Annotated in this window: 103 protein-coding genes and 2 pseudogenes (2 of these 105 running past the window's edge); 37 read left to right on the top strand and 68 right to left on the bottom strand. The window is 73.8% G+C overall.

Going from position 1 to position 113,808, the window contains the following annotated elements; translation table 11 throughout:
- Window positions 1–163 carry the end of a peptide-methionine (R)-S-oxide reductase MsrB gene (gene msrB, locus KBX06_RS10630; protein ID WP_210834300.1) on the top strand. 251 nt of this gene lie to the left of the window's left edge, so the window shows 163 of its 414 coding nt (coding positions 252–414); its start codon lies beyond the left edge, outside the window; the stop codon is at window positions 161–163.
- Window positions 164–226: 63 nt separating this feature from the next.
- Here the strand turns inward: msrB and KBX06_RS10635 are convergent, their stop codons facing one another.
- The 3 genes from KBX06_RS10635 to KBX06_RS10645 form a co-directional block, all read right to left on the bottom strand.
- The gene (locus tag KBX06_RS10635; protein WP_210834301.1) at window positions 227–802 is read right to left on the bottom strand and encodes a DUF305 domain-containing protein; all 576 of its coding nucleotides are present in this window, start codon (window positions 800–802) and stop codon (window positions 227–229) included.
- 68 nt (window positions 803–870) lie between these two features.
- Window positions 871–1,617, bottom strand: coding sequence for a lytic polysaccharide monooxygenase (locus KBX06_RS10640; RefSeq protein ID WP_210834302.1), 747 nt, complete (start codon window positions 1,615–1,617; stop codon window positions 871–873).
- A gap of 120 nt (window positions 1,618–1,737) precedes the next feature.
- Entirely contained in the window at window positions 1,738–2,013 is a 276-nt protein-coding gene (locus KBX06_RS10645) for an isoamylase early set domain-containing protein (RefSeq protein WP_210834303.1), read from the bottom strand.
- Window positions 2,014–2,171: 158 nt separating this feature from the next.
- On the opposite strand from KBX06_RS10645, the gene KBX06_RS10650 reads away from it, so the two are divergent.
- From KBX06_RS10650 to KBX06_RS10660, 3 genes are all read left to right on the top strand, one after another.
- Window positions 2,172–2,432 (top strand): Prokaryotic metallothionein, encoded by a 261-nt coding sequence (locus KBX06_RS10650; RefSeq protein WP_210834304.1) that lies wholly within the window; start codon window positions 2,172–2,174, stop codon window positions 2,430–2,432.
- Between the two features lie 29 nt (window positions 2,433–2,461).
- Window positions 2,462–2,920, top strand: a complete 459-nt coding sequence (locus tag KBX06_RS10655; RefSeq protein ID WP_210834305.1) for a GNAT family N-acetyltransferase — start codon at window positions 2,462–2,464, stop codon at window positions 2,918–2,920.
- A gap of 110 nt (window positions 2,921–3,030) precedes the next feature.
- On the top strand, window positions 3,031–4,104 hold the full coding sequence (locus KBX06_RS10660) for a lytic polysaccharide monooxygenase (protein WP_210834306.1): 1,074 nt from the start codon (window positions 3,031–3,033) through the stop codon (window positions 4,102–4,104).
- A 352-nt stretch (window positions 4,105–4,456) separates the two neighbouring features.
- Here KBX06_RS10660 and hemQ read toward each other — a convergent pair whose 3' ends face one another.
- The 3 genes from hemQ to hemE are packed head-to-tail and all read right to left on the bottom strand — an operon-like array spanning window position 4,457 to window position 7,667.
- Window positions 4,457–5,158 (bottom strand): hydrogen peroxide-dependent heme synthase, encoded by a 702-nt coding sequence (hemQ, locus tag KBX06_RS10665; RefSeq protein ID WP_210834307.1) that lies wholly within the window; start codon window positions 5,156–5,158, stop codon window positions 4,457–4,459.
- A complete protein-coding gene (gene hemG / locus KBX06_RS10670) occupies window positions 5,155–6,564 on the bottom strand; it encodes a protoporphyrinogen oxidase (protein ID WP_210834308.1) in 1,410 nt (469 codons plus the stop codon). Before hemG ends, hemQ begins: the two co-directional genes overlap by 4 nt.
- Window positions 6,565–6,569: 5 nt before the next feature.
- Entirely contained in the window at window positions 6,570–7,667 is a 1,098-nt protein-coding gene (gene hemE / locus KBX06_RS10675) for a uroporphyrinogen decarboxylase (protein ID WP_210834309.1), read from the bottom strand.
- A 183-nt stretch (window positions 7,668–7,850) separates the two neighbouring features.
- Here hemE and KBX06_RS10680 point away from each other — a divergent pair, with 183 nt between their 5' ends.
- Window positions 7,851–8,423: a DUF3000 domain-containing protein gene (locus KBX06_RS10680; RefSeq protein WP_210834310.1), complete on the top strand. Its 573-nt coding sequence runs from the start codon at window positions 7,851–7,853 to the stop codon at window positions 8,421–8,423.
- A gap of 17 nt (window positions 8,424–8,440) precedes the next feature.
- Here KBX06_RS10680 and KBX06_RS10685 read toward each other — a convergent pair whose 3' ends face one another.
- Window positions 8,441–9,298, bottom strand: a complete 858-nt coding sequence (locus KBX06_RS10685) for a hypothetical protein (RefSeq protein ID WP_210834311.1) — start codon at window positions 9,296–9,298, stop codon at window positions 8,441–8,443.
- Between the two features lie 76 nt (window positions 9,299–9,374).
- On the bottom strand, window positions 9,375–10,610 hold the full coding sequence (locus KBX06_RS10690; protein ID WP_210834312.1) for a trypsin-like peptidase domain-containing protein: 1,236 nt from the start codon (window positions 10,608–10,610) through the stop codon (window positions 9,375–9,377).
- 206 nt (window positions 10,611–10,816) lie between these two features.
- Between KBX06_RS10690 and KBX06_RS10695 the strand changes: the two genes are divergently transcribed.
- The 4 genes from KBX06_RS10695 (at window position 10,817) to KBX06_RS10710 (ending at window position 16,770) form a co-directional block, all read left to right on the top strand.
- Window positions 10,817–12,145 (top strand): ribonuclease D, encoded by a 1,329-nt coding sequence (locus KBX06_RS10695; protein ID WP_210834313.1) that lies wholly within the window; start codon window positions 10,817–10,819, stop codon window positions 12,143–12,145.
- Window positions 12,146–12,299: 154 nt separating this feature from the next.
- Window positions 12,300–13,493 carry a thiolase family protein gene (locus KBX06_RS10700; protein ID WP_210834314.1) on the top strand — a complete coding sequence of 398 codons (1,194 nt, stop codon included), beginning with the start codon at window positions 12,300–12,302 and terminating at the stop codon, window positions 13,491–13,493.
- Window positions 13,490–15,559, top strand: a complete 2,070-nt coding sequence (locus KBX06_RS10705; protein ID WP_210834315.1) for a 3-hydroxyacyl-CoA dehydrogenase NAD-binding domain-containing protein — start codon at window positions 13,490–13,492, stop codon at window positions 15,557–15,559. The genes KBX06_RS10700 and KBX06_RS10705 overlap by 4 nt, the downstream gene beginning before the upstream one ends.
- Window positions 15,560–15,717: 158 nt before the next feature.
- Window positions 15,718–16,770, top strand: a complete 1,053-nt coding sequence (locus KBX06_RS10710; RefSeq protein ID WP_210834316.1) for a hypothetical protein — start codon at window positions 15,718–15,720, stop codon at window positions 16,768–16,770.
- Window positions 16,771–16,823: 53 nt separating this feature from the next.
- Here the strand turns inward: KBX06_RS10710 and KBX06_RS10715 are convergent, their stop codons facing one another.
- The 3 genes from KBX06_RS10715 to KBX06_RS10725 form a co-directional block, all read right to left on the bottom strand.
- Window positions 16,824–17,210 (bottom strand): VOC family protein, encoded by a 387-nt coding sequence (locus tag KBX06_RS10715; protein ID WP_210834317.1) that lies wholly within the window; start codon window positions 17,208–17,210, stop codon window positions 16,824–16,826.
- Window positions 17,211–17,374: 164 nt separating this feature from the next.
- Entirely contained in the window at window positions 17,375–18,544 is a 1,170-nt protein-coding gene (locus KBX06_RS10720; protein WP_374225615.1) for a sensor histidine kinase, read from the bottom strand.
- Window positions 18,545–18,736: 192 nt separating this feature from the next.
- Window positions 18,737–19,405, bottom strand: coding sequence for a response regulator transcription factor (locus tag KBX06_RS10725; RefSeq protein ID WP_210834318.1), 669 nt, complete (start codon window positions 19,403–19,405; stop codon window positions 18,737–18,739).
- 149 nt (window positions 19,406–19,554) lie between these two features.
- Between KBX06_RS10725 and KBX06_RS10730 the strand changes: the two genes are divergently transcribed.
- Window positions 19,555–20,850 carry a peptidase C39 family protein gene (locus KBX06_RS10730; protein ID WP_210834319.1) on the top strand — a complete coding sequence of 432 codons (1,296 nt, stop codon included), beginning with the start codon at window positions 19,555–19,557 and terminating at the stop codon, window positions 20,848–20,850.
- A 27-nt stretch (window positions 20,851–20,877) separates the two neighbouring features.
- Here KBX06_RS10730 and KBX06_RS10735 read toward each other — a convergent pair whose 3' ends face one another.
- On the bottom strand, window positions 20,878–22,164 hold the full coding sequence (locus KBX06_RS10735) for a PQQ-binding-like beta-propeller repeat protein (protein WP_210834320.1): 1,287 nt from the start codon (window positions 22,162–22,164) through the stop codon (window positions 20,878–20,880).
- Between the two features lie 107 nt (window positions 22,165–22,271).
- Here KBX06_RS10735 and KBX06_RS10740 point away from each other — a divergent pair, with 107 nt between their 5' ends.
- Complete coding sequence (locus KBX06_RS10740) at window positions 22,272–24,143, top strand: hypothetical protein (protein ID WP_374225609.1); 1,872 nt, start codon at window positions 22,272–22,274, stop codon at window positions 24,141–24,143.
- Window positions 24,144–24,253: 110 nt separating this feature from the next.
- Here the strand turns inward: KBX06_RS10740 and KBX06_RS10745 are convergent, their stop codons facing one another.
- Together KBX06_RS10745 and KBX06_RS10750 are read right to left on the bottom strand one after the other, a co-directional pair.
- Window positions 24,254–26,068, bottom strand: coding sequence for a hypothetical protein (locus tag KBX06_RS10745; protein WP_210834321.1), 1,815 nt, complete (start codon window positions 26,066–26,068; stop codon window positions 24,254–24,256).
- Entirely contained in the window at window positions 26,068–28,038 is a 1,971-nt protein-coding gene (locus KBX06_RS10750) for a hypothetical protein (protein WP_210834322.1), read from the bottom strand. Before KBX06_RS10750 ends, KBX06_RS10745 begins: the two co-directional genes overlap by 1 nt.
- 189 nt (window positions 28,039–28,227) lie before the next feature.
- Here KBX06_RS10750 and KBX06_RS10755 point away from each other — a divergent pair, with 189 nt between their 5' ends.
- A complete protein-coding gene (locus tag KBX06_RS10755; protein WP_210834323.1) occupies window positions 28,228–29,421 on the top strand; it encodes a hypothetical protein in 1,194 nt (397 codons plus the stop codon).
- A 96-nt stretch (window positions 29,422–29,517) separates the two neighbouring features.
- Here KBX06_RS10755 and dxs read toward each other — a convergent pair whose 3' ends face one another.
- The 4 genes from dxs to KBX06_RS10775 all read right to left on the bottom strand — a co-directional run bounded on the left by dxs (window position 29,518) and on the right by KBX06_RS10775 (window position 36,183).
- The gene (dxs, locus tag KBX06_RS10760) at window positions 29,518–31,470 is read right to left on the bottom strand and encodes a 1-deoxy-D-xylulose-5-phosphate synthase (protein ID WP_210834324.1); all 1,953 of its coding nucleotides are present in this window, start codon (window positions 31,468–31,470) and stop codon (window positions 29,518–29,520) included.
- A 176-nt stretch (window positions 31,471–31,646) separates the two neighbouring features.
- Window positions 31,647–32,816, bottom strand: a complete 1,170-nt coding sequence (locus tag KBX06_RS10765) for an anhydro-N-acetylmuramic acid kinase (protein ID WP_210834325.1) — start codon at window positions 32,814–32,816, stop codon at window positions 31,647–31,649.
- Complete coding sequence (locus KBX06_RS10770; RefSeq protein ID WP_210834326.1) at window positions 32,813–34,111, bottom strand: class I SAM-dependent RNA methyltransferase; 1,299 nt, start codon at window positions 34,109–34,111, stop codon at window positions 32,813–32,815. Before KBX06_RS10770 ends, KBX06_RS10765 begins: the two co-directional genes overlap by 4 nt.
- Window positions 34,108–36,183 carry an APC family permease gene (locus tag KBX06_RS10775; protein WP_210834327.1) on the bottom strand — a complete coding sequence of 692 codons (2,076 nt, stop codon included), beginning with the start codon at window positions 36,181–36,183 and terminating at the stop codon, window positions 34,108–34,110. The genes KBX06_RS10770 and KBX06_RS10775 overlap by 4 nt, the downstream gene beginning before the upstream one ends.
- Before the next feature lie 162 nt (window positions 36,184–36,345).
- Between KBX06_RS10775 and KBX06_RS10780 the strand changes: the two genes are divergently transcribed.
- Window positions 36,346–37,011, top strand: a complete 666-nt coding sequence (locus KBX06_RS10780; protein WP_210834328.1) for a TrkA family potassium uptake protein — start codon at window positions 36,346–36,348, stop codon at window positions 37,009–37,011.
- A 2-nt stretch (window positions 37,012–37,013) separates the two neighbouring features.
- On the top strand, window positions 37,014–37,703 hold the full coding sequence (locus KBX06_RS10785) for a TrkA family potassium uptake protein (protein ID WP_210834329.1): 690 nt from the start codon (window positions 37,014–37,016) through the stop codon (window positions 37,701–37,703).
- 38 nt (window positions 37,704–37,741) lie between these two features.
- Here KBX06_RS10785 and KBX06_RS10790 read toward each other — a convergent pair whose 3' ends face one another.
- The 4 genes from KBX06_RS10790 to dut form a co-directional block, all read right to left on the bottom strand.
- Window positions 37,742–38,425: a DUF3159 domain-containing protein gene (locus KBX06_RS10790; protein ID WP_210834330.1), complete on the bottom strand. Its 684-nt coding sequence runs from the start codon at window positions 38,423–38,425 to the stop codon at window positions 37,742–37,744.
- Window positions 38,426–38,456: 31 nt separating this feature from the next.
- Window positions 38,457–38,837 (bottom strand): OB-fold nucleic acid binding domain-containing protein, encoded by a 381-nt coding sequence (locus KBX06_RS10795; protein WP_210834331.1) that lies wholly within the window; start codon window positions 38,835–38,837, stop codon window positions 38,457–38,459.
- 126 nt (window positions 38,838–38,963) lie between these two features.
- On the bottom strand, window positions 38,964–39,632 hold the full coding sequence (locus KBX06_RS10800) for a DUF3710 domain-containing protein (RefSeq protein WP_210834332.1): 669 nt from the start codon (window positions 39,630–39,632) through the stop codon (window positions 38,964–38,966).
- Between the two features lie 25 nt (window positions 39,633–39,657).
- A complete protein-coding gene (gene dut / locus KBX06_RS10805; protein WP_307854572.1) occupies window positions 39,658–40,248 on the bottom strand; it encodes a dUTP diphosphatase in 591 nt (196 codons plus the stop codon).
- 88 nt (window positions 40,249–40,336) lie between these two features.
- Here dut and KBX06_RS10810 point away from each other — a divergent pair, with 88 nt between their 5' ends.
- Window positions 40,337–40,837, top strand: a complete 501-nt coding sequence (locus tag KBX06_RS10810; RefSeq protein WP_210834433.1) for a DUF3093 domain-containing protein — start codon at window positions 40,337–40,339, stop codon at window positions 40,835–40,837.
- A gap of 49 nt (window positions 40,838–40,886) precedes the next feature.
- Here the strand turns inward: KBX06_RS10810 and KBX06_RS10815 are convergent, their stop codons facing one another.
- A complete protein-coding gene (locus KBX06_RS10815) occupies window positions 40,887–41,768 on the bottom strand; it encodes a hypothetical protein (protein ID WP_247685624.1) in 882 nt (293 codons plus the stop codon).
- A gap of 138 nt (window positions 41,769–41,906) precedes the next feature.
- Complete coding sequence (locus tag KBX06_RS10820; RefSeq protein WP_007075406.1) at window positions 41,907–42,203, bottom strand: DUF4193 domain-containing protein; 297 nt, start codon at window positions 42,201–42,203, stop codon at window positions 41,907–41,909.
- 432 nt (window positions 42,204–42,635) lie between these two features.
- Between KBX06_RS10820 and KBX06_RS10825 the strand changes: the two genes are divergently transcribed.
- Window positions 42,636–43,148: a LytR C-terminal domain-containing protein gene (locus KBX06_RS10825; RefSeq protein ID WP_210834435.1), complete on the top strand. Its 513-nt coding sequence runs from the start codon at window positions 42,636–42,638 to the stop codon at window positions 43,146–43,148.
- A 112-nt stretch (window positions 43,149–43,260) separates the two neighbouring features.
- Here KBX06_RS10825 and KBX06_RS10830 read toward each other — a convergent pair whose 3' ends face one another.
- On the bottom strand, window positions 43,261–44,079 hold the full coding sequence (locus KBX06_RS10830; protein ID WP_210834333.1) for an inositol monophosphatase family protein: 819 nt from the start codon (window positions 44,077–44,079) through the stop codon (window positions 43,261–43,263).
- 456 nt (window positions 44,080–44,535) lie between these two features.
- Here KBX06_RS10830 and KBX06_RS10835 point away from each other — a divergent pair, with 456 nt between their 5' ends.
- Both KBX06_RS10835 and KBX06_RS10840 read left to right on the top strand, forming a co-directional pair.
- A complete protein-coding gene (locus KBX06_RS10835; protein ID WP_210834334.1) occupies window positions 44,536–46,146 on the top strand; it encodes an RNA polymerase sigma factor in 1,611 nt (536 codons plus the stop codon).
- Between the two features lie 244 nt (window positions 46,147–46,390).
- Window positions 46,391–46,624 carry a hypothetical protein gene (locus tag KBX06_RS10840; RefSeq protein WP_074474066.1) on the top strand — a complete coding sequence of 78 codons (234 nt, stop codon included), beginning with the start codon at window positions 46,391–46,393 and terminating at the stop codon, window positions 46,622–46,624.
- A 100-nt stretch (window positions 46,625–46,724) separates the two neighbouring features.
- Here the strand turns inward: KBX06_RS10840 and KBX06_RS10845 are convergent, their stop codons facing one another.
- The 3 genes from KBX06_RS10845 to KBX06_RS10855 all read right to left on the bottom strand — a co-directional run bounded on the left by KBX06_RS10845 (window position 46,725) and on the right by KBX06_RS10855 (window position 49,531).
- Entirely contained in the window at window positions 46,725–48,455 is a 1,731-nt protein-coding gene (locus KBX06_RS10845) for a DEAD/DEAH box helicase (protein ID WP_210834335.1), read from the bottom strand.
- 166 nt (window positions 48,456–48,621) lie between these two features.
- The gene (locus tag KBX06_RS10850) at window positions 48,622–49,272 is read right to left on the bottom strand and encodes a trimeric intracellular cation channel family protein (protein ID WP_210834336.1); all 651 of its coding nucleotides are present in this window, start codon (window positions 49,270–49,272) and stop codon (window positions 48,622–48,624) included.
- 40 nt (window positions 49,273–49,312) lie between these two features.
- Complete coding sequence (locus KBX06_RS10855; RefSeq protein ID WP_210834337.1) at window positions 49,313–49,531, bottom strand: DUF3039 domain-containing protein; 219 nt, start codon at window positions 49,529–49,531, stop codon at window positions 49,313–49,315.
- An 86-nt stretch (window positions 49,532–49,617) separates the two neighbouring features.
- Between KBX06_RS10855 and KBX06_RS10860 the strand changes: the two genes are divergently transcribed.
- Together KBX06_RS10860 and KBX06_RS10865 are read left to right on the top strand one after the other, a co-directional pair.
- Window positions 49,618–50,547 (top strand): pseudouridine-5'-phosphate glycosidase, encoded by a 930-nt coding sequence (locus KBX06_RS10860; RefSeq protein ID WP_210834338.1) that lies wholly within the window; start codon window positions 49,618–49,620, stop codon window positions 50,545–50,547.
- Complete coding sequence (locus tag KBX06_RS10865; RefSeq protein WP_210834339.1) at window positions 50,544–51,440, top strand: carbohydrate kinase family protein; 897 nt, start codon at window positions 50,544–50,546, stop codon at window positions 51,438–51,440. Before KBX06_RS10860 ends, KBX06_RS10865 begins: the two co-directional genes overlap by 4 nt.
- 49 nt (window positions 51,441–51,489) lie before the next feature.
- Here the strand turns inward: KBX06_RS10865 and KBX06_RS10870 are convergent, their stop codons facing one another.
- The 3 genes from KBX06_RS10870 to KBX06_RS10880 all read right to left on the bottom strand — a co-directional run bounded on the left by KBX06_RS10870 (window position 51,490) and on the right by KBX06_RS10880 (window position 53,849).
- Window positions 51,490–51,846 (bottom strand): DUF3099 domain-containing protein, encoded by a 357-nt coding sequence (locus tag KBX06_RS10870; protein WP_210834436.1) that lies wholly within the window; start codon window positions 51,844–51,846, stop codon window positions 51,490–51,492.
- Window positions 51,847–51,969: 123 nt separating this feature from the next.
- Window positions 51,970–53,211 carry a low temperature requirement protein A gene (locus KBX06_RS10875; protein ID WP_210834340.1) on the bottom strand — a complete coding sequence of 414 codons (1,242 nt, stop codon included), beginning with the start codon at window positions 53,209–53,211 and terminating at the stop codon, window positions 51,970–51,972.
- A 56-nt stretch (window positions 53,212–53,267) separates the two neighbouring features.
- Complete coding sequence (locus KBX06_RS10880; protein ID WP_210834341.1) at window positions 53,268–53,849, bottom strand: HhH-GPD-type base excision DNA repair protein; 582 nt, start codon at window positions 53,847–53,849, stop codon at window positions 53,268–53,270.
- A gap of 194 nt (window positions 53,850–54,043) precedes the next feature.
- Between KBX06_RS10880 and KBX06_RS10885 the strand changes: the two genes are divergently transcribed.
- Window positions 54,044–55,528 carry a methyltransferase gene (locus KBX06_RS10885; protein WP_210834342.1) on the top strand — a complete coding sequence of 495 codons (1,485 nt, stop codon included), beginning with the start codon at window positions 54,044–54,046 and terminating at the stop codon, window positions 55,526–55,528.
- Window positions 55,528–55,950, top strand: a complete 423-nt coding sequence (gene dtd, locus KBX06_RS10890) for a D-aminoacyl-tRNA deacylase (RefSeq protein ID WP_210834343.1) — start codon at window positions 55,528–55,530, stop codon at window positions 55,948–55,950. The genes KBX06_RS10885 and dtd overlap by 1 nt, the downstream gene beginning before the upstream one ends.
- A gap of 81 nt (window positions 55,951–56,031) precedes the next feature.
- On the opposite strand, the gene KBX06_RS10895 is transcribed toward dtd, so the two are convergent.
- On the bottom strand, window positions 56,032–56,820 hold the full coding sequence (locus KBX06_RS10895) for a sporulation protein (protein WP_210834344.1): 789 nt from the start codon (window positions 56,818–56,820) through the stop codon (window positions 56,032–56,034).
- 250 nt (window positions 56,821–57,070) lie between these two features.
- Between KBX06_RS10895 and sigB the strand changes: the two genes are divergently transcribed.
- Entirely contained in the window at window positions 57,071–58,087 is a 1,017-nt protein-coding gene (gene sigB, locus KBX06_RS10900; RefSeq protein ID WP_374225612.1) for an RNA polymerase sigma factor SigB, read from the top strand.
- 100 nt (window positions 58,088–58,187) lie between these two features.
- Window positions 58,188–58,595, top strand: coding sequence for a VOC family protein (locus tag KBX06_RS10905; RefSeq protein WP_210834346.1), 408 nt, complete (start codon window positions 58,188–58,190; stop codon window positions 58,593–58,595).
- A gap of 74 nt (window positions 58,596–58,669) precedes the next feature.
- On the opposite strand, the gene KBX06_RS10910 is transcribed toward KBX06_RS10905, so the two are convergent.
- The 3 genes from KBX06_RS10910 to KBX06_RS10920 all read right to left on the bottom strand — a co-directional run bounded on the left by KBX06_RS10910 (window position 58,670) and on the right by KBX06_RS10920 (window position 63,375).
- A complete protein-coding gene (locus tag KBX06_RS10910) occupies window positions 58,670–61,225 on the bottom strand; it encodes a bifunctional GNAT family N-acetyltransferase/acetate--CoA ligase family protein (RefSeq protein ID WP_210834347.1) in 2,556 nt (851 codons plus the stop codon).
- A 26-nt stretch (window positions 61,226–61,251) separates the two neighbouring features.
- The gene (locus KBX06_RS10915) at window positions 61,252–62,433 is read right to left on the bottom strand and encodes an acetoin utilization protein AcuC (protein WP_210834348.1); all 1,182 of its coding nucleotides are present in this window, start codon (window positions 62,431–62,433) and stop codon (window positions 61,252–61,254) included.
- Between the two features lie 84 nt (window positions 62,434–62,517).
- Window positions 62,518–63,375, bottom strand: coding sequence for a sulfurtransferase (locus tag KBX06_RS10920; protein ID WP_210834349.1), 858 nt, complete (start codon window positions 63,373–63,375; stop codon window positions 62,518–62,520).
- Between the two features lie 97 nt (window positions 63,376–63,472).
- Here KBX06_RS10920 and KBX06_RS10925 point away from each other — a divergent pair, with 97 nt between their 5' ends.
- Window positions 63,473–64,159, top strand: a complete 687-nt coding sequence (locus tag KBX06_RS10925; protein ID WP_210834350.1) for a metal-dependent transcriptional regulator — start codon at window positions 63,473–63,475, stop codon at window positions 64,157–64,159.
- A 160-nt stretch (window positions 64,160–64,319) separates the two neighbouring features.
- On the opposite strand, the gene KBX06_RS10930 is transcribed toward KBX06_RS10925, so the two are convergent.
- The 3 genes from KBX06_RS10930 to KBX06_RS10940 form a co-directional block, all read right to left on the bottom strand.
- Window positions 64,320–65,222 (bottom strand): NlpC/P60 family protein, encoded by a 903-nt coding sequence (locus KBX06_RS10930; RefSeq protein WP_210834351.1) that lies wholly within the window; start codon window positions 65,220–65,222, stop codon window positions 64,320–64,322.
- A 165-nt stretch (window positions 65,223–65,387) separates the two neighbouring features.
- Complete coding sequence (locus KBX06_RS10935; protein ID WP_210834352.1) at window positions 65,388–68,318, bottom strand: BTAD domain-containing putative transcriptional regulator; 2,931 nt, start codon at window positions 68,316–68,318, stop codon at window positions 65,388–65,390.
- A gap of 40 nt (window positions 68,319–68,358) precedes the next feature.
- Window positions 68,359–68,601, bottom strand: coding sequence for a DUF5522 domain-containing protein (locus KBX06_RS10940; protein ID WP_210834353.1), 243 nt, complete (start codon window positions 68,599–68,601; stop codon window positions 68,359–68,361).
- 183 nt (window positions 68,602–68,784) lie between these two features.
- Between KBX06_RS10940 and KBX06_RS10945 the strand changes: the two genes are divergently transcribed.
- Both KBX06_RS10945 and KBX06_RS10950 read left to right on the top strand, forming a co-directional pair.
- Window positions 68,785–70,056, top strand: coding sequence for an MFS transporter (locus KBX06_RS10945; protein ID WP_210834354.1), 1,272 nt, complete (start codon window positions 68,785–68,787; stop codon window positions 70,054–70,056).
- A 416-nt stretch (window positions 70,057–70,472) separates the two neighbouring features.
- Complete coding sequence (locus tag KBX06_RS10950) at window positions 70,473–70,790, top strand: TraR/DksA family transcriptional regulator (RefSeq protein ID WP_210834355.1); 318 nt, start codon at window positions 70,473–70,475, stop codon at window positions 70,788–70,790.
- A gap of 47 nt (window positions 70,791–70,837) precedes the next feature.
- Here the strand turns inward: KBX06_RS10950 and KBX06_RS10955 are convergent, their stop codons facing one another.
- The 5 genes from KBX06_RS10955 to nrdR all read right to left on the bottom strand — a co-directional run bounded on the left by KBX06_RS10955 (window position 70,838) and on the right by nrdR (window position 76,451).
- A complete protein-coding gene (locus KBX06_RS10955) occupies window positions 70,838–71,773 on the bottom strand; it encodes a DUF2332 domain-containing protein (protein ID WP_210834356.1) in 936 nt (311 codons plus the stop codon).
- 24 nt (window positions 71,774–71,797) lie between these two features.
- The gene (locus KBX06_RS10960; protein WP_247685627.1) at window positions 71,798–71,989 is read right to left on the bottom strand and encodes a hypothetical protein; all 192 of its coding nucleotides are present in this window, start codon (window positions 71,987–71,989) and stop codon (window positions 71,798–71,800) included.
- Complete coding sequence (locus KBX06_RS10965; RefSeq protein ID WP_210834358.1) at window positions 71,977–72,195, bottom strand: hypothetical protein; 219 nt, start codon at window positions 72,193–72,195, stop codon at window positions 71,977–71,979. Before KBX06_RS10965 ends, KBX06_RS10960 begins: the two co-directional genes overlap by 13 nt.
- Window positions 72,196–73,002: 807 nt before the next feature.
- Window positions 73,003–75,882: a vitamin B12-dependent ribonucleotide reductase gene (locus KBX06_RS10975; RefSeq protein WP_210834359.1), complete on the bottom strand. Its 2,880-nt coding sequence runs from the start codon at window positions 75,880–75,882 to the stop codon at window positions 73,003–73,005.
- Window positions 75,883–75,950: 68 nt separating this feature from the next.
- On the bottom strand, window positions 75,951–76,451 hold the full coding sequence (gene nrdR, locus KBX06_RS10980; RefSeq protein WP_210834360.1) for a transcriptional regulator NrdR: 501 nt from the start codon (window positions 76,449–76,451) through the stop codon (window positions 75,951–75,953).
- Window positions 76,452–77,033: 582 nt separating this feature from the next.
- Between nrdR and lexA the strand changes: the two genes are divergently transcribed.
- On the top strand, window positions 77,034–77,816 hold the full coding sequence (gene lexA / locus KBX06_RS10985; RefSeq protein WP_121395974.1) for a transcriptional repressor LexA: 783 nt from the start codon (window positions 77,034–77,036) through the stop codon (window positions 77,814–77,816).
- A gap of 149 nt (window positions 77,817–77,965) precedes the next feature.
- On the opposite strand, the gene KBX06_RS10990 is transcribed toward lexA, so the two are convergent.
- Both KBX06_RS10990 and hflX read right to left on the bottom strand, forming a co-directional pair.
- On the bottom strand, window positions 77,966–79,726 hold the full coding sequence (locus KBX06_RS10990) for a hypothetical protein (protein WP_210834361.1): 1,761 nt from the start codon (window positions 79,724–79,726) through the stop codon (window positions 77,966–77,968).
- A gap of 50 nt (window positions 79,727–79,776) precedes the next feature.
- Entirely contained in the window at window positions 79,777–81,228 is a 1,452-nt protein-coding gene (hflX, locus tag KBX06_RS10995; protein ID WP_210834362.1) for a GTPase HflX, read from the bottom strand.
- 175 nt (window positions 81,229–81,403) lie between these two features.
- On the opposite strand from hflX, the gene KBX06_RS11000 reads away from it, so the two are divergent.
- Window positions 81,404–82,870: an NAD-dependent malic enzyme gene (locus KBX06_RS11000; RefSeq protein ID WP_210834363.1), complete on the top strand. Its 1,467-nt coding sequence runs from the start codon at window positions 81,404–81,406 to the stop codon at window positions 82,868–82,870.
- Window positions 82,871–83,024: 154 nt separating this feature from the next.
- On the opposite strand, the gene dapF is transcribed toward KBX06_RS11000, so the two are convergent.
- From dapF to KBX06_RS11015, 3 genes are read right to left on the bottom strand one after another with little or no spacing between them, the layout of a single operon-like run.
- Complete coding sequence (dapF, locus tag KBX06_RS11005) at window positions 83,025–83,873, bottom strand: diaminopimelate epimerase (protein ID WP_210834364.1); 849 nt, start codon at window positions 83,871–83,873, stop codon at window positions 83,025–83,027.
- A gap of 7 nt (window positions 83,874–83,880) precedes the next feature.
- The gene (gene miaA, locus KBX06_RS11010) at window positions 83,881–84,807 is read right to left on the bottom strand and encodes a tRNA (adenosine(37)-N6)-dimethylallyltransferase MiaA (protein ID WP_210834365.1); all 927 of its coding nucleotides are present in this window, start codon (window positions 84,805–84,807) and stop codon (window positions 83,881–83,883) included.
- The gene (locus tag KBX06_RS11015) at window positions 84,804–85,523 is read right to left on the bottom strand and encodes a class III extradiol dioxygenase subunit B-like domain-containing protein (RefSeq protein ID WP_210834366.1); all 720 of its coding nucleotides are present in this window, start codon (window positions 85,521–85,523) and stop codon (window positions 84,804–84,806) included. The genes miaA and KBX06_RS11015 overlap by 4 nt, the downstream gene beginning before the upstream one ends.
- A gap of 265 nt (window positions 85,524–85,788) precedes the next feature.
- On the opposite strand from KBX06_RS11015, the gene KBX06_RS11020 reads away from it, so the two are divergent.
- On the top strand, window positions 85,789–86,997 hold the full coding sequence (locus tag KBX06_RS11020) for a DUF349 domain-containing protein (protein ID WP_210834367.1): 1,209 nt from the start codon (window positions 85,789–85,791) through the stop codon (window positions 86,995–86,997).
- 218 nt (window positions 86,998–87,215) lie between these two features.
- On the opposite strand, the gene miaB is transcribed toward KBX06_RS11020, so the two are convergent.
- Window positions 87,216–88,727, bottom strand: coding sequence for a tRNA (N6-isopentenyl adenosine(37)-C2)-methylthiotransferase MiaB (gene miaB, locus KBX06_RS11025; protein ID WP_210834368.1), 1,512 nt, complete (start codon window positions 88,725–88,727; stop codon window positions 87,216–87,218).
- Window positions 88,728–88,778: 51 nt separating this feature from the next.
- On the opposite strand from miaB, the gene KBX06_RS11030 reads away from it, so the two are divergent.
- Window positions 88,779–89,009, top strand: coding sequence for a DUF2277 family protein (locus KBX06_RS11030; RefSeq protein ID WP_151453952.1), 231 nt, complete (start codon window positions 88,779–88,781; stop codon window positions 89,007–89,009).
- Between the two features lie 124 nt (window positions 89,010–89,133).
- On the opposite strand, the gene KBX06_RS11035 is transcribed toward KBX06_RS11030, so the two are convergent.
- Both KBX06_RS11035 and selD read right to left on the bottom strand, forming a co-directional pair.
- Window positions 89,134–89,613, bottom strand: coding sequence for a hypothetical protein (locus KBX06_RS11035; RefSeq protein ID WP_210834369.1), 480 nt, complete (start codon window positions 89,611–89,613; stop codon window positions 89,134–89,136).
- Between the two features lie 211 nt (window positions 89,614–89,824).
- Window positions 89,825–90,814 (bottom strand): selenide, water dikinase SelD, encoded by a 990-nt coding sequence (gene selD / locus KBX06_RS11040; RefSeq protein ID WP_210834370.1) that lies wholly within the window; start codon window positions 90,812–90,814, stop codon window positions 89,825–89,827.
- Window positions 90,815–91,004: 190 nt separating this feature from the next.
- On the opposite strand from selD, the gene KBX06_RS11045 reads away from it, so the two are divergent.
- From KBX06_RS11045 to KBX06_RS11060, 4 genes are read left to right on the top strand one after another with little or no spacing between them, the layout of a single operon-like run.
- Window positions 91,005–91,760: an amino acid ABC transporter ATP-binding protein gene (locus tag KBX06_RS11045; protein ID WP_101414685.1), complete on the top strand. Its 756-nt coding sequence runs from the start codon at window positions 91,005–91,007 to the stop codon at window positions 91,758–91,760.
- 58 nt (window positions 91,761–91,818) lie between these two features.
- Complete coding sequence (locus tag KBX06_RS11050; protein ID WP_210834371.1) at window positions 91,819–92,697, top strand: glutamate ABC transporter substrate-binding protein; 879 nt, start codon at window positions 91,819–91,821, stop codon at window positions 92,695–92,697.
- A 41-nt stretch (window positions 92,698–92,738) separates the two neighbouring features.
- Complete coding sequence (locus tag KBX06_RS11055; protein WP_210834372.1) at window positions 92,739–93,446, top strand: amino acid ABC transporter permease; 708 nt, start codon at window positions 92,739–92,741, stop codon at window positions 93,444–93,446.
- Window positions 93,443–94,411, top strand: coding sequence for an amino acid ABC transporter permease (locus tag KBX06_RS11060; RefSeq protein ID WP_210834373.1), 969 nt, complete (start codon window positions 93,443–93,445; stop codon window positions 94,409–94,411). Before KBX06_RS11055 ends, KBX06_RS11060 begins: the two co-directional genes overlap by 4 nt.
- A gap of 115 nt (window positions 94,412–94,526) precedes the next feature.
- Here the strand turns inward: KBX06_RS11060 and rny are convergent, their stop codons facing one another.
- The 11 genes and pseudogenes from rny to KBX06_RS11105 form a co-directional block, all read right to left on the bottom strand.
- A complete protein-coding gene (gene rny / locus KBX06_RS11065) occupies window positions 94,527–96,293 on the bottom strand; it encodes a ribonuclease Y (protein WP_210834374.1) in 1,767 nt (588 codons plus the stop codon).
- Between the two features lie 813 nt (window positions 96,294–97,106).
- Complete coding sequence (locus KBX06_RS11070) at window positions 97,107–97,820, bottom strand: 3-keto-5-aminohexanoate cleavage protein (protein ID WP_210834375.1); 714 nt, start codon at window positions 97,818–97,820, stop codon at window positions 97,107–97,109.
- 64 nt (window positions 97,821–97,884) lie between these two features.
- The gene (locus KBX06_RS11075; protein ID WP_210834376.1) at window positions 97,885–98,580 is read right to left on the bottom strand and encodes a regulatory protein RecX; all 696 of its coding nucleotides are present in this window, start codon (window positions 98,578–98,580) and stop codon (window positions 97,885–97,887) included.
- 14 nt (window positions 98,581–98,594) lie between these two features.
- On the bottom strand, window positions 98,595–99,095 hold the full coding sequence (locus KBX06_RS28335; RefSeq protein WP_223884623.1) for a hypothetical protein: 501 nt from the start codon (window positions 99,093–99,095) through the stop codon (window positions 98,595–98,597).
- Between the two features lie 171 nt (window positions 99,096–99,266).
- A pseudogene (locus KBX06_RS28340) lies at window positions 99,267–99,821 on the bottom strand (LAGLIDADG endonuclease); the annotation flags it as partial.
- A 60-nt stretch (window positions 99,822–99,881) separates the two neighbouring features.
- Window positions 99,882–100,733 (bottom strand): annotated as a pseudogene (gene recA, locus KBX06_RS28345) (recombinase RecA); the annotation flags it as partial.
- A gap of 185 nt (window positions 100,734–100,918) precedes the next feature.
- A complete protein-coding gene (locus KBX06_RS11085) occupies window positions 100,919–101,119 on the bottom strand; it encodes a DUF3046 domain-containing protein (protein ID WP_151453943.1) in 201 nt (66 codons plus the stop codon).
- 4 nt (window positions 101,120–101,123) lie between these two features.
- Complete coding sequence (locus tag KBX06_RS11090) at window positions 101,124–102,539, bottom strand: MFS transporter (RefSeq protein WP_210834378.1); 1,416 nt, start codon at window positions 102,537–102,539, stop codon at window positions 101,124–101,126.
- A gap of 40 nt (window positions 102,540–102,579) precedes the next feature.
- Window positions 102,580–103,722 carry an acyl-CoA dehydrogenase family protein gene (locus KBX06_RS11095; RefSeq protein ID WP_210834379.1) on the bottom strand — a complete coding sequence of 381 codons (1,143 nt, stop codon included), beginning with the start codon at window positions 103,720–103,722 and terminating at the stop codon, window positions 102,580–102,582.
- 60 nt (window positions 103,723–103,782) lie between these two features.
- The gene (locus KBX06_RS11100) at window positions 103,783–104,487 is read right to left on the bottom strand and encodes a UdgX family uracil-DNA binding protein (RefSeq protein ID WP_210834380.1); all 705 of its coding nucleotides are present in this window, start codon (window positions 104,485–104,487) and stop codon (window positions 103,783–103,785) included.
- Between the two features lie 44 nt (window positions 104,488–104,531).
- Window positions 104,532–105,872, bottom strand: a complete 1,341-nt coding sequence (locus KBX06_RS11105; protein WP_210834381.1) for an aminotransferase class I/II-fold pyridoxal phosphate-dependent enzyme — start codon at window positions 105,870–105,872, stop codon at window positions 104,532–104,534.
- Window positions 105,873–105,906: 34 nt separating this feature from the next.
- Between KBX06_RS11105 and KBX06_RS11110 the strand changes: the two genes are divergently transcribed.
- On the top strand, window positions 105,907–107,151 hold the full coding sequence (locus KBX06_RS11110) for a bifunctional pyridoxamine 5'-phosphate oxidase family protein/GNAT family N-acetyltransferase (protein ID WP_210834382.1): 1,245 nt from the start codon (window positions 105,907–105,909) through the stop codon (window positions 107,149–107,151).
- Window positions 107,148–107,816 (top strand): leucine efflux protein LeuE, encoded by a 669-nt coding sequence (gene leuE, locus KBX06_RS11115; RefSeq protein WP_210834383.1) that lies wholly within the window; start codon window positions 107,148–107,150, stop codon window positions 107,814–107,816. The genes KBX06_RS11110 and leuE overlap by 4 nt, the downstream gene beginning before the upstream one ends.
- 69 nt (window positions 107,817–107,885) lie before the next feature.
- Here leuE and KBX06_RS11120 read toward each other — a convergent pair whose 3' ends face one another.
- The 6 genes from KBX06_RS11120 to KBX06_RS11145 all read right to left on the bottom strand — a co-directional run.
- Window positions 107,886–108,815, bottom strand: a complete 930-nt coding sequence (locus KBX06_RS11120; protein WP_210834384.1) for a sporulation protein — start codon at window positions 108,813–108,815, stop codon at window positions 107,886–107,888.
- Between the two features lie 250 nt (window positions 108,816–109,065).
- Entirely contained in the window at window positions 109,066–110,130 is a 1,065-nt protein-coding gene (locus tag KBX06_RS11125; protein ID WP_210834385.1) for a hemolysin family protein, read from the bottom strand.
- On the bottom strand, window positions 110,127–111,476 hold the full coding sequence (locus KBX06_RS11130; RefSeq protein ID WP_210834386.1) for a hemolysin family protein: 1,350 nt from the start codon (window positions 111,474–111,476) through the stop codon (window positions 110,127–110,129). Before KBX06_RS11130 ends, KBX06_RS11125 begins: the two co-directional genes overlap by 4 nt.
- 193 nt (window positions 111,477–111,669) lie before the next feature.
- Window positions 111,670–113,229 carry a M28 family peptidase gene (locus tag KBX06_RS11135; RefSeq protein WP_210834387.1) on the bottom strand — a complete coding sequence of 520 codons (1,560 nt, stop codon included), beginning with the start codon at window positions 113,227–113,229 and terminating at the stop codon, window positions 111,670–111,672.
- A gap of 218 nt (window positions 113,230–113,447) precedes the next feature.
- Entirely contained in the window at window positions 113,448–113,780 is a 333-nt protein-coding gene (gene mnhG, locus KBX06_RS11140) for a monovalent cation/H(+) antiporter subunit G (protein WP_210834388.1), read from the bottom strand.
- Window positions 113,780–113,808: the 3' portion of a monovalent cation/H+ antiporter complex subunit F gene (locus tag KBX06_RS11145; protein WP_210834389.1), read on the bottom strand. The gene runs 241 nt beyond the window's last position; only the last 29 of its 270 coding nucleotides appear in the window; its start codon lies off the right edge, out of view — the gene reads right to left on this strand; it ends in the stop codon at window positions 113,780–113,782. The genes mnhG and KBX06_RS11145 overlap by 1 nt, the downstream gene beginning before the upstream one ends.

Raw genomic sequence — 113,808 nt, forward strand, 5'->3', positions numbered from 1 at the left:
GATCGAGGACCGCAGCCTCGGCATGGCCCGCACCGAGATCCGCTGCGCCCGGTGCGACAGCCACCTCGGGCACGTGTTCCGGGGCGAGGGCTTCACCCCGAAGGACACCCGGCACTGCGTCAACTCCGTCTCCATCCGGCTGGAGCCGCGCGCCGACGCCTGAGGCGTACGCCCGGCCGCGACGGCGCGCACGGGGCGGCGCCGGGGCGCGTCGCCCGGCCCCGGGTCACCGCCGGGCGGGCGCCAGCCCGGCCATCAGCGAGACCTCGGCCGTACGCGACCGCTCGACGCGCCCGGCGAAGTCGCGTACGCGCGGGTCGGCGCCGACCGTCTGGTGCGCCCGGGCCAGGTCGGCCGCCGCGTCCTGGTGCGGGGCGAGCAGGTCGAGCAGGACGCGGTCGACCTGCCCGTCCGGGACGGCCCGCAGGCGTGCCATGTCCTCGGCGGCGGTCCCGTGCTGGCCGTGGTCGTGCCGGCGGGCGGCCTCGGCGGCGGCCGGCCCGGCGTCGCGCAGCCAGCCGCGCATCGTGGCGAGTTCGTCGGTCTCGGTCACCTCGATGGCGGCGACGAGGGTGCGCAGCTTCCGGTCGGTCACCCGGTCGCGGCTGAGCCGCACCATCTCCAGCGTCTGCTCCGTGTGCGCCGCCAACGTGGCCAGGAAGACCACGTCCAGGCCGTTCATCCCGGTGCTCTCCGCCGGCCCCGGCGGCGCGGGGGCGGGCGACGCCGGGGCGGTCCGCGCGGCGCAGGCGGTGACCACCAGCAGGACGGCGAGCAGGACGACCGTACGCAGCGGTCGCATGGCGCACTCCGATCCGGAGAGGGGTGACGGTTGCGGCGGACGCCGGGAGGCGGGCCGCACCCGCACGGTCAGACCTGGCTCCAGAGCGCCGGCACGTGCGGCGGTTCCCAGCCGGGGATCGCGGTGTGCGCCTGCCGGCAGCGGTACGTCAGCCCGCCGTAGGTGACCTGGTCACCGACCTGGTAGGCCCGGCCCGCCGTCCAACTGCCGCCCGGGGCGGGCGGGGTGGTCGGGGCAGCGGTGGGGGTCGGGGTGGGCGACGGGGCCGGCCGCGTGGGGCTCGGGGTGGGCGACGGGTTGCCGCCCCCGCCGACCTGGAGGTCGACGCAGGAGTAGAACGCGTTGGCGGTGTCCGCGATGTTCCACACGGCGAGGACCTTCTGCCGTCCGGAGTAGCCGCCCAGGTCGACGGTGTGCGAGACGGTGGCCCCCGGCTGCTGCCCGCCGCCGTTGAAGACGGCCACCCGGGTCCCCCCGATGAGGTACTCCCAGCTGCTCGTGGCGTGCCGGGCGGTGTTGGTCCAGGTGAAGGTGACGGAACTGCCGACCGAGGTGGCGGGCCAGCCCCGGCTGTCGTCGTTCAGCACGGCGAACTGGGCGATCCCCGCGTGGCAGCTGCGCAGCCCCTTGGGCCCCTCGACGCTCTGCGGCTCGTACCTGATCTGCCCGCAGTCGGGGACCCGCCCCTGCGCGCAGAGCGCCTGGCGGCTCGGCGGGCCGGACACGTAGCCGTGGGCCTGGGCGGGCGTCGCCACGGCCAGTGCGGAGACGACGGCGCCCGTCGCCACGAGCGGAATCGTGATTCTTCGGCGCATGATGGCAGCTCCTTCAGACTTCGGCCTGGTGAGGTGCCTTCCAACATAAAATAAACTTTGTTAACAGTAAAGACTCCCGTCGATGAAACATCGAACGGATCGAACACACGGAGTGATCGGTCAGAGCAGCAGCAGGCTGCCCCGCTCGTCCACCCGGTCGGCGGACTCGTCGTCCAGCCACACCCCGCCGGTGGCGAGGTAGCGGAAGCGGTACTCCCCCGGGCCGAGCCGTACGGTGACCGTCCGGGTGCCGTCCCGGCGCGGGACGAGTTCGTGTCGCCCCGGCTCCCAGCCGTTGAAGGAGCCCACCACGCTGACCGGGCCGGGCGGTGCGTCGCGGGGCAGGCTGAAGGTGACCCGTACCTGGTTGCCGAAGAGTCTGTTCCGCTTGATCATGTCGTGTTCCTCCGGGGTCGTGCGCGGTCACCGGGTACAACGCCCGACACGCCGGGGGCGACACGCCGCCGGACCGGCGCGACCTGGGCCGTTCCGCCCGCCCGGCGTGCCCCGGTGCCGCAGGCTAGGGGAAATTGTCGGCATTCGGGGGTTCTGTCGTGGCGACGTGCGAGGTCTGCGGTAACGAGTACTGGATGGCGTTCGAGGTGCGGACGGTCAGCGGCGACGTGCACACCTTCGACTGCTTCGAGTGCGCCGCGCACAAGTTGGCGCCGATCTGCGAGCACTGCCAGGTCAAGATCGTCGGGCACGGGGTGGAGGTGTCCGGCCGGTTCTTCTGCTGCGCGCACTGCGCCCGCGCGGAGGAGGGCGACCAGGGCGCCGAGATCCGCGACGCGGTCGGCGCCCGCCCCGCCTGACGCCGGCGGACCCGGCCTACCATCGCGGAGTGCCACAGACCCCCGTACCGAGGGCCGCCTCGTTCGCCGAACTCGACGCCCGCACCTTCCACGACCTGCTCCGGCTCCGGATCGACGTCTTCGTGGTGGAGCAGACGTGCCCGTACCCGGAACTCGACGGGCGCGACGTCGAGCCGGACACCCGGCACCTCTGGCTCGACGACGACGGCACGCCCCTGGCGTACCTGCGGATCCTCGCCGACCCGGGCGGCGTGGCCCGGATCGGGCGGGTGGTCGTGCCGCCGAAGGCCCGCGGCGGCGGACACGCGGGCCGGCTGCTGACCGCGGCGCTGGAACTGGTCGGCGACCGGCCCTGCGTCCTGGCGGCACAGTCCCACCTGGTCGGCCTCTACGCCCGCCACGGCTTCGCCGTCGCCGGCCCCGAGTACGTCGAGGACGGCATCCCGCACACCCCGATGCGCCGGGAAGGCATTGACGGAGACCGATAAATGTGACAGCCTCCGGGCAGAGCCGTCGCGGAAGCCACGCAGCGCGCACGGGAGGGGCAACTCCCGCGCCGTCCGGGCGTCGTCGTCCGACCTCTCCCCCCGGGGGCTCCATGTCCACTCGACTTCGATCATTCCGCCTGGCGTGGCTGCTCGCCGTCGCGGCGACCGCCGCGCTGCTGCTGACCACGGCCCTGGCCAATCCCGTGTCGGCGCACGGCTCCGTGGTGGATCCGGCGTCACGCAACTACGGCTGCTGGCAGCGCTGGGGCAGCGACTTCCAGAATCCCCGGATGGCCACCGAGGACCCGATGTGCTGGCAGGCCTGGCAGGCCAACCCGAACGCCATGTGGAACTGGAACGGCCTGTTCCGCGAGGGCGTCGCCGGCAACCACCAGGCCGCCATCCCCAACGGCCAGCTCTGCTCCGGCGGCCGGACCGAGGGCGGCCGCTACAACGCCCTCGACACAATCGGCGCCTGGAAGACCACCTCCGTCTCCAGCAACTTCCGGGTCCGCCTGTTCGACCAGGCCAGTCACGGCGCCGACTACATCCGGGTGTACGTGACGAAGCAGGGCTTCAACGCGCTCACCGAGCCGCTGGGCTGGGACGACCTGGAACTGGTCGGCCAGATCGGCAACACCCCGGCGTCGGGGTGGAAGCCGGAGCCCAACGGCGTGTCCATCGAGGTCCCGGCGAACGCGCCGGGCCGCACCGGGCGGCACGTGGTCTACACCATCTGGCAGGCCAGCCACCTGGACCAGTCGTACTACCTGTGCAGCGACGTCGACTTCTCCGGCGGGCCGACCAACCCGCCACCGACGACGCCGCCGCCCACCACTCCGCCGCCCACCACTCCGCCGCCGACGACCCCGCCGCCGGCCGGGGCCTGCACGGCCACCTACCGGGTCACCGGGCAGTGGGGCGGAGGCTTCCAGGGTGAGGTGACGGTGACCGCCGGTGGCGGGGCCGTCAAGGGCTGGTCCGTGAACTGGACCTACGCCGACGGCCAGCAGGTCACGTCGGCTTGGAACGCGACCGTGACCACCAGCGGCACTCGGACCGTCGCCCGCAACGCGGCACACAACGGATCGCTGGCGCCCGGGGCGAGCACCACGTTCGGCTTCCTCGGCTCGTGGTCCGGCACCAACAGCACGCCGACGCCCACCTGCACGACCGTCGTCTGATCCGCACCGGAACCCCGGCCGGGGCCGCGTCCCAATCCCTCCGGGGCGCGACCCCGGCCGGCTCGCGCACCGGCACCGTCAGGTCGCTGTCGAGCTGCCCCACCGGTGCGACCACCACCGGACGGGGGCCACCGCCCCATCCCACGGGGCAGCTCGACAGGGTCGGAACGCCAACCACCGCCGCCCGCCTCGCCCCGGCCGCGTGGTGCACCCGGGGCGCACCGGCCACCACCGCCGCCCCGTCTCACCCCGCCAGACGGGCCCGCCCCGTCTCACCCCGCCGGACGGGCGCTGACGGCGGTCGGGGTGGCTGGCGTGCGGCGGCGTGAGACGTGCGGCGGGCAGCCGCGCGTCACACGAGGCAGTTGACGATGTCGGCGACCGAGCGGCGGCGGCCGGTGTAGAACGGGATCTCCTCCCGGACGTGCCGGCGGGCGCCGGAGCCCCGCAGGTCACGCATCAGGTCGACGATGCGGTGCAGCTCGTCGGCCTCGAAGGCGAGCATCCACTCGTAGTCGCCGAGCGCGAACGAGGCGACCGTGTTGGCCCGCACGTCCGGGTAGCCCCGGGCCATCTTGCCGTGTTCGGCGAGCAGCTCGCGCCGCTCGGCGTCCGGCAGCAGGTACCACTCGTAGGAGCGGACGAACGGGTAGACGCAGATGTAGGGGCGTGCCTCCTCGCCGGCGAGGAACGCCGGGATGTGGCTCTTGTTGAACTCCGCCGGTCGGTGCAGGGCCATCTGCGACCATACCGGCGTGAGCGCCCGCCCCAGCGTGGTGCGGCGGAACCGCAGGTACGCGTCCTGGAGGTCGTCGCTGGAGGCGGAGTGCCACCAGATCATCAGGTCGGCGTCGGCGCGCAGCCCCGAGACGTCGTACGTGCCGCGGACGACCACGTCCTTGCCGGCCAGTTCCGCGAAGAGGGCCTCGACCTCGCCGGTGACGTTCTCACGCAGCGACGGCAGCGGGCTGGTGGCCCGGTACACCGACCACATCGTGTAGCGGATGCTGTCGTTGAGTTCCCGCAGCCGGGCCGCGTTGGTCTGCTCGGTCATGTCCCCGATCCTCCCAGTGCTGTGATGATCTCCCCCGCCGCCGTCTCGCCGGAGCGGACGCAGACCGGGATACCGACGCCGTCGTACCCGGCGCCGGCCAGGACCAGTGTCGGGTGGCCCGCCCGCAGGGCCGCCCGCGCGGCGGCGACCCGGTCGCCGTGGCCCGGGGTGTACTGCGGCAGCGACCCGCCCCAGCGCTGCACGTGACCGGCGACCGGCGCGGGCAGCGGCACGCCGAGCACCGCCGACAGCTCCCGGTGCACGGTGGCGGCCAGGTCCTCGTCGGTGCGCTGCACCTGCCGTTCCTCGCCGTAGCGGCCCACCGAGGCGCGGACCAGCGCCAGCCCGTCGGCGCGGCGCAGGTGGCCCCACTTGGTGGTGAAGAAGGTCGACGCCTTGATCAGCAGACCCTCGGTGCTCGGCACCAGGAAGCCGGACAGCTCCGGCAGCTCCGGCTCGGGCAGCGCCAGGGTGACCAGCGCGACACTGGCATAGTCCAGCCCGCCGACACCGTCGGCCACCTCCGGTGCGCAGCCGGCGAGCAGCCGGGCCGCCGGGCGGGCCGGCACGGCCAGCACCACGGCGTCGACGTCGACCAGCTCCACCTCGCGGGTGGGGCCGACGGTCAGCCGCCACCCGGCCCCGGCCGGGGTCAGCTCCCGGACCGCCGCACCGCGCCGGACAGTCGCCCCGCTGGCCGCCGCCGCGGCGTCGACCAGGGTGCCGAGCCCGCCGGCGAGGGTGCCGAAGACCGGCGCCCCCGGCGCGCGGGGTGCCGCGGCCTGCGCGGCGCGCACCGCGCCGACCAGGGTGTGCTCCACCCGGGCGGCCCGGGCCAGCGCCGGCATCGTGGTCACCAGGGACAGGTCGTCGGCCCGGCCGGCGTACACGCCGCCGAGCATCGGGTCGACCAGCCGGTCGACCACCTCGTCACCGAACCGGGCCCGCACCAGCGCGCCGACGGAGACGTCGTCGTCCGCGCCGAGCAGCGGGCGGCCGGCGTCGAGGTCGGCGTCCGCCGCCGGGCGCGCGACGGTGGCCACCCGTTCCAGGTCACCGGGTACGCCGACCAGCGTGCCGCCCGGAATCGGGCGCAGCCCGCCGTTGACGAGGAGCGCGGCCTGCCCGACGGTGGGGTGCACGATCCGCTCACCCAGCCCGAGCCGGCGCACCAGGGCCACCGCGGCGGACTCGCCCCCGGCCGGGTCGCGCATCAGGAACGACTCGGCGCCGAACTCCACCACCGAGCCGGCCACCTCGCCGGTGCGTAGCTTGCCGCCCAGCGCGCCGGACTGCTCGTACACCGTGATCTCGGTGTCGGCGGGGGCCCGGTCGCGCAACCGGACCGCCGCGGCCAGCCCGGCGATCCCGCCGCCGACCACCGCCACCCGCCACGGCGCCCGCATGCCGCTCAGCCCCGGTCGCCCGACTCGGCGGACAGCTCGTGCACCAGGGCGACCACCCGGGTCAGCACGTCGGGGTCGGTCTCCGGCAGCACTCCGTGCCCCAGGTTGAACACGTGCCCGGGGGCGGACCGGCCCTGTTCCAGGATCCGCCGCACCTCGCCCTCGACGACCGGCCACGGCGCGAACAGCACGCACGGGTCGAGGTTGCCCTGTACCGCCCGCTCCGGCCCGATCCGCCGGGTCGCCGCGTCCAGCGGCGTACGCCAGTCGACGCCGACCACGTCGGCGCCGGCCTCGCCCATCGCGCCGAGCAGCTCGCCGGTGCCCACCCCGAAGTGGATCCGGGGCACGCCCGCGTCGGCCAGCCCGGCCAGCACGCCCGCCGAGTGCGGCAGCACGAAGCGGCGGTAGTCGGCCTCCGACAACGCCCCCGCCCACGAGTCGAAGAGCTGCACCGCGGAGACCCCGGCGGCCACCTGGACCCGCAGGAACTCCAACGTCACCTCGGCCAGCCGGGCGCAGAGCGCGTGCCACAGCTCCGGCTGGCCGTGCATCATCGCCTTGGTCTTCGCGTGGGTCCGCGACGGGCCGCCCTCGACCAGGTAGCTGGCCAGGGTGAACGGCGCGCCGGCGAAGCCGATCAGCGGGGTGTCGCCCAGCTCGGCGACGAGCATCCGCACCGCCTCGTCCACATAGGAGACGTCGTCGCGGGTGATCGGCCGGATCCGTTCCACGTCGGGCAGGGTGCGCACGGGCTCGGCGACCACCGGGCCGGTGCCCGGCACGATGTCGAGGTCCACCCCGGCGGCGGCGACCGGCACCACGATGTCGCTGAACAGGATCGCGGCGTCCACCCCGTGCCGGCGTACCGGCTGGAGGGTGATCTCGGTGACCAGGTCGGGGCGGCGGCAGGAGTCCAGCATCGCCACGTTGGCCCTGATCGCGCGGTATTCCGGCAGCGACCGGCCGGCCTGGCGCATGAACCAGACGGGGGTGTGGGGACCGGGCCGGCGCCGGCAGGCCCGGACGAAGGCCGAGTCGGCCGGTCCGCCGGGGCGGGGGTCTTCGTCTCGGGCGTCGGCGCCCGTCGTCGTGGTGGTCATCGCGGCCATCGTGCCACGGGGGACGCGGCCGGCAGTGGGCAGCGCCGCCTTTTGTGACCCGGGTCGGTCCGGCGGGGCGCGGGCGCCCGAAGGGCCCTGACCGGGTGGTGGCGCCGCCCGCGGTGTGGGCGGCATCGGCGCGCCTCGCGGGCGGGCGGGCGGGCGGCGGCATAGGCTGCCGACATGGCCCCCCCGATCGCGCTCCCGGAGACCTTCGCCCGCGCGGTCACCGGGCTGCGGTCCGCGGCGCCCCGGTCCGAGATCGTGCTGGAGGAGGTCGGCGCCCCGCAGCGACTCGCCCCGTACGCCTTCGCGCTCTCCGCGACCGTCCTGCGCGACGGCGACGAGGTGGCCTCCGGGCGGCTGATCCTGCTGCACGACCCGGCCGGCCACGAGGCGTGGCAGGGCACCCTGCGGCTGGTCACCTACGTGACGGCGGAGCTGGAGGTCGACCTGGCCGCCGATCCGCTGCTGCCGGGGGTGGGCTGGACGTGGCTGACCGACGCCCTGGAGGCGCAGGACGCGCGGCACCGGGCGATCGGCGGCACGATCACCCAGACCCTGTCGACCCGGTTCGGTGACCTGGCCGGGCCACCCGCAGCCGGCGACATCGAGATCCGCGCCTCCTGGACGCCGGTCGACGACGACCTCGGCCCGCACCTGCTGGCCTGGTGCGCGCTACTGGCCTCGACCGCCGGGCTGCCCCCGCCCGGGGTGACCGCGCTGCCGGAGCGTCGCCCCGCCGGCGCGGCCTGACCCCGCGACGGGTCAGCTCACAGATACTTCTCGGCCTCGTTGCAGACCTTGTCCATGCCCTGGATGGCCTTGTCGTAGGCCGCCTTGTTGCCGTTCGCCGCCGCGGCGAGCGCGGTGGTCAGCTTGTCGAGGCAGCTGGCGATGACCTTCTTCTGCCGGGCCTGCTCGTCCCGGTCGTTGCGGGTGCCCGTGAGGTCCTGCTCCGTGTCGCCGAGCTTGTCCCGGACCGCCTGGAGGTCGGTCTTGAGCTTCTCGATCTCCTTGCCGTTCGCCGCGATGGTGCCGTCGCGCTGGCTGACCTCGCTGGCCATCTTCTTCTCGGTCCGGTCCAGCTCGTTGTTGGTCGACAGGAACAGGCCGGTCATCACCCCGCCGAGGACGAAGAGCAGCCCGGCCACGACCGCCAGGATCAGCACCTTGTGGCTCTTGCGGGGGCCGCCCGGCACAGGGGCGCCGAAGGGCGGTGCGGAGCCGGGCGGGGTGGACATGGGCTGCCCGTAGGCCGGCCCGGAGGCCGGGGGCACCGACATCGGCTGCCCGAAGGCCGGCCCGCCGGAGACCTGGCCGGGGTGGGGCGACGCGCTGCCCGACGGGTAGCCGGGCGACGTGCTGCCGGGGGCGTAGCCGGGCGGTGCGGACTGCGGGTGACCGGCGGGCCCGGACGGCGGTGCGGACTGCGGGTAGCCGGCGGGCCCGGCCGGGTTGTACTGCTGCGGGGGCGCGGCGTGCTGCTGACCGGCGTCCGGCTGCTCGGGGGTGTACTGGCGCGGGCTGCCGTAGGTGGTGCCGTGCGGGACGCCGCCCGACGGCGGCTGACCGGGCGCGGCCGGCGGGTGAGGCGGGTAGCCCTCCGGCCCGGTCGGTGGCTGGGACATCTCGTTCTTCCTCCACGTGTGCTGGTCCGGTCGGCATGCCCCGCCGGGCCGAGGGGTGGGTAGGGCGCTGACGGGGTCAGCAGATCTTGAAGCCGTCGCAGGCGACCTTGATCGGTACGGCGAGCCCGATCCCCTCGGCGTTGCGGGCCTTGGCGGTGGCGATGCCGACGACCTGCTTGCTGCCGTTGACGACCGGGCCGCCCGAGTTGCCGGGGTTGATCGGGGCGTCGAACTGGATGACCGGTCCCTCGCCGCCGCCGGCCTCGCGGAAGGCGCTCACCACGCCGGTGGTGACGCTGTCCTCCAGGCCGAGCGGCGCGCCGACGACCACGATCTGCTGCCCGGACTTCACCGCGGCGGGTGCGGCGACCAGGCCCGTGAACTTGCCGTTGGTACGCAGGTGGGCGACGTCGTTCGCCTCGTCGACCCGGACGATGGTCGCCGGAAAGCGCTGGTCGGTGCGCTCCAGGAAGACCTCCCGCTCGCCGGTCTGCCAGAGCGAGTCCACCACGTGGTAGTTGGTGAACAGGTTGGTGCCCCCGCCCGCGGCCGGCTTGCCGATCGCGAACGCGGTGCCGGTGGAGTTGCCGGCCCTCACCCGGAACACGCTGGGCAGCACGGCGCTGGCGACGGCCTCCGGGTTGAACGCGGCGCCGGCCTGCTTCTCCAGCGCCTGCGCCCGGGACTCCAGGCCGTCGAGCCGGGTGCCGGCGGCCGCCTGCTCCGCCGCGAGCCTGCCGCCGGTCTCGTCCAGGCGGTCGGAGAGCCGGTTGATCTGGAACGCCTGAACGCCGCTCACCACGGCCAACAGGCCGGCGAGGACGAGCGCGGTGACCGTGAGCGCGCGGCCCTTCGGCGCCGGCGCGGCGCCGAACGGGGCGGGCCCGGCGGGGTACGGCTGCGCCGGCCCGGGGCCCTGCGCCGGCCCGGTGCCCTGCGGGTGGCCGGTGCCCTGCGGGTGGCCCGGGGCGGGCGGCTGGGCCGAGCCGGACGCGGGGGGCCAACCGGCGCCCGGGGAGACCGCGGGCGGCGTGGCCGGGCCGGCGGACGCCCCGGCGCCGCGCCCCCAGCCGGCGGCTGCGGGCGGGGTGGCCGGGTTGGCCGGTGGGGTGCCCCAGGCGCCCGGCTGGGCCGGCGGCGACCAGGTGCCCCGAGGCGGCACGGGCTGCCCGTGGGCGCCCGGCGGCGGGTATCCGGGGGCGGCCGGCTCGATGCGGGGCGGCAGTGGCCCGGGACGAGCCGTCCCCGGCGGGAACCCGCCGTCGCCCGGCCCCGCCGGGCCCGTGTCCGCCGACCCGTAGCCAGCAGTCATCCGCCTTGCCCTCCCCGTAGAAGCCCCGCCTCGTTCCGGGACCTGATGATGCCCTACCCGCGCAACGGCTCGATGGACCGTACCTGCGCCAACGGGCTTTGTCTTCCCCTATGTCCGGCCCCCGGACGGCTGCCCGGCGATCGTCCGGCCGACACATACGGGACCGGCTTCACCCACCGCGTCGCGTCGCGCACTAGGGTTGTCAGGTGACCGACGAACCACCCCTGCGCCGTCGGCCCGCCGAAAGCCGTACGGGAAACGATGCGCCCCATCCGCCGTCGACCCGACCGGAGCCGGAGGCCGCGGGTACCGCACCGACCGCCGACGGGCCCGTGCCGCTGACCGCCCCGCGCGACGGCACACCCCAGCCGGCGGCCACACCCGACGAGTTGGCCGACGTCGTGGCCCGCTTCGCGGCGGGCACCGGCCCCGTCGCCCTCGACGCCGAACGCGCCTCGGGCTACCGCTACAGCCAGCGCGCCTACCTGGTGCAGCTGCGCCGGGCGGGTGCCGGCACGGCGCTGATCGACCCACTGCCGCTGCCCGACCTGAGCGCCCTCGACACGGTGATCGGCGAGGCCGAGTGGGTGCTGCACGCGGCCAGCCAGGACCTGCCCTGCCTGGCCGAGGTGGGGCTGCGCCCGCGCCGGCTGTTCGACACCGAACTGGCCGCCCGGCTGGCCGGATTCGAGCGGGTCGGCCTGGCGGCGCTGACCGAGCAGCTACTCGGGTTCAGCCTGGAGAAGCACCACTCGGCGGCCGACTGGTCGAGCCGCCCGTTGCCGGAGTCCTGGCTGACCTATGCCGCGCTCGACGTGGAGATGCTGATCGACCTGCGCGACGCGCTCGACGAGGAGTTGACCCGCCAGGGCAAGTCCGCGTGGGCGGCGGAGGAGTTCGCCGCGCTGGTGCGCACCGGCGCCCGCCCGCCGAAGGTGCGCGCCGAGCCGTGGCGCCGTACGTCCGGCATCCACCGGGTGCGCGGGGCGCGGGCCCAGGCGCGCGTGCGTTCCCTCTGGTACGCGCGGGACCAGATCGCCGCCCGGCGCGACGCCGCCCCGGGCCGGGTGCTGCCGGACTCGGCCATCGTCGCGGCGGCCGAGCTGGATCCGAAGGACGAGAAGACCCTGCTCACCCTGCCCGGCTTCGGCGGCCGCTCGGTGCGCCGGCTGGCCCGCACCTGGCTGGCCGCGCTGGACGACGCGCGGCAGTTGCCCGACGACGCGCTGCCGGTCCCCCCGACGGTCGAGGGTCCCCCGCCGCCGCACCGGTGGGCCGAGCGGGACCCGGTGGCGGCGGCCCGGCTGGCCCGCTGCCGGGAGGTGGTGGTCGGCGTGGCCGGCGCGCACCGGCTGCCGCCGGAGAACCTGATCACTCCCGACTCGATCCGTCGACTGGCCTGGGTACCCCCGGAGGAGGTCACGGAGGCGACCGTCGCGGAGACCCTCCGGGGCCTCAACGCCCGCGATTGGCAGATCACCCTGCTCCTGCCCGCACTGGCGGAGGCCCTCACCGATCCGCCCTCCACCGTCTGACGCGACGGTGTGGGGTGGGCCACACGGGTTCGGGTGCCAACGGTGGTTACCGGCAAGTAGCATCCGGGGGACACGCCCGCGCCGGCGACCTTCGTTCGGTCCGTGCCGCCGCCCGTCGGCGCGCGGGCCGATCATGGTCGAAGAGGAGGCTCAAGTGCCCCGTGAAGTTCGGGATGTCGTCTTCGTCGACGGCGTCCGTACCCCGTTCGGCAAGGCGGGTGGCATGTACGCCAACACCCGCGCCGACGACCTGGTGATCCGCTGCATCCGCGAACTGCTGCGCCGCAACCCGCAGCTGCCGCCGGAGCGGGTCGAGGAGGTCGCCATCGCCGCCACCACCCAGATCGGCGACCAGGGCCTGACCATCGGCCGGACCGCCGCACTGCTGGCGGGCCTGCCCAAGACCGTCCCCGGCTTCGCGATCGACCGGATGTGCGCCGGCGCCATGACCGCGGTGACCACCGTCGCCAGCGGCATCGCCATGGGCGCCTACGACGTCGCCATCGCCGGCGGCGTCGAGCACATGGGCCGCCACCCGATGGGCGAGGGCGTCGACCCCAACCCGCGGATCGTCGCCGAGAAGCTGGTCGACCCGTCCGCGCTGGTCATGGGCGCGACCGCGGAGAACCTGCACGACCGGGTCCCGCACGTCACCAAGGAGCGCACCGACGCGTTCGCGCTCGCCTCGCAGCAGAAGACCGCCAAGGCGTACGCCAACGGCAAGCTCCAGGACGACCTGGTGTCCGTGGCGGTCCGCGACGAGGAGAACGCCTGGGGGATGGCCACGGTCGACGAGGCTCCCCGGGACACCTCGCTGGAGAAGCTCGCCACCCTGAAGACCCCGTTCCGCCCGCACGGCAAGGTCACCGCGGGCAACGCGGCCGGCCTGAACGACGGCGCCACCGCCAGCCTGCTCGCCTCCGAGGACGTCGCCCGCGAGCTGGGCCTGCCGGTCGCCATGCGGCTGGTGTCGTTCGGCTTCGTCGGCGTCGAGCCCGAGGTGATGGGCGTCGGCCCGATCCCGTCGACCGAGAAGGCGCTGCGCCTCGCCGGCCTGACCATCGACGACATCGGCCTGTTCGAGCTGAACGAGGCGTTCGCCGTGCAGGTGCTCGCCTTCCTCGACCACTTCGGCATCGCCGACGACGACCCGCGGGTCAACCCGTGGGGCGGCGCGATCGCCATCGGGCACCCGCTCGCCTCCTCGGGCGTCCGGCTGATGACCCAGCTCGCCCGGCAGTTCGCCGAGCACCCCGAGGTCCGCTACGGCGTCACCGCCATGTGCATCGGCATCGGCATGGGCGGCACGGTCATCTGGGAGAACCCGCACTGGGAGGGAGACAAGTGAGCGCGCTCGCCGCACCGAACGAGGTCGTCACCAGGGCGCTGCTGCGCCAGGTGAACGTACCGGGGCTGGATCGGCCGGCCGCCCTGATCACCCTGGACAACGGCTTCGACCACACCAAGCCGAACAGCTTCGGCCCGGGCGGCCTGACCAGCCTGGACGAGGCCATCACCGCCGCCCTGGCCGCGAACCCGGCGTTCGTCGCCGTCACCGGCAAGCCGTACGTCTTCTGCGTGGGCGCGGACCTCACCAGCCTCCCGCAGCTCGCCGACCGCGAGCAGGCGCTGGAGATCGGCCGCCTCGGTCACCGGGTCTTCGCCCGGCTCAGGGACAGCGAGGTCCCGACCTTCGCCTTCGTCAACGGCGCGGCGATGGGCGGCGGCCTGGAGCTGGCCCTGCACTGCCACTACCGGACGCTCTCCGGCGGCGCGGCGGCGCTGGCCCTGCCCGAGGTCTCGCTCGGCCTGGTCCCCGGCTGGGGCGGCACCCAACTGCTGCCGAACCTGATCGGCATCCCGGCGGCGACCCAGGTGGTCATCCAGAACCCGCTGATGCAGAACAAGATGCTCAAGCCGAAGCAGGCCGCGGAGCTGGGCATCGCGGACGTCCTGCTGGAGCCGGCGGACTTCCTGGAGCGGTCCCTGGAGTGGGCCGCCGGCGTGGTCCGGGGCGAGGTCACCGTGACCCGGCCCGAGGTCGACAAGGACATGTGGGCGGGCGTGCTCTACTTCGCCCGGCAGACCCTCGACGCGCGGCTGCACGGCGCGGTCCCGGCCGCGTACAAGGCGCTGGACCTGCTGGAGACGGCGAAGGACGCCGACTTCGCAACCGGCACCGCCGCCGAGGACGAGGCCCTGGCGGACCTGATCTTCTCCGAGGAGCTGCGCAGCGGCCTCTACGCCTTCGACCTGGTGCAGCGGCGGGCCAAGCGGCCGGTCGGCGCGCCGGACAAGGGCCTGGCCCGCCCGGTCACCAAGGTGGGCATCGTGGGCGCGGGCCTGATGGCCAGCCAGCTCGCCCTGCTCTTCGCCCGCCGCCTCCAGGTGCCGGTCGTCCTGACCGACCTGGACCAGGCCCGGGTCGACAAGGGCGTCGGCTACGTGCACAACCAGATCGAGAAGGCCGTCAGCAAGGGCCGGATGGACAAGGGCACGGCCGCCAAGCTGTACGGCCTGGTCAGTGGCTCCGTCGACAAGGGCGTCTTCGCCGACGCCGATCTCGTCATCGAGGCCGTCTTCGAGGACCTGGCCGTCAAGAAGCAGGTCTGGGCCGAGCTGGAGAAGATCGTCAAGCCGGAGGCGGTGCTCGCCACCAACACCTCCAGCCTGTCGATCACCGCGATGGCCGAGGAACTGGAGCACCCCGAGCGGGTGGTCGGCTTCCACTTCTTCAACCCGGTCGCGGTACTGCCGCTGCTGGAGATCGTCCGGGGCGAGCGCACCGACGACGCCACGCTCGCCACCGCGTTCGCGGTCGGCAAGCAGCTGAAGAAGTCCTCGGTGCTGGTGAAGGACGCCCCGGCGTTCGTGGTCAACCGGCTGCTCACCCGGTTCCTGGGCACCGTGTTCGCGGCCGTCGACGCCGGCACCCCGCTGGAGGTGGCGAACGTCGCGCTGGACCCGCTGGGCCTGCCGATGCGCCCGCTCGCCCTGCTCCAGCTCGTCGGGCCGGCCGTCGCGTACCACGTGGGCGGCGTCCTGCACGCCGCGTTCCCGGACCGCTTCGGCGTCAGCGAGAACATCAAGCGGATCGCCGACTCCGGGCAGCCGATCGTCGTCGACGACCAGATCAACGACGAGGTGGCCAAGCTGCTCGTGGTCGGCGACCAGCCGCTCACCGCCGAGCAGGTACGCGAGAGCGCGCTCGACGCGCTGGCGCAGGAGATCCGGCTGATGCTCGACGAGGGCGTCGTCGCCGAGGCGCAGGACATCGACCTGTGCCTGATCCTCGGCGCGGGCTGGCCGTTCCACCTGGGCGGCGTCACGCCGTACCTGGACCGGACCGGCACCTCCGAGCGGGTCACCGGCCACCGGTTCCTGCCGTACGGGGTGGCCAGCCTGCCCGCCTGATCCACACCGCCCCCGCGTTCGCGGTGGTTGCCCCGTCCGGCTTGGATGGTGGTGGCCACCGCGATCGTCGTTGCGGCCGATACGCTCGGAATCAGGACAGCGGTACCGTGCCGTGGCTGGCTACGATCACCCGTTCGCACCCTCGCCTGGAGCTGATCATGTCCCAACCGCCGGTCGATCCCTGGTCCGGGCAGCCGGAGCACGACACGCACTACGACTTCGACCCGCCACGGCCGGACGGCTACCCGCCACCGTCCGCCGGCGGCTGGACGCCCCCGCACGGCGGTCAGCACCCGTCCGGCGGCCAGCCCTCGCCGGGCGGGGGGTGGCCCGCCACGCCGCAACCGGGCCTCGCGCCAACCCAGCCGTACTCCGGCCCGCCGGCCCAGCCGCACCCCACCCAGCCGTACTCCGGCCCACCGGCCCAGCCGCACCCCACCCAGCCCTACGGCGGCTACCCCGCCACGCCCCAGGCCGGCTTTCCCACCAGCCCGTACGCCGGCTACCCGCCGACCTCCCCCGGCGCGGGCCAGCCGGCGAGGTCCCACCAGCTGGTGCTGACCCTGGGACTGGTCGGGCTGCTGGTGCTCTGCCTCGGCGGGGGCGGCATCGCCTTCCTCGCCTACGAGGGCGAGCAGGACGCCGACCCCAGGCCCACCCCGACCGCGTCGCCGACCGTGGCGGCGTCGAGCGCCACGCCGAGCGCCGCCCCCTCGTCCGAAGCCGCCCCGTCGCCGGAGTCCAGCGACGCCCCGCAGATCAGGGTCGTCACGCCGGAGACCCTCGGGGGCCGCTCGAAGAGCACCGAGCCGACCCTGCGGAAGGCCGCCGACGACATGGTCCGCGAGCTGCGGTCCTCGGTACGCGGCGAGACCGGCGTCGCCGGCGCCTTCTACGGCAGCGCCGACAAGCGGGACATGGTCATGGTGATCGCCGCCAGCACCTTCGTGCTCAACCCGGAACGGGAGCTCGACGACGCCGTCAAGGGCATCTCGAAGGACCTGGCTGTCAAGCGGTTGACCACGATCGCCCCCGGGCCGCTGGGCGGCCAGGCCAAGTGCGGCGACGGCGAGTCCGCCGGCGTGCCGCTGGGTGTCTGCGCGTGGGCCGACCACGGCAGCGTCGGGATCATCGTGATGTTCTTCTCCTCCTCGGCAGCCACGGCGGCGGAGTTCGTCGCCCTCCGCGGCCAGATCGAGCAGAGGTACTGACCGTACGGCGACGCGCCGGGGCCCGCCCACGATTGTGGACGGGCCCCATCGCCTCAGCCCGCCGTGGCGGGCCGCTCGGCAGCGCTGCGCAGCACGCAGAACTCGTTGCCCTCCGGGTCGGCGAGCACCACCCAGCCCGAGCCGTCGGCGCGGCGCCGGTCGGCGACCCGGGTGGCGCCGATGGCCACCAGGCGCGCCACCTCCTCGTCGCGGGTCCGGTCCGCGGGCTCCAGGTCGAGGTGGAGACGGTTCTTCACCTCCTTGCCCTCCGGCACCGCCAAGAAGAGCACCTCCGGGCCACCCGGCGGCAGCAGCATGGCCTCCGGGTCGCCGGGGAAGTCGTCCGACTGACGGGGGCAGTCGAAGACCTGCGCCCAGAAGCCGGCCAGCGCGTACGTGTCACGGCAGTCGATGCAGATGTTGTGGATCCGTGCGCTCACGGGTTCCTCCGCTGGGGATGGGGCGCCCCGCGTGGGTGAGGGTCAGCCGGCGAGACGGGGCGCGGAGATCATGACGGTGGACATCGACGCACCCCCCTCCGGTCCTCGAGCTGACGCCGTGATCCTTCCATCGGGGCGACTCCGCCCGCAACCCCGCCGGCGGGTCAGCGACGGGCGGTCGGCTCCTCGGCGGTGACCGCCGGGGCCGCCTCCGCCGCCGGCAGGGTCACCGTGACCTCCAACCCGCCGCCGGACTGGGCGATGACCTTCACGGTGCCGCCGTGCGCATCGCAGACCGCCCGGACGATGGAGAGCCCGAGACCCGAGCCGCGTGCGCCCGTACGCTCCCGGCCGCCGCGCCGGAACGGCTCGAACAGTCCGGGCACGTCGGCCTGGTCCACCTCGAACCCGGTGTTGCCCACCACCAGCCACGACCGGCACCCGTCCGAGCCGGTACGCACCCAGAGCCGGCCGTGCAGGTGGTTGTAGCGGATCGCGTTCTCGATCAGGTTGCCGGCCAGCCGGTCGAGCAGCCCGGGGTCGCCGACGACCGGTGCCGACTCCAGCGAGGTCTGCACCCGCAGCTTGATCCGCTCCACCTCCCGGCGTACCGCCGACAGGGCGTTGACGGTGCCGGCGGCAAGGTCACACTCGGTGCGCCGGCCCAGCCGGCGGCCCGCCTGGGCCTCGCTGCGGGCGAGCACCAGCAGTGCGTCGACCAGCCCGTTGGCCCGTTCGGAGGCGTCCCGGACCACGGTGGCCATCCGACGGTACTCTGCGGCGTCCGCCTCGTCGTCGCTGAGCGTCACGTCGATCTCGGTGCGCATCACCGCGAGGGGGGTCCGCAACTCGTGCGAGGCGTTGGCCACGAAGCGCCTCTGTGCCTCGAAGGCGGCGGCGATGCGGTCGAGCATCTCGTCGAAGGTCTCCGCCAGCTCGGCCACCTCGTCGTCGGCGCCCGAGTAGCCGATGCGCTGGTCCAGGGTGGTCTCGCCGAGGCGGCGGGCGGTGGCGGTGACCTGGTGCAGCGGGCGCAGCGCCCGGCCGGCGACCGCGTACGCGCCGGCCACCCCGACGACGCTGATCGCCAGCAGCGCCACCAGGCCCTTGACCAGCAACTCCCCGCTGGCGGCGTCGACCAGTTGGCGCTGCCACTGCGCGGCGTCCAGCGCCCGGCCGTCGGCCAGCACCACCGTGGTGCCGGGAAGCAGCTCGTCGGTCGGCCGCAGCGCGTCGCGGACCAGCAGCCAGGCCAGCAGCACCAGGATCGCGCCCGCGCCGACCAGCAGCACCCCGTTGAGCAGGGTCAGCCGCAACCGCAGCGTGGGCCGCAGCCGGGCCCGCCGGCCCGCGGCGCCGGCCCTCGTCCGCGACTGCGGGGCTCGCAGACCCGGCTCACTCCTCGCGCTCACAGCGCCACCTTCACTCGCGACTGCGGGGCTCGCAGGACCGGCTCACTCCTCGCGCTCACAGCGCCACCTTCATTCGCGACTGCGGGGCTCGCAGACCCGGCTCACTCCTCGCGCTCATGCCCCTGCCTCCGCCGTGCGGTAGCCCGCACCGACCACCGTCTCGATCAGCGGCGGGTCGCCGAGCTTCTTGCGCAAGGTCATCACGGTGACCCGGACGATCGTGGTGAACGGATCGGTGTTGGCGTCCCAGACCCGCTCCAGCAGCTCCTCGCTGGAGACCACCGCGCCGCGCGCCTTGAGCAGCTCGCAGAGCACGCCGAACTCCTTGTTGGTCAGGTCGACCGGCTGGCCGCCCCGGGTGGCCACCCGGCGGGCCGGATCGAGGACCAGGTCGGCGAGTTCGAGCACCGGCGGCGCGGCCGGGGTGGCCCGGCGGCCGAGCGCCTGCACCCGGGCGACCAGCTCGTCGAAGGCGAACGGCTTCGGCAGGTAGTCGTCCGCGCCGAGCTGGAGCCCCTCCACCCGGTCGGCGACGGTGCCGCTCGCGGTCAGCATCAGCACCCGGGTGAGCGTGCCGGAGGCGGCCAGCTCGGCGCAGATCTGGTCACCGTGCACGCCGGGCAGGTCCCGGTCGAGCACCACCACGTCGTAGCGGGTGACGAACGCCATCTCGTGGCCGCTGTCGCCGTCGTAGGCGACGTCCACCGCCATCCCCCGCTTGCGCAGCCCCCGCGCGATCGCGTCGGCGAGGTTGCGCTCGTCCTCGACCACCAGTACCCGCATCCCGGCCTCCTCGCGCCCCTGACCACCCACAACCTAGTGCCGGCAGCCAAACCGGGCCGCACCCGCCGTCCCGGTCCGGCCCCGTTGCAGAAAACCTTCGTCGTACGCGATGCTCTTGGCGGCAACCTTCACGACGGACGGGAAGACGCATGATCGACGCGGCGCCGGCCATCCGGCGGGACGTCACCTACCGGGGCTTCCGCCTCCCCGGCGACGCCGGGCTGGGCAGCCTGTCCGGGCTGCGCGCGGGCGGGCAGGGCCTCGAACTGGCCGACCCGACCGACCGAATCGACCACACCGACGCCGACGGCCGCACCCGCCGGTACGTGGCCGGCAGCTGGACGTCCCCGCCCGTGCCGGTCGGCTTCGCCGTGCGCGACGTGGTGCCCTCCTGGACCGCAGACACCCCCGGCGACTGCTGGCTGCGGGTGGAGCTGCGGGGGTGGCACGACGACGCCCCCGCCACCGGGTGGTACGTCCTCGCCGACTGGGCGGCCGACGACCACGCGATCCGCCGGACGTCCGTGCCCGGGCAGCGCGACGCCGACGCCCGGGTGGACACGGACACGCTGGTGGTGACGGGCGCGACCGTCACCGGCTGGCAGGTCCGGGTGACCCTGCTCCGGCCTGAGGACGCCGACGCGACCCCGGTGCTGCGCGCGGTCGGGGCGGTCGCCGCGGGCCCGCGCCCGACAGCAGCGGCCGGGGCGTCCCGGCCCACTGCAGCGGGCTCCCCGCCGGTGGCGACCGGGCCCGCCCCGGTCACCGGGCCCGAGTCCCGCGCCCCGGGTCCGGCCCCTGCCGGTGGGTCCGCCGCGACGGCGCCGGCCGCCTGGGGCACGGTGCTGGACGTGCCGCGCTACTCGCAGCGGCTGCACGCCGGCGCCCACCCGCAGTGGGGTGGCGGCGGGGACGCCTGGTGCAGCCCCACCTGCACCTCGATGGTGCTGGCCTTCTGGGACGCCGCCCCGGCCCCGGCCCGGTACGCCTGGGTGGCTCCGGCCGGCCCCCGCCCGGTGGTGGTGCACGCCGCGCGGCACTGCTACGACCACTCCTACGCCGGGGCCGGCAACTGGCCGTTCAACACCGCGTACGCGGGCCTGCACGGCGTGGACGCCTTCGTCACCCGGCTACGCTCGCTGACCGAGGCGGAGGCGTTCGTGGCCGCCGGGATCCCGCTGATCGTCTCGGCCGCCTTCACCGCCGGCGAGGTGCCCGGGCTGGACTACGACACCAAGGGACACCTGATGGTGCTGGTCGGCTTCACCGACGCCGGCGCCCCGGTGCTCAACGACCCGTACGCCCCGGACGACGACGCGGTGCGCCGGATCGTCGACCGGGACCGCTTCGAGGCCGCCTGGCAGGGCGGCAGCGGCGGGGTGGCGTACGTCCTCCGGCCGCCCGGCGTGCCGCTGCCCCCGGCGCCGGAGCAGCCCAACTGGTGAACCCGATGGCGCTCGCCCCCGGGCGACTCAGCGGGGATAGCGCCAGACACCGAAGTCGCCGGTGTCCAGCCGGCACACCATCGTGTCCGCGCGGCTGCGGCAGTCCGAGGAGGCGTCGCGGAGCACGTCCAGCACCCGGGCCCGACCCGCGGCGACGTCCAGCTCGGCCACCACCAGCCCGCCGCCGGCGACGGCCGGTCGCACGGCGAGCAGCCGCTGCTCCTCGTACCAGGGCATCAGCTGCCAGGTGCCCAGGTCGGCGACCTCCCGACCGGTCGCCGCGTCGAGCACGCCGAACCGGTCGCCGACGCCCCCGGGCGCCAGCGCCAGGAGTCGGTCGCCCCGGGCCGACAGCACCCCCGCCCACCGCTGTCCGGTCCACCGGAGCACGCCGGTGGTCGGATCGAGCACGCTGAAGCTGCCGCTCGCCCCGGGCGCGCACAGCAGCTCACCGCACTCGTTGACGTGTTCCACCTGGGACAGACGCGCCTCCCACCGCCGCCGCAGCCCGTCCAGCCCGTAGGCGGTCACCACGCCCGCGGCCGGCCGGACGACCAGCAGCAGGTCGTGCGCCACCACCGAGTACCCGTACCCGGGCAGCTCGCCCAGACGCAGGTCGGCCGCGTGCGTCAGTGCGCCGGAGCGGGGGTCGCGCACCTCGACCCGCCCCTTCGCGGGGGCCAGCACGATCCGCTCGACCCGCCCGTCGCGGACGGCGTACCGCACGCTCTCGCCCGTCACCGGCACCGACCAGAGCGCCCGGCCGGAGGCCGGATCGACCGACCGCACGGCGCCACTCTCCTCCCCGCCGGTGCGCATCAGCAGGATCCCGGTCGGGTCCCACCAGGGGTAGCCGGGCTGCCGCCAGCGTTCGCGGCCGTCTTCGTCGTCGAGGGCGATCGTCTGCCCGTCGTCATGGTCCCCGGTGATCGAGAACAGCACCGTCCCCGGCCCGGTCTGGACCTGCCAGAAGCGGCTCGCCGCCACGACCCGGGCCCGCCACGCCGGGGTGGGCGGGGTGCCGTCGGCCGGCGCCCGCTCGGGCAGGGCGTACGCGCGCACCTCCACGGTCCCCGCGGGCTCCCCCTCGGCCGGTTCGACGACGTAGATCCGGCCAGCGTCCAGGAACACCTCCGCCCCGAGGCGGGCCGGCACCACGAGCGCGACCCGTGTCGGCACCGGCGCGGCCGCCGCCACGGTGGCCACCAGGAACGCGAGCGCCAGCGCTACCCGCAGCGGCCGGCCGACGGCCCGGGGCGGCGGCGCCTCGCGGTCCGGCTCGTCGCGCAACTCGCCGAGGTCGATGACCGTCACGCAGCGTCCTCCCCGTCACACCATGGCCTCCGGCGGACCGGCAAATCGGCCGTGGGGGCACCGGCTGAGGCAAAAGCGACGCCGGAGCGCCTGTACGATGGCGCGTCGTGGCTGTGCCGGTGGTAGACCCCTCGCTGAACTCCGTCTCCGAGCCCGTCGCGGCCGAGCCGACGCGCCGGCCCCGGCGCAGGCCCTCCCGCGCCGACGTACTGGCCATCGGAGCCTATGTCCTGCTCGGCGTTTTCGTGTGCCTGAACTACTGGGTCGACGTGCAGAACCGGGTGTCGTCGCACCTGCCCACCGACCACAGCTGGTTCGAGTGGCTCTTCTCGCACGGCGCGTACTCGGTGCGGCACCTGGAGAACCCGCTGTTCACCGAGCGGCAGAACGCCCCGGACGGGGTGAACATGATGGCGAACACCTCGCTGCTCGGGGTGACGCTGCCGCTGGCGCCGCTGACCATGCTGCTCGGCCCGCAGGTCATGTACGCCCTCTACCTGGGTGGCGCGCTGGCCGCGACCGCCGGCACGTCGTACTGGATGCTGTCGCGGCACCTGGTGCGCTCCCGCGCGGCGGCCTTCGTCGGCGGCGCGTTCCTCGGCTTCGCGCCGGGCATCGTGCACCACGCCAACGGTCAGCCCAACTTCGTCTCGAACTTCCTGCTGCCGCTGATCGTGGTGCGGGTGCTCCGGCTCGGCGAGCCCGGCCGGTGGCGGCGCAACGGAATCGTGCTCGGCCTGCTGGTGGCGTACCAGATCTTCATCAACGAGGAGATGCTGCTGCTCACCGCGCTGGCCTGCCTGGTCGTCGTGGTCGCGTACGCGATCATGCGGCCGGCGCGGACGCGGGCGGTGGCCGGCACCTTCGCCGCCGCGCTCGGCGTGGGCGGCGCTCTGGCGCTGCTGCTGACGGCCTACCCGATCTGGTTCCAGTTCAACGGCCCACAGTCCTACCGGGGATTGCAGGGCGGGGTGTTCCACAGCTGGGGCGAGGACCTGGCCGCCTTCGTCACCTTCGCCCGCGACACCGTGGCCGGCGACGAGGCCGTGGAGAAGACCATCGGCCTGACCGAGCAGAACACCTGGTTCGGCTGGCCGCTGGTGCTGCTGTCGCTGGTGGCGCTGGTGCTGCTGGTCCGCCGCTCGCTCGCCGCCCGCATCCTCGCGGTGCTGGTGGTGGTCTTCACGGTGGCCTCGATCGGCCCGAAGGTGCGGATCAACGGGGTGGAGACGGAGACGGACGGTCCGTGGGCCTACATCTCCGACGACCTGCCGCTGGTCGAGATGATGATGCCGACCCGGTTGGCCCTGGTGGTGGCGGCGGCGCTCGGCGTGCTGCTCGCCCTGGCCTGGGACACCGTCGCCGGCAGCGGCCGCCCGCCGGTGCCGGCCCCCCGCGCCGGCTCCGACGGCGACGACCGCGCGGCCGGTGCCGACGCCGCCGGGCCGCGCCGCCGCTGGCTCCGGCCGGTCGGGTACGCGGCCGTCGCGCTCGCCGTGCTGCCGCTGTTCCCGCGTCCGCTGCCCGCGGAGCCCGTCGACCCGCCGCCGCGCTTCATCACCGCTGGCGGCTGGCGCCCGTACGTGCCGGAGGGCCGGACCCTGGTGCCGGTGCCGATCCCGAGCAACGTGCACGGCCTGCCCACGCTGCGCTGGAGCGCGCTGACGCAGCACGCGTTCCCGATCCCGGGCGGCTACTTCATCGGGCCGAACGAGCTCGGCGAGGGCGTCTTCGGCGCGCCCAACCGTCCGACCAGCACCCTGATCTACTCCACGATGGACAAGAACGCCGTCCCCGCGCTGACGGAGGAGAACCGCCGCCAGGCGGTCGAGGACCTGCGCTTCTGGCGGGCGTCCGTGGTGGTCCTCGGCGCGCATCCCCGCGAGGCGGTCCTGCGCGAGCTGATGACCGCGCTGATCGGCCCGCCGCAGCGCGTCGACGACGTGTGGCTCTGGGACGTCCGGCCGCTCGTCGGCTGAGCCGTCCCCCGGCCGGTCCCACGGACGGGGCAGCTCGACAGCGAGGACTGGACGAGACCCGCCGACCGCACGAGACCCGCCGGCCGCGTCGTCGCCGGCCAGCGACAGAGTCAACCCACCAGCGGGCGGACGTCCCAGACGTGGGCGCCGGCCACCTCCCGGCCCGGGCCGAGCAGCGCGTCGACCGTACGGCGCACCGGGTGGCCGTGGTGCAGGCCGCCCTGGACCACCAGGGCCGCACGCCAGTGGCGCAGGTCCTCGACCGCCTGGCGACGGTGCTCGTCGGTGACCACCGGCACCTCGCCGGTCTCGGCGACCCGGCGCAGCAGCGCGGCGGTGGGGCGGTCCGGGGCGCCCCAGCGGGCGGTCGCGTCGTCGGTGGCCCGGGGGCCGATGAAGTAGCCGCCCGGCGCCGGGAAGGCCAGCCCGGTGCGGGCCGACCAGAGCATCGCCGGGCTGACCCCGGCGCCGGTGACCGGCGGCACCGGGACCAGAGTCCGGCCCGGCGGGACGTGGGCCCGCCAGCCGCCCTCGGCCACGAACGCCGGCACCGGCCAGGCCGGCACGGTCCGGATCGGGGTGGGGATCAGCGGCAGCAGCGCGGCGGCCACCGCCCCGCCCCAGAGCAGCCGCACCGGCACACCGCCCGCCCGCGGTCCGGCCACCGCGTCGGCCCGCGGTCCGGCCACCGCGTCGGGGCGGAGCCGGTCCAGGGAGAGGGCGAGCAGGATGCCCAGCACCGGGACGCAGACCAGCGGAAAGCGCGCCGGCACCGCGTGGTCGAGCAGCGGCAGTTCGGCGACGAGCCGGTACGGCCCGGGGATGCCGGTGGAGGTGCCGTCCAGACGGACCTGCCCGCCCAGCGAGAGCAGCGCGAAGAGCAGCCCGCAGGCGGCCAGCGCGCGCACCAGCGGCCGGCGCCACAGCCAGATCACGATCACCACGGCGAGCACCAGCAGCCCGGGGCCGAAGAAGGAGTTCTCCTCGGTGGGGTTCGGCGCGAGCAGACCGGGCAGGTGGTCGTCGCCGAGCACCGTCTGCCGCGCCGAGGCGGTGAACGACGCGGCGTCGAGCTGGTAGCCGTACGCGTGGAAGGGCATCCCCCGGTAGTGGCCCGGACCGAAGAACTGGGACCACAGCGGGTACGCCAGCACCGGCAGCGCGACCGCCACCCCGACGGCGAGCCGGCCGAACAGCGGGGGCGCCAGCCGGCGTGCCGTCGCCCGGTCGGCCGCCGCGTACGCCAACGCGAACGTGCCGGCGGCGAGGACCAGGAAGACCAGCACCTCCTCGCCGAGGAAGAGCTGGTACGCCACCAGCAGCCCGAGCAGCGTCCCGTGCCGCCACGGCCGGCGCGGGTCCGGATGGAACACCAGCGCCAGGATCACCGGCACCAGGAACTGCGCCGCCATGTGCAGGTGCGCCCCGGCCTGCGCGACCATGCCGGGGGCGAAGCCGCAGAACAGCCCCCCGACGGCCGCCGCCGCCCACGAGTCGACCAGCCGGCGGCGCAGCAGCGCGTACCAGGCGGTCGCGGTGCCCGCGAGACAGCAGACCACGGCCACCAGGAACGCGACCTGCGAGCCGAAGAGCAGGGTGACCGGCGTCAGCGGCACGCCCAGCCCCAGCACGGAGGTGTTGGCCATCAGGTTCACCCCGTCGGGGGCGTTCAGCTCCGCGCTGTACAGCGGGTTCTCCAGGCGCGTCACCGCCCGGGCCGCACGGGCCAGCATCCACTCGAAGAGGATCTGGTCCCCCGCCTGGTGGAACAGCCGCCCGGGGCGGCCCCACTGGCCGAGGGTCAGCAGCACCGCCAGGGCGAGGTAGCCGGTGACGACCAGCGCGTCCGGGGCGCGTACCGGCAGCCGGCGAAACCGCCGGGCGGGTGCCGCCTCGGTGGTGCCGGTCGCCGCCGGGGCGGCCATCAGGTCGGTCGGTCCGTCAACGCCCGGACGTCCCAGACCCAGACGTCCAGCTCCCGGCGGCCGGGGCCAACCAGCTGCTCGACGGTACGCCGCAGCTGCTCGGCGTGGTGTTGGCCGACCGGGAGCACCAGGATGGCTGCCCGCCAGTGCCGCAGCTCGTCAAGGGAACGGCGGCGCTGCCGGTCGTCCAGCTTCGGGATGCGGCCGGTCGAGGCGACCTCGTCGAGCAGCCGCCCGACGCCGCTGGGCCGGCCGCCGAAGCGGCCGGGGTCGCCGGTGTTGCCGTTGCGCGGGGCCAGGAAGTAGCCGCCGGGGATCTTGAAGTCGAGGTTGGTGGAGGCGGCCCAGCGCATCCCGTGGGTGTGCCCCATGGCGGGCACCGGGATCGGCACCAGGGTCTGCTCCTCACCGACGTAGCCGCGCCACCGGTCGGCGGTGATGAAGTCCGGCACCGGCGGGCGGGAGGTCACCTTCAGCGGCATCGGCGCGATCGGCAGCAGCGCGAGGACGAGGCCGGCCACGGTGAGCGTACGCAGCGTGCGCCGCTCCAGCGGCAGCGCCCGGGAGCGCTCGACGGCCAGCGCCAGCAGGATGCCCACCACCACGCTGGTGATCAGGCCGAACCGGGTGGGCACCACCGCGTCGAGCAGCGGCAGCCGGACCAGCCACTCCCAGGGCCCGGTGAACAGTTCACGGTCCCACCAGGACACCCGCTCGCCGAGGGAGAGCACGGCGAAGAACGCCCCGGTCACGGCCAGCGCCCGCACGAGCGTCTCCCGGCGCAGCCAGGCCACGATGCCGACGGCGATCAGGGCGAGGCTCCAGCCGAAGAAGGCGTTCTCCTCCGAGTAGTTCGGCGCGAGGTTGACGTTGGCGCGTTCGTCGCCGCCGATCGTCGGCGAGCCGGGCGCGAAGAAGGCCGCGATGTCGTTGCCGTAGTCGCGGACCGCGTCGCTCAATCCGTGGTACGCCATCGGCCCGGCGAACTGGACGTAGAGCGGGTACGCCAGCAGCGACCCCGCGAGCACGGTGCAGATCGCGAGGGCCTTGGCCAGCGGTCGCCACGCCGCCGACCAGAGTGCGGGCCGCTGGGCGAGCACGGCGAGCAGGAACACCCCGCAGGCGAGCGCCGTGAAGAGCAGGATCTCCTCGTTGATGAACGCCTGGGCGGTGACCATCAGGGCGAGCAGCACGCCGTCGCGCCACGGCCGTCGGGACCGGGTGATGACCAGCACCCGCCAGACGATGAACGGCAGCAGGAACTGCGAGATGATGTTGGGGTGCCAGTTGGCGTGCGACAGCATCGCCGGCGAGAACCCGCAGAACCAGCCCCCGACGGCCGCCGCCAGCGGGCTGCGCACCACGTGCCGGGAGAGCACGAAGTACCAGGCCGAGGCGGTGCCGGCGAGCGCGAGCGTGACCAGCACCACGAAGGTCACGGCCGGCCCGAAGAGCAGCGTCACCGGCACCATCGGGATGCCCAGCGCGAGGATGGCCGTGTTGGCCATCAGGTTGACCCCGTCGGGGTAGTTGAACTGCTCGGTGAAGAACGGGAACTCGCCGTGCAGCACCACGCGTACCGAGTGGGCGAGGAAGAACTGCACCTGGGCGGGGTCGCTGCTGTAGAGCGAGGCCACCCGGCCGGCGGGGTCCACCCAGATCTGGCTGGTCACCCACACCGCGGCGAGCAGGAACAGGCCGAGGACCGTGAGGTCCTGCCGCCGCCGGGTCCACCGCCGCGGCCGGCCCGCGCCGTCCGCCCCGCCGGCCTCCCCGGAGGGGGTGGCGGCGTCGGTCGCCTCGGTGGCCACGGCCGCGCCGAGCGCGTCGGTCCCGTCGGCCGGGTCGGCCCCGCCCGGCGTACGGTCACCGGCACCGTCGCCCACGGGCGGTGCCACGGGTTCGGACGCGGGGGCCGCGGCGGCGTCGGATTCCGACCAGGATTCGGCGCGGGTCTCGGCAGGCGTCACAGTCGGCGGAGTCTACCCGAGCGGGACATTCACCCTGAAACCACGGCAGTGTCCTCTGTGGCTCGTGTCGGACAAGAGCCCCGACCTGGGCACGGACGGCGGGCGAGGTGGCGCGTTCCGGTGATCCGACATCTCGTACTATGGCGCTTTCCGTCGAACGACGGCTGAGGCGATCGAGGGGGCGTACAGGTGGCTCCAGTCCGCCGGCGCGGCATCACGGCCACCGCACTGCTGACCCTGCTGCTCACCGCGACCGCCTGCGGTCCGGTGGCCGACCGGCAGCCGGGCGACCTGCGGGCCGGGTACGACAGCCTGGACGGCGACCTCACGGTCTGGCCGCCACGCGGCGCGCTCGCGGGCGACGCCGCCGTCCGGTCGGCCGTGACCGGGGCGGTACGCGACTGGCGGTCGCCGGTGGACGACCGGGTGCACCTGCCCACGTCCGGGATCCTCTGGTCCGGCGAGGTCGACGGTGCGCCGCTCGCGCTGGTCGCCGCCGACGTGCCCGGCGAGAGCGCCTCCTGGCTGCTCCAGGTCACCGCCGAGGGCGGCCGGTACGCGGTCACCCGCGCCGTCGAGTACACCGACCCCGGCTACCTCGTCTACGCCGACGTGCTCCCCGTGCACACCTCCGCCGGGCGGCGCTATCTCACGTCGGGCCGGGTGCAGCGGCTGCTCGGGCCGGACGGCCGCGCCCTGCGGCACGCCGACGGCCTCACCGAGCCGGTGGACGTGCCGGCCTGCCGGGCGGTGCCGGTGACCGTCACGCTCAGGGCCACCCGGTCGCTGCCCCGGGGGCGGGCCGCCGACCGGCTGCTGGACCTCGGCACCGGCACCACCGAGCCGCGCTACCCCCTCGTGCGGGACGAGAGCGGCTCCGGCAAGCGGGCCCTCACGGGCCTGGACACCTGCGTGCTCGCCAGCGAGGAGGGCCCCTTCGGCAGCGTCCCGCGGCGCAGCGGCGACCGGGAGGCGCCGCGCTCGGTGCCGTCGTCCTGGCCGATGACCAGGCTGACCGTACGCACCCTGGGCGAGGTCGCCCTCGGCGGCGGTGAGCCGGCGGAGCTGGAGCAGCTGAGCTGGGAGACGGCCGACGGCACGATGACCGCCGTGGTGTACCGCCCCGCCGACGGGGGCACACCGGTGGTCTCCCCCGCCGACCGGTCCGAGGAGTTGCAGACGTACGCGCTGCCGGTGCCGGGGCAGTCGCTGGCCGTGCTGAGCTGGCGGCCGACCGCCGACAGCTCGCTGTCCACGCCGCCGGACACGCTCCGGCTGGTGGACCGGCCGGGGCTGGTCGTGGTGCCGATGCCGTCCCGCTCGGAGACGTTCAGCCTCGCCGAGGCGGAGAAGACGCACTACCGCTCCCTCGGCAACCGCTGACCCGGGGCCCCGCCGGCGAGCGCCGACGCACGCGGAAGAGACGTCGACGGCAGGTGTCCCGGTCGCCCGGGGCACCCGCCGTCGGCGGTCAGGGGCTCAGTTCTGCGCGGTCGCGTCGTCGGCGGTGATCACCGACTCGACCGGCTCGACCTCCAGCCGCGAGATCCAGCCGGTGACGTCGCGGGCGACGTCCTGCGCGGTCAGGCCGAGGTCGGCGAGGATCTGCGCGCGGGTGCCGTGCGGGTGCCAGTCGGCCGGCACGCCCAGGTCCTTCAGCGGCACCCGGACGTCGGCGTCCCGCATCGCCTGGGCTAGGGCGTCGCCGACGCCACCGACCCGGACACCGTCCTCGACGGTGACCACGAGCCGGTGCCCGGCGGCCAGCTCGACCAGCTCGGCCGGGACGGGGCGGACCCAGCGCGGGTCGACCACGGTGACCCCGAAGCCCTGCCCGGCGACCCGGGTGGCCACCTCCATGCCGAGGTGGCCGAAGGAGCCGACCGCGACCAGCAGCACGTCCTTGCGCGCCGACTCGGCGAGCACGTCGACGGTGCCGACCCGGCGCACGGCCGGCAGGTCGGCGGCGACGGTGCCGGTCGGGAAGCGGACGATGGTGGGGCCGTCGTCGACGCCCACCGCCTCGCGCAGCTCCTCGCGCAGGGTGGCGGCGTCGCGGGGCGCGGCGATCCGCAGGCCCGGCACGACCCCGAAGACGGACATGTCCCACATGCCGTAGTGGCTCGGCCCGTCGGGGCCGGTGATGCCGGCCCGGTCCAGCACGAAGGTCACCGGCAGCCGGTGCATCGCCACGTCGAGCAGGACCTGGTCGAAGGCGCGGTTGAGGAAGGTCGCGTAGACCGCCACCACGGGGTGCAGCCCGCCGAGGGCCAGGCCGGCGGCCGAGGTGGCCGCGTGCTGCTCGGCGATGCCCACGTCGTAGACCCGGTCCGGGTGCTTGCGGGCCAGCTTGGCGATGCCGGTCGGCTCGGCCATCGCGGCGGTGATGCCCACCACGTCGGGCCGCTCGTCGGCGATCGCGACCAGCTCGTCGGCGAAGACGTGCGTCCACTTCACCGACGGGGCGGCGACCAGCTTGCCGGTCTCGATGTCGAAGGCGCTGCCGGGGCCGTGCAGGCAGTCGGCCTCGTCCTCCTCGGCCGGGCGGTAGCCGTAGCCCTTGCGGGTGACGGCGTGCACGATGACCGGGCCGCCGAAGTTCTTCGCCGCGCGCAGCGCCGACTCGACCGCGGTCACGTCGTGCCCGTCGACCGGGCCGACGTACTTGATGCCGAGGTCCTCGAACATCGCCTGCGGGGCGACCGCGTCCTTGATGCCCCGCTTGACCGCGTGCAGCACCTCGTACATCGGCTTGCCGACCAGCGGCGTCGAGCCGAGCGCCTCCTTGACGGTGTCGAGCACCTTCTCGTAGCCGGGGTTGAGCCGCAGCGAGGAGAGGTGGTCGGCGAGGCCGCCGATGGTCGGCGCGTAGGACCGGCCGTTGTCGTTGACCACGATCACCAGCGGGTTGCGGGCGGTGGCGATGTTGTTCAGCGCCTCCCAGCACATGCCGCCGGTCAGGGCGCCGTCGCCCACCACGGCGACCACGCTGCGCTGCTCGCCCCGCAGCGCGTACGCCTTGGCCAGCCCGTCGGCGTAGGACAGGGCGGTGGAGGCGTGCGAGTTCTCGATCAGGTCGTGCTCGCTCTCGGCCTGGCTGGGGTAGCCGGAGAGGCCGCCGCGCTGGCGCAGCTTGTCGAAGCCGGTCTGCCGGCCGGTGAGGATCTTGTGCACGTACGCCTGGTGGCCGGTGTCGAACAGCAGCCGGTCGCGCGGGGAGTCGAAGACCCGGTGCATGGCCAGGGTCAGCTCGACCACGCCCAGGTTGGGGCCGACGTGCCCGCCGGTGCGCGAGACCTTGGCGATCAGGAAGTCACGGATCTCGGCGGCGAGGACGTCCAACTCCTCGGCGGACATGCGCTTGACGTCCTGCGGACCCCGGACGGTGGCCAGCAGCCCGGTGTGGTGGACCGTGCCCTCTTCAACGCTCATGACGCAAGAGTCTATCGGCCGTCCGGTACTCCGCAGCCTGGCCCGGACGCCCGCCCACCCGTCGGAGGTGCTGAGCGCCTGGTCAGCACCCGGATGCGCGGCCGGCCCACCGAGGCGGCCCGGCTGAACCGGGCGTCGCCGAGCACGGTCCGGACGGGGACGGGGCCGGCGGAAAGTCAGGCCGCGATCCGCAGCCGCCGGGGTGCCGCGACGGCCGGGGCGCCCCGGTACGCCGGCCCGGACGGGGTCCAGCAGCCCAGCACGGCGGCCCGGGCGGCGCCGGTCACCGAGGGCAGCGCCCCGGGCAGCCCGTGCCAGGAGAGCCAGCCCAGCAGCGCGAACGCGTACGCCTCCTTGGCCTGCGCGGGCACCCCCAGCTCGTCGGTGGTGCGCAGCCGCCAGCGGCCCGCCCCGAGCGCGGCCAGCCGGGCGGTCAGGGTGGGGTTGCGCACCCCGCCGCCGGCCGCGACCACCTCCGCCACGCCGTGCCGGTCGCACTCGGCGGCCACCACCCGGGCGGTCAGCTCGGTCAGGGTGGCGAGCACGTCGTCGGCCGGCACCGCCTCGCCGAGGGCGGCCAGCCGCGCGTCCAGGTAGCCGGCGTGGAACAGCTCCTTACCGGTCGACTTGGGCGGCGGCGCCGCGTAGTACGGCTCGGCGAGCAGCAGCTCCAGCAGGCCGGGGTGCACCCGACCGGCCGCCGCGCGGGCCCCGTCCAGGTCGCAGGGGCGCCCCAGGAGGCGGCGGGCCGCCGCGTCGAGCAGCGCGTTGGCGGGCCCGACGTCGTACCCGAGCACCGGCGCGCCCGGCGCGAGGACCGTGAGGTTGGCGATGCCGCCCAGGTTGAGGGCGGCTCGCGGGGCAGCGCCCTCGGCCGGGTCGAGCAGCAGCGCGTCGAACGCCGGGACCAGGGGCGCGCCCTGCCCACCGGCGGCGACGTCCGCCGAGCGCAGGTCGCTCAGCACGGGTACGCCCACCCGGGCCGCCACCCGGGCCGGCGCACCGAGCTGGAGGGTCCCCCGCACCGTGCCGTCGGCCACCCAGTGGAAGACCGTCTGTCCGGGCGAGACCACCGCGTCGGCCGCGCCGCCGGCCAGCTCGACGCCGATCGCCGCCGCCTCGGCGAAGACCTCCCCGAGCCGGTTGTCCAGCCGGCAGACCGCCTCGACGGTGGTGCTCCCGGGCGGCAGCAGCGCGCCGATCGCGGCCCGCAGCGCGTCGTCGTAGTCGAGGCTCCGGTGCCCCAGCGGGCGCAGCCGCAGCGTGTCCCCGTCGAGGGTGAACTCGGCGGCGGCCACGTCCACCCCGTCGTAGGAGGTCCCCGACATCAACCCAACGATCTTCATGTAAGGAAGGGCCCCTTCTTATCGGATTTGGTAGAGGAAGGGGCCCTTCCTAACACGTCCGGCGGCAGGAGCAGCCCGACCAGCTCGACGTGCTGGGTCATCGGGAACAGGTCGAAGCCGCGCAGCGCGGCCAGCCGCCAGCCCAGCTGCGCGAAGGTGCGCACGTCGCGGGCGAAGGCGGCCGGGTCGCAGGCCACGTACGCGACCGCCCGCGGCCCGGCGGCCACCACGTCCCGCACCACCCGGCCGCCCGCGCCGGCGCGCGGCGGGTCGAGCACGACCACGTCGACCGGGCCGGTGATCCGGCGGCGGGCCAGGGCAGTCTCCACCCGGGCCGGCACGACCTCGACCCGGGGCAGGTCGCGCAGGTTCTCCCGGGCGGCGGCGACGCCCTGCGCCGCGGACTCGACCAGGGTGACGCGGCCCGCGTCGCCGACCCGGCCGGCCAGCGCGGCGGCGAACAGCCCCGCCCCGCCGTAGAGGTCCCAGGCCCGCTCCCCCGGGCGCGGCTCGGCCAGCTCCAGCACGGCGTCGACCAGGGTGTCGGCGGCGGCCGGGTGCACCTGCCAGAACGACGACGACGGCAGCGTCCACTCCCGGCCCGCCGCCACCTCGCGGACCTGGTCGGGGCCGCTCACCGTGCGGGGCACCCCGGCGGCGACGGCGGTCACGGCCACGTCCCCGCCGGTGGAGGCGACCGTCTCGACCACGTCCGCTTGCGGCCAGCGCGCCCCGGTCGGGGTCAGTACGGGCAGCTCCCGGATCGCCGGGTGGGCGATCAGGCAGCGGTCGATCGGGACCACCTCGTGCGAGCGGTGCTTGAGCAGACCGGCCCGCCCCGCCCCGTCGACGGCGTAGCGGACCCGGGAGCGCCAGCCGAGCGGCCCGCCGGGCAGCGCCTCGACCCGGACGCCGAGGGCGTCCAGCTCCGCGTCGGTGAGACCGCCGAGGCGGGTGAGCTGCTCGCGCACCACCGCCGCCTTCCAGTCGAGCTGGGCGGCCGGGGCGACGTGCTGGAGGTCGCATCCGCCGCAGCGGCCCGGCTTCGCGTACGGGCAGGGCTGCTCGACCCGCTCCGGTGCGGCCTCGAGCACGCTCACCGCGTCGGCCCGGACGAGCCCCTTGTGCACCTCGGTGACCTCGGCGACCACCCGCTCACCGGGCAGCGCGTGCCGGACGAAGACCACCTGCCCGTCCACCCGGGCGACGCAGTGCCCGCCGGGCGCGACCGCTCCGACGGTCAACTCCACCCGCTCGGCCTCCTCCAGCCCCCGGCCGTCCTGCTGCGCGGTCACCGCTCACCTCCACCACTCGGGCCGCCCTCGCCGGGCGGCGCGGACACGACGGGCGGGACGCTCGGCGGCAGGGTGCCGCGCGGCGCGACCCGGGGACCGCGCGCCGGACCCCGGGTCAGGGTGGCGTCCAGCCGGTCCAGGTCCTTGCCGGCGGTCGAGGCGAGCTGCCACGGCACGCTGGTCACCATCACCCCCGGTTCGAAGAGCAGCCGGCCCTTCAGGCGCAGCGCGCTCTGGTTGTGCAGGAGGTTCTCCCACCAGCGCCCCACCACGTACTCCGGGATGAAGACCGTGACCACGTCGCGCGGCGACTCCCGGCGGACGCCGGCCACGAAGTCCAGGATGGGGCGGGTGATCTCCCGGTAGGGCGAGTCGACCACGGTCAGCGGGACGGGCAGGTCCCGCTGCTCCCACTCCGCCTGCAACTCCCGGGTGTCCTTGTCGTCGACGTTCACCGTCACCGCGGTCAGCGTGTCCGGCCGGGTGGCCCGGGCGTACGCGATGGCCCGCAGCGTCGGCTTGTGCAGCTTGCTGACCAGCACGACGGCGTGGTTGCGGGCGGGCAGCACCCCGCGGTCCTCGGCCGGCGGGGTCAGCTCCGCGGCGATCCGGTCGTAGTGCCGGCGGATGGCCAGCATCAGCACGTAGATCATCGCCATCGCGGCGATGGCGATCCACGCGCCGAGCAGGAACTTGGTGACGAGCACGATGACCAGCACCGTGCCGGTCATCACCATGCCGAAGGTGTTGATCGCCCGGGACCGGAGCATCCGCCGACGCGCCTGCGGGTCCCGCACGATCCTCAGGTGCCGGTTCCAGTGCCGGATCATGCCGGCCTGGGACAGGGTGAACGAGACGAACACGCCCACGATGTAGAGCTGGATGAGCCGGGTCACCTCGGCCTGGAAGCCGACGATCAGCACGATCGCGGCGACGGCCAGGAAGACGATGCCGTTGGAGAAGGCCAGCCGGTCGCCGCGGGTGTGCAGCTGCCGGGGCAGGTAGCGGTCCTGGGCGAGGATCGAGCCGAGCACCGGGAAGCCGTTGAACGCGGTGTTCGCGGCCAGGAAGAGGATCAGCGCGGTGATCCCGGCGACCGCGAAGAGCAGCACCGAGCCGGAGCCGAAGACCGTCTCCCCGAGCTGGGTGGTGACGGTCTTCTGCACGTACCCGTCGGGGCCGGAGATGATCTGCAACTTCGGGTTCTCGACGAACTGCAGGCCGGTGAGCCGGGACAGCCAGATGATGCCGACCAGCAGGGCCACCGAGATGGTGCCGAGCAGCAGCAGCGTGGTGGCCGCGTTGCGGCTCTTCGGCGCCTTGAAGGCCGGCACGCCGTTGGAGATGGCCTCCACCCCGGTCAGCGCCGCGCAGCCCGAGGAGAAGGTCCGCAGCAGCAGGAAGACCAGGGCGAAGCCGGTGACGCTGTGTTCGGCCTGGATCTCCAGGCCGGCGCTGGGCGCGCGCAGGTCGTGGCCGAGCACGAAGACCCGTACCAGGCCGGTGAGCAGCATCCCGACCATCACGATGATGAAGCCGTAGGTGGGGATCGCGAAGGCGTTTCCCGACTCCCGCATGCCCCGCAGGTTGACCGAGGTGAGCAGCACCACGGCGATGACCGCGATCAACACCTTGTGGGTGGCCACGAAGGGCACCACCGAGCCCAGGTTGGCCACCCCGGAGGAGACCGAGACGGCGACCGTGAGCACGTAGTCGACCAGCAGCGCGCTCGCCACCGCGACGCCGGCCCGGGGGCCGAGGTTGACCGTGGCCACCTCGTAGTCACCGCCGCCGGAGGGGTAGGCGTGCACGTTCTGCCGGTAGCTGGCCACGACGGTGAGCATCACCACCACGACGGCCAGGGCGATCCACGGCGAGAAGAGGTACGCCGAGGCGCCGGCGATGGAGAGGGTCAGCAGGATCTCGTCGGGCGCGTACGCGACGCTGGAGAGCGCGTCGGACGCGAACACGGGCAGCGCGATGCGCTTGGGCAGAAGCGTCTGCTTGAGCCGGTCGGACCGGAACGGTCGACCGAGGAGCAGCCGCTTCAGCAGCGAGGTGGGTCGGGCCACAACCGCCAAGCGTACGACCACCCTGGCGGGCGTCGCCGGGTGGTCGATCGCGGCGGGGTGGACCGGCGGAGTACCGTCGTTCCGCGTCCGCGCCGGGAACGTGGCAGGCTCGCAGACGGCACGGCAACCGGCCGGGCGTTGCGCACCTTGAGGAGGGACGCGGTGCATGTCGTGATCATGGGTTGTGGCCGCGTCGGCTCGACCCTCGCCCACAGCCTGGAGTCCCGGGGGCACTCGGTCGCGGTCATCGACCAGGATCCCGACGCCTTCCGCCGCCTCGGCCCCGACTTCGCCGGGACCACGGTCACCGGCGCCGGCTTCGACGGGGAGGTGCTCCGGCAGGCCGGCATCGAGCGGGCGGACGCCTTCGCGGCCGTCTCCAGCGGTGACAACTCCAACATCATCTCGGCGCGGCTCGCCCGGGAGACGTTCGGCGTGTCCCGGGTGGCGGCGCGGATCTACGACCAGCGACGCGCGCAGGTCTACGAGCGGCTCGGCATCCCCACCGTCGCCACCGTCCGGTGGACCGCCGACCGGATGCTGCGGCACCTGGTGCCCGAGGGGAACGTGGAGATCTTCCGGGACCCGACGAGCACGGTGTCGATCGTCGAGGTGCCGGTGCACAAGGACTGGGTCGGCCGGCCGGTGCGCGCCCTGGAGGGGGCGACCGGGGCCCGGGTGGCGTACCTGCTCCGCTTCGGCATCGGCACGCTGCCGACCCCGTCCAGCGTCATCCAGGAGGGTGATCAGCTCTTCATGCTGGTCACCGACGACATGGCGGCGACGGTCACCTCGGTGGCGGCGACGCCGCCGCAAGGAGGGCTGTGAGCATGCGCATCGCCATCGCCGGCGCGGGCAACGTGGGCCGCTCCATCGCGCAGGAACTGATCGACAACGGCCACCAGGTGATGCTCATCGAGCGCCAGCCCCGGATGCTGCGGCCCGACCGGGTGCCGGCCGCCGACTGGGTGCTGGCCGACGCCTGCGAGCTGGCCAGCCTGGAGGAGGCCGACCTCGCCGGGTGCGACGTGGTGGTCGCGGCGACCGGGGACGACAAGGTCAACCTGGTGGTCTCGCTGCTGGCCAAGACCGAGTTCGCGGTGCCCCGGGTGGTGGCCCGGGTCAACCGGGCCGAGAACGAGTGGCTCTTCACCGAGCAGTGGGGCGTCGACGTCTCGGTGAGCAAGCCGCGGGTGATGGCCGCCCTGGTCGAGGAGGCGGTCACCGTCGGCGACCTGGTCCGGTTGATGACGTTCCGGCAGGGCGAGGCGAACCTGGTGGAGATCACCCTGCCGCCGACCGCCCCGTACGTCGGGGAGCCGCTGCGGGCGGTCCCGCTGCCCCGCGACTCGGCGCTGGTGGCGATCCTGCGCGGCAAGCGGGTGCTGGTGCCCACCCCGGACGACTCGCTCGAGGCCGGCGACGAGCTGATCTTCGTGTGCACGGCGGAGATGGAGGACGCGGTCCGCACGGTGGTGCTCGGGGCCGACAGCGTCGAGCGCACCCGCGGGCAGCGCTGAGCCGGCGGCTCAGCCGCCGGGCAGCGCCTCGGGCTCCGTCACCCGCCGGACAGCGCCTCGGGCTCCGGCTCCCGGGTCACCCGCCGGACCGTCCAGACCGTGAACAGCAGCAGCAGCACGTACGGCGGGTAGCCCAGCACCAGCCGCGCCACGCCGAGGGCCGTGTCCTGGTGGGCCAGGTAGAGCCCGGCCTGCACGCCCACCTTGGCCAGCCACACCACGCCCCAGAGCACGGTGAGCCCGGTGAAGGTCCGCACCAGGCGCGGGTCGTCGCGCCACTCCGAGCGGCCCTTGGCCACCAGCACCGACCAGATCCACCCCACCAGCGGCTGACGCAGGGCCGCCGAGACGAGCAGGGCCAGCCCGTAGCCGATGCCGTAGAGGATGCCGGGCAGGTAGAAGTCCCGCTCGTCGCCGGTACGCCAGGCGATCGCGGCGCCGACGGCGATGCCGAAGAGTCCGTTGACCGCGTGCCGCACCGGCCGGCGCTGCGCCAGTCGCAGACCGGCGATCACGAGCGCCACCGCCACCGAGGCGATCACGGCGGGCCGCAGCTCGCCGACGATGTTGGCCAGCACGAAGACGACCACCGGGATGCTGGACTCGACCAGCCCCCGCCAGCCGCCGAGCTGGTCGGCCATCTGCTCGGCGAGGGTGGGCAGCGGCTCCTCGCCCTGCGGGTCGCTCTCCGGCTGTGCCGCCCGGTGCTGTCCCGTCGTCATCGCACGCCTTCCGTCCGCCGCGGCCACCGGGTCACTTCGGCGGTTCCAGCTCGTAGTACGGGTTGTAGATCACCTTGCGTTCGTCGCGCACGGCCACCCGCCCGCGCGCGGTCAGGTGCCGGCCGGGCTCGATCCCGGCGATGTGCCGCCGGCCCAGCCACACCAGGGTGACCACGTCACTGCCGTCGTAGAGGTCCGCCTCCAGCGTGGGCAGGTTGGTCCGCGGGGTGTAGACCACCGTGCGCAGCCGGCCGGCCACGGAGACCACCTGGCCCCGCGTGCACTGCCCGGCCGGGACACCGCCGTGCTCGGCGCTCTCCCGACGCAGTTCCTGCGCCTCGATCTCCGCCTCGCTCGCGGTGAGCCGGCGCAGCATGCGGCGCAGCGAACCCCGGCCCTCGTCGGTCGACATGACCTCGGCGTCACCCTCTCCACGCTGGCCGACGCGACGCCGGCACCCGGGACGGCCCCGGCGGCGCCGGGACCGTCCCGCCAGCGTACGCCGACGGGGCCGGTCCCGGCTCGTCGTGCCGGACGGTCAGGCCTCGCGGGGCGCGGGTGCCGGGTTGCCGTCGGCCGGAGCCTGGTCGCCCGCCTGGTCGGTCACGTCGCGGGGCAGCCGCAGCGGCAGCGGCTCGCGGACCGGCTTGGCCTCCTGGCCCCGGTCGACCACGAGGCCGTCGAGGCATTCCCGGAGCGGACCGGCGGCGCCCGGGTCGGTGGCCACCTCGCCCTGGTAGACGCCGCGGACCATCCAGCGCGGCCCGTCGATGCCGACGAAGCGCAGGTCGGTCAGCCCGTCCGGGGTACGCACCCGGGCGCGCAGCTCGGTGCCGTACTCGCCCTGGACCTCCTGGGCCGCGGCGCCGTCGTTGAACAGCGACTGGCGGATCTCCTCGCGCACCTCGTCCCAGATGCCCTCGGAGCGCGGCGCGGCGAAGACGCCGAGCTGGAGCGCGTTCGGGCCGTGCACGAGCACGACCTGCTGGATCACGCCCTCCGGGTCGGCCTGCACCCGCACCTCGACGTCGCGCACCGCCGGGATGTGCAGGCTGCCCAGGTCGAGCCGCGGCACCCCCTCGGGCGCCTCCGAGGCGTCGTACGGGCCGCGGGCCGGGGCCGCCTCCTCGTGGGAGTCGAGGACCTCGGTCGTCCGCTCGTCACGGGTGTGCCGTGCGGCACTGTCCCGCTTCCGGGAGAAGATCACTGCGCCAACCCTCCGCTGTTCGCTCTCACCCTGCCACCTCTTCCGTCCGGCCGCCTGCCCGGTCCCGCTCTTCCCGTCGCGCGTCCGGCACGTCCGGCGTCCGCCGTGCGTCCGGTGGCTCCGGATTCGTCGTGCCCGGCCCGCCGCCCGTGGGGGACGACGCCAGGCCGGCGTGGCCGCCGGTGGAGCCGTGCCCGCCGCTGCCGCGCCGGGACGCGGGCAGCTCGGTCGCCGGCCGGAATTCCGCCCGCGCCACCCGCTGCACGACGAGCTGCGCGATGCGGTCGCCACGGGAGATCTTCGCCGATGTCTCCCGATCATGGTTGATCAGGTTGACCAGGATCTCACCCCGGTAGCCGGCGTCGACCGTACCGGGCGCGTTGAGCACCGTCACGCCGAGTCTGGCCGCGAGCCCCGAACGGGGATGGACGAGGCCCACGTACCCCTCCGGCAACGCGATCGCCACGCCGGTCGGCACCAGGGCCCGGCCGCCGGGTGGCAGCTCGACGTCCGCCGCCGCCACCAGGTCTGCCCCGGCGTCGCCGGGATGGGCGTACGCCGGCAGCGGCAACTCCGGGTCGAGCTGCCGTACGGGCACGGGTACGACGTCGGTCACGGTTCCCTCTTCCGTCCGTCCTGCTGGGGTCCCTGCCATCCTGCCGGTTCCGTCGGGCTTTGTGCGCCGTACCCTGGCAGGAGTGAGCCTGTCACCGTCCTCGTCCTCCCCGGCGCCGGCCGCCGCTGGTCCCCCGCGGTACGCCGAGCGGCTCACTCTGCCCTGGTGGCTGTGGTTGGGCGGGCTGGGCGCGGCGGCGCTGCTCGCCCTGGAGGTCTGGATGGGCGCGCCCGGCGTCCGCGCCTGGCTGCCGTTCGTGGTGCTGCTGCCGGCGACCTTCGCCGGCCTGGTCTGGCTCGGCCGGATCAGGATCGCGGTACGCGACGGCGAACTGCGGGTGGACGACGCCCGGCTGCCGGCCCGGTTCGTCGCCGACGTCGTCCCGTTGGACGCCGCCGGCCGGCGTGAGGTGCTCGGCGTCGGCGCCGACCCGCTGGCGTTCGTGGTGCAGCGGCCGTGGATCCCCGGTGCCGTCCAGGTGGTCCTCGACGACCCGGCCGACCCCACCCCGTTCTGGGTGGTCAGCACCCGGCGCCCGGTTGAGCTGGCCGAGTCGCTCCTCGCCGCCCGCGACGCCGCCCGCCCCTGAACCCGCCGCGACGCCTCGGTGGTCCCGGCTCCCGGACCCGCTTCGGGGGTCAGTCGGCGCCGGGGAGGGCCGGCGGGGTGCCCGGCAGGGCCTTGGACCGGCGACGCAGGTCGCTGCGGAGCTGGTCCGCCATCGTCCGGGTGGCCCGGCGGTTGAGGTAGCTGGCAACGGCCGCCCCGGTGAGGAAGGGGCCGAGGGTGGTCAGGTTGCGGCCGAAGCGCTTGAGCAGGGTGTCGCGCAACTCCTTGCGCGCGGCGGTGCCCAGCACGGCGCCCACCCCGACACCGGGCATCATCGGGTTGATCCCCCGCTGCCCGGCCCAGGACTGCACCAGCGCGACCGCCCGCTGGGTGCCGCCGGTCGGTACCGGCGCCCCGTAGACCTCGTGCAGCTCGCCGATCAGCTTCAGCTCCACGGCCACCACGGCAACCGTCTCGGCGGCCAGCAGGACCGGCGCGGAGAGCAGGGTCGGGGCGACCGCCCACTCGACCGCCGCCACTCCGCCGCCGGCGGCGCCGATCCCGGCGGTCGTCCGCGCGGCGTTGCGCACCAGCCGCTCGGCCAGCTCCTCGCCGTCCAGGCCGTCGAAGTGCTGGCGCAGGGTGGCCAGGTCGCGTACGGGCACGTGGGGGGCGACCTCGGCGACCGTGTCGACCATCCAGCGCACCGCGCTCCTCGGCTTGAACAGGTCGGTCAGCCCACGCGCGCGCGCCTGCCCGACGAGTCGGCCGAGCAGCTGCCGCCGACGGGCCGGCTCGACGTCGTCGGCGGTCAGCGCCGCGACGGTGGCGCCCAGCTCGTCCGCGCCGGGCGCGGACGGGACGTCGCCGCGGCCACCACCGGCGGGCACGACCTCGGCGCGGTCGCCCCCCACGCCGGCACGGGGCGGGTCGGTGCCCCGCGTGCCGCCGGACTCACTCCGCTCGCTCATGCCCGACCTCCCGAATGGACCGGCGTCGTCCTGACGGTCACCCGTCAACGAGTCAAGCAGGTCCGCGGGAGTACCGCACGGCGACTCGATCAGCGGCGGCCCCGGCGAGGGAGCCGCCGCTGGTGCGGACGCACGATGTCAGACACACTCGCGGCAGATGAGCTCACCGTTGCGTTCCACCGCCAACTGACTGCGGTGGTGCACGAGGAAGCAGCGGGCGCACCGGAACTCGTCCTGCTGCATCGGCAGCACCTTGACCGTGAGTTCCTCGTCGGCCAGGTCGGCGCCGGGCAGCTCGAAGCTCTCGGCCACCTCGGCCTCGTCGACGTCGACGGCGCCCGACTGTGAGTCGACGCGTCGGGCCTTGAGCTCTTCCAGGCTGTCCTCGCCGAGGTCGACCTCGTCGCGACGCGGGGCGTCGTAGTCGGTGGCCATCGGTCTCACTCTCCCATATCGATGTTGTCGCTTCCGGTTGCAACGCCGGACGACGCTGTTTCGGTTCCGCTGGCCGGCCACCACTTGTGTCGGTCACCCGACCCGAAGACAGCACGGACGGAGGCATCCCAAGGAACACCCGGCGAGCGCGGAACATACCCCCCCGTTGGGCGAGGCATGTATACCGCCCTCGTGGCTGAGATGTACGCCCCCGCACGCGAAGTTGTTCCCAATGTGACTCAGGCGACACGAAGATAGGGGTAGTACTACCCGGTTCCCGGATGGCGCGCCGGCATGTCCGGCTGTTTCCACGCGACGGCCGGACACCCGTTAACCTCAGCGGCGTACTCCGGCGGCCGGCGGGGCGGCCCGACCGCCGACGGCCGCCACCACTACGTCTGTCCGGGGAGCGCCCTGATGAGCTTTGCGCGAGTGCGAGCACTCGTTGTCGTCGGTCTACTGGCGGTGCTGGCCCTGGTCTTCGTGGTCGTGGCCCTGGTCCGCGACACACAGAGCGGGGCGGGCGTCGCCGCGGGCTGCCCCGAGGGGTGGCCACTGGCGGACACCGCACTACCTGAGCGCAGGGACGTCAAGATCAACGTTCTCAACGGCAGCGGACAGCCGGGCCTCGCCCGCGAGATCGGCGACGAGTTCCGCAACCGGCAGTTCCAGGTCAAGAAGATCGGCGAGGAGAAGAAGAAGATCGACGACATCGCGGTGTTGCGGTACGGCCCGAAGGCCGTGGGCTCGGCGCACGTACTGCGAGCCTACTTCCTCGACGACGCCAACACGGTGTACGACGCGAAGCGCACGGACGACACGGTCGACGTGGTGCTGGGCGGGTCCTTCCAGCAGCTCGCGACCACCACCGAGGTCAACCAGTCCCTCGGCGACCTGGGCGCGCCGGTGGCGCCACCCGGCTCCTGCCCGGCACCGAAGGAGTGACCGGCACCGCGGCACGCCGGCCGGACCGGGCGCCGCGGTGGGAGCTCTCCCGGAGGCCGCGTGGGGGCGCCTCGGCGTCGCCGCCGGCGGGGCCCGACCGCCGTCCGGCCGGTCAGGGCCCCCCGGACGCGTCGAGGTCGGCGAGGCGGGCGTGCAACGGCTCGAACAGCGCCGGCGGGGCGGCGACCACCATGTCCGGTCCGGCCGGCACCCCGCGCAGCCCGTCGACCCGCAGGCCGGCCTCACGGGCCACCAGGCCGCCCGCCGCGAGGTCCCAGGCCGCGAGCCCCTTCTCGTAGTACGCGTCCACCCGGCCCTCCGCGGCGTAGCAGAGGTCGATCGCGGCGGCACCGAGCCGCCGGATGTCCCGCACGTGCGGGATCAGGTCGACCACCACGCGGGCCTGGTGCGCCCGGCGTCGCGGGTCGTACCCGAAGCCGGTGGCCACCAGCGCCTGGCCGAGGTCCGTCTCGGTGGAGCAGCGCAGCCGCTCACCGCCGCGCCAGGCGCCGCCGCCCGCGGTGGCCGTCCACTCGTCGCCCGTGCTGATGTTGCGCACCACCCCGGCGACCACGGTGCCGTCCACCTCGGCGGCCAGCGAGACCGCGGAGTGCGGCAGGCCGTACAGGTAGTTCACGGTGCCGTCGATCGGGTCGACGATCCAGCGGACCCCGCTGCCGGGCCCGCCCGCCGCGTCCCCGCCGTACTCCTCGCCGAGCACCGAGTCGTCGGGACGGAGGGCCGCCAGCGCATCGAGGACCTGCCGCTCGACCGCCCGGTCGGCGGCGGTGACCACATCGGTGACGGTGCTCTTGGTCGCGGCCACCGAGACCCCTTCGGCACGCATCCGGTGGGCGGTCTCCGCCGCGTTCCGGGCCACCTCGATCGCGATCTTGAGCAGCTCCTGTGGCGTCGGCGCCGGACTGGTCATGGGTCGCCCCTCTGTGCGGGTGGGTGCGGGTGACGGGTGGGTACCGGCACGACCCCACCGGCGTCGTCGACGTCTCTCCGCGGCGTCGTGCCCACGCCTCATCATCGCCTACCCGTACCGGGCGGGCTCGCGGAGCCCGGGTGACCGCGAAGAGCGGACGTCAGCGGGCGCATCGCCGGCTGCCGCGACCCGGCGGTCCGGGCTCGGCACGCAGGGTACGATCGCCATAAAATCCACATCTGTGCCGAATCGGCGGCCCCCGTCGTCGGTACGCCGTGCGCCGCAGGATGATCGCGGCGGACGGCGTTACAATTCACCCTGCCCACGCGCCACGGACCGCCAGCGACCGGCCGGCCCGGGACACGGGGGTCCCTCAACGACATCGCCCGGCACCGCTCCTCGCGTTCGTGCCGGACGACCCGGCCGTGCCCGCTCTTCGCCTCCGGAAGGTCATTCGTGACAGAACCCCGCCAGACCGGCGCCGACGTTCGCTCGCTCACCGACACTCTGATCGCCCACGCGCAGAGCGCCGGCGGTCAGCTCACGTCGGCTCAGCTCGCGCGCACCGTCGAGTCCGCCGAGGTGACTCCGGCCCAGGCCAAGAAGATCCTGCGGGCGCTCTCCGAGGCGGGAGTGACCGTGGTGGTGGACGGCTCGGCGAGCACCCGCCGCCGCGTCGCCGCCGCCCGATCGGCCACCCCGGCGTCCCGGGCCACCACTGCCAAGACCACCAAGAAGGCCGCCACGCCCGCCCCGAAGCAGGCGCCCGCCGCCGACGAGGCCCCGGCGCCCGCCCCGCGCAAGGCCGCCCCGCGCAAGGCCAACGGCACCACCGCCGAGGTGGCCGCCAAGGCCGCCGCGCCGGCGAAGGCGACCAAGTCGACCCGGGCCACCAAGGCGACGGTGGCGGCGGCCGGCGCCAAGCCGGCCAAGGCCGGCGGCAAGGCCAAGGGCGAGGGCGCCGAGGGCGACATCGACCCGGAGGAGCTGGCCGCCACGATCGAGGACGTGGTCGTCGAGGAGCCGGCGGAGCTGACCCGGGCCGCCGAGACCGACGCCGCCAACTCGGCCAGCGACAACGACTTCGAGTGGGACGACGAGGAGTCGGAGGCGCTCAAGCAGGCCCGCCGCGACGCGGAGCTGACCGCCTCGGCTGACTCCGTCCGCGCCTACCTCAAGCAGATCGGCAAGGTCCCGCTGCTCAACGCCGAGCAGGAGGTGGAGCTGGCCAAGCGGATCGAGGCCGGGCTCTACGCCGCCGAGCGGCTGCGCGCGGCCGAGGAGGGCGAGGAGAAGCTCACCCGCGAGATGCAGCGGGACCTGGGCTGGATCTCGCGCGACGGCGAGCGCGCCAAGAACCACCTGCTGGAGGCCAACCTCCGGCTGGTCGTCTCGCTGGCCAAGCGCTACACCGGTCGCGGCATGGCCTTCCTCGACCTGATCCAGGAGGGCAACCTCGGCCTGATCCGCGCCGTCGAGAAGTTCGACTACACCAAGGGCTACAAGTTCTCCACCTACGCCACCTGGTGGATCCGGCAGGCGATCACCCGGGCGATGGCCGACCAGGCCCGCACCATCCGCATCCCGGTGCACATGGTCGAGGTCATCAACAAGCTCGGCCGCATCCAGCGTGAGCTGCTCCAGGACCTGGGCCGCGAGCCCACTCCGGAGGAACTCGCCAAGGAGATGGACATCACACCCGAGAAGGTGCTGGAGATCCAGCAGTACGCCCGGGAGCCCATCTCGCTGGACCAGACCATCGGCGACGAGGGCGACAGCCAGCTCGGCGATTTCATCGAGGACTCCGAGGCCGTGGTCGCGGTCGACGCGGTGTCGTTCTCGCTCCTTCAGGACCAGCTCCAGCAGGTGCTGCAGACGTTGTCCGAGCGTGAGGCGGGTGTGGTACGCCTGCGCTTCGGCCTGACCGACGGCCAGCCTCGCACGCTGGACGAGATCGGCCAGGTCTACGGGGTGACCCGGGAGCGGATCCGGCAGATCGAGTCCAAGACGATGTCCAAGCTGCGCCACCCGTCACGTTCGCAGGTGCTCCGGGACTACCTGGACTGATCGCGATCGTCAACCGTTCGTGTCGTTTTGATCACCTGACGTGCAACGTCGGAAGGTGATCGTCCGGTTGCACGAATGTGATCGTTGACGTGGCACCCTTGGTGCACGGCACACTGTCCCTGCCATGTGTGACCTCGGTCCCCCGCGGGCACACAGGGAAGGCAGCGCCGGGACAGGGTGTTGCACGATAGGTGAGCAACGACCGAAGAGATTGTTCATCGGTGACGACCAGAGGAGGAAGGCGATGACCCCGACCCTCACGCCGCCGCCCGAGACGGTGGCCCCCCCAGCCGCCGATGAACGGTGCGACCGCTGCAATGCTGCCGGCAAGCTCCGGATCACTCTGGCGGGTGGGAGCGAGTTGGTGTTCTGTGGGCACCACGCGAACAAGTACGCGGAGGATCTCGTGAAGATCACCGTACGATTCGCGACGGACCCGGAGTTCAGCTGGCGTGGCGCCGATCTGATGGCGAACTGAGAGATTCCGCAGGACTTACGACATAGCCGGTCGGAGGCCCCCGAGGGGGGCCTCCGACCGGCTTTCTGCGTCCCCCCGCACCGATGCGAGGATGCGACCGTCAGAGGGTCTGCACGGTGGCGATGCGCTCCTCGAGCTGCTCGATGGTGGCCTGGGCGCTCGGCGGGCCGCCGCAGAGCCGGCGCAGCTCCGCGTGGATCTTCCCGTGCGGCTGCCCCGTGCGGTGGTGCCGCGCGGCCACGAGGGCGTTCAGTTGGCGCCGTAGGGCGACCCGACGCTGGGCGGCACTCATCGGGGCCGGCGGCGCCTTGGGTGCCTCAGCGGCTGCCTCAGCGGGCCTGACGGCCCGGCGCCGCTGGGCCGCGAGCTGCTCCTGCTGGCGCTTGGTGAGCAGCAGGGCCACCTGGTCCGCGGTGAGCAGCCCGGGCAGGCCGAGGTATTCCTCCTCCTCGGGGGTGCCGGCCTGGGCGGCGGTGCCGAACGAGGCGCCGTCGAAGATCACCTGGTCCAGCTCGGCCGTGGCGGAGAGCGCGGCGAAACGCTTCTCCAGCTCGCCGCTGGCCTGGTCGTCGCGCTGGGCGCGCTCCAGCAGGTCGTCGTCGAAGCCCTCGCGGTCCTTGGGCTTGCCGAGGACGTGGTCCCGCTCCGCCTCCATCTCGCTGGCCAGCCCGAGCAGGTGCGGCACGCTGGGCAGGAAGACCGAGGCGGTCTCGCCCGGGCGGCGGGCGCGGACGAAGCGGCCGATCGCCTGCGCGAAGTAGAGCGGGGTGCTGGCGCTGGTCGCGTACACGCCGACCGCCAGCCGGGGGATGTCGACACCCTCGGAGACCATCCGGACCGCCACCAGCCAGCGCTGCTCGGACGCCGCGAACGTCGCGATCCGCGCCGAGGCGCCCACGTCGTCGGAGAGCACCACCGCCGCGCGCTCGCCGGTCACCTGCTCGATGAGCTTCGCGTACGAGCGGGCGGTCTGCTGGTCGCTGGCGATGATCAGCCCACCGGCGTCGGGCATGCCCGCGTTGCGCAGCACGGTCAGCCGGGCGTCGGCGGCCCGCAGCACCTGCGGCATCCAGTCGCCCGCCGGGTCCAGTGCGGTACGCCACGCCTGCGCCACGAGGTCCTGGGTCATCGGCTCGCCGAGCCGCGCCGCCAGCTCCTCCCCCGCGTTGGTGCGCCACCGGGTCTCCCCCGAGTACGCCAGGAAGAGCACCGGCCGGACGACGCCGTCGCGCAGCGCGTCGGCGTAGCCGTAGACCGAGTCGGCGCGGGAGCGGAGCAGGCCGTCGCCGCCCCGCTCGTAGCTGACGAACGGAATCGGGTTGTCGTCGGAGCGGAACGGGGTCCCGGTGAGCATCAACCGGCGCTCGGCGCCCTCGAAGGCCGCCTTCACCCCGTCGCCCCAGGAGCGGCTGTCCCCCGCGTGGTGGATCTCGTCGAGGACGACCAGGGTCCGCCGGGTGAGGGTGCGCCGCTTGTGCACGTGGGGCGCCATGCCGACCTGCGCGTACGTCACGACGGCGCCGTGGAAGTCGGTGGCGGAGTGCAGGTCGGCATTGCGGAACGCGGCGTCGAGCTGGATGCCGACGCGGGCCGCCGCCTGCGCCCACTGGGTCTTCAGGTGCTCGGTCGGGGCCACCACGGTCACCGCGTCGACGGTGCCGTCGGCGAGCAGCTCGGCGGCGATCCGCAGGGCGAAGGTGGTCTTGCCGGCGCCCGGGGTGGCGACCGCCGTGAAGTCGGGGTCCCGTCGGCGCAGGTACTCCACGAGTGCCTTGCGCTGCCACGCGCGCAGTGCCGGAAACGTCTCGATCGCCGGCATCCGGGCCGCCACGGGAAGCTCCTCTCCGACCGCCTGACGGCGGACCCCGGGCGAGGGCCACGGGTACCGCCGCCCATGAAAACGCCTCCGCGCAGATGGTGCCGCGAAGGCCGACTCAGCATAACCAGCACGGGCCGCCCGACCCAGCCGACGCCACGCTGGTCACATCCGCCACCCGTCAGGGGTGGGTGCCGCGGGCTCCCGTACGCGGGGGACGCTGGGTGGGCACCGGCGCGGACCACCGGCGGCGCAGCGCCACCAGTCGCAGCAGGAAGACGACCACCGCCGCGGCCGTGAGCCAGCCGGCGTTGGCGCGCCCGAGGGCGTCCAGCAGGGCCACCAGGATCGAGCCGGCGAGCGCGGCGACGGCGTAGATCTCCCGCCGCAGCACCACGGGGATCTCGGCGGTGAGCAGGTCGCGGCCGAGGCCGCCGCCGATCGCGGTGAGCATGCCGATCACGCAGGCCCCCACCGGGGGTACCTGGGCGTCGAGGGCCTTGACGGTGCCGGTCACGGTGAACAGCGCCAGCCCGGCCGCGTCCAGCACCAGCACGGTGGTGCGCAGCCGGGCGAACTGGGGATGCAGCCAGAAGACCGCGACGGCGGTGACGGCGGCCGTGGCGGCGTACCGCCAGTCGCCGAAGGCCAGCGGGGGCGCCTCGTCGATCGCCAGGTCCCGGAAGATCCCGCCGCCGAGCGCGGCCACGAAGCCGACGAAGACGACGCCGAAGAGGTCGAGCCGTTTGGCCACCGCCGCGGAGGCCCCGGAGGCGGCGAAGACCGCCACCCCGGTGAGGTCGGCGAGGAGCAGGGCGGTGGAGGTGGTCACCGGCGAAGGCTACGTGCGCGACCGGGAGGGTCGCCCACGTTCACTCGCCCCAGGAGTCGTAGATCTCCTTGCACTTCGGGCAGACCGGGGAGCCGGGCTTGGCGGCCTTGGTGACCGGGAAGGTCTCCCCGCAGAGCGCGACGACGTAGGTGCCCATGACGGCACTCTCCGCGATCTTCTCCTTGCGCACGTAGTGGAACATCTCGGGACCGGTGTCGGCGTCCTTCAGCTCCGGACGCTCGAGAACCTCTGTGCTCACTTCTGCACCTCCGACCGACAAGTCTGGCAGGTCACCCCCGCTCCGGTCCACTTCAGGTCACCCGGACGGGGCCGTACGGTGGTGACGTGACCGACTTTCACATCCGCTACGGCAGCGAGGTTGCCGCCGCCCTGCGCGACGGGCGTCCCGTCGTCGCCCTGGAGAGCACCATCGTCTCGCACGGCCTGCCCCGGCCGGACAACCTGCGGGTGGCACGCGAGATCGAGCAGGCCGTCCTGGACGCGGGCGCGGTACCGGCGACCATCGGCATGGTCGGCGGGCGGCTCGTGGTGGGCCTCGACGACGCGGAGCTGACCCGGCTCGCCACCGTCGACGGGGTCGCCAAGCTCTCCGTACGCGATCTCGCCCTCGCCGCCGCGAGCGGCGCGGACGGCGCCACGACCGTGGCCGCGACCAGCGCGGTGGCCGCCGCCGCCGGGATCGCCGTGTTCGCCACCGGCGGACTCGGCGGGGTGCACCGGGAGGCGGCGCAGACCTTCGACGAGTCGGCCGACCTGGTCACCCTGGCCCGTACGCCGATCGCGGTGGTCTGTGCCGGGGTCAAGTCGATCCTCGACGTGGGCGCCACCCTGGAGCGGCTGGAGACCCTCGGCGTCGGCGTCGTCGGCTTCCGGACCCGGCGCTTTCCCGGCTTCTTCATCACCGACGGCGGCTTCGACCTGGACTGGTCGCTGGAGTCGGCCGAGCAGGTGGCGGACGTGCTGGTGGCCCGGGAGCAGCAGCGCGTGCACCACGGCGGCCTGATCGTGGCCAATCCGCTGCCGACCGACGAGCAGCTCGACCCGCGGCTGCACGACCGTACCCTCGCCGACGGGCTGGCCCTGCTGGAGCGCGACGGGGTCACCGGCAAGGCCGTGACGCCCTACCTGCTCGCGCACTTCCACTCGGCGACCGAGGGGGCGAGCCTGGCGGTGAACGTCCGGATCATCCTGCGCAACGCCGACCTCGCCGCCCGGATCGCCGTCGCCGCGGCCGACCGCCGCGCCGGGGCATGAGCGCAGGCCGTGTCCTCGTCGTCGGTGACCTGATCACCGACGTGGTGGCGGTGCTGACCGGGCCCCTGGCCACCGGATCGGACACCCCGGCGGCGATCCGGTTCAGCGGCGGCGGGCAGGCCGCCAACACCGCGGCCTGGCTCGCCGCCCAGGGCGTACCGGTCACGCTGGTCGGTGCCGTCGGCGACGACGACGCCGGCCGGGACCGGGTGGCCGAGCTGGAGCGCGCCGGGGTCGACTGCGCGACGACCGTGTGCCCCGACCGCGCCACCGGGACGGTGATCGTGCTGGCCACGGCCGGGGAGCGGTCGATGGTCACCGAACGGGGCGCCAACCTGCGGCTGGCCCCGGCCGACGTCGACGCGGCGCTGGCCGCGGCGCCGGACGCGCGGCACCTGCACCTGTCCGGGTACACCCTGCTCGACGACGAGTCCCGGCCGGCGGGGCTGCGGGCGCTGGCCGCCGCCCGCGAGCGCGGTCTCAGCACCAGCGTCGACGCGGCCTCCGCGGCCCCGTTGCGGCGGGTCGGCGCGGCGGCCTTCCTGTCCTGGGTACGCGGGGTCGACCTGCTCCTGGTCAACGCCGACGAGGCGACGGTGCTGGCCGGCGGGCTGGATCCGGCGGCGCAGGGGCGGGTGCTGTCGGCCTCCGCCCGGCGGATCGTCGTGAAGCGGGGCGCCGCCGGGGCGGTCTGGGTGGACCGGGCCGCCTCGGTCGCCGTCGCGCCGGCCCGCCGGGTGGCGGTGGTCGACGTCACCGGCGCGGGGGACGCGTTCGCGGCCGGGCTGCTGGCCGCCTGGCTCGACGGTGCGGAGCCGACGGTGGCGCTGGGCCGCGCCGGCGACCTCGGTGCGCTCGCCGTCTCGCAGATCGGCGCCCGCCCCGCTCCGTGACCTGCTGGCCCGCCGGGCGGGGTCGGGCCCGCCCCGGCGGACGGGTGGGTCAGGGCTCGGCGTCGATGATCCGGTGGGGGCGCTCGTCGGCGGTGAGGCTCATCGGCGGGGTCTCGTCCCGGTGTCGCGGCTGGAACCGGTTGGCCAGCCGGTGCTGCTCCTTGGGCGGGCGGTCGTTGGCCAGCAGGACCGCCAGCCACGGGATGAGCACCATGCCCAGGGCCACCATCGGCAGCCAGAGCCAGAGCAGTGGGGCCTGCACGCCGACCAGGACGGCACCGACGATCACGCAGGCCACCCGGACGCCCATCATCAGCACGTAGCGCTTCTGACGGCTGGTGAGCTGGTCGTCCTGGCTGTGCGAGGCGTCGGTGATCAGGATCGGCTGGTACGCCTGACGCTTCACCACGGAACCTCCTCGAGGGGTTACGCCCCATCCTGACACCTGCTGTGCGTGATCAGCGAGGATCGCGGCACCCCCGTATGGCCGCCCTCTCCCGGCCGACCGCCGCCTGATCCCGCTCCCCGCTCACGGGGCCCGGTGGAAGCCCGCCTCCCCCGCTTCGCCGTGCCCGAGCGGCGAAGCGGACGTCTCGGGGGCACGACCCCGGCTGCGCCGCGCGTCGGCGGCCGCCACCCCGGCCAGTACGACGGCGACCAGCGTGAGCGCCACCATGGGCGGCCCCAGGGTGAACGCCGGCGCCAGCAGGAGCAGCGTCAGCAGGCCGCCCACCCGGGACCAGGACACCCGGCCGAAGATCTCGTACTCGAAGCGGGCCCGGGCGGCCAGGAAGAGCGCCGGGCCGCCGACGACGAAGGCCAACCAGGCCGGGTCGGTCCGGCCGTACGGATGGTCGATCACCAGCTCGTAGCCGACGGCGGTGCTCAGCACGCCGACGACGATGGCCAGGTGGGTGGCGCCGGCCGAGGAGCCGAGCCGGCCGGGCGACCGGGCCACCCGCAGCGCCTCGGCGAGCAGGTGGCCCGCCCGGTGGAAGTAGATCCGCCAGAGCAGCGCCGTGGTGACGAACGCCACCGCGAAGGCGCCGGCCCGGTCGGCGGTGAAGTCCACGCCGCTGTAGGTCAGCCCGATGACCAGGATCGTCTCGCCGAGCGAGATGAGGAAGATCTGCTGGTAGCGGTCGGCCAGGTGCTCCCCCATGATCAACCAGCCGGACGCGCGCGCCGGGCCCAGCCGGGGCAGCGGCCAGCCGAGCAGGAGGCCGACGCCGTCGATCGCCAGCGCGCACATCCACAGCGCCAGGCGCAGGTGTTCCGGCGCGAGTGCCCCGGCCAGCCACGGCACGGCACCCGCGACCGCCCAGGCGCCGAGCCGCAACGGGACCGTACGGCGCGGGTGGTTCCGCAACGCCACGGCCATGACCAGCGGGCGGCCGACCATCACCGCCAGGTATCCCAGCACGAACGGCAGGGCCCGCTCCTCGAACGCCCGGGGCAGCGCCACGGCCATCACCATGGCGCCGAACATCGACCCCACCACGACGAACTGGATCACCCCCTCCTCCGGCTCGTACCGGCTGGTCACCCAGGCGGTGATCGACCAGAGCAGCCAGAGGGCGAGGAAGAGCGCGCCGGTGCGCACGATCTCGAGGACCAGCTCGCCGAGGGATTCGTCGACGGCGCCGATCAGGCGAAACGAGACCCGGGTCAGCGCGAAGACGAAGACCAGGTCGAAGAAGAGTTCCAGGAAGGTGGCCCGGGGCGAGCTGTCCGCCGGCCGCAGCAGCCGCCCGGCTCGCTCGTCCGTCATCGGCTGCCCGTCGTCGCCATCCTGGCTACAACGACCGGCCCGACCCCGTGGTTGCGTCAGCCCCCGGCGGTCTTCGCCTTCGCCGCCGCCTTCATCTGCTGCTTGTACTCGCGCACCCGGCGCAGCGAGTCCGCGTCGGTGACGTCGGCCACCGAACGGTGGGCGTCCGGGTCGCCGTAGCCGCCGGCCGCCTCGCGCCAGCCCGTCGGCGTGACCCCGAACCGCTTGCCGAGCAGCGCGAGGAAGATCTGCGCCTTCTGCGCGCCGAAGCCGGGCAGGTCGCCGACGCGGCGCAGCAACTCCCGGCCGTCGGCGGCGTCGCGCCAGAGCCGGGCGGCGTCACCGTCGTACCGGTCGACGAGGACCCGGCACACCTCCTGCACCCGGGCCGCCATCGCCTTCGGGAAGCGGTGCAGCGCCGGCGGGCGGGCGAAGAGAGCCAGCAGCGCCTCCGGGTCGTGCTCGGCCAACTCCCGGGCGTCCAGGTCGCGTCCGAGTCGCCGCGTCAGCACGTACGGCGAGGAGAACGCCTTCTCCATCGGTACCTGCTGGTCGAGGACCATGCCGAGCAGCAGCGCCAGCGGGCTGCGCTCCAGCAGCCGGTTGGCCTCGGGGTCGATGGGCAGTGCGAGCGTCATGGGACCATCCTGCCGAACGACGCGGGCCCGACGGAGGGGCCGCGCCGATTCGACGACCACCCCGGCCCTCCGGTGGCGCCGGGGGCCGGCTCTGCCGACCGGCCCGGAGGCGACCCGGGGGCCGGCGCCGCAGCCGCCACGCCGATCTCCCGGGTGCCCGAGCCGCGGCGCGCGGCGCCAGGCAGGATGGCGACGTGGACGGACACGACATGCTGCTCTCCCCCGCCGGCGTCGAGGCGCTGCGCACCGCGCTGACCCGGGCCGGGTTCACCTCCAACGGCATCGCCACCCGGCTCGGTGCGCAGGCCACCGGCGGGGTCGCCCGCAACGACTTCCGGGCGGCGCTGCGCGCCACCGAGGACCGCGACCCGCTCGGCACCCTGATCCGCGTGTTCGTCTGCGAGCAGACCGAGCCGGAGGCCGCCGTGACCGCCGCGCTGGCGCCGCTGTCGTTGGACGAGGCGCTCGCCGGGGGCCTGGTCGAGCGGCACGGCGACGGGCTGCGGATGGGCGTGGACCTGGAGCCGTACGGGGACGACTGGTGGGTGCTCGCCGACGTGCCCGCCAGCGCCCGGCCCGGCCGCCCGCTGCACTCCGAGCACGTCCTCGGCATCGGCGGGGCGACGCAGACGCTGATCGGCGCGACCGTCCGCCGGCCCGTCGAGACCGCGCTGGACCTGGGCACCGGTTCCGGCGTGCAGGCCCTGCACCTGGGCACCCACGCGCGGCGGGTCACCGCCACCGACCTCTCGGCGCGGGCGCTGCGCTTCGCCGCCACCACCGCCGCGCTCAACGGCCAGGACTGGGAGCTGCTCCGCGGCGACCTGGTCGCCCCCGTCGCCGGCCGGCGCTTCGACCTGGTGGTGAGCAACCCGCCGTTCGTGGTCGGCCCCGGCACCACCACGCACGTCTACCGCGACTCGGGGCGGGTCGGCGACGCCATCGGCGCGGAACTGGCCGCCGCCGCGCCCGGCCTGCTCACCGAGGGCGGCACCATGCAGTACCTGGCCAACTGGGTGCACGTCGCCGGGGAGGACTGGGCCGAGCGGGTGACCGGCTGGTTCGCCGGCACGGGGTTGGACGCCTGGGTCATCCAGCGCGAGGTGGCCGACCCGATGGCGTACGTCAACCTGTGGCTCACCGACGTCGGCGAGGCGGCCGACCCGCACCGGATGGCGGACTGGCTCGACTGGTTCGACGCGCACAAGGTGGAGGCGGTCGGCTTCGGCATCGTCTCGCTGCGCCGCCGCGGCCACGACGACCCGGTCGTGCGGGTGGAGGACCTGCGCCAGCGGGTGCAGGCGCCGCTCGGCGACCGGGTCGGCGCGTGGTTCGACCGCCAGGACTGGCTGCGCGCCCGCGACACCGACGGGCTGCTCGCCGCCCGCTACCGGGCCGCCGACGGCCTCCAACTGCGGCAGGAGGCCACCATGGGCGACGAGGGCTGGGCGGTGGACCGGCAGGTGCTGGCCATGCCGCACGGCCTGCGCTGGACCGAGGAAATCGACCCGCTCGTCCTGGCCCTGGTCGGCGGGGCCGACGGGCAGCTTTCGCTGCGCGACCAGCTCGCCCTGCTCGCCGTCGCGCACGACGTGGCCCCCGGGGAGCTGGCCGAGGCGGCCGGGCCGATCGTCGCGCACCTCGTCGAGCGCGGTTTCATCGAGCCGGTGGCCGACTGATGCGGGCCGTGGTGCAGACCGTCGGCCGCGCCGGCGTGACGGTCGACGGCGAGCTGGTCGGCGCGATCGACGACGGGCTGCTGGTGCTGCTCGGGGTGACCCACACCGACACCGTCGAGACCGCCCGTACGATGGCCCGCAAGGTGCACGAGCTGCGGATCCTCGACGAGGAGCGGTCCGCGGCGGAAACCGGCGCGCCGATCCTGGTGGTCAGCCAGTTCACCCTCTACGGCGACGCCCGCAAGGGCCGCCGTCCGAGCTGGACGGCGGCCGCCCCGGCCGAGGTCGCGGAGCCTCTGGTGACGGCGGTCGTTCAGGCGCTGCGTGCCCGGGGCGCCAAGGTGCAGACCGGCCGCTTCCGCGCCCACATGCTGGTCGAGAGCGTCAACGTCGGCCCCCGTACGGTGCTGCTCGAACTCTGAGCGCCCGCGCTCCCGCCTCTCCTCGCCGGTCACGGGGCGACGTCACCCTCGGGCTCGGCCGGAGAGGCCGGGAGGAGGCCGTCAGGAGAAGAGACCGCGGCGCTGGAGCGACTGGCGGATCCAGGCGTCGAGCTGAGCCGTCCAGTCGGTGCGCTCGGCGGTGGCGTGGTCGATGGTGAAGCGGCCGAACGCGTCCCGGCCCTCGGTGAACAGGCCGCCGCGCTTGTCGAGCTCCAGCACCACCTGGATCTGCTGCGGATCGGTGACGAAGGTGACCTCCAGCTGGTTGATCGCCCCGGCGTACTGCGGCGCCGGGTGGAACTCGACCTCCTGGTAGAAGGGCAGGCTCTGCCGTACGCCGTAGATGTGGCCCCGCTCCACGTCGGCGCGGGCGAACCGGAAGCCCAGCCGCAGGAACGCCTCCAGGATCTTCTGCTGCGACGGCAGCGGGTGCACCGCCACGGCGTCCAGGTCGCCCTTGTCGACCGCGCGGGCCACCTCCAGCTCCGTACGCAGCCCCATCGTCATGCCGTGCAGGTGCTGCCCGTACAGCTCGGTGAGCGGCGTCTCCCACGGCACGGCGAAGCGGAACGGGATGTCCTGGCGCTGCCCCGCGTCGAGCCGGAACCTGCCGGTCACGGCCTGCCGGTGGAACTCCTGCGTGGTCTCGTAGTCGTTGTCGCCGCTCTCCACCTCGACCCGGGTGACCAGGCCCAGGGCGACGTACTCCACGTCGACGGGGTGGTCGCCGCCGGCCACGTGGACGACGCCCTCCAACTGCCCGCCGGGGCGGCAGTTCGGGTTCGCCAGCACGGTTTCCACCGACGGGCCACCCACACCCATCGCCTGCATGAGCCGCTTGAAGACCACGCCAACCTCCTTGACCAGTTCGCTTGCGCCGTGTCGCCGGCCGTGCCGGCCGACCGCTGGCACGGTAACCGCCTGCGGCAACCAGCGCTCGGTGCCGAGCCGGCCACGCTGAGCAGGCCATCGACGCAATTCGTGTCGGGTGCCCGATCGCCTCACTCCCGTTTCACGCTCCGCCCGCCAAGCTGTGTGTCACACCGGCACCACTGGGCCGGATCCAACGGCACAGACGTGGACACGGGGAGAAACTGAGATGGCCCTTCAGATGACGGAGCACAGGACGCGCCCGGCCGGCACCACCGAGGCCGCGAGCGCCACCGACACCCTGACCGACCTCGACGCCACCGACGAGCGCGGCGTCTCCACGGATCTGGTCCGGGCATACCTGAACGGCATCGGTCGGACGAAGCTGCTGACCGCCGCCCAGGAGGTCGACCTCGCCAAGCGGATCGAGGCCGGTCTGTTCGCCGAGGAGAAACTGGCGACCTGCACCCCCGTGTCGACGCAACTGCGGACCGACCTGGAACTGATCGTCGCGCAGGGCCGGGCCGCGAAGAACCACCTGCTGGAGGCCAACCTGCGGCTGGTCGTGAGCATCGCCAAGCGCTACACCGGTCGCGGCATGGCCTTCCTCGACCTGATCCAGGAGGGCAACCTCGGCCTGATCCGCGCCGTCGAGAAGTTCGACTACGCCAAGGGCTACAAGTTCTCCACCTACGCCACCTGGTGGATCCGGCAGGCGATCACCCGGGCGATGGCCGACCAGGCCCGCACCATCCGCATCCCGGTGCACATGGTCGAGCAGGTCAACCGGATGGTCCGGGCCCGCCGCGAGCTCTCCGTCTCGCTGGGCCGCGAGCCCACCGTCGCCGAGGTGGCCCGAGCCATGGACATCCCGGAGTTCCAGGTGATCGAGCTGATCTCGTACGACCGGGAGCCGGTGAGCCTCGACCAGGCGGTGGGCGAGGACGGCGAGAGCGCGCTCGGCGACTTCGTCGCCGCCGTCGACCCGAGCGCCGAGCCCGGCGACGCCGCCGCGCAGGGCGAGCTGCGCAACGAGGTGAGCATCGTGCTGTCCACCCTCTCCCAGCGGGAGCAGGCCGTCATCCGGCTCCGCTTCGGCCTCGACGACGGCCGGCAGCGCACCCTCGACGAGGTCGGCCGGGAGTTCGGCCTGTCCCGGGAGCGGATCCGGCAGATCGAGAAGGTGACCCTGCTCAAGCTGCGCGCCCCGGAACGGGCGCAGCGCCTGGAGGCGTACGCCTGCTGACGTTCCCGGCACCACGCGAGGCCCCGGCGGTTCGCCGGGGCCTCGGGGCCGTCCGGGCCGTGGTCCTTGACCCGGGCCGCCCGGCGGGCTACCAACAGGTGTGCACTGGGCCCTGGAAGTGGTGATCGTGCCGGTCTCCGACGTGGACCGGGCCAAGTCGTTCTACGCCGACCAGCTCGGCTTCGCCGTCGACCACGACACGGTGATCAACGACGACGCGCGGATCGTGCAGCTGACCCCGCCCGGCTCCGGCTGCTCGATCGTGATCGGCAAGGGGGTGGTGCCGCAGATGCCCCCGGGTTCGCTCAAGGGCCTCCAGCTCGTCGTACCCGACCTGCGCCGGGCGCGGGCGGAGCTGGTCGGGCGCGGCGTCGAGGTCAGCGAGATCCAGGTCGTCGGCGAGAACCCCCGCCCGGTGCCCGACCCGCTGGACAACGTCGGCTTCATCCACTTCGCCGACCCCGACGGCAACGCCTGGGCCGTACAGCAGATCTCCGCGCGGGCCTGACCGATCCGCCGCCGCCCGCAAGGTGTTAGGAAGGGCCCCTTCCTATACCCCAGACGTTAGGAAGGGGCCCTTCCTTACAGGCGGCGGGGGCCGGTGTCGGGGCGGGCCACGGCGGAGCCGACCCGGACGGTGGCGTGCAGCACCGAGATGCCGTCGGGGCGGGCGAGCACCGGGTTGAGGGTCAGCGCGCGGACCCGGGGCTGTTCGTCGGCGAGCCGGCCCACCCGCAGCAGCAGGTCCGCCAGGGCCGCCCGGTCCACCGGCGCCGCGCCCCGGTGCCCGCGCAGCAGCGGCGCCGCCCGGGGCTCGTCGACCAGCTCGGCGGCGTCCAGGTCGGTCAGCGGCACCGCCCGCCAGGCCCGGTCGCCGAGCAGTTCGGTGGCGACGCCGCCCAGCCCGAAGCCCACCACCGGGCCGAACGCCGGGTCCTCCACCAGCTCGACCACGCAGGCCACCCCGGGCGGGACCATCGGCTGCACCAGGACGTCCGCGCCGAAGAGGGCCGACATCTCGGCGTACGCGCGGTGGACCGTGGCCGCGTCGGGCAGGTCGAGCCGGACCGCGCCGAGGTCGAGGCGGTGCCGCAGGCCGGGGGCGGCGGCCTTGAGGGCCACCGGGAAACCCAGCCGCGCCGCCGCCTCGGCGGCTTCCGCGGCGGAACGCGCCGGCACCGACTCGACCATGTCGATGCCGTACGCCGCGAGCAGTCCCGTCGCGTCGAGTGCCTCCGGGCGCAGGGCGACGTGCGCCGCCTCCCGGTCCATCCCGGGCAGTTCCGGCGGCACCCCGGCGGGCCGGCGCAGCCAGTCGGCGTACGCGGCGACCCGGGCGAGGGCGCGGACGGACTCCTCCACGCTCGGGTACGCCGGCACCCCGGCGGGCGCCCGGCCGACCAGGAACGTCGCCACGGCCGGCTTGCCGGCGGCGGACGCGCTCGGCAGCGCGGCCGTGAAGTCGGACTCCGGGTCGGTGAGCTGGCCGGGCAGCGGCGGGGCGAACACCACCACCAGCGCGTCCACCTCGTCGTCGGCGCCCGTCGCGGCGAGCGCCGCGGCGAACTCGGCGGCACCGGCGCGCGGGCCGACGTCGCGCGGATAGCCGGTGGCGACGGTGAGCCCCTGTGCGGCGCAGGCGGTGGCCGCCAGACCCGTCAGCGCCGAGGAGTTGCCGACCACGCCGACGCGCGGCCCGGCGGGCAGCGGCTGGTGGGCCAGCAGCACCCCGACGTCGAGCAGCTCCGCGACGGTGTCCACCCGGATGACGCCGGAGTGGGCGAACAGTGCGGCGACCGCCACCTCGTCCGGGCCTGTCGAGTCGCCCACCCCGGGCGGCCGGGCCGGCGACGCCAGCGCCACGACGGGCTTGTCCCGGCCGATGCGGCGGGCCAGCCGGGCGAACTTGCGCGGGTTTCCGAAGGTCTCCAGGTACAACATGATCACGTCGGTGCCGGGGTCGTCCTGCCAGTACTGGAGCAGGTCGTTGCCGGAGACGTCGGCCCGGTTGCCGGCCGAGACGAAGCTGGACAGCCCCAGCCCGCGCCGGTCGGCCTCGGCCAGCAGCGCCACCCCGAACGCGCCGGACTGGCTGAAGATGCCCACCCGGCCGGGCGCCGGCAGCCGGGGGGCGAGGGTGGCGTTGAGGCGTACGGCCGGGTCGGTGTTGGCCACCCCCAGGCAGTTCGGGCCGACCACGCGCATGCCCGCCGCGTGCGCCGCGCGGACCAGCGCGCGCTGCGCGACCGCGCCCTCGCCGCCGGCCTCGGCGAAGCCCGCCGAGATGACCACCAGGCCGTGCGCGCCCGCCGCGGCCGCGTCGGCGACCACCTCCGTCGCCGCCTCCGGCGGGACCGCCACCACGGCCAGGTCGACCGGCACGCCGGCATCGGCGGCCGAGGGGTACGCGGGCAGCCCGGCGACCGTCGCCGCAACCGGGTGCACCGGGACCACCGCGCCGGGGTAGCCGCCGTCGCGCAGGTGCCCGAGGACCGCCGCGCCGACGCCCTGCCCGGTGGCGCTGGCGCCGTAGACGGCGACGCCCCGCGGGGCGAGCAGCCGGGCGACGGAGCGGGCCTCGGTGCGGTGCTCCCGGCCGCGCTGCACCTGAAGCGTCGCGTCGGTGGGGGCGATCGGGAACGTCAGGTGCACCACGCCGTCGGCGAACTGCCGCTGGACCTGGTAGCCGAAGTCGGAGAAGACCCGCAGCATCGCGCCGTTGGCCGGGAGCACCTCGGCCACGAAGTTGGCGATGTCGTTGCGGCGGGCCGCGTCGGCCAGGTGCTCCAGCAGCACCGAGCCGATGCCCCGGCCCTGGTGGGCGTCCTCGACCACGAACGCCACCTCGGCGTCCGGCGCCCGGGGGCCGAGCCGCTCGTAGCGGCCGACGGCGACGATCCGCTCGCCGACCAGCACCACGAACGCCTCCCGGTCGCGGTGGTCGACGTTGACGAAGCGGTGCAGGTCCCGCTCGGGAATCCGCGGGTACGGCGAGAAGTACCGCAGGTAGCGGGTGCGCTCCGAGAAGCGGGAGTGCATCGCCACGACGCCCGGCCCGTCCGACGGACGGATCGGCCGCAGCTGCACGGTGGTGCCGTCGCTGAGCAGCACGTCCACCGGCTGTTCCACCGTGGTCACCTCTGCGGTCCCTTCCGCCCGCCGGATCAGTCGCGCGGGTCGTGCGGGTCGAGTCCGAACAGCGGGAAGGCGGTCTTGCGGGCCGCCGCGATGGCCCGGTCCACCGCGCTCGGCTCGCCCGTCGGCTGCCACGGCTCGTACGCCGGGTCGACGTCGTCGGTCATCCGCAGCGGGACCTGCCGGCCCGGCCGGCGCGCGGCGGCCAGCTCCCGCCAGACCGGCGGGGTCAGCGTCGCGGGGTCGATCGGCTCCCCGGCCGCCACCGCGAGCAGGTGCGTCCAGGCCCGGGGCACCACCTCGACGAGGGCGTACCCGCCGCCGCCGGTGGCCACCCACCGGCCCTCGCACAGCTCGTCGGCGAGCGCCCGCAGGGCCAGGTAGGTGGCGCGCTGCCCGTCCACGGAGAGGTTCAGGTCGGCGAGCGGGTCGAGCCGGTGCCCGTCGGCCCCGCACTGCGTCACCAGCACCTGCGGCCGGAACGCACGCAGCACCGACGGCACCACCGCGTGGAAGGCGCGCTGCCAGCCGGCGTCGTCGACACCGGGCGGCAGCGGAAGGTTGACGGCGCTGCCCTCGGCACCCGGCCCGCCCGTCTCGTCGGGGAAGCCGGTGCCCGGGAAGAGCGCCAGCGGTGTCTCGTGCACGCTGACCGTGAGCACCCGCGGGTCGTTCCAGAAGACCTGCTGCACCCCGTCGCCGTGGTGCACGTCCACGTCCACGTACGCGACCCGCTCGGCGCCCAGGTCGAGCAGGCGGGCGATGGCTACCGCCGGATCGTTGTAGACGCAGAACCCGGCGGCCCGGCCCGGCATGGCGTGGTGCAGGCCGCCGGCCACGTTGACCGCCCGCCGGGCCTCGCCCCGCCAGACCGCCTCGGCCGCCGCCACCGTGGCGCCGGCGACCAGCGCGCTGGACTCGTGCATCCCCTCGAAGACCGGATTGTCCGAGGTGCCCAGCCCGAAGCCGGCGAAGAGCGGGTCGCGGGGGGCGACCTTCACCGCGGCGAGGTAGCGCGGGTCGTGCACCCGGGCCAGCAGCGCGTCGTCGGCCGGCTCCGGCTTGACCAGCCGCACCCCGGGACGCGCCAGGACACCCAACTCCCGGGCCAGGGCGAAGGTCAGCTCCACCCGTACCGGGTCGAGGGGATGGTCCCCCATGTCGTAGGCGAGCAGGGACTCGTCCCACACCACCACCGTGTCGTCGGACATGCCCCCATCGTCGCACGCGCACCCGCACGCGCCCCGCGCACGCGCTGCTCAGCCGCCGGTGTCGGCCCGGCGCGCGTTCCTCGCTCAGCCGGCCGGGGTCGGCCCCGTCGCCACCGGGCGGTCCGGGTCGGCGACCCAGTTGCTCCACGACCCGACGTAGAGGGCCGCGTCCGGCCGGCCGGCCAGGTGCAGCGCCAACACGGCCTGCGCGGCGGTCACCCCCGAACCGCAGTACGCCCCCACCGGCCGGCCGTCGCCCACTCCGGCGGCGGCGAAGCGCGCCCCCAGCGCCTCGACGGCGGGAAAGCGGCCCTCGGCGACGTACTCGCCGGCGGGCAGGTTAACCGCGCCGGGGACGTGCCCCGCGACCGGGTCGACCGGCTCGGTCTCGCCCCGGTAGCGGGGCGCGGCGCGCACGTCGAGCAGGACACCCTCGCCGGCCGCGGCCAGCCGGGCCGCCTTCCCCGCGTCGAGCACCGGCAGCGCGCCGGGACGCACCTCGACGTCGCCCGGCTGCGGGTTCGGCACCGTCGTGCTGGTGGGCAGCCCGGCGGCCAGCCACGCCGGGAAGCCACCGTGCAGCAGCCGTACCGGCCGGTGGCCCGCCCAGCGCAGCGTCCACCAGGCGCGGGCGGCGGCCATGCCGTCGCCGCCGTCGTACACCACCACCGGCCGACCGCCGCGCACGCCGGCGGCCCGCAGCGCGGCCTGGAGCGCGGCGGGGTCGGGCAGCGGGTGGCGGCCGGCGGGGCCGGGCGGGCCGCAGAGCGCGGTGTCCAGGTCGACGAAGACCGCGCCGGGCAGGTGACCGGCGGCGTAGTCGTCCCGGCCCGGCGGGCCGACGAGCCGCCAGCGGACGTCGAGCAGCGTGGGCGGGTCGGCCTGGCCGAGTTCGACCGCGAGCCGATCGGCCTCCACCAACAGATCCTCGATTGCGGACATGGCGTCCAGTCAACACCATTCCGGCACGGACCTGGCGGTTCGCCGAGGGGTGTTCGGCGAACCGCCAGGTAGCATCGTGGGCCGGAGGTCCGCTGACGTGAAGCATGATCTGGTCGACACGACCGAGATGTACCTGCGCACCATCCTCGAGCTGGAGGAGGAGGGGGTGCCGCCGCTGCGTGCACGGATCGCCGAGCGGTTGCGGCAGAGCGGCCCCACGGTCAGCCAGACCGTCGCCCGGATGGAGCGCGACGGGCTGCTGACCGTCGAGGGCGACCGGCACCTGACGCTCACCCCGCTCGGCCGCAACAGCGCCGTGTCCGTGATGCGCAAGCACCGGCTCGCCGAGTTGCTGCTGGTCAACGTGATCGGGATGCCCTACGAGGAGGCCCACGAGGAGGCCTGCCGCTGGGAGCACGTGATGAGCGACGCCGTCGAGAAGCGGGTCTACGACCTGCTCAACCGGCCGACCCGCTCCCCCTACGGCAACCCGATCCCCGGGCTGGACGAGCTGGGCAGGCCCGAGCAGACGACCGCCGCCCCGGTCGAGGGTGAGCGCAACCTGGCGTTCCCCGGCCTGTCGGGGCCGGTCGTGGTGCGACGCATCTGCGAGAGCGTGCAGACCGACGCGGACGTGCTCCGGCAACTGCACGCCGCCGGTGTCGACCCGGGTGCCACCGTGATGGTGGCGCAGGAGCGCGACGGGGTGTCGATCGACCGCTCCGGCGACCGCATCAGGCTGCCCCGCGAGGTCGCCTCCCGCGTCTTCGTCGCCGCCCACTGACCCTCGCTCCCCCCACGACGGTGCCGCACCCGCCACGGCACCGCGATCTTGCACACTCTGCCGAACGTTCCGGGCGCAGGAAGCGGATCGAAGGCCGGCGCCGGGCGGTCCCGCCCAGCCGGCTCGGCTGGGCGGGACCGTTTCGAGGTGCCCGGACGGCTCAGGTGCCGGAGACGCGGTGCGCGGTGTAGGAGGAACTGTTCAGGTACGGCCTGGCGTCACTGATCACCACCCCGGTCCACGAGCCGTCGGGGTTCTGCCACTTGGGAGTCGCCTCCAGCACCGACGGGACGCCGTCACCGTCGCCGTCACCGAGGTACATCGCCACGTGGCCGTTCTTGACCAGCAGGTCGCCGACGCGGATCTGGGACTTGGCGACCTGCGGCACTCCGCTCTTCATCGCGCTGGAACTGCTCCACGGGAAGTACACGCCAGCGTGCTGGAACATCTTGTAGATCAGACCCGAGCAGTCGTAGCCGACCGTGCCGGCCGGCTGCTTGTACACCCGGCTCTGCCCGCAGGTGGTGCCGTTGTGGTAGAGCGTCGTCGGGGCCACGGTGCCCATCCGGTAGGTGCCCGCGGCACAGCCGACGTAGAGCGCGTCGAGCTGGGCCATGCCGTAGCTGATCGCCAGTCGAACCTTCGTCGACGGCGACATGGCCGTCGGGCAGTTCTGCATGTAGTGCGGGAACCCGACGGCGGCCAGGTCAAGGATCTTGGTGCCGTTGAGGTACACCCGGTACGCGTCGTTGTGGTAGATGCCGACGTTGGCGACCGCCCCCGACTTCCACACGCCGGCAGCCGCGCTGTAGGTCTGCGAGGACATCAGCCCGACCCCGGGTCGGTGGACGTCGACCCGGACCGTGTGGGTGCCGGACGTACCGTTGAGCAGGTTGTTGGTCACCTGGTACACGCCGCCGTACGCGTTGACCTTGTTCCAGCAGGCACCGACGTGGGGCGAGGTGCGATAGAAGGTGTAGTCGGCATGGGCAGCGGTGGCCGGCAGGGCCAGGCCCAGCAGCGCGATCACGGCCACCGCGACCACACGACGTAGTGCTGTCATGATGTGTGCCTTTCGTCGACGGACTTGCCCGGCGGCGAACGGGCAGATCCACCCGGCGCCCGAGGGCACGGTGCCCTCGCCCCGACAACATGAGGCCAACCGGTACACAGGTGGCACACGACCGATCGCGCACCCGCTCACACAGGTGGCACCCGGCGAAGCGGGTCAGCCGTGCCCACCGGTCTCCGCGGTCGGGCCACCGACACCGCGCAGCTTGGCCGCTACCCGGTCGCCCTCCGGATGACACAACTCGACGAACAGCCGCAGCGCGGTGGACCACGCGGCGCGGGCCCCGGGCACATCCTGCGCCGACTCGCGGACGTCGCCGAGATGGACCAGCGCGAACGCCGCGTGGGACAGGTCGCCGGTCTCCCGCAGCACCTGGGCCGACTGCGCGTAGTAGGTGGCCGCCCGGGTGAGCTCGCCGAGCCGGTGGTGGACGTAGCCGAGGCTGTCGAGGGCATGCGCGGCACCCTGCCGGTCGCCGAGCCTTTGGTGCAGGGCCACCGACTCGGCACACCGGTCGGCAGCCTCACGGTACGCGCCCTGCTCGGCGAGGTACCAGCCGAGATTGTTCAACGCCTGCGCGCGACCGGCGGCGTGGTCCTCGGCGACGAACAGGTCATGGGCCAGTCGCGCGTGCGTGAGGGAGTCCCCGGGCCGGGACAGGCCATCGCAGACGGCACACATCCGCAGGTGGGTGTAGGCCAGCCCCAAGGTGTCGCCGAGCCCGTCGAACAGCGCGAGCGCCTCCGCGAGGTGGCGGTGGGCGTCCTCGTTGTCCCCCAGCCGGCTGCGGACCAGCCCCAGTCCACTGTGGGCGTGTGCTCGCCCGACCGGGTCATCGAGTCGCTCCGCCGTGGCCAGCGCGGTGCGCAGGGCGCCGATCCAGTCGTCCCAGCGTCCCCGGCGGGCCACGAAGATCCCGATCGTGGTCGCCAGCCGCCAGGTGTACTCGCCGCGGTCGGTGGCGGCGGCCTGTTCCACCGCCTGCACCAGAAGGTGGCGTTCCCGATCGAACCAGGCGAGGGCCTGCCCACGGTCGGGGACCGGCGCGACGGTCACGTCGGGGTCCAGCGGCGGCAGCAGGATCCGGTACCGGTGCGGATGCAGTTGTCCGGCCGCGGCGTCGCCGGTGTACAGGTAGTGGTCCAGCAGCCGGCCCACCGCTGCTCGCCGTGCCGACGGCGGATCGATCGCCGCGCTCAGTTCAGCCGCGTAGCTCCGCAGCAGATCGTGCAGCACGACCCTGCCCGGAGCGCACTCCTCGGCCAGGTGGGCGTCGACGAGTTCGGCCAGGGGCGCGCGCACCGCGTCCAGCGGTTGGCCGAGCAGGCTCGCCGCCACGGCGGCCGTGACCTCCGAACCGGAGTGCAGGCCGAGCCATCGAAACAGTCGTGCGGCCCCCGGTGTGAGCCGGTTGTAGGACCAGGAGAAGACGGCCCGTACGTCGACACCGGAGTCGACGGAACTCAACGATTCCAACGGCCCCAACCGCTCCAGTTGTTCAGCTATCGCGGCCAGCGGGAGCCGCGGCCGTAACGCCGCACGTGCGGCGACCACGGCGAGCGCCAGCGGCAGTCGGGCGCAGCGGACGACGAGCGCGTCGACCGCGTGGGCCTGCCGGTCGACGCGCGCGGCACCGAGACGGGCGGAGAGCAGCCGGTAAGCCTCCCGCGTCGTCAGCAGGTGAACGGTGACCGGATGGGCGCCCTCGGCGACCACCAGGCTGGTCAGCCGGTCACGGCTGGTCACGAGGACGAGGCAGCCGGGGGCGGCGGGCAGCAGCGGACGGACCTGGTCGACGCCGGCGGCGTTGTCGAGTACCACCAGGACTCGTCGTCCGGCGAGCAGGCTGCGGTAGAGCGCCGCCTGGGCCGGCACGCCAGCCGGAATCCGGTGCGGCGGAACGGCGAACGCCTCGAAAAACCCCTGGAGAGCCTCGGCCGGGCTCATCGGGTCGGCATCGGCCTCGAAGCCACGCAGGTTCACGTAGAGCTGGCCGTCGGGAAATCGGGCGGCGACCCGGTGTGCCCAGTGCAGGGCCAGCGCGGTCTTGCCCACGCCCGCGCCTCCCACCAACGTGGAGATCACCGCAGTGGTCGACGCAGGGTCGTCGAGCAACACGTCCAGGTCGGCCAGTTCGTCCTCCCGGCCGGTGAAGTTACGGACGCCAAGCGGCAACTGGGCGGGCACCGGCCTGTCCGGTGCCACCGGCCCGCTGCCCAGCTCGGCGCATCGGCCGGGAGCCGGTGCCCCGGGGGGCGGGGTCGCGGGCTCGCCACGACCCGGCCGGCCAACGGTCAGGGTGGGCCGTGCGGTGGGCGGGGCCGGCGCGTCCAGCACCGGGTCCCCAAGCAGGACACGTCGTTCCAGGTCCCGCAGGCGAGGGCTGGGCTCCAGAGCATAGTTGTCGATCAGTACCCGACGGGCCCGCCGGTACGCGTCGAGCGCGTCCGAGGTCCGCCCGCTGCGGTAGAGGGCGGTCATCAGTTGGGCGATCAGCCCCTCGTGGGTGGGATGCTGCGCCACCGCCTCGGTCAGCTCGGAGACGATCGTCGAGTGGTTCGCGCAGGCGAGTTCCGCGTCGAACAGTGCCTCCAACGCGTCGGTACGCCGTTCGTCGAGGTGCACCCGGGCGTCACTGACGTAGTTCGCCCGTACCCCGGCGAGCGCCTGGCTGCCCCGCCACAGCCGCATGGCTTCCCGCAGCAACGGGACGGCCTCCAGGGGTGCGGCGACGCGGGCGCGGGCCACCAGGATGTTGAAGTCGGCGAGGTCGAGGCGGCCGTGCCGGATCCGCAGCCGGTAGCCCGCCGGCTGCCACTCGACGGTGGCCAGTGGCTGCCGGTCGTCGGACAGGACGGCCCGCAACCTGGAGACCATGTTCTTGACCTGCGTGCCGGCGGTACGCGGGACGGCCTCGCCCCACATCGCGTCCACGATGTGCCCCACCGGGATGACACGGTCGGCGCGCAGCAGGAGCAGGGCGAGCAGGTCCCGCTGCTGCCGGCGGGAGAATGTCACCTGGTGGGTGGTGGCGTGGACCTGCACCGGGCCGAGGATGCGGAATGCGTATTCATCATCATCAACCATCGGCCGCAGGTTACCGCCCCACGGCAACTGCTGTGGGGAGTCAGTCGTCGACGTACGGGCAGTGTCGGCAGCCGCGTCCGCAACACGTGCCGCGCCGGGCCAGGAAACCCGCGCTGAGTACGAACAGACCGGTGGCGGGGTCGAGGTAGCCCGCCTCCCCGGCGGCCAGGGCGGCGGCGTGCGCGGCACGGATCCGCTCCCGGTCCGGATGCTCCGGCGGCAGCCGGGACGGGTGCGGCTCGGTCAGCGGCCGGTCCGCCAGCGGTCGTCGCTCTCCGGTCACCGGCGCAGTCTAGGCACGCGCGACGCCGGTGCGGGGATCGGATAACCAGTGGCGTCGATCCGGGCGGGGCCGGCAGGCTGACCGGATGGACCACGGACGGGCCGGGCGCCCGCGAGCCGCGTCGGATCCCACCAGGTCGCGGGCCTCCCCACGGCGGTCACCGGCCCGCAGCGAAAGCCCGGCGTGACGCAACAGGCGGCCAGGCCGGTCGAAGGTGCCGCCCCGAAACGGCCCTCGCTGCTGCGCAGCCGCAACTTCGGGCTGCTCCTGGCCGGGCAGACGGTCAGCGAGCTGGGCACCCGGGTCTCCAGCGTGGCGGTGCCGCTGCTCGCCGTCGGCACGCTCGACGCCAGCGTCTTCCAGGTCGCGCTGCTGACCGCGCTCGCCTGGCTGCCGTACCTGATCTTCTCCCTGCCGGCCGGGGTCCTCGCCGACCGGGTCGACCAGCGGCGGCTGATGGTCGCCTGCGACCTGGGCCGGGCCGCGCTGCTGCTGTCGGTGCCGGTGGTCGCCCTGACCGGCCGGCTCACCCTCGCCTTCCTGTACGCGGTGGTCGGGCTCTCGGGCGTACTCACCGTCCTGTTCACCGTGGCCCACAAGAGCATGGTGCCGCGGCTGGTGCCACCGGACCGGCTCGGGGACGCCAACGCGAAGATCACCGTCAGCCAGGACTCCGCCGAGCTGGTCGGCCCGACGATCGGCGGCGTGCTGGTCGGGCTCGTCGGCGCCGCGAGGACCTTCGTCGTCACCGGCCTGGCCTTCGCCGTGAGCGGGTTGACCCTGCTGCTGATCCGGCAGGCGCCGGCCGGGCCCGCGCCCCGGCGCGAGCGGGTGCCGCTGCGGGTGGAGATGACCGAGGGGCTGGGGTTCATCCGGCGTCAGCCGATCCTGCGCAGCATCCTCGCCTGCACCACCATCACGAACTTCTTCGTCATGGCGTCCGGCTCCATCGAGGTGGTCTTCCTGCTCGAGGAGCTGCACGCCACGCCGGCGCTGGTCGGGCTGGTCTTCTCGGTGAGCGCCGTGGGCGGCCTCGTGGTCGGCGCGCTGGCCGACCGGTTGACCGCGTGGCTCGGCTCGGCCCGGGTGATCTGGGTGGCGATGGCCGCCCCGGGCCCGCTCTACCTGCTCATGCCCCTGGCCCGGCCCGGCTGGGGGGTGCTGCTCTACGGCGTCGGCCTGGCCGCGTTCTCCGCCAACGTGGTGCTCTACAACGTGGCCACCCTGACGTACCGGCAGCGGATCACGCCGCCGGCCCTGCTGGGCCGGGTGAACGCGGCGTTCCTCTGGGTCTGCTTCGGCGTGATCCCGTTGGGCGCGCTCACCGGCGGCACGCTCGCCAGCCAGTTCGGGCTGCGGCCGGCGCTGTGGATCTGCGTGCTCGGCACGTGGAGCGCCGCGCTCTTCGTCGTCCTCTCCCCGCTGCGACGGATGCGGGACATGCCGGCGACCTGACCGGCCGACGGCAGAACTGGCTCCGGACGGGGCCCGTCGGCGGCCGACCAGGCCGCACGTCCCGGCCGGATGACCCCGGGCACCGGGCCGGCCCCGTGCGCACGGAAGCACGTTGGCTTTCCGCTCCACCCGGCCTATGGTGGCTGCATGTGTTCGACCGGTCAGCAGAGCAACACCGCCGTCGTGGTGACGGCGGCGCCCGCTGCTGCCTGCCGGTGTGCCCTGCGGGTGAACGTGGCGACCCGGGTGGTGCGATCCGCGGTCGCGCCGTCGTGCGCCGGCTCGGTCGCCTCCCGACTGCCGAGCCCCGCCGGACGTAGCCCTCCGTGGACCGGTCGCAACTCTCGCGAACGGCCACCAGGGCGAAGCTATCCAGCTTCGGCCCTTTTTCTTTTTCCCGGAGAAGGAGCTACGCCATGACCACGCCCACCCAGTCCAGCGAGCAGAAGTGGCTCGACGACCTGCGCACGACACTGACCAACGACTTCGAGGCGCAGACCGTCCGGCTCACGCAGCTCACCGCCGACACCGGCGACCCGGGCGAGGCGCACACCCAGAGCGCGCTGATCGCCGCCACCCGGCAGAGCATCGACCAGATCAGTGGGGCGCTGCGCCGCCTCGCCGAGGGCCGCTACGGCATCTGCGAGCGGTGTTCCGCCGCGATCCCCCGGGAGCGCCTGGAGGTGCTGTCGCACGCCCGTTTCTGCGTGCCCTGCCAGCAGAAGCAGCACTGACCGTACGCGGGCTGCCGTGCCGGAGGACGGCACGGCAGCCCGTCCGGTCAGCCGAACCAGCTCATCGCCTGGCCGTGCGGGCGGGTCCAGGCCAGGGGCCGCCCGTCCAGCGCGAGCACGTTGTGCAGCGCCTCGTCCGGCGGCTCGGGCAGCGCGTCGTGGGGCACCACGTCCGGGGACTCGTTGGACAGCCAGTGGCCGGGCAGACGGCGTACCACGTCGGCGAACGCCGCCCGGCGCGGTGCCGGCACCTGGTAGAGCACGGAGGTGTGGAACACCACCAGCGTCGCGCCCGCCGGCGCCCGCGCGGCCAGCGCGGGCAGGTCGTCCACCAGGTCGCCGCGCGCGAGCAGCGGCGGGTCGGACGCGGCGACGGCCGCGGCGGCCCGGAGCCGGGCGCGGCGGTGCGCGTGCTCCGGCCAGATGAGGGCGTCGAGCCACGCGACGTCCGCCGGATCGCTCACCCGCAGCGGATTCAGGTCCAGGCCGGCCCGCCACACCACCTCCGGTAGCCGGTCCGGCGGGGCCAGTCCGGTGGCCGCGCATTCGAGGACCGGCTCGCCCGCGCCGAGCGCGTGGTCGCCGTAGCGGTAGGCGTACCGGTCGGGGTAGAGGCAGAGCCCGGCGGACGCGCCGACCTCCAGCAGCGCCAGCGGCTGCGGCAACGCGGCGAGCACCGGCAGCAGTACGGCACACCGCCCGGGCTCGTTCGTCTGAGTCGCGCGGTTGCGCAGTTCCGCCTCGATCGCCGGCCAGTTCGCCAGCGCGAAGTCGCGGAAGGCCGCCGGGTCGTCGACCGGCCCGCCGAGCAGTCGTACGACGCCGAACAGCAGGTTCGGCTGCCGCCTGGCCGGCGGGAGCGCGGCGAGCAGGGCCAGCAGTTCGTCGTCGCGGGAGACGGCGAGGGACAGGCGCTCGTACGCGGGCGACACGCCGCGCGCCTCCCGATCGCCGAACTCGACGTAGCTCTCAGCGATTGTCATGTTCCGATGGTCGCAGTCGACGCCTCACGTCGTCCGCCCCCCGCGACGCGGTTCCCGGCGTGCCGAGATCTCCTCCAGGTGCTGGAGCTGGTGCTGCCGCACCATCGCGTCCCAGGCTTCCTGGTCGTAGTCCGGGTCCGGCGGGATCCACTTGTGCGAGCCGTCGCTGTAGTGGAAGCGCTCGTCGCCGCGCCGGATGACGCTCACCGCACCCATCCCAGGAAGCGCCGGTGCAGCAGCCCGGCGGGCACCCAGGTCAGGTCCTCGGCGGCCCAGACCAGGTAGGACCCCATGTAGAGGGACAGCGACACCGGTGCGCCCTCGAACTCGGCGTGCAGTTCCCTGCGTCGCGTCCCGCACGGCCAAGGGGCGTCGCAGCCGCCGCAGGTCCACAGGGGCAGGACGGGGCCGTGGGTGGTCATGAGTCCTCCTCCCCCGGCCAGTGGCCTCGGCCTATCGGGGCACGATGCCGGGCCCGACAGGGCAACTCCGCACCGCAACGACAGAGGCGACGCCACTGTCGCCAGGACCAGACCGGGCGGTGCCGACGGGCCAGGGTGAGCGCCACGGCCAGCAGATAGCCGTCGTACGACACGCGCTTGGGCATGTGACCTCCCGGCGATCCGTCGTCCCACTGTCACCAGCAGGCCCCGCTACACCACACACCACCTCCTTGGGGGTTGTCAATCTGTAAGTGACAATAGCCAAGAGAATGTCGCACTTACTTTCAGGTCGTGAAGCGACCGCGCTTGTACGGGCCTGGCGAGTTGGCAGCCCTGTTCGGCGTGTCGCGTCAGCGGGTCCTACAGATCACCCGTAGGCCTGGCTTCCCGGAACCCATCGCCCGCTTGATCGGGACGACCGTCTGGGACGCGGACGAGGTGGACGAGTGGGCCCGGCACAATCGCCCGCCCCGCCCGACCGACGGCGACGAGGACCGCTGACGAGGCGCCGCGCGCGGACACGGCGACGTCCAGGCACATCGCGAAGGTAGCTGGCGCCGACGTCGCGACAACTGCGCTCTGGGTTCCGGCCGTGATGCTGCGAACGAGCCCTCTGCCGTCGTCGCCGATGTCCTGCTTGGTGCCGACCGCATCTGTCACGTCCCAGTCGAGGCGCAATGGATCCGATTCGGCGCGCTAACCCCTCGGGCACAGGAAGCCAGGCGTCCAGCAACGAGCACGGTGGGCCGGCAGATACCTGCCGACCCACCGTGAACTACTCGTACGTCAGCTGCAACCGCTGGTGGAGCCGCAGCCCTCGCAGACGTAGCAGCTACCGGCCGGGCGCATCTTCGTACCGCAGGTGAAGCAGAGCGGCGCGTCGGCGGCCTTGCCGATCACGGTCTCCAGCAGCTCGGTGCTGGAACCCACGGACGGCGCCGGCGTGGCGGCGGCGACGTCGGCCATCTCCTGGGCCGGCTGGGCGACCGGGCCGGTCTTCGGCTCGGCCGGCGACACGACCGGGGCGGAGGAGGCCATCGCGGTGAGGTCCGCACCGCTCGCCTCCGCCTCCGCCTCGGCCCGGAGCTGGGCGGCCCGCTCGCTGGCGGTGAAGATGCCCAGTTCCGCGCGGCGCTCGTACGGCAGGAAGTCCAGTGCCAGGCGACGGAAGATGTAGTCCATCACCGAGGCGGCCATCCGCACGTCCGGGTCGTCGGTCATGCCGGCCGGCTCGAAGCGCATGTTGGTGAACTTGCTGACGTACGTCTCCAGCGGGACGCCGTACTGGAGACCGATGGAGATGGCCACCGAGAAGGCGTCCATCACGCCGGCCAGGGTCGAGCCCTGCTTCGACATCTTCAGGAAGACCTCGCCGAGGCCGTCGTCCGGGTAGGACGAGGCGGTGAGGTAGCCCTCGGCGCCGCCGACGGAGAAGCTGACCGTCTGCGACGGGCGCTTCTTCGGCAGCCGCTTGCGCACCGGGCGGTACTCGACGACCTTCTCGACGACCTTCTCCACCTCGGCCGGGGCCTCCGTGGTCGCGACGGCCTTGTTGGGCTTGGCGACCGACAGCGGCTGGCCGACCTTGCAGTTGTCGCGGTAGATCGCCAGCGCCTTGAGGCCCAGCTTCCAGCCCTCGAAGTAGATCTTCTCGACGTCCTCGACGGTCGCCTGCTCCGGCATGTTGACCGTCTTGGAGATGGCGCCGGAGATGAACGGCTGGACGGCCGCCATCATCCGTACGTGGCCCATCGGGGCGATCGAGCGCTCGCCCATCGCGCAGTCGAAGACCGGGTAGTGCTCCGGCTTCAGGCCGGGGGCGTCGACCACGTGGCCGTGGTCGGCGATGTGCTCCACGATCGCCTCGACCTGCTCCTCGGGGTAGCCGAGGCTGCGCAGGGCGCGCGGCACGGTCTGGTTGACGATCTGCATCGAGCCGCCGCCGACCAGCTTCTTGAACTTGACCAGCGCCAGGTCCGGCTCGACACCGGTGGTGTCGCAGTCCATCATCAGGCCGATGGTGCCGGTCGGCGCGAGCACGCTGGCCTGCGAGTTGCGCCAGCCGAACTTGTCACCGATCTTGTTGCCCTGGGTCCACTGCTTCGTCGCCTCGCGGACGATCGCGGTGGCCACGGTGCTGGTCGGCTTGATCTCGTCGTTGGCGGCGGCGTGCTTGCGCATGACCCGCTTGTGCGGCTCGGCGTTGCGGGCGTAGCCGTCGTACGCGCCGACGACGCCGGCCAGCTCGGCCGAGCGGCGGTACGCGGTGCCGGTCATCAGCGAGGTGATCGACGCGGCCACCGAGCGGCCCTGCTCCGAGTCGTAGGGCAGGCCGGAGGCCATCAGCAGGGCGCCGAGGTTGGCGTAGCCGATGCCGAGCTGCCGGTAGGCGCGGGTGGTCTCGCCGATCTTCTCGGTCGGGAAGTCCGCGAAGCAGATCGAGATGTCCATGGCGGTGATGACGAACTCGACGGACCGGACGAACTTCTCCACCTCGAAGCCGCCGTCGGCACGCAGGAACTTCATCAGGTTCAGGGAGGCCAGGTTGCACGAGGAGTTGTCCAGGTGCAGGTACTCCGAGCACGGGTTCGACGCGGTGATCCGCCCGGTCTCCGGGCAGGTGTGCCAGTCGTTGATGGTGTCGTCGTACTGCAGGCCGGGGTCGGCGCACTCCCAGGCGGCGTGGGAGATGGTGCGGAACAGGTTCTTCGCGTCGATGGTCTCGATCACCGCGCCGTCGAGCCGGCCGCGCAGGTCGAAGCCGCCGCCGTTCTCCACGGCGGTCATGAACTCGTCGGAGACCCGGACGGAGTTGTTGGCGTTCTGGTACTGCACGCTGACGATGTCGGCGCCGCCGAGGTCCATGTCGAACCCGGCGTCGCGCAGCGCGCGGATCTTGTCCTCCTCGCGCGCCTTGGTCACCACGAACTCCTGGATGTCCGGGTGGTCCACGTCGAGGATGACCATCTTCGCCGCGCGCCGGGTGGCGCCGCCGGACTTGATGGTGCCGGCGGAGGCGTCCGCGCCGCGCATGAAGCTGACCGGGCCGGAGGCGTTGCCGCCGGAGGAGAGCAGCTCGCGGGAGGAACGGATCCTGGACAGGTTCACGCCGGAGCCGGAGCCGCCCTTGAAGATCAGCCCCTCCTCCTTGTACCAGTCCAGGATGGAGTCCATCGAGTCGTCGACGGCCAGGATGAAGCACGCCGAGACCTGCTGGGGCGAGGGCGTGCCGACGTTGAACCAGACGGGCGAGTTGAAGCTGAACACCTGGTGCAGCAGCATCCAGGTCAGCTCGTGGGCGAAGATCTCGGCGTCGGCCGGGCCGGCGAAGTAGCCGTACTCCTCACCGGCGGTGCGGTAGGTGGTGACCACCCGGTCGATCAGCTGCCGCAGCGACCACTCCCGCTCCGGGGTGCCCACGGCGCCCCGGAAGTACTTGGTGGTCACGATGTTCGCCGCGTTGACGCTCCACGACTCCGGGAACTCGACGCCGCGCTGCTCGAAGTTGACCGAGCCGTCCCGCCAGTTCGTCATGACGACGTCACGGCGCTCCCAGGCGACCTCGTCGTAGGGATGCACACCCTCGGTCGTCCAGACCCGCTCGATCTTGAGTCCCGCGCCGGCCTTGTTCCGTGCCCTGCTGGTTGTCACGCCATCCCCCGACATCTCATCCGCCCCCTCGTCCGCGCGGCCACCCGCCGCCCGATCCGACTGTCGTCACCTGCAAAGAAAATTCAACTGGTACGGCCGGCGGCCTCGGCCGCGTCGGCCCCGGCGCCCGCCCGGGCACGCGCGGCGGCCCGCAGCGTCTCGATCTCGCGCTCGAAGTCGGCGAGCGAGTCGAACGACCGGTAGACGCTGGCGAACCGCATGTAGGCCACCTCGTCCAGGTCCCGCAGCGGGCCCAGGATGGCCAGCCCCACCTCGTGGCTGGGGATCTCGGCGGCCCCCTTGGCCCGGACGGTCTCCTCGACCTTCTGCGCGAGCAGCGCGAGCGAGTCGTCGTCCACGGGCCGGCCCTGGCACGCCTTGCGTACCCCGCCGACGATCTTCGTACGGCTGAACGGCTCGGTGACCCCGCTGCGCTTGACGACCGCGAGGACCGCCTCCTCCACCGTGGTGAACCGCTTGCCGCACTCCGGGCAGGACCGCCGCCGGCGGATCAACTGGCCGTCGTCGGCCTCCCGCGAGTCGACCACCCGGGAGTCGGCGTGTCGGCAGTACGGACACCGCATCGCACCCGACCTCCTTCATCGATCGCGGGCCCGCCGACCGCTTCGCGGGCACGCGTCAGCGCGGCGGAGCCATCTGTCGATGGTCTTCGCCGTGTCGACGGTGCCGGAGTGCGGTCGGTAGTCGAACCCAACCTGTAGGCGACTTACGCCCATGTGACTACTACATCTAGGGGTCGACCGTAGGCCGCTGCGGATCGGAGGTCAAGTTGGCCGGCGTGTCCGGCGCGTCACCGGATTCCGGGGTCGACCGGCAGCGCCGCCCGCCGCAGGACCAACCGTCCGGCACCCCCGAGGGTTACCGGCCCGACCGAGGCGAACCGACCGGCGAACGGACAGGAGTCGAACACCCGTTCGATCCGACGTATCATCTATCAGAACACGAGTACGAGCGGACCGGTTCTTCATCCCGACACGCCGAGCAAGGTCGTACAGATGTTTGAAAATGGCCGATCTCACCTATACGGTCTTGAAGAACCGGCGCGGAAACCTCCGTCCACCGGTCAGCTCGCGCCGCGCACCACTCGCACCACCGCACGCACCACGAGCCGCCAGGGCACCCAGCGCCGACCAGGGAGGACGGACGTGACCGAGGATCGGGCCAGCCGGCCGAAGAGCCCGCAGCAGATCACCGAGGCGGGACCGCCGGCCACTCGACGCCGGGGCGCCGCGCGCAGCCGGACCGGGCAGCCCGCCGTGCGCCCGGTCACCCCGGTGGTCAGCGCCTTCCCCGACCCCGCGACGGTGGATCTCACCGCCCGGCAGCGCCGGATCCTGGAGTTCATCCGCACCTGGGTCGAGCGGCACGGCTACCCGCCGAGCGTGCGCGAGATCGGCGAGGCCGTCGGCCTGGTCTCGCCGTCCAGCGTCGCCTACCAGCTCAAGGAGCTGGAGAAGAAGGGCTTCCTGCGCCGCGACCCCAACCGGCCGCGGGCCGTGGACGTCCGGGCCCCCGCCGACGTCGACGAGGAACTGGCCCGTTCGCAGCGCCCCGCCCCGGCCTACGTGCCGATGCTGGGCCGGATCGCGGCCGGTGGCCCGATCCTGGCCGAGCAGGCCGTGGAGGACATCTTCCCCCTCCCCCGCGAGCTGGTGGGTGAGGGCGAGGTCTTCATGCTCCAGGTCAAGGGCGACTCGATGCTGGACGCGGCGATCTGCGACGGCGACTGGGTCGTGGTCCGGCAGCAGCCGACGGCCGAGGCCGGTGACATCGTCGCCGCCATGCTCGACGGCGAGGCGACCGTGAAGACCTACCGCCGCCGCGACGGGCACGTCTGGCTCATGCCGCAGAACCCGGCCTTCGACCCGATCCCCGGCGACGACGCCACCATCATGGGCCGGGTCGTCGCGGTGCTGCGCCGCATCTGATCCGCCACCACTCCGGGTGGCCGCCGCCGGCGGTCACCCGGTTTGGCGCCCCTGCGCTCCTCGACCCGCACGGGCATCCCGCACCGGCCGTCCACGCGGTGCCGTGCGCTCGGCACGTCAGTCCCGCACGGCCGTCGGTCCGGCGGGATTCAGTAGCGATCGCCCCGGTAGCCCCGGCCGCCTCCGGGCACGTGCCCGTAGCCACGACCGTCCTCGGGGCCATCGTCACGTCGGCGGACCGGCCGCTGGCCGCGGGGATCCGGCTCGCCGCCCCGACGCGGCGGCTCCGCCCGGCCACCACCGTAGCCGCCACCGCCCGGCTGACTCCCGCCACCGTAGACACCGCCACCGGGGCGACCGCCCCCCTGGCGTCCGCCACCGCCGCCCTGCCGGTCACCCGCGCCGTCGCCCTGGCGTCCGCCGCCCTGGCGGCGACCAGCGGGTGGCGGCCCGCCCAGGCCGGGCGGCGGCCCGTCGACGGGCGGACGTCCGCCGCCGTAGACACCGCCGCCGGCAGCCGTACGGGCTCCGCCGTAGACACCGCCACCAGCCGGACGGGCACCGCCGTGCCCCCCGCCGCCGGCCGGCGGACGGCCGCCGTGCCCCCCGCCGCCGGCCGGCGGACGGCCGCCGCGCCCACCGGCAGGGCCGCCGTAGACCGCCCCCGCCGGCGCACCGCCGTAGACGCCGCGCCCCCGGTCGCCCGGCGGAGCGAAGTCGTCGTCCGCCGGCCCACGCCGGTCGTCGGCGAGGACGTCGTCGCGGTCCGGACCGTCGTCGCCGCGGGCAGGCGCCGGCTTGCGCCGGGCCCTGAGGATGCCGAAGACACCGGCCGCCACCATCAGCGCGCCGATCACCCCCACGGCGGCGATCAGGTAGGTGATGTCGCTCAGGCTGAGGCCGTCGACCCAGGACTGGCCGGCCTTCTTCGGCGCGTCGTCCTCGCCGGCCACCGCTTTCGCGCCCTGCGTGGAGGGGGTGTAGGCGAGGATGTCGATCGGGGCGTCCTCGTCGAGCTGGCCGCCGTCCGAGACGGTGAGGAGGGTCTTGCCGTCGGGGCTGTAGGTGATCGCCTCGCCGAACGGGTCGGCGAGCGGCGTCACCCGGGGCTTGCCGCCGGTGAGGGCCGCCACGACGTTCCCGTCGGTCACGTCGTACTCGAAGGCGTCGGCGTAGGTGCGCACCACGACCCGGGAGCCGTCCGGTGACCGGGCCGCGCCGGTGATCGCCACCCGACCGGGAGCGCCGAGCCGGTTGTCCGTGTCGGTCTCCGGCAGGCTGATCTCGCCGACCTTCTTCATCGGCACGGCCGGGGTGTCCCCGCTCTTCATCTTCTCGGCGGGGGAGAAGATCTGGGCCTTGCCGGACATCACCTTCGTGATGATCAACGGGTTGCCGTCGTCACCGATCAGCAGCGCCTCGGCGTCGTGCGGCTTGCCCTCCGGGTAGGAGAGGCGGTGCAGCACCGGCCGCTTGGACCCGTCGACCGGCATGCTCCACAGCGCCACCCGCTCGCGGCGCTCCCGACTGGTGACGTTGTCGCCGGTGTCGGCGATCCAGAGGGTGGCGCCGTCCGGGGAGAGCGCCAGATCCTCGGTGTCGAACGGGCCCCTGCCCGAGTAGCGGACCGGCTCCTTCGAGATGCCGCACTTGGCGTCGAGGAAGAAGACCCGCTTGCGGCTCTCCACCTCGGTGCCGTCGTTGATCACGATGTAGCCGCTCTTGGTGGCCACCAGGCCCGACAGCTCCCGCAGCCGCTCGTCGGTGACGGTGCACCGCTTCTTACCCGCAGCGGCCGTGAGCGGGGACGCGGCCGAGGCCGGTGCCGCCGCCAGGGCGACCCCCGTACACGCCACGGTCGCCCCCAGCAAGCCGAGGACGACCGTGACCGAAGAAACAGCGCGGCGCATTCAGTCAGTGTCGCACGCCGGTGGTTTCGGGCGCGTGACGCCGGGAGCCGTCATCGCGCGCCCGCGACCGCCCGGTCCTCCTCCACCCGGAACGGCGCCAGCTCGGCGGCGAGCGCCTCGCCGACGCGTACGTGCACCAGGGTGCCTTCCGGCAGGTGGGAGGTGCTCAGTACCTCGCCCTGACGGTGCACCCGGGCCACCAGGTCGCCCCGGTCGTACGGCAGCACCGCGCGGACCTCCACGGCCGGGCGGGGCAGCCGCGACTCGACTGCCTCGCGCAGCCCGTCGATCCCGCGGCCGGTGTGTGCGGAGACGAAGACCGCCTCCGGCCAGAGCCGCTTGAGCCGCAGCAGCGTCTCCTCGTCGGCCGCGTCGGTCTTGTTGACCACCAGCAGCTCGGGCAGCCGGTCGGCGCCCACCTCGGAGAGCACCTCGTGGACCGCCCGGACCTGCTCCTCCGGGTCCGGATGGGTGCCGTCGACGACGTGCACCACCAGGTCGGCCTCGGCGACCTCCTCCAGCGTCGAGCGGAACGCCTCGACGATCTGGTGCGGCAGGTGCCGGACGAACCCCACCGTGTCGGAGAGGGTGTAGAGCCGCCCGTCGGCCGTGGTGGCCTTGCGGGTGGTCGGGTCGAGGGTCGCGAAGAGCGCGTTCTCCACCAGCACGCCCGCCCCGGTCAACCGGTTGAGCAGGCTCGACTTGCCGGCGTTGGTGTAGCCGGCGATGGCCACGGCCGGTACGGCGTTGCGCGAACGCCGGGCGCGCTTGGTCTGGCGTACGGTCCGCATGCCCTTGATCTCGCGGCGCAGCCGGGAGATGCGGTGGCGGATCCGGCGCCGGTCGGTCTCCAGCTTCGTCTCACCGGGGCCACGCAGACCCACGCCGCCGCCGGCACCGCCGCCGCGACCGCTACCACCGGTCTGCCGCGAGAGGGTCTCACCCCAACCGCGCAGGCGCGGCAGCAGGTATTCGAGCTGGGCGAGCTCGACCTGCGCCTTGCCCTCCTTGCTCTTGGCGTGCTGGGCGAAGATGTCGAGGATCAGCGCGGTGCGGTCGACCACCTTGACCTTGGTGCGCTGCTCCAGGTTGCGCAGCTGCGACGGCGACAGCTCACCGTCGCAGATCACCGTGTCGGCGCCGGTGGCGAGCACGACCGCGCCGAGGTCGTCGACCTTGCCCCGGCCGACGTAGGTGGCGGGGTCGGGGCGGTTGCGCCGCTGGATCAGCCCTTCGAGCACCTGTGAGCCGGCGGTCTCCGCGAGCGCGGCCAACTCGGTGAGGGAGTTCTCGGCGTCGTTCTGCGAGCCCTCGGTCCAGACGCCGACCAGGACGACGCGCTCCAGGCGCAGCTGGCGGTACTCGACCTCGGTGATGTCGGCGAGCTCGGTGGAGAGGCCGGGGACCCGCCGCAGCGCCTGCCGCTCCGACAGCTCGAGCTCACCGGTGGTGGCGTCGGGCTCGTCGTCCTCGTAGGGAAGTAGGGTCTCCTGGTTGTGCAAGCCGGTCTCCTGTCCGTTCTGTCACGTACCGAGCAATCCTGACATGTGCCAACGCGGAACGCACCCGCTATATGCCCGCCTGGCCGGGCCACAAAAGTGGGGGCGGATGCCGGAGGGGCCGGCCGGGGCGAGTAGAAATGCGGGGCGAGCCGTTCAGCGTCGACGGAGGGACCCCGTGGCCATCACCCGACTTCCCAGTGCCGGATTCTCGATCACGATGCGGATCGCCGTGCCGGCGGACGCGTCCTCGATCGGCCGGCTGACCACCTCCGTGGGTGAGGCCGGAGCGATCGTCACCGCGCTCGACGTGGTGGACTCCGACCCGACCCACGTGCTCGTCGACCTGACCTGCGACACCGCCGACGCCAGCCATGCCGACCAGGTGGTCGACGCGTTGACCGCGCTGGACGGCGTGGACGTGCGCAAGGTCTCCGACCGCACCTTCCTGCTGCACCTCGGCGGGAAGATCGAGGTCAGCTCGAAGGTGGCGCTGCGCAACCGTGACGAGCTGTCGCGGGCGTACACCCCGGGGGTGGCGCGGGTGTGCATGGCGATCGCGGAGAACCCGGCCGACGCCCGCCGGCTGACCATCAAGCGCAACACCGTCGCCGTGGTCAGCGACGGCTCCGCCGTGCTGGGCCTGGGCAACCTCGGGCCGGCGGCGTCGCTGCCGGTGATGGAGGGCAAGGCGGCGCTGTTCAAGCGCTTCGGCGGGGTGGACGCCTGGCCGGTGGTGCTCGACACCCAGGACACCGACGAGATCGTGCAGATCGTCAAGGCCATCGCCCCGGCGTACGGCGGGATCAACCTGGAGGACATCGCCGCGCCGCGCTGCTTCGAGATCGAGGCGCGGCTGCGCGAGGCGCTGGACATCCCGGTCTTCCACGACGACCAGCACGGCACCGCGATCTGCGTGCTGGCCGCGCTGACCAACGCGCTGCGCGTCGTGGGCAAGCAGCTCGCGGACGTCCGGGTCGTGGTCTCGGGGGCGGGCGCGGCCGGCACCGCGATCATGAAGCTGCTGCTGCGCCAGGGCGTCGGCGACATCATCGCGTACGACCGGCAGGGCGCCCTGCACCGCGGCCAGAGCGGGCTCAACCCGGCCTGGCAGTGGCTGGCCGAGAACACCAACCGGGAGAACTACTCCGGCGACCTGGCCGGGGCGGTACGCGGCGCGGACGTCTTCATCGGGGTGAGCGCGCCGAACCTGCTCAGCGGCGACGACATCGCCACGATGGCCAAGGACTCGATCGTCTTCGCGCTGGCGAACCCGGACCCGGAGGTCGACCCGCGGGAGGCGCGCAGGTACGCCGCCGTGGTCGCCACCGGCCGCTCCGACCAGCCGAACCAGATCAACAACGTGCTCGCCTTCCCGGGCGTCTTCCGGGGCATGCTGGACGCGCACGCCGAGGAGTTCACCGAGGAGATGGCGATCGCGGCGGCCCGGGCCATCGCGGACGTGGTCGGCGAAGACAAGATCAACCCGACGGTGATCGTGCCCAGCGTCTTCGACTCGAGGGTCTCCCCGGCGGTCGCCGCGGCGGTCCGCGCCGCCGCCCAGAACCCGACCCCGTCCCCCGCCGCCGACCCGGGCCCCGCCGACCTCCCCGAGATCGCCGCCGGAGCCAGCGCCACCCCCTGACACCAGATCCACGTCAGGACTGCGTGGCGCCCGCCCCGCCCGGCCCCTTGATCGTCGACGGTTCAGCGAGTCGACACGCCGCCGCCCGAGCAGCTCAACTGCCGACGTCCAGGGCGCACCGCACAGGAGGCCGGGGCGGGCGGGGCTGGGCGGGTCAGGGGGTCGTCAGGGTGGCGGGGTCGAGGGTGCCGGTGGCCACCAGGGTGGCCGGGCCGGCCAGCCAGCAGGAGCCCTCCGTCACCGTGACCGAGAGGCGACCGCCCGGGACGTCCACCGCCAGCACGCCGGTGTCCCGGCCGGCGTCGCGCAGGGCCACCGCGGCCACCGCGCAGGCGCCCGTACCGCAGGAGAGCGTCTCGGCGGAGCCACGCTCGTACACGCGCATGAGCACGTGGCCGTCGGTGTCGTCGACGGGCTCGCCGGGGGCCGTGAACTCCACGTTCACCCCGGCCGGGAAGACCGCCGGGTCGACGTCGGGGGCGCGGGTGAGGTCGAGCGCGGTCAGTTCCAGCCCGGCCGGCAGCGCGCAGACCAGGTGCGGGTTGCCCACGTCGACCGCCGTACCGGGCAGGGTCAGCCCGCCGAGGGTGGCGGTCGCGGTGTCGTACAGCCGGGGGCGGCGCATCTCGACGGCGATGGCGTCGGCCGTGACCAGCGCGCGTACGACGCCGGCCCGGGTGGCCACCGGCAGCGCCCCGTCCGCCGGCTCGGCCAGCCCCGTGGCGAGCAGGTAGCGGACGAAGACCCGGGCGCCGTTGCCGCACATCTCCGCGAACGACCCGTCGGCGTTCCAGTAGTCCATGAACCACCCGGCCTCGCCGGACATCCCGGCGCCCTCCGGGTGCGCGGCCGCCCGGACCACCCGCAGCACGCCGTCGCCGCCGAGCCCGCGCCGCCGGTCGCAGAGGGCCGCGACCAGCCCCGGTGTCAGGTCGAGCCGATCGTCCGGATCGGGGAGGATGACGAAGTCGTTGCCGGTGCCGTGGCCCTTGGTGAACTGCACGCCCCCATCATCTCGCAACGGCCGGCAGCAGGCGCAGGGCGGCCGGGACCAGGTCCGCCGCGGCGGAGTCCAGCCAGTGGATCCGCGGGTCGCGGCGGAACCAGGACCGCTGCCGCCGGACGAAGCGCCGGGTGGCCCGGACGGTCTCGTCGTGTGCCTCGGCCTCCGTCAGCTCCCCGGCGAGGAAGCGCAGTACCTGCTGGTAGCCGAGCGCGCGGCTGGCCGTACGCCCCTCGGGCAGGCCCCGCCCGACGAGCTCCCGGGTCTCGGCGACCAGCCCGTCGGCCCACATCCGGTCCACCCGCAGGGCGATCCGCTCGTCGAGCAGCGCGGTGTCCAGGTCGACCCCGAGCTGCACCGACGGGTAGTACGGGGTCGGTTCGGGCAGCGCGGCGGCGAACGGCGCCCCGGTCAGCTCGATGACCTCCAGGGCCCGCACGATCCGCCGCCCGTTGCCGGGCAGGATCCCCGTCGCGGCGGCCGGGTCGGCCTCGCGCAGCCGGGCGTGCAGGGGGGCGGGGCCGGCCTCGGCGAGTTCGCGTTCCAGCCGCTCGCGCACCGCCGGGTCGGTGCCGGGGAACTCGAAGCGCTCCAGCACCGCCCGCACGTAGAGGCCGGAGCCGCCGACCAGCAGCGGAACCCGGCCCCGGGTCAGGATGTCGTCGACCGCCGCGCGGGCCAGCCGCTGGTACGCCGCGACGCTCGCCGGCTCGGTGACGTCCCAGATGTCCAGCAGGTGGTGCGGCACCCCGTCGCGCTCGGCCGGGGTGAGCTTGGCGGTGCCGACGTCCATGCCCTGGTAGAGCTGCATCGAGTCGGCGTTGACCACCTCGCCGTCGAGGGCGTGCGCGAGGGCGATGCTCAGCGCCGACTTGCCGGCCGCCGTCGGTCCGACCACGGCGACCACCGTCCCGACCGGCGGGCGGGCGGTCACGCGGGCGCCCACGAGGCGACGAAGTAGGCGACGCCGTAGGGCGCCGAGTGGTGGCGCAGCTCGCCGCGCCAGTCACCGCCCGCCGCACGAACCGCGCCGGCCAGCACCTGCCAGGGCGCGCGGCCGGCGACCCGCAGCTCCGCCGACCGGACGGGGTCCAGGTCGAGCAGGGCCCCGGTGTCCGCGTCGGCCAGGGCCCGGGCGACCCCGTCGTCGTACGCCTCGGCGCGCGGGTCGTCGTAGCCGGGCGACTTCGGTCCCCGGCAGGCCGACCCGTCCCCCGTCACCAGCAGGGCGGTACGCGGCTCCGGCGCCGCGCCGAGCGCCGCCCCCAGCTCGGCGCACTCCGCCGGGGAGGCGTCGGCCGCGACGGAACGGGCCAGCCGGGGCAGTTCGGTGCGGGAGCGCCCGAGCAGCCACGCGCCGACGGTCAGGCTCAGCGGCAGCCGCTCGCCGCCGGCGCAGTTCACCTTCCACAGCCGCACCTGCCGGTCGAGGCCGTACTGCCGCAGCGAGCCGTGGTCGGCCGCGTTGAAGAGAGTCGTCTCCGGCCCGCCGCCGACCAGGACGACCACCTCGGGCCTGGCGGCGAGCAGCCCGGCGACGGCGGCGTCGCAGGCGGCGCGGAGCGCGTCCAGCTCGGGCGCGGCGGCACCCGCCAGCTCGGGGACGATCAGCGGCGGATGGGGGCAGACGGCGGCGGCGACCAGGGGCACCAGGCAACGGTATCGGCACGACGGCGCCCGGTTGCCCGGCACCCGCCCCGGGAACGCCCGGCACGTCGGATAAGCCGCACGGCGGATTGCGACACTCCCCCCAGGGAGCCCCTGCGAGGGCGCTAGGACACCGTATGGTCACGGTCGGCGATAGGCGCTCGACGGGAACGGGGTCGCACCTGTGACAATGCCGGGGGAAACTTTGCTGCGCCGTGGCGGCGATCGCGGGACTCCTCCCCGACGCCGGGAGAACGAGGATGGGCACATGAGCGACTGGACTGCCTTCGGACGGGTGGACGCGGACGGCACCGTGTACGTCAAGACCGCCGACGGCGAGCGGGTGGTCGGATCCTGGCAGGCGGGAGCGCCCGAGGAGGGGCTGGCCCACTTCGCCCGCCGCTTCGACGACCTGGTGACCGAGGTCAACCTGACGGAGGCCCGGCTCAACTCGGGTGCCGCCGACGCCGGCCATTCACTGACCACCGTCCGGCGGATCCGCGCGTCGCTGGCCGAGGCGCACGTCGTCGGCGACATCGACGCGCTGGCCGCCCGGCTGGACCGGCTCGCCACGGTCGCCGAGGAGAAGGCCGGCGAGGCCAAGGCCGCCCGGGAGGCCGCCCGCGGCGAGGCGCTCGCCCGCAAGCAGGCCCTGGTGGAGGAGGCGGAGAAGCTCGCCGCCGAGTCGACCGGCTGGAAGACCGCCGGGGACCGGCTCAAGGAGATCCTCGACGAGTGGAAGACCATCCGCGGGGTCGACAAGAAGACCGACGGCGAGCTGTGGAAGCGCTTCGCCGCCGCGCGCGACGGCTTCACCCGCCGTCGGGGGGCCCACTTCGCCTCCCTCGACGCGCAGCGCAAGCAGGCGCAGACGGTCAAGGAGGAGCTGGTCGCCGAGGCCGAGAAGCTCAAGGACTCCACCGAGTGGGCGGCCACCGCCAACCAGCTCAAGGAACTGATGAACCAGTGGAAGGCCGCTCCCCGGGCCTCCAAGGAGGCGGAGCAGAAGCTCTGGGAACGGTTCCGGGGCGCGCAGGACGAGTTCTTCACCCGGCGCAGTGAGGTCTTCTCCGCCCGCGACAACGAGCAGCGGGGCAACCTGGAGCGCAAGCAGGCGCTGCTCGCCGAGGCCGAGGCGCTGGACGTCGACGGCGACCCGAAGGGCGCGCAGGCCAAGCTGCGGGAGATCCAGGCCCAGTGGCACGAGGCCGGCCGGGTCCCCCGCGAGGCGGCGGCCGGGCTGGAGCGCCGGCTGCGTACGGTCGACGAGAAGGTCCGCGAGGTGATGGACTCCGCGTGGCGGCGCACCACCAAGGAGGACAACCCCCTGCTCGCCCAGATGCGGGCGCAGGTCGCCGAGGCCGAGGAACGGCTGGCCCGGGCCCAGGCGGCCGGGGACGCCCGGCGGGTCAAGGAGGCCGAGCAGGCGCTGGCGTCGAAGCGGCAGTTCCTCCAGCTCGCCGAGCAGGCCGGCTGAGCCGGCCGCCCAGGCTGGCGATCGCCGGCATCGCGCCGGAGCGCCCGGCGGGCGCGCACCGAGTTGCCACGGAAGCCCCGGTCCACCGCGGACCGGGGCTTCCGCCCGTCCGGAGCAGCGTGAAGTCCATCGTGACCGCCGGCGCGGGCAGGATCTCCGTCTGACGCTCCCGGCACACCGGGCGGGGCCTGCGCGCGCAGGCCCCGCCCGGTCGCGTCTCAGTGCGCGGCGCAGCCGGTCGTCGGCGCGGGCGCCGCGGCCGGCGCACCGATCGTGGGCAGCCCGAGCAGCACTCCCGGCGTACGCGGGGCGCGCCCCGCCTCGGCCGCGTCGCCCGCGCGGGTACGCCGGTGCGACAGCGGCTCACCGTCGGCGTTGAGGTGGTGCGGGGCGGCGTAGGTGACGGTGGTCTGCACGACGTCGCCGGGACGGATCCCCGCGTCGCCGTGTCGACCGTTCGCGCCGGTGGCGAAGTGCACCAGGCGGCCGTCGCGGGCCCGGCCGGACATCCGGCCGGTGCGCTCGTCCTTGCGCCCCTCGCCGACGGCGACCAGCACTTCGACGGTCTCCCCCACGAGCTTCTTGTTCTCCGCCCAGGTGATCTCCTCCACGCAGGCGATCAACCGCTCGTAGCGTTCCTGCACGACCTGCTTGGGCAGTTGGCCGTCCATCGTGGCGGCCGGCGTGCCGGGGCGCTTCGAGTACTGGAAGGTGAACGCGGAGGAGAAGCGGGCCTCGCGGACCACGTCGAGGGTGCGCTCGAAGTCGGCGTCGGTCTCGCCGGGGAACCCGACGATGATGTCGGTGGTGATCGCCGCGTCCGGCATCGCCGCCCGGACCTTTTCGATGATGCCCAGGTAGCGATCGGCCCGGTAGGAGCGGCGCATGGCCCGCAGCACGTCGTCGGAGCCGGACTGGAGCGGCATGTGCAACGAGTGGCAGACGTTGGGCGTCTCGGCCATCGCGGCGATCACGTCGTCGGTGAAGTCCTTCGGGTGCGGGCTGGTGAACCGGACCCGCTCCAGCCCGTCGATGTCGCCGCAGGCGCGCAGCAGCTTGCCGAAGGCGAGCCGGTCGCCGAACTCCACGCCGTAGGAGTTGACGTTCTGCCCGAGCAGGGTCACCTCCAGCACGCCCTCGTCGACCAGGGCGCGGACCTCGGAGAGGATGTCGCCGGGGCGGCGGTCCTTCTCCTTGCCGCGCAGGGAGGGCACGATGCAGAACGTGCAGGTGTTGTTGCAGCCGACGGAGATCGACACCCAACCGGCGTACGTGGACTCACGCCGGGTGGGCAGCGTCGAGGGGAAGACCTCGAGGGACTCGAGGATCTCCACCTCGGCCGCCGCGTTGTGCCGGGCCCGCTCCAGCAGCACCGGCAGCGACCCGATGTTGTGCGTGCCGAACACCACGTCGACCCAGGGCGCCTTACGGACGATCTCGCCCCGGTCCTTCTGGGCCAGGCAGCCGCCCACCGCGATCTGCATCTCCGGGTGCCGGGCCTTCACGGGGCGCAGGTGACCGAGGTTGCCGTAGAGCCGGTTGTCGGCGTTCTCCCGGACGGCGCAGGTGTTGAACACCACCACGTCCGGATTGTCGGCGGCCTCGGCGGCGCGCACGTAGCCCGCGCCCTCCAGCAGGCCGGAAATGCGCTCGGAGTCGTGCACGTTCATCTGGCAGCCGTAGGTGCGCACCTGATAGGTGCGCGGGCTGCTCGCCGCTGCGGTAGTCATGACCCGGACAGCGTATCCGGGCCCACCGACCGGAACTAACGAGGAGGAGCCGTGTGCCGGAGCATCAAGACCCTTCGTGAGCCGTACGTCGCCGAGGTGACCCCGGGCGACGTCGACGCGGCGGCGTTGCAGTACGTCCGCAAGATCTCGGGTTTCCGCAAGCCCGCCGCCCACAACGCCGCGGCCTTCGACGCGGCGGTCGCCGCCGTCGCCGCGGCCACCGCGACCCTGCTCGCCGAGCTGGAGGTACGCGGCGGCCGCTCCACTAGCCCGGCGAGCTGATCCCGCCGCCGGGCCGGGACGGGGGGGCTCGCCCCCGCCGGCCCGGCTCCCGGGCTGCCTCCGCCGCGCCGGCTACCGGGCTCCCTCCGCCGTACCGGCACGGGGGCGGCAGCGGGTGCGCGGGTCAGGCGGCGGCGAGCGCCGGGAGCACCGAATCCGGCGCCCAGCGCGAGCGGTGGCACTGCGACCAGCCGCGACAGCGGGTGTCCGCCTCGGTGCACAGACGCTGGTTGGTGAGCAGCTCACCGTCGTCGGTCTCCCGGACGTCGAAGTGCACCGGCCGGATCGTGCCGTCGGGCGCGACGAGCAGGTGCCGCCCGGCGTCGAGCGTGTCGTCGCGCAGCAGGCAGTTGCGGTCCAGCAGCCGCGCCAGCGTGGCGACGCTGCCGTGCTCGGAGAGCCGCTCGGGCACCCCGTAGCAGTCCACGATCGTGGCGTACTCCCCCGGCGCCTGCCAGACGTCGCAGATCACCGCGTACGTCGGCAGGCGGGCGGGGTCCGCCGCCGCCAGGGGCATCACCACCCGGCCGAGCGCCTCGGCCAGTGCCGGGTAGACCTCCACCGGCCGTACCTGGTCGATTCTCCAGTTCCACAGCTCGGTCATGCCGCCTCCTCGCTGTGCTCGTCCCACCGGCCTCCGGATCGGGCCTTACTGACGATGGTGGGGGGCAAATGACTTCAGCCAGGGGCAAGTTACCGGTCTGTGACCATTCCGGGCAAAATTTCCCCGAGCGCCATTGCTCCAAGTAGCGGAAAGGTGACAGTTTATCGGGTACGGTGGCCCGATCCGGACGCCACACGCCGGGAGGCTGCCCTCAGCGCACGATCACGCGGTGCTCGCCGGGCGGCAGCAGCTCGCCGACCACGGGGGCACCCGGCAACTCGCCGGCGACCAGCAGGCCACCCGAGGTCTGCGCGTCGGCCAGCAGCAGCCGTTCGTCCTCGGCCAGCCGGCCGAAGTCGGTCCACGGGGTGACCCACTCCAGGTTGCGCCGGCTGCCGCCGCTGACGTGCCCGTCGCGGACGGCCTCCCGGGCACCGGCCAGGTAGGGCACCCGGGCCGCGTCGATCGCCACCGTCAGCCGGCTCGCCCGCGCCAGCTTGGACGCGTGCCCGAGCAGGCCGAAGCCGGTCACGTCGGTGCCGCAGCGGATGCCGGCCGCCACGGCGGCCCGCGCCGCGTCCCGGTTCAGGGTCGTCATCGCGGCGACCGCCTCGGGGAAGCGCTCGCCGGTGGCCTTGTGCCGGGTGTTGAGTACCCCCACGCCGAGCGGCTTGGTCAGCGACAGCGGCAGGCCGGCCCGGCCCGCGTCCAGGGTGATCAGTTCCTCGGGCCGGACCACCCCGGTGACGGCCAGCCCGTACTTGGGGCCCTCGTCGTCGACGCTGTGCCCGCCGGCGAGGTGGCAGCCGGCGTCGCGGGCCACGTCCTGCCCGCCGCGCAGCACCTCCCGGGCCAGCTCCAGCGGCAGCACGTCGCGCGGCCAGCAGAGCAGGTTCAGGGCCACCAGGGGGGTGCCGCCCATGGCGTACACGTCGGAGAGGGCGTTGGTCGCGGCGATGCGCCCCCAGTCGTACGCGTCGTCGACGACGGGGGTGAAGAAGTCGGCGGTGGTGACCAGGCCGGTGCGCTCGTCGAGCCGGACCACCGCGGCGTCGTCGCCGTGGTCGAGCCCGACGAGCAGCTCGGCGGTGCCGGTGGCCGGGCCGAGCCCGGCCACCATGGCCTCCAGCTCCCCGGGAGGAATCTTGCACGCGCAGCCGCCACCCCGGGCGTACCGGGTCAGCCGTACCGGTTCCGTCATCCCCACATGATCTCCGGGCCGCCTCGCCGCCGCCACGGAGACAGCGCTCGGACGCGGTCGGAACCGGACTCTTGACCCCGATCCGAACTGGTGTTATCGCTCCGTGACCAACCAGGTTGCGTACCGCCACATCCCCCCGCCTACAGTTGCGCAACCGGGGGTCACCCGACCCCGCGCGACGACAGGGACGGTGAACGACGTGACGACGGGCGAACCGCTCATCGTGCTGGACTCGGTCAACAAGTGGTTCGGGCCGCTGCACGTGCTGGACGACGTCTCACTGTCGGTCGGGCGCGGCGAGGTGGTCGTCGTGATCGGCCCGTCGGGCTCCGGCAAGTCGACGCTCTGCCGCGCCATCAACCGCCTCGAACCGATCAGCTCCGGCACGATCACCTTCGACGGGCAGCCGCTGCCGGCCGAGGGCAAGGCGCTGGCGAAGCTGCGCAGCGAGGTCGGCATGGTGTTCCAGTCGTTCAACCTGTTCGCGCACAAGACGATCCTCGAGAACGTCACGCTCGGGCCGGTCAAGGTCCGCAAGGAGAAGCCGGCGGCGGCGCGCGAGCGCGGCCTGGCCCTGCTCGACCGGGTGGGCATCGCCAACCAGGCCGACAAGTTCCCGGCCCAGCTCTCCGGCGGCCAGCAGCAGCGGGTGGCGATCGCCCGGGCGCTGGCCATGCAGCCCAAGGCGATGCTCTTCGACGAGCCGACCAGCGCGCTGGACCCGGAGATGGTCGGCGAGGTGCTGGACGTGATGACCTCGCTGGCCAGCGAGGGCATGACCATGGTCGTGGTGACCCACGAGATGGGCTTCGCCCGGCACGCGGCGAACCGCGTCATCTTCATGGCCGACGGCCAGCTGGTCGAGGACGCACCGCCGGCCGAGTTCTTCGCCAACCCGCGCAGCGAGCGGGCCCGGGACTTCCTCTCCAAGATCCTCACGCACTAGGCGTCCGTACCTGGAGCGCGCCGTCCCCCGGCGGGTTCCGTCGAAGAAGGAGATCAACATGCGTATCACGCGCGTAGCGGCGCTCGCCGCGGCCGCCACCCTGGCGCTCGGCATGACCGCCTGCGGTGGCGACGACGCCGACGAGGGCACCGGCGCCGGCAGCAAGTCCTTCGCCGCCGGCAGCACGATGGAGCGCCTCAACAAGGCCCAGGCCATCAAGATCGGCACGAAGTTCGACCAGCCCGGCTTCGGCCAGAAGGGCCTCTCCGGCAAGCCGGAGGGCTTCGACGTCGAGGTCGCCAAGATCATCGTCAAGGAGCTCGGCATCCCCGAGGACAAGATCGAGTGGATCGAGGCTCCCTCGAAGGTCCGCGAGGACGTGATCGTGAACGGCACCGTCGACCTGGTCGCCGCCACCTACACGATCAACGACAAGCGCAAGGAGCGCATCGCGTTCGCCGGGCCCTACTACGAGGCCGGCCAGAACATCATGGTGAAGAAGGACGACACCTCCATCACCGGGCCGGACTCGTTCAAGGACGGCACCAAGAAGGTCTGCTCGGTCACCGGCTCCACGCCGGCCGAGGAGATCAAGAAGTACGTCAAGGACGTCGCCACCCAGCTGGTGCTCTTCGACACCTACGACAAGTGCCGCGACGCCCTCAAGGGCGGGCAGGTCGACGCCGTCACCACGGACAACGTGATCCTGCTCGGCTACATCGCCAAGGACGAGGCGTCGTTCAAGCTGGCCGGCGAGAACTTCACCAAGGAGCCGTACGGCATCGGGGTGAAGAAGGAGGACACCGACTTCCGCACCTTCATCAACGACACGCTGGAGAAGGCGTACGCCGACGGCAGCTGGAAGAAGGCCTGGGACGACACCGCCGGCAAGTTCGGTGCCGAGCTGGGTTCCGCGCCGACCGTCAACCGCTACTGATCTGATCCGTTGATCTGGAGGGTGGGGAGGAAGACCGGCCCGTGAGTGTGCTCATCGACAAGTTCGACGTCTTCGCGGGTGGTTTCTGGCTCACCCTCCAGATCTGCGTACTCGCCGCGGTCGGCGCCCTGATCCTGGGCGCCGTCCTGGCGGTGCTGCGGATCTCCCCGGTGCCGCCGCTGCGGGCGGTCGGCACCGGCTACGTCAACGTCTTCCGCAACATGCCGCTGACCGTGGTGATGTTCTTCGCCGCGTTCGGCCTGCCGGCGCTCGGCTCCAACGCCGACTTCCTGCGCATCCCGGTGCTCGACTCGTTGTTCAGCCGGCTCGGCACGGATCTGCCGTACTTCCGCTTCGCGCTGGTCGCGCTGGTGCTCTACACCGCCGCGTTCGTCTGCGAGGCGCTGCGCTCCGGGGTGAACGCCGTGCCCGCCGGCCAGGCGGAGGCCGCCCGGTCGCTGGGCCTCACCTTCGGCCAGAACCTGCGGTACGTGGTGCTGCCGCAGTCCTGGAAGGCCTCGATCGTGCCGCTCGGCTCGGTGATCATCGCGATGATCAAGAACTCGGCGCTGGTCGGCTTCTTCGGCGTCGTCGGCGACCTCTCGCAGACCGCCGACCAGCTCACCTCGGCCGAGGGCTACGCCTTCGTCCCCGTCGCCATCGGCATCTCGATCGGATACCTGATCATGACCGTCCCCCTCGGTGCGCTCCTCGACCGGATCGAGAAGCGGCAGGCGGTGGCCCGATGAGCCAGCAGAGCGTCCTCTACGACGTCCCCGGCCCCCGGCAGCGCCGACTCACGCTGATCGGCAGCGCGGTCGCGACGGTGCTGCTGCTGGTCGGCGCGTACTTCCTGATCTACCGGCCGCTGAACGACAAGGGCCAGTTCTCGATGGAGCTGTGGGGGCCGCTGGTAGACCCCTCCAACGAGAACTTCTCGCTGGTGTGGGACCGCATCGGCACCGGCTTCCAGAACACCCTCACCGCCGCCGCGCTGGCGATCGTCTCCTCGCTGGTGGTCGGCACCCTGCTCGCGGTACTGCGGATCCAGCTCAAGAGCCTGACCCGGCGCCGCTTCACCGGGCTCGCCACGCCGCTGTCGTACCTGCTGCGCGGGCTGAGCACGCTGCTGTCGGCGGTCACCCGGGTCTGCGTCGAGGTCTTCCGGGGCCTGCCCGTGGTCATCACGATCTTCTTCGTGGCCCGCGGCTTCCCCGAGTTCGGCGTCTCGTTCGACACGCTGTGGTACCTGGTCATCGGCCTCACCATCTACAACTCCGTGGTGATCGCCGAGATCCTCCGCTCCGGCATGGAGGGCCTGCCCGGCGGGCAGGCCGAGGCGGCTGCCGCGATCGGGCTCTCCCCGTTGCAGACCACCCGGATGATCCTGCTGCCGCAGGCGTTCCGGATCATGCTGCCGGCGCTGATCAGCCAGCTCGTCGTGGTGCTCAAGGACACCTCGCTGGGCTTCATCATCAGCTACGAGGAGACCCTGAACATCGGCAAGCAGATCATCGGCGTACTGGACAACCCGATCCAGGTCTACGTGGTGATCGCGGTGATGTTCATCGTGGTGAACTACGCGCTGTCGAAGCTGGCCCAGTACGTGCAGCGCCGGCTCTCCCGGGGCCGCAAGACCGCCGGCACCCCGGCCCAGGACCCGCCCCCGGCGGCGCTGATGTCGCAGTCGGAGAGCACCGGTCAGGGCATCTGATTCCGACGTACGCGGAAGGGCCGGCCCGACGACTCGGGCCGGCCCTTCGCTCTGCCACGGCTGAGGGCCGGGTCGCATCCCGGTGGGCCCCGCCGACGTCCGACGGACAGCCCCGTCAGCGGGCGATCTCGGTGACCCGGGACTCGCGGACCACGGTCACCCGGATCTGCCCCGGGTAGGTCAGCTCCTCCTCGATCTGCTTGGCCACGTCCCGCGCCAGCACGGCCGCGCCGATGTCGTCCACGTCGTCCGGCTTGACCATCACCCGGATCTCCCGGCCGGCCTGCATGGCGAAGACCTTCTCCACGCCGAGCTTGCCGGCCGCGATCTCCTCGATGCGCTCCAGCCGCTTGACGTACGCCTCCAGGCTCTCCCGCCGGGCCCCCGGCCGCCCGCCCGAGCAGGCGTCGGACGCCTGGGTGAGGACGGCCTCGATGGTCTGCGGCGGCACCTCGTTGTGGTGCGCCTCGATGGCGTGGACGACGTCCTCGATCTCGCCGTACTTGCGGGCCAGGTCGGCGCCGATGATGGCGTGGCTGCCCTCCACCTCGTGGGTGAGCGCCTTGCCGATGTCGTGCAGGAACGCCGAGCGCTTGATGATGGGCACGTCCAGCCGCAGCTCGGCGGCCATGATGCCGGCGATGTGCGCGGTCTCCACCAGGTGCTTGAGCACGTTCTGCCCGTACGACGTCCGGTAGCGCAGCCGGCCGAGCAGGGTGACGAGCTCCGGGTGGATCTCGGTGATCCCGACCTCGACCAGGGCGTCCTCGGCGGCCCGCTGACAGAGCTGGTCCACCTCGTGGCGGGCCAGGTCGTAGACCTCCTCGATGCGGTGCGGGTGGATCCGCCCGTCCAGGATCAGCTTCTCCAGCGTCAGCCGCCCGACCTCCCGGCGCACCGGGTCGAAGCAGGAGAGCAGCACCGCCTCGGGGGTGTCGTCGATGATCAGGTTGACGCCGGTGACCGACTCGAAGGCGCGGATGTTGCGGCCCTCCCGGCCGATGATCCGGCCCTTCATCTCGTCGCCGGGCAGGTGCAGGACGCTGACCACGCTCTCCGCGGTCTGCTCGCTGGCGACCCGCTGGATGGCGTCGACGACGATGTGCCGGGCGCGCTGCTCGGCGGTGCCGCGCGCGTCGGACTCGATGTCGCGCACCAGCAGCGCGGCCTCCCGCTTGGCCTGGACCTCGATGGCCTCGATCAGCTCGGCGCGGGCCGCGTCGGCGGTCAGGCCGGCGATCCGCTCCAGCTCGCGGCGCCGCTGCTCCTCCGCCTCGGCGAGCTCGGCCTCGCGCTGGGCGAGCGCGGCCTCGCGGGCCGACAGGGCCGCGCTGGCGGCGGTGAGCTGCCGTTCCCGCTCGGCGAGGCGCTCCACCTCCTCGGTGTGCAGCCGCTCACGCTCGTCCATCCGGGCCGCCCGCCGCTCCACCTCGGCGGCCTGCTCCCGGGTGGTGGCGGCGAGCACCGCGACCTCCCGCTCGCCGCTGCGCCGGGCGGTGGCCCGCAACTGCTCCGCGTCGGCCTCGGCCTGCTTGTGGGCCCGTTCCAGTACGGTGTCGGCCTCGGCCCGGGCGTCGTCGAGCATCCGGCGGGCCTCCGCCCGGGCCGACTTCGCCTCGGCCTTCGCGGCGGCGGCCTCGGTACGCGCCGCCGCGGCGGCGGACTTCGCCACGTCGATCGTGCTGTTGGCCTCGTCGGCGGCGGTGCGCAGGGCCGCGAGGGACTGCTCCTGCCGGTCCTTCTCGGCGATGAAGGCGGGATCCTCGGGCGCCGGCGCCGCACTGAACCGGCGCAGCGCCCGTACGCCGAGCAGCACCGCCCCGAGCACGACCACGGTCAGGACCAGCACCACGGCGAGGATCACGACGTCGAACCCGCTCATGCCGGCGCCCCGTCCCGTGACACGGCTCCGACGGAAGCGCCGCGAGGCGGCCCGGGAGTCCGCGGCGCGCGGGATGCCCCGACGAGCGCGGGCCCCCGCCCGACGACCGGCCCGCTCATGTCGGCACCCCGGTGCAACTGCGCCGCCTCGCCATGGCCGCCTCCCCTGAACGTCGGGACCGCAGCGACCGTGCCGGTGGGCACGCACCCTGCGGCTGTGGACGCCCGACCGGAGCGACTGGCCGTGGGGTAGCTTCCGTCGGCGGTGCCCACGCGGGAGCATCGCCGACGGCCGGGTGCAGTTGTCGCGCCTGCAGCGGACCGGCCAGTCCGAGCTGACGCCGATGACCGATCGGATCGGTCAAAGTGATGCTGTTCCGTTACGCGATCTATGTTGTGCGCTTAGCCTGCGCTTGGTCGGGCATAGTGAGCCTGTATGGCGAGGCTAGGTCTCCCGGGGTGCTCCGGTCAAGAACTCATGATCAAACCCCCCGAACGGAGCGAAGTTGCCGTGTCACGCAACGCTGACGCACGCCCGGACACGGGCGGACAAAACGGCAGCGGATCGGGCCGCTCGGCACGTCGGCCCTGCTCAGCCGGGCACACCCGCACCCGGCATCCGCCGGAGCATCCGCCACCGACTGTGACGCACGCATCCGCGCCGCAGCACCCCACCGGACCTCCGGCCGACCGCACGCCTGCACCGCCACTCCCCTGATCGTTTGTCGCCGAGCCGGCGGTTCGCCGCGTCCGGGGCCGGTCCCCCATCAACCGATCATGGGCGCTGGCGGGGCCGGTGCCGGCGTCGGGTGGGTCAGCGGGCGCCCGCCGCCAGCGCCGCCGCCACCAGCGTGGCGTTGTCGGGGGCGGTCGAGCCGTCGGGCAGCGACAGCGTGTCCTCCAGCCCGACGCGGCTGTGCAGGCCCCGGCGTACCGCCTCGGTCAGCACCGACCAGGTCGCCGGTCCCTCGGCGTGCAGCAGCACCGGTGGGGCCCCCGCCGTCGGGGGCGGCAGCGCCGCCAGCATCTCGGCGGCGTCCGCCAGCGCCACCGCCCGGTCCTCGGCCATGCACTCGATCAGGATCCGGCCGGCGGGCACCCGCCACCGCGCGTACGCCGCGACCGCGTCCAGCGTCCAGAGCCCCGCCTCGACCAGGATGCCCCGCTCGTGCAGGGCCGCCGCCACGGCCTCCGCGCCCGGCTCGTGCGCGTTGACCGAGGCGAAGTCGGGCAGCACCCGCCAGGCCCGGACGGCGGCCACCCGGGCGGCCGGCTCCGGCTCGATCCAGGCCCCGGTGCTCACCCCGACGGGCAGCCCCGGCCGGGCGGCCCGGATCGCGTCCAGCGCGGCGGCCACCACCGACGGATGCAGGGACTCCCGGCCGGCGGCGTCCCGGGAATGCACGTGCACCGCGCCGGCACCGAGCCCCGCGCAGCGGGCCGCGTCGGCCGCCAGGTCGGCCGGGGTGACCGGCACCGCCGGGTGCTCGGCACGGGTGCGGCCCCCGTTGAGGCACGCCTTCAGCATCGAAGCCTTCCCTCCGCCGCCGCCGGGCTCGGCGGGCCCGGCACCACACGCCCACCGCCGGCGCTCAGCCGAGAGGGCGACTGTCCCGGTCCAGCTCGCCCTCGGCGTCGGCGAGCGCGTCGGCGTCGATCTGCTCGGCGAACTCGGCCGCCTCGGCACTCTGCGCGGCGAGCGCGTCCTTCACGGCGCGGATCGCCACGCCCGGCGGGTAGCCCTTGCGGGCCAGCATGGCCACCAGCCGCCGGAAGACGGCGTCCGGCTCGCCCCGGGCGGTGCGCAGCTTCCGCTCGACCAGGGCGCGGGCGGTCTCGGCCTCGGTCTCCTCGTCCAGCTCGCCGAGCGCCTCGCTCGCGACCTCGCCGTCCACCCCGCGCTGGCGCAGCTCGTTGGCCAGTGCCCGGCGGGCCAGGCCCCGGCCGGAGTGCCGGCTGGCCACCCAGGCGCGGGCGAACGCGGCGTCGTCGATGATGCCGACCTCGTCGTAGCGGTCGAGCACCTCCGCCGAGACCTCGTCGGAGACGCCCCGCTTCGCCAGCGCCCCGGCCAGCTCGGCCCGGGTGCGGGGTCGGACGGCGAGTTGGCGCAGGCAGATCTCGCGCGCCAACTCGGCCTCGTCACGCGGTGGGGCCGGGGGCGCCTCGGGGTCGGTGTCGCCGGTTCGGCCGCGCCGGGCCCGACGGGGCCGGGGCGTGTCGTCGTCGCCCGGGCGGGCGGGGCTGGCATCCCAGCCCCGCCCGGTGCGGGCGCGTCGTCCTGCCACGGGTCAGGGACCGGTCAGAAGTCGACCGGCGGCAGCTCCGGGCCACCGGCGGCGTCACCCGCGCCGACCCCGACGCCGAGCTTCTCCAGGATCTTCTTCTCGATCTCGGCGGCCACGTCCGGGTTCTCCCGGAGGAACTCGCGGGCCTTCTCCTTGCCCTGGCCCAGCTGGTCGCCGTCGTAGGTGTACCACGCGCCGGACTTGCGGATGATCGCCTGCTCGACGCCGACGTCGATCAGCGAGCCCTCGCGGGAGATGCCCTTGCCGTACATGATGTCGAACTCGGCCTGCTTGAACGGCGCGGCGACCTTGTTCTTCACGACCTTGACCCGGGTGCGGTTGCCGACCACGTCGGTGCCGTCCTTGAGGCTCTCGATGCGGCGCACGTCGAGCCGGACCGAGGCGTAGAACTTCAGCGCCCGGCCACCGGTGGTGGTCTCGGGGCTGTTGTGCACCATCACCCCGTCGACGAAGTAGTTGTGGTTGCCCTCCACCTCGATGTCGAACCGGTTCATCGAGCGGGTCTTCGGCTTGACGTGGACGTCGATGATCCGCGCCGGCACCGGCATGAGCTCTGCGGGGACGAACTGCGGCTCCACGGCGCACCGACCCTGGAAGCGTGGCAGCAGCTTGGACTCCATCACCGCCGGCACGTAGGGCGCGACCAACTCCTGGAACCGGGCCGAGGACTCGGTGGTGAAGACGATCGAGGCGGTCTGCCGGGCGCCACGGGCCACCAGCTTGAGGTCCATGCCGTACGCGTCACGCAGGTGCTCCACCAGGCGGACCCGGCTGCCCTCGGCCATGGCCTCGACGCAGACCTCGATCCGCCCGGAGCCACCCGCCGTACGCTCCTGCACTCCCTTGGATCGGAGCGTGAAGCAGCCGTCGTCCATGTACCACACCGCGAGGGCCAACGGGGTCAGCGCCTTGAGGTAGTCCCAGCTGAGGTGCTTCTTGCCGTCACCCAGGTAGACCGCACGACGCAGCTCGTCCAGCTCGGGCAGCGGCGTGAAGTCGACGAACGCCGCGCCACGGGCGTCGGTGCGCCGGGAGTGGCTGATGTTGCCGAGCAGCGAGACCTTCCAGTCGAGATAGTCGACCTGCTCGGCTCCGTGCCCCAACCTGAAGCGCACCCCGGACCGGTCATGGCTGTTTGGTGAAAGGGCTCCGTCGCCCATCAGTGAGCCGAGCAGCACCTGCCACTGCTGCTCGCTGAGCCGCCTCGGCTCGGCCAGCATCACCCGGTCCCCGGCGATCAGCTCACCAGCCTCCCGCCAACCGCCGGGAGTACGAACCAGATGGTTCGCCGTGGCGGCGAACCGCGCCCGCCCGTTACCACCCGACTTGGCGACGGTGAACTGGAGGAACTGCTCGGCGGGACCGTTGTTGAACCAGTTGACGATCCGCTTCGGCTCCACCCGGTCGGTCTCCGGGTCGTAGGAGAGAACCTCGACGTCCATCCGCTGATTGACGATCTTGCCAATCTTCTCCTGCGTGCCGTCGGCCAGGGTGACCCTGGTCGAGTACGACATGCAGCCGAACATGACGCCGATCTTCTCGCGGAGCTGGTTGATGAAGATCGCCGTGGTGCCGGTGTTGTTGAGCACACCGGTGATCTTCCGCAGCGCCTGGCTCATCAGCCGGGCCTGGAGACCCACGTGGCTGTCGCCCATCTCGCCCTCGATCTCGGCGCGCGGCACCAGCGCGGCCACCGAGTCGATGACGATGATGTCGATCGCGCCGGAGCGGACCAGCATGTCCGTGATCTCCAGCGCCTGCTCGCCGGTGTCCGGCTGGGAGACCAGCAGAGCGTCGGTGTCGACGCCGAGGGCCTTGGCGTATTCCGGGTCGAGCGCGTGCTCGGCGTCGACGAAGGCGGCGATGCCGCCGGCCCGCTGGGCGTTGGCCACCGCGTGCAGGGCCACCGTGGTCTTACCGCTGGACTCCGGACCGTAGATCTCGACGACCCGGCCCCGGGGCAGACCGCCCACGCCGAGCGCCACGTCGAGCGCGATCGAACCCGTCGTGATCACCGAGGTCTGGACGACCGGCCGCTCTCCCAGCCGCATCACCGAGCCCTTGCCGAACTGCTTGTCGATCTGAGCGAGAGCAAGGTCGAGTGCCTTCTCCCGGTCGGGCCCTGCGGCCATGTTTGCCACCCCTGCCTTCGCCGGCGTCTTTCCTGAGCTTCGCGTCACGCGGACACGCTAGGCGCTGGGTCCGACAGAAAACCAGCCGAGGAGGCCGTGAGCTGTGGACGAGCGCCCCGCTGTGGACAATAGCCGAACAGGTGTACGAGTCGGCAAGCGACACGCGGAAGCCTCGAAACGGCTGCTCAGCGTAGTCGCGCGGGCACCCGGTCGGGATAGGCGGCGCAGACCGCGCGCCACACCACGTGGGTCTGCTCACCCGACGCCAGGGCCTGCTCGACGGTCCGCCCGCCGAGCTGCGAGAGCACCTGGTCACGGGCGATGCTGGCCGCGTAGCCGGGCCCGAACGCCTCCTCCAGCCGGGTCCAGAAGTCGGTCAGCCGCACGTGATCAGTCCTCCTCGTCCGGCGCCCCCACCGGCACCGGCCGCAACGCTAGCGTCACCAGGGGCACCACCGCGACCGCCGCGAGTCCGGTGAGCACCGGATAGCCGGCCGCCGCCACGACAAACCCGCTGACCGCCCCGGCACCGGCGCCGGCCAGCCCCATGGTCAGGTCGGAGAGCCCCTGCACGCTCGGCCGGATCCCCACCGGCACCGACTCCGACAGCAGCGTCGAACCCGCGACCATGGTGCCCGACCAGCCCAGCCCGAGCAGGAACAACCCGACCGAGAGCCGGGCCGTGTGGTGCCCGGCGGTGCCGGCGACCGCGCACGCCGCGAGCAGCAGCCCGACGCCACCGAGGATCACCGCCCGGCGGCCGACCCGGTCGGTGAGCCAGCCCGCCACCGGGGCGAGGGCGTACATGCCGGCGATGTGCAGGCTCAGCACGAGACCGACCACCCGCAGCACGTCGGCGTCGTCGTGCCACTCGTGCAGGCGTACCGGGGTCATCACCATCACCGCGACCATGACCAGGTGGCCGACCGCCACCGCGACGATGCCGAGCCGGGCGGCCGGCCGCGTGCGTACCACCGACCAGGCGGCCCGCATGCCCGCAGCGCGCCGGGCGGTCGGCGCCGGCGCGACGACGGGGGTCGCCGGGGTGGGCACGGGAGACCCCGGCGCGGCCCCGACGGCCGCCGGGGTCGCCACGGGAGGGGCCGGGGCCGGGCCGGCGGCCGCCGCCAGCCGGCGCGCCGTGAGCAGCGGGTCCGGCCGCAGCAGCGCCAGGATCGCCCCGGCGGCCAGCAGCAGCGCGGCGGCGCTGAAGGCGAACGGGCCGGCCAGCGGCGGCAGCCCCCAGCCGCTGGTGGTGCGGTCGGCGAGCGAGGCGAAGTTCGGCGCGGCGACCGCGCCGATCGTGGTGGCCCAGACGATCAACGAGAGCTGGCGGCCCCGCCGCGCCGGGACCGCCAGGTCGACGGCGGTGTAGCGGGCCTGGAGGTTGGCCGCGCTGCCGCCGCCGAACAGGAGCATGCCGAGGAAGAGCAGCGGAACCCAGCGGGTGGCCGCGGCGACGACCACCAGCGTGCCGCCGGCCGCGCCGGCCAGGTACGCCACGACCAGGCCCGGCCGCCGGCCGTGGCGGGTCATGATCCGGGTGACCGGTACGGCCAGCAACGCCCCGCCGACCACGGCGGCGCTGCTGACCAGGCCCGCGACGGCGGTACCGGCGACGTCGGAGGCGAGCAGCGCCCCGACGGCGACGCCGATGGTCACCCCGATCCCGCCGATGATCTGGGTGCCGAAGAGCAGTCGCAGGGTACGCCGCTGGATGGGCGCGACGTCGGGCGCGGCGAGCGGCGCGGCGAGGTCGGTGCCCACGGCGACTCCTTCGAGGTAAGGGGCGAGATGCCGTCTCATCCTTGCGCACCCGCCCCGCCGACCGGCAGCCGGTGGACGGCTACAACCCGAGGCCGCGGCCGATGATCTCCTTCATGATCTCGGTGGTGCCGCCGTAGATCGTCTGCACCCGACCGTCCAGCCATGCCTTCGCCACCGGGTACTCCAGCATGTAGCCGTAGCCGCCGTGCAGCTGCACGCAGCGGTCGGCGACCCGGTTCTGCAACTCGGTGGTCCACCACTTCGCCTTGGCCGCGTCGCTGACCGAGAGCCGGCCGGCGCCGTACTCCGCGACGCAGTGGTTGACGAAGGTACGCGCGATGGTGACCTCGGTGTCCAGCTCGGCCAGCAGGAAGCGGTTGTGCTGGAACGCGCCGATCGGCCGGCCGAACGCCTGCCGCGAGCGGGCGTAGTCGAGGGTGACGGCGAGCAGCCGCTCGGCGGCGGCCACCGCGGCGACCGCGATGCTGAGCCGCTCCCGGGGCAGGTTGGCCATCAGGTGGTAGAAGCCCTGGTTCTCGGTGCCGATCAGGTTCTCCGCCGGCACCCGGCAGTCGTCGAAGAACAGCTCGGCGGTGTCGTTGGCCCTGAGCCCGACCTTGGCCAGCCGCCGGCCCCGGGAGAAGCCGGGCGTGCCGCTCTCCACGGCGACCAGGCTCACCCCGTGCGCGCCCTGGTCCGGCGCGGTACGCACGACCACCACCACCAGGTCGGCCAGCTCCCCGTTGGTGATGAAGGTCTTCTGGCCGTTGAGCACCCAGCTGTCGCCGTCGCGGACCGCGCTCGTGCGGATCCCCGCCAGGTCGGAGCCGGCGCCGGGCTCGCTCATCGCGATCGCGGTGACCAGGTCGCCGGAGCAGAACCCGGGCAGCCAGCGCTTGCGCTGCTCGTCCGTGGTGAGTCCGGTCAGGTACGGCGCCACCACGTCGTTGTGCAGGCCGAAGCCGAGCCCGGTGCAGCCGGCCGCGACGATCTCCTCGTCCAGCACGGCGTTGAACCGGAAGTCCCGCTGCCCGCCGCCGCCGTACTCCGTGTCGACGTCCATGCCCAGCAGGCCGGCGGCCCCGGCGCGGCGCCACACCTCGCGGTCGACGATCCCGTCGGCCTCCCAACGCTCGTGGTGGGGCACCGCCTCGCGGGTCAGGAACTCGCGGCACAGCTCGCGGAACTCCTCGTGGTCGCGCTCGTAGAGATGCTGCTCCATGGCGGCAAGTGTGGCACCGCCCACCCGCCCCGCCCAGGGCCGGCGGGCGAGAACGGCGGTTCAGCCGGCGAGGGCGCGGGCGGCCACGGTTAGGTCGGCGACCAGTCCCTCGTACGCCTTGTCCTGGTCGTCCGCGCGCAGCACGGCGGACGGGTGGATGGTGGCCAGCAGCCGGGCCGGCGGCGCGTCGGCGACGGTGCCGGTGGAGTCCACCGGCACCCGCCGGAAGTCCTCGGGGTGCTGGGCCGACGCCGGCCAGGGCAGCAGCTCGCCGCGCTGGCGGGTGACCCGGAACGTCGGGCCGAGCAGGGCCTTGGCGGCGGTGGCGCCGAGCACCACCACGATCTCCGGGCGCAGCTGGGCGAACTCGGCCACCAGCCAGGGCCGGCAGGCGGTCACGTGCACCCGGTCCGGGGTCTGGTGGATGCGCCGCTTGCCGCGCTGCTCGAAGCGGAAGTGCTTCACCGCATTGGTGAGGTAGATGTGGCCGGGGTCGAGCCGGGCGTCGTCGACGGCCTTGCGCAGCAGCCGGCCGGCGGGGCCGACGAACGGCAGGCCCTTCTGGTCCTCCAGGTCGCCGGGCTGCTCGCCGACGAAGACCACCCGCGCGCCGGCGTCGCCACGGCCGAAGACCGTCTGCGACGCGTCCCGGTGGAGCTCGCAGCCCCGGCAGCCGGCGGCGGCGGCGCGCAGGTCGTCGAGGGTGTCGGCCCGCGGCGGGATGAACTGCTGCGCGCCCGGCGCGGTCTCGGTCTGCTCGGCCATGGCGACTGTTCTACCCGGTCCGGGAGGGAACACGCGCTTCCCGCTCACGCCGTGAAGCCGCCGGCCGGGGCGGGACGGATCGCCCGGGCGACCGCCTCGGCCAGCTCCGGGATCTCCGCCTCGGCCAGCGAACTGACGGTGATCCGGATGGCCGGCGGGCCGGCGATGCGGTGCAGCGCGCCGGGCGCGACCGCCCAGCCGGCGTCGCGCAGCGCCGTCAGCACGCTGGTCTCGTCGTCGACCGGCAGCCAGACGTTGATGCCGCTGCGCCCGTGGGCGGTCAGGCCGTGGTGGGCGAGCGCGTCGATCAGTGCCGTGCGCCGCCGCTCGTAGCTGCCGGCGGCCCGGTCCACGAGCGTGGCCACGGCGGGGTCGCACCACAGCGCCAGGACCAGCCGTTGCAGCACGGTGGAGACCCAGCCGGCGCCGACCCGGGCGCGCCCGGCCACCCGGGCCACGGTGGTCTCGTCGCCCACCAGCACGGCCAGCCGCAGGTCGGGGCCGAACGGCTTGCTCACCGAGCGGACGAAGGCCCACGTCGGGGTCGCCCCGGCGAGCGGGTGCAGCGGTACGCGGGCCAGCTCGGCGGCGTGGTCGTCCTCGATCAGCAGCAGGTCGGACCGGCCGGCGAGCAGGGCGCGCAGCTCACCGGCCCGCTCGGCGGAGACCGCCGCGCCGGTGGGGTTCTGGGCCCGACTCGTCACGATCAGCGCCCGCGCGCCGGCGGCGAGCGCAGCGCCGACCCCGGCGGCGAGCGGCCCGTCGTCGTCGACCGGCACGCCGATCGGCCGCAGCCCGAGGGCAGCTACCAGGTCGAGCAGGTTGGCCCAGCCCGGGTCCTCGACCGCGACGGCGTCCCCGGGGCGCAGGTGCGCGCCGAGCAGCCGCTCGATGCCGTCCAGCGCGCCGCCGGTGACGGTCAGCTCCGTCGCCGGCACGCCGTCTGCCGCGAGTCGTTCGCGGGCCGCCTCGGCCAGCTCGGGCAGCACCCCGGCCGCCGGGTAGCCGACCGGCTCGCCCGCGGCGGCGGCCAGGCCGGCGAGGTGCTGCCCGAGGGGTGGCAGCAGCCGTACGTCCGGCTCGCCCCGGGACAGGTCGCGCAGGCCGGGGGCCGTCGGCGGGCGCAACGCGGAGCGGCGGGCCGCCACGGGTGGCCGGGGCCGGACCCGGGTGCCGTGCCGGCCGGCGGTGACCACGAGGCCCCGCTGGCGCAGCTCCTGGTAGGCGCGGGCCGCGGTGGCCGGGCTCACCGCGAGCCGGGCGGCGAGCTCCCGTACCGGCGGCAGCGCGTCGCCGGGGGCGAGGGCGGCGCAGCGGATGCCCGTTTCGATGCTGGCCGAGATCTCGGCGGCCGTCGTACCGGCGAACTGATAGCGTGCTGACACAAATCAGAGATTGTACTAGAACAAAGGTCGAGCCATGTACGCACCCACCGACCGGACCACCGCCAGCCGCTCCCGGGAGCGGATGAGCTACGACGAGGCCGCCGCGCACGCCGTCCTCGACGAGGCGTACGACTGCGCGCTCGGGTTCACCGTCGACGGCGAGCCCCGGGTGCTGCCCACCCTGCACGTACGCGTCGGTGACACCCTCTACCTGCACGGCTCCACCGGCAGCCGGCCGCTGCTCGCCGCCCGGGGCGACGGGCTGCCGATCTGCGTCGCGGTCACCCTGCTCGACGGCCTCGTCTACGGCCGCTCGCAGTTCCACCACAGCGCCAACTACCGCTCGGTGGTCGCGCACGGCACCGCGCGGCTGGTCACCGACGAGCGGGAGAAGCTGCGGATGCTGACCGCCCTGGTGGAGAAGGCCGCCCCGGGGCGCAGCGCCGACAGCCGGCCCCCGTCGCGGCGGGAACTGGCCGAGACGGCCGTGCTCGCCCTGCCGCTGCGGGAGGTGTCGGTCCGCGCCCGCAGCGGCGGCGTACGCGACGCGGAGACCGACCTCACCCTGCCGCACTGGGCCGGCGTGGTGCCGCTGCGGCTGACCGCCGGGCTGCCCGAGCCCGACGCCGGGGTGGGCGTGCCGGTGCCGGCGTACCTGCGGCCGCAGACGTCGCCGTGGCTCGACCCGGCCGTGCTGGGCGGGGAACACGTCCTGCTGGAACCGCTCGACCTCGCGCACGCCGACGAGCTGCACGCCGCCACCGCCGACCCGGAGGTCTGGCGGCACCTGGGCAGCCCGCTGCCGGCCGACGCCGCCGCCACCGCCGAGCAGATCGCCACCGCGCTGGCCGCGCACCGGCGGGGCGAGCGGGTGCCCTGGGTGCAGCGCTGCGCGGTGACCGGCGCGGTGGTGGGCACCACCTCCTTCTACGAGGTGGACCCGGAGCGTCGGGCGGTGGCGATCGGCTACACCTGGCTGGGCCGACCCTGGTGGCGCACCGGCATCAACACGGAGGCGAAGCTGCTGCTGCTCACCCGCGCCTTCGAGGAACTGGGCGCGGTGCGGGTGGTCTGGCACACCGACATCCGCAACGAGCGCTCGCAGCGGGCGATCGAGCGCCTCGGCGCGTCCCGCGAGGGGGTGCTGCGCCGGCACCGGCTCCGCCCGGACGGCTCCTGGCGGGACACCGCACAGTATTCGATGACCGTCGACGAGTGGCCGAACGCACAGGTCACGCTCCGGGAAAGGCTTCGCCGGGCGGCACCCGTGGCCCCATGATGGCGGGCGTGCTGGGCATCACCGACATCTGGACGTACGTACTGGGCACCGTGGCGATCGTGCTGCTCCCCGGACCCAACTCCATCTTCGTGCTCTCCACCGCCGCCCAGCGGGGCGTGGCGGCCGGCTACCGGGCCGCCGGCGGGGTCTTCGTCGGCGACGGGGTGCTGATGTTCCTCTCCGCTGCCGGCGTGGCGTCGCTGGTCCAGGCGTACCCGCCGCTCTTTCTGGTGATCAAGTACGCCGGCGCCGCGTACCTCGGCTACGTGGGGTTGACGATGCTGCGCGGCGCGTGGCGACGCTGGCGGACGCGCAACGATCCGGCCGCCCCGCGGCTCATCGACGCCGCGGGGCCGGCGGCGCTGCGCAGCCCGTTCCGCAAGGCGCTGGTGATCAGCCTGCTCAACCCGAAGGCGATCCTCTTCTTCGTCTCGTTCTTCATCCAGTTCGTGGACCCGGGCTACGCCTGGCCGGCGCTGTCGTTCCTGTTGCTCGGGCTCATCGCCCAGGTCACCAGCGCGCTCTACCTGACCGCGCTGATCTTCACGGGCACGTTCCTGGCGGCCCAGTTCCGCCGGCGGCACCGCCTGGCCGCCGGCGCCACCACCGGCGTCGCCGCCCTCTTCCTCGGTTTCAGCCTCAAGCTGGCCACCGCCACCGCCTGACCCCGCCGGGTCAGCTGCCGTGGCCGCCGCTCCCGGCAGGTTCAGGTGCCCACCGCCGCTCCCGCCGGATCAGGTGCCGTCGCCGCCGCCGGAGCCGCCGCCGATGCCGGCCCCACCGGCGGTGCCGCCCAGCCCGAAGCCGGGATGGATCGGCTCGTCCGGCGGGCGGCTGACGTGCGCCGACTCGGAGATGGTCGCGGACCAGTCGGCGTGCGCGGCGGCCGCGGCGTGCCGGTTGATCGCCGTACGCAGCCAGGCGTCCACGGTCGCGATCCAGTCCCGCCGGTCGGCGCCGGCGTGCCAGACCCGGAACCGGCTGATGCTCTGGTGGGTGATCCCGGCCAGGGCCAGCCGCCGGTCCATCCAGAGGATCGCCTCCAGGCCGGCCGGATCGGCGATGAAGATCAGTTCCAGCTCGGTGATCGGCCCGGCGTAGAGCGGCGCCACCCAGTAGCCCAGCCGCTGGTGCAGCGGCAGGGTCTGCGCCACCCCGGGCAGCCGCCCGTCGACCAGGCCGGCCTGGCGCATGCGGAAGCCGAGCGTGTCGAGGGCCGCCAGGACGTGCCCCTGGGTCGGCAGCGGGTGCACGAAGACCGGCACCATCGCGCCCTGGTCCAGCCGGGGCTCGACGGCCACCTCCGTACGCAGCCCCATCCGCAGGCCGAGCAGGGGCACCCCGCCGAGGACGGTGGCCGGGGTCTCCCAGGGCAGCGCGAACTCGAACGGGATCGAGCGGCCCCGCCCGGCGCGCAGCACGAAACCGTCGGCCACCGTCGCCTGGTGGAACTGCACCAGGCGACGGGGCGCCTCCGGGTCGTCCGGCTCGGCCGTGGTGACCAGGCCGAGCCGGACGTGCAGCACGGGTACGTCGGTGGGGCCGGCGACGACGGTGACCCGCCCCGGCAGCCGCAGCCCGGGGCGGGTGCTCGGATTGGCCAGGGCCGTCCGCACCGACAGTCCGGTCCAGCCGGACCCGGGTGACACCCCCGTCAACCGCACGGCACTCCCCCGTCCACCACCGGGCCGGGCCGACCCGGAGCCCGCCCGACGGGCCCGCCCCAGTCGTCGCGGACCCTGCGGCCGGGGCCACTCCCGTGGTCGCGCAATCAGCGGCCGTGGCCCTCCAAGGTCGCGGACCTCGCGCGTGGCCCCCACCGTGCCCGCGGACCTCGCGCGTGGCCACCTCCATGGTCGCGGACCCGGCGGGTGGCCGCCCCGACTTCGACGAAGAACGGCCACCCGTCCGGCCTCATCTCATACGCCGCCCGCGCGGCACCGGGTCGGTCTCGTCGTCGAACTCGCCGATGACCTCCTCCAGCAGGTCCTCCAGCGCGACGAACCCGACGGGCCGGGCCGGGCCGCCGCCGTTGCGCACCAGCGCGAGCTGGGACTGCCGGGCGCGCATCTCCGCCACCGCCTCGGTCACCGACGCCGAGGCCGGCAGGGTGAGGGCGTTGGTCATCAGTTCGGCGGCGGTGACCGTACGGCCCGTGGTGGTGGCCCGCACCGCCTCCCGCACGTGGACCAGACCGCAGACGTCGCCGTTGGCGTCCAGCACGGCCAGCCGCGACCGGCCGCTGTCCCGGCTGACCTGCTCGATCCGGTCGGCCCCCTCGTCCCGGCCCACCGTCACCATCTTGTCGAACGGCTCCATCACCTGGGCCACCGTGGTGCCCTGCAACTCCAGCATGCTGGTCAGCATCTGGTGCTGTTCCGCGCCGAGCAGCCCGTGCTCGCGGGACTGCTCCAGCAGCATCCGCAGCTCGTCGGGGCCGTGCACCTGGGCGAGCTGGTCCTGCGGGTTGACCTTGACCAGTCGCAGCATCGCGTTGGCCAGCGCGTTCATCACCGACAGCACCGGCCGGGCGACCCGCGCGAAGGCGCGGAACGGCAACGCCAGCAGCACCGCCGAGCGCTCCGGGTCAGTGATCGCCCAGGACTTCGGCGCCATCTCCCCGACCACCAGGTGCAGGAAGGTGACGAGGCTGAGCGCGAAGATCAGCGCGATCACGTGGCTCGCGGCGTCGGGCAACCCGACCGCGTGCAGCAGCGGGCTCAGCAGGTGCTCGATCGCCGGTTCGGCGAGCGCGCCGAGCCCCAGGGTGCACAGGGTGATGCCGAGTTGCGCGCCGGCGAGCATGAGCGACAGCTCACGTACGCCGTCCAGCGCGGCCCGGGCGGCCCGGCCGCCGCCAGCGGCGGCGTGCTCCAGGCGGTAGCGCTTGCTGGCCACCAGGGCGAACTCGGCGGCCACGAAGAAGCCGTTCAACGCCAGCAGGATCACCGACGTGAAGAGCGCGATGCCGGGGCTCATGCGGACACCTCCCCCGGCTCGGCGATGCGCAGCCGGACGGAGTCGGCAACGTGCCGGTCCACGGCCAGCACCTCGACCAGGGCGCGCGGTTGCGTCCCGCCGTCCTCGCCGTCGGCCGGCAGGCTGATCTCCAGCCGGTCACCGACCTCGGGCACCCGCCCCAACTCCCGCATGACCAGGCCGGAGAGCGTGTCGTACTCCGGGGCCTCGGGCAGCGCGATGCCGGTGCTGTCGGCGACCTCGTCGATGCGCCAGCGCGCCGGCACCACCCAGGAACCGTCCTCCTGCCGGGCCGGGGCCCGCTCCGGAGGGTCGTCCTCGTCCCGGATCGGGCCGACGAGTTCCTCGGCGATGTCCTCCAGCGTGATCACGCCGGCGAAGCCGCCGTACTCGTCGACCACGCAGGCCAGCTGACGGTGGCCGGAGCGCAGCCGGTCCAGCACCGTGGGCAGCGGCAGCGTCTCCGGCACCAGGAGCGGGGGGCCGGCGACCGCGCTGACCGGGGTGCTGGCACGCCGCTCCGGGGGTACGCCGAGCACGTCGGCGATACCGACGACGCCGACGAGGTCGTCGACGCCCTCGGTGCCGCGTACGGGGAAGCGGGACTTGCCGGTGTCCAGCAGCTCGACCACCCGGCTGAGCGGCTCGTGCGCGCGTACGGTGTGCACGTCGACGCGGGGCACCATGGCCTCGCCCGCGGTCAGCCCGCGGAAGTCGAGCCCCCGGTCGAGCAGCGTGGACATCTCGGCGGTCAGGTGCCCCTCCTGGCGGGACTCGGCGATGATCTGCTCCAGGTCCTGCGGCGTGGCGCCGCTGGGCAGCTCCTCGATCGGCTCGATGCCGACGCGCCGCAGCAGCCGGACCGCGGCCCGGTCGAAGAGCTTGATCAGGGGACCGGCGACCTTGAGGTAGACGAGGGTGGAACTGCTCAGGGCCCTCGCGAGCGGCTCGGGCCGGGCGATGGCGAGGTTCTTCGGGGCCAGCTCACCGAGGACCATCTGCACCACGGTGGCGATGGTCAGGGCCAGGACGACCGAGAGCGGCAGGCTGAGGGCCGTGGAGACACCGGCCACCCCGAGCAGCTCGGCCAGCCCGGCACCGAGGAACGGCTCGGCGACGTAACCGACCAGCAGGGCGGTGACGGTGATGCCGAGCTGCGCGCCGGAGAGCATGAACGACAGCCGCCCGGTCACCTCCAGCGCCCGGGCGGCGGCCTTGTCGCCGTCGTCGGCCAGCTGCTTGAGCCGGCCCCGGTCCACGGCGACGTAGCCGAACTCCTGGGCCACGAAGTAACCCGTGGCGGCGGTGAGAACGATGATGAGGAGAAGACCAACGACGATCAACACGGGTCGCTCAGGGCTCCCGGGGACGTCGGGATCGGGATACGCCGGGCAGGACCCGGCTGGCTACTGCTGCCCTCCTGGGCAGAAGAGTCGATCATGCGGCCCATTTTATCGGGATGGGCTGGATATCCGCTGAAGGTGTGCCGAAGGCCCCCCGACGCCCGGACGGCCGGGGTCGTCGGGGGGCCTCCCGAGGTCAGCTCTGGGTGATCTTCACGTCGTCCACGGCCGCCTCCACGAGGCTGGCACCGCCGGCGTCGGCCGCGTCGACGACGATCCGTACGGTCTGTCCCCGCAGGGCCGAGACGTCGACGCTGGCGCTCTGCCAGGCCGCCGCCCGGTTGGTCGCGGCCCCGGTCACGTTCAACGCCGTGACGGTGCCGCTGCCGACCACCCGCACGCGCAGGTAGTCGGCGCTGCTGGCGTTGTTCAGGTGGGCCAGGTACCAGGAGAACGAGAGGTTCAGCGTGCCGGTCGACGGCAGCGTGATCGCCGGCGACTGGATGGTGCTCACCCCGCCGTCGAGGTCGTACGCCCCGGCGCCGCTGCCGGCGAGCGGCCCGGTGACCAGGTCGTAGCTGCCGCTGACGGTCGTGCCGAGCTGGGTGGCCACGCCGGAGCTGGTGGCGGCGGGGTCGCCGCGCTCCCACCGTCCGAGGGTGGCGGTGTCGGTGCCCGCCGGGTTGGCGGTCCACCCGGTGGCGGTCTCGAAGGTGTCGCTGTAGACGGTGCTGCCCGGCGGGGCACCGGTCCCGGCCAGCGCCCACACCGTGTGCGCGATCGCGTCGGCGTTGCGGTCCAGCGCGGTGTCGTTGATGTTGCTGATGGTGTCGCAGGAGCGGTGGTAGCACGGGTCGAACGGCTGGCCGGCCGTGCCGCCCCAGAGGGATGCCTGGGCGCTGGACTTGGTGCCCTCGGCACCGGTGAAGGTGCCGCCGGCCGGGATGCCGACGCTGATGAACGGCCCGTAGTCGCTGCGGCCGTCGAAGTCCGTGCCCCGGGTGGGCACGCCGATCGAGCTGAAGTACGCCTGGATGGTCTGCTCGATCTGCGCCGAGCCGACCGGGCCGGGGCCGGAGCCGACCCCGTCGGAGTTGTCGCCGTCGTAGACGAAGTAGCCGGCGTTGGGCGAGCCGACCATGTCGAAGTTCAGGTACTGCTTGATCTTGGAGCGCTCGGTCGACGGCAGGTTGTTCACGTAGTACTGGGAGCCGCGCAGCCCCAGCTCCTCGGCGCCCCACCAGCCGAAGCGCAGGTGCTTGGCGGGGGTGAGGCCGCTGCGGGCCACGGCGAGCGCGGTCTCCAGGATCGCGGCCGAGCCGGAGGCGTTGTCGTTGATCCCGGGGCCGCTCGAGACGCTGTCCAGGTGCGCCCCGGTCATGACCACCTGGTTCGGGTCCCCGCCGGGCCAGTCGGCGATCAGGTTGTAGCCGGTGGCCCCGCCGTAGCTGAACGACTGCACCACGGTGGTGTACCCGGCCGCGTCGAGCTTGCCCTTGAGGTAGTTGACCGAGGCGAGGTAGCCGGGGCGGCCGTGCGCCCGGTTCCCGCCGTTGGCGGTGGCGATGGACTGGAACTGCGACAGGTGCGCCTTCACGTTGGCCAGCGGGATGTCCGGGGCCGCCGCGAGCGCCACGGGGACGGCGGCGGGGACCGTGGTGGTGGGCGCGGCGGTCGCCGAGGAGGCGGTCACGACCGTCGCCGCCGCCATGGCCAGCGCGGCCAGCCAGGCGGAGCGGGGGGTGCGGGGTCTCATTGGTCCTCCGGGGTGGGGTGGTCCCGGTCCCGCCGGGTGGGCGGCGACCGGCGGACGGCCGTTGATCGACGGCCATCACTGCGAAAGCGTGCAGCGGGGCACGCTTCCCGGCAAGACGCAAGACTCAGATTCGCCGCAGTCCCCGAATTGGGACTCCTCGACCGCGATCCCCCGGCGGCCACGCGGCGGGCGGCTCCTTCCCCGCGCCCGCACGGCGGTCAGCGGTCGGCGAGCTCGTCGGCGTCGAGCAGGGCCGGATCGACCCGGCCCGTGCGGTACGCGGCCCGCCCGATCATCTGCGCCGCCACGGGGGCCGTGGCCAGCTGGAAGATCCCGACCAGCACCAGCATGCCCAGGTCGGCCGGGGTACGCAGCCGCAGCGCCAGGCCGAACAGCAGGAGCAGCACCCCGAGCACCTGCGGCTTGGTCGCGGCGTGCATCCGGTCCAGCGTGCCCGGGAAGCGCAGCACCCCGATCGCGGCGGCGAGGCTCAGCAGGGCGCCGGCCACCAGGGCGCCGCCGCCCAGCCAGTCGGCCACCGTGCCCCACATCAGGCCTCCCCCTCGTCGCGTACGGCGA

This window comes from Micromonospora sp. C31 (genome assembly GCF_018070575.1).
Taxonomy (GTDB): domain Bacteria; phylum Actinomycetota; class Actinomycetes; order Mycobacteriales; family Micromonosporaceae; genus Micromonospora.

Bases quoted from the DNA above. Each gene is read 5' to 3' on its own strand.
- KBX06_RS10635 (WP_210834301.1), bottom strand. From the start codon at position 802: ATGCGACCGCTGCGTACGGTCGTCCTGCTCGCCGTCCTGCTGGTGGTC.
- KBX06_RS10640 (WP_210834302.1), bottom strand. From the start codon at position 1,617: ATGCGCCGAAGAATCACGATTCCGCTCGTGGCGACGGGCGCCGTCGTC.
- KBX06_RS10645 (WP_210834303.1), bottom strand. From the start codon at position 2,013: ATGATCAAGCGGAACAGACTCTTCGGCAACCAGGTACGGGTCACCTTC.
- KBX06_RS10660 (WP_210834306.1), top strand. From the start codon at position 3,031: ATGTCCACTCGACTTCGATCATTCCGCCTGGCGTGGCTGCTCGCCGTC.
- hemQ (WP_210834307.1), bottom strand. From the start codon at position 5,158: ATGACCGAGCAGACCAACGCGGCCCGGCTGCGGGAACTCAACGACAGC.
- hemG (WP_210834308.1), bottom strand. From the start codon at position 6,564: ATGCGGGCGCCGTGGCGGGTGGCGGTGGTCGGCGGCGGGATCGCCGGG.
- hemE (WP_210834309.1), bottom strand. From the start codon at position 7,667: ATGACCACCACGACGACGGGCGCCGACGCCCGAGACGAAGACCCCCGC.
- KBX06_RS10680 (WP_210834310.1), top strand. From the start codon at position 7,851: ATGGCCCCCCCGATCGCGCTCCCGGAGACCTTCGCCCGCGCGGTCACC.
- KBX06_RS10685 (WP_210834311.1), bottom strand. From the start codon at position 9,298: ATGTCCCAGCCACCGACCGGGCCGGAGGGCTACCCGCCTCACCCGCCG.
- KBX06_RS10690 (WP_210834312.1), bottom strand. From the start codon at position 10,610: ATGACTGCTGGCTACGGGTCGGCGGACACGGGCCCGGCGGGGCCGGGC.
- KBX06_RS10710 (WP_210834316.1), top strand. From the start codon at position 15,718: ATGTCCCAACCGCCGGTCGATCCCTGGTCCGGGCAGCCGGAGCACGAC.
- KBX06_RS10725 (WP_210834318.1), bottom strand. From the start codon at position 19,405: ATGCGGGTACTGGTGGTCGAGGACGAGCGCAACCTCGCCGACGCGATC.
- KBX06_RS10730 (WP_210834319.1), top strand. From the start codon at position 19,555: ATGATCGACGCGGCGCCGGCCATCCGGCGGGACGTCACCTACCGGGGC.
- KBX06_RS10745 (WP_210834321.1), bottom strand. From the start codon at position 26,068: ATGGCCGCCCCGGCGGCGACCGGCACCACCGAGGCGGCACCCGCCCGG.
- dxs (WP_210834324.1), bottom strand. From the start codon at position 31,470: ATGAGCGTTGAAGAGGGCACGGTCCACCACACCGGGCTGCTGGCCACC.
- KBX06_RS10765 (WP_210834325.1), bottom strand. From the start codon at position 32,816: ATGAAGATCGTTGGGTTGATGTCGGGGACCTCCTACGACGGGGTGGAC.
- KBX06_RS10785 (WP_210834329.1), top strand. From the start codon at position 37,014: ATGCGCATCGCCATCGCCGGCGCGGGCAACGTGGGCCGCTCCATCGCG.
- KBX06_RS10790 (WP_210834330.1), bottom strand. From the start codon at position 38,425: ATGACGACGGGACAGCACCGGGCGGCACAGCCGGAGAGCGACCCGCAG.
- KBX06_RS10795 (WP_210834331.1), bottom strand. From the start codon at position 38,837: ATGTCGACCGACGAGGGCCGGGGTTCGCTGCGCCGCATGCTGCGCCGG.
- KBX06_RS10815 (WP_247685624.1), bottom strand. From the start codon at position 41,768: ATGAGCGAGCGGAGTGAGTCCGGCGGCACGCGGGGCACCGACCCGCCC.
- KBX06_RS10820 (WP_007075406.1), bottom strand. From the start codon at position 42,203: ATGGCCACCGACTACGACGCCCCGCGTCGCGACGAGGTCGACCTCGGC.
- KBX06_RS10830 (WP_210834333.1), bottom strand. From the start codon at position 44,079: ATGACCAGTCCGGCGCCGACGCCACAGGAGCTGCTCAAGATCGCGATC.
- KBX06_RS10840 (WP_074474066.1), top strand. From the start codon at position 46,391: ATGACCCCGACCCTCACGCCGCCGCCCGAGACGGTGGCCCCCCCAGCC.
- KBX06_RS10865 (WP_210834339.1), top strand. From the start codon at position 50,544: ATGAGCGCAGGCCGTGTCCTCGTCGTCGGTGACCTGATCACCGACGTG.
- KBX06_RS10875 (WP_210834340.1), bottom strand. From the start codon at position 53,211: ATGACGGACGAGCGAGCCGGGCGGCTGCTGCGGCCGGCGGACAGCTCG.
- KBX06_RS10880 (WP_210834341.1), bottom strand. From the start codon at position 53,849: ATGACGCTCGCACTGCCCATCGACCCCGAGGCCAACCGGCTGCTGGAG.
- dtd (WP_210834343.1), top strand. From the start codon at position 55,528: ATGCGGGCCGTGGTGCAGACCGTCGGCCGCGCCGGCGTGACGGTCGAC.
- sigB (WP_374225612.1), top strand. From the start codon at position 57,071: ATGGCCCTTCAGATGACGGAGCACAGGACGCGCCCGGCCGGCACCACC.
- KBX06_RS10915 (WP_210834348.1), bottom strand. From the start codon at position 62,433: ATGTCCGACGACACGGTGGTGGTGTGGGACGAGTCCCTGCTCGCCTAC.
- KBX06_RS10920 (WP_210834349.1), bottom strand. From the start codon at position 63,375: ATGTCCGCAATCGAGGATCTGTTGGTGGAGGCCGATCGGCTCGCGGTC.
- KBX06_RS10930 (WP_210834351.1), bottom strand. From the start codon at position 65,222: ATGACAGCACTACGTCGTGTGGTCGCGGTGGCCGTGATCGCGCTGCTG.
- KBX06_RS10935 (WP_210834352.1), bottom strand. From the start codon at position 68,318: ATGGTTGATGATGATGAATACGCATTCCGCATCCTCGGCCCGGTGCAG.
- KBX06_RS10950 (WP_210834355.1), top strand. From the start codon at position 70,473: ATGACCACGCCCACCCAGTCCAGCGAGCAGAAGTGGCTCGACGACCTG.
- KBX06_RS10955 (WP_210834356.1), bottom strand. From the start codon at position 71,773: ATGACAATCGCTGAGAGCTACGTCGAGTTCGGCGATCGGGAGGCGCGC.
- KBX06_RS10960 (WP_247685627.1), bottom strand. From the start codon at position 71,989: ATGGGTGCGGTGAGCGTCATCCGGCGCGGCGACGAGCGCTTCCACTAC.
- KBX06_RS10965 (WP_210834358.1), bottom strand. From the start codon at position 72,195: ATGACCACCCACGGCCCCGTCCTGCCCCTGTGGACCTGCGGCGGCTGC.
- KBX06_RS10975 (WP_210834359.1), bottom strand. From the start codon at position 75,882: ATGTCGGGGGATGGCGTGACAACCAGCAGGGCACGGAACAAGGCCGGC.
- nrdR (WP_210834360.1), bottom strand. From the start codon at position 76,451: ATGCGGTGTCCGTACTGCCGACACGCCGACTCCCGGGTGGTCGACTCG.
- KBX06_RS10990 (WP_210834361.1), bottom strand. From the start codon at position 79,726: ATGCGCCGCGCTGTTTCTTCGGTCACGGTCGTCCTCGGCTTGCTGGGG.
- KBX06_RS11020 (WP_210834367.1), top strand. From the start codon at position 85,789: ATGAGCGACTGGACTGCCTTCGGACGGGTGGACGCGGACGGCACCGTG.
- miaB (WP_210834368.1), bottom strand. From the start codon at position 88,727: ATGACTACCGCAGCGGCGAGCAGCCCGCGCACCTATCAGGTGCGCACC.
- KBX06_RS11035 (WP_210834369.1), bottom strand. From the start codon at position 89,613: ATGACCGAGCTGTGGAACTGGAGAATCGACCAGGTACGGCCGGTGGAG.
- selD (WP_210834370.1), bottom strand. From the start codon at position 90,814: ATGACGGAACCGGTACGGCTGACCCGGTACGCCCGGGGTGGCGGCTGC.
- KBX06_RS11050 (WP_210834371.1), top strand. From the start codon at position 91,819: ATGCGTATCACGCGCGTAGCGGCGCTCGCCGCGGCCGCCACCCTGGCG.
- KBX06_RS11060 (WP_210834373.1), top strand. From the start codon at position 93,443: ATGAGCCAGCAGAGCGTCCTCTACGACGTCCCCGGCCCCCGGCAGCGC.
- rny (WP_210834374.1), bottom strand. From the start codon at position 96,293: ATGAGCGGGTTCGACGTCGTGATCCTCGCCGTGGTGCTGGTCCTGACC.
- KBX06_RS11070 (WP_210834375.1), bottom strand. From the start codon at position 97,820: ATGCTGAAGGCGTGCCTCAACGGGGGCCGCACCCGTGCCGAGCACCCG.
- KBX06_RS28335 (WP_223884623.1), bottom strand. From the start codon at position 99,095: ATGAACCGGTTCGACATCGAGGTGGAGGGCAACCACAACTACTTCGTC.
- KBX06_RS11090 (WP_210834378.1), bottom strand. From the start codon at position 102,539: ATGAGACGGCATCTCGCCCCTTACCTCGAAGGAGTCGCCGTGGGCACC.
- KBX06_RS11095 (WP_210834379.1), bottom strand. From the start codon at position 103,722: ATGGAGCAGCATCTCTACGAGCGCGACCACGAGGAGTTCCGCGAGCTG.
- KBX06_RS11100 (WP_210834380.1), bottom strand. From the start codon at position 104,487: ATGGCCGAGCAGACCGAGACCGCGCCGGGCGCGCAGCAGTTCATCCCG.
- KBX06_RS11110 (WP_210834382.1), top strand. From the start codon at position 105,907: ATGTACGCACCCACCGACCGGACCACCGCCAGCCGCTCCCGGGAGCGG.
- leuE (WP_210834383.1), top strand. From the start codon at position 107,148: ATGATGGCGGGCGTGCTGGGCATCACCGACATCTGGACGTACGTACTG.
- KBX06_RS11125 (WP_210834385.1), bottom strand. From the start codon at position 110,130: ATGAGCCCCGGCATCGCGCTCTTCACGTCGGTGATCCTGCTGGCGTTG.
- KBX06_RS11135 (WP_210834387.1), bottom strand. From the start codon at position 113,229: ATGAGACCCCGCACCCCCCGCTCCGCCTGGCTGGCCGCGCTGGCCATG.
- mnhG (WP_210834388.1), bottom strand. From the start codon at position 113,780: ATGTGGGGCACGGTGGCCGACTGGCTGGGCGGCGGCGCCCTGGTGGCC.